This window comes from Hydrogenophaga defluvii (assembly GCF_042665235.1).
GTDB lineage: Bacteria > Pseudomonadota > Gammaproteobacteria > Burkholderiales > Burkholderiaceae_C > Hydrogenophaga > Hydrogenophaga defluvii_A.
The window spans coordinates 55,225-168,006 of sequence record NZ_JBHTBZ010000013.1; the positions used below are offsets into that span (position 1 = coordinate 55,225).

103 protein-coding genes and 3 tRNA genes (2 of these 106 cut by a window edge) are annotated in these 112,782 nt (G+C 66.0%); 41 read left to right on the forward strand and 65 right to left on the reverse strand.

Annotated elements, in window-relative coordinates:
* From ccoO to ACFQU0_RS05420, 4 genes are all read right to left on the reverse strand, one after another.
* Positions 1-112, reverse strand: the 5' portion of a protein-coding gene (gene ccoO, locus ACFQU0_RS05405) for a cytochrome-c oxidase, cbb3-type subunit II (RefSeq protein WP_382199105.1). Its footprint begins 512 nt before the window's first position; 112 of the gene's 624 nt are visible here — the first part of the coding sequence; its start codon is at positions 110-112; the stop codon falls past the left edge of the window.
* A 10-nt stretch (positions 113-122) separates the two neighbouring features.
* Positions 123-1,580, reverse strand: coding sequence for a cytochrome-c oxidase, cbb3-type subunit I (ccoN, locus tag ACFQU0_RS05410; RefSeq protein ID WP_382199106.1), 1,458 nt, complete (start codon positions 1,578-1,580; stop codon positions 123-125).
* A 68-nt stretch (positions 1,581-1,648) separates the two neighbouring features.
* Positions 1,649-1,786 carry a cbb3-type cytochrome oxidase assembly protein CcoS gene (gene ccoS / locus ACFQU0_RS05415; protein ID WP_382199108.1) on the reverse strand — a complete coding sequence of 46 codons (138 nt, stop codon included), beginning with the start codon at positions 1,784-1,786 and terminating at the stop codon, positions 1,649-1,651.
* A gap of 17 nt (positions 1,787-1,803) precedes the next feature.
* A complete protein-coding gene (locus tag ACFQU0_RS05420; protein ID WP_382199109.1) occupies positions 1,804-4,188 on the reverse strand; it encodes a heavy metal translocating P-type ATPase in 2,385 nt (794 codons plus the stop codon).
* Between the two features lie 127 nt (positions 4,189-4,315).
* On the opposite strand from ACFQU0_RS05420, the gene ACFQU0_RS05425 reads away from it, so the two are divergent.
* Positions 4,316-4,759 (forward strand): universal stress protein, encoded by a 444-nt coding sequence (locus ACFQU0_RS05425; protein ID WP_382199110.1) that lies wholly within the window; start codon positions 4,316-4,318, stop codon positions 4,757-4,759.
* Between the two features lie 111 nt (positions 4,760-4,870).
* Here the strand turns inward: ACFQU0_RS05425 and ACFQU0_RS05430 are convergent, their stop codons facing one another.
* The 6 genes from ACFQU0_RS05430 to ACFQU0_RS05455 all read right to left on the reverse strand — a co-directional run bounded on the left by ACFQU0_RS05430 (position 4,871) and on the right by ACFQU0_RS05455 (position 11,530).
* On the reverse strand, positions 4,871-6,412 hold the full coding sequence (locus ACFQU0_RS05430) for a malonate--CoA ligase (RefSeq protein WP_382199111.1): 1,542 nt from the start codon (positions 6,410-6,412) through the stop codon (positions 4,871-4,873).
* Positions 6,413-6,433: 21 nt separating this feature from the next.
* Complete coding sequence (locus ACFQU0_RS05435; RefSeq protein ID WP_382199112.1) at positions 6,434-7,444, reverse strand: Bug family tripartite tricarboxylate transporter substrate binding protein; 1,011 nt, start codon at positions 7,442-7,444, stop codon at positions 6,434-6,436.
* Positions 7,445-7,499: 55 nt separating this feature from the next.
* On the reverse strand, positions 7,500-8,981 hold the full coding sequence (locus ACFQU0_RS05440; RefSeq protein ID WP_382199113.1) for a malonyl-CoA decarboxylase: 1,482 nt from the start codon (positions 8,979-8,981) through the stop codon (positions 7,500-7,502).
* Positions 8,978-9,661, reverse strand: a complete 684-nt coding sequence (locus ACFQU0_RS05445) for a GntR family transcriptional regulator (RefSeq protein ID WP_382199114.1) — start codon at positions 9,659-9,661, stop codon at positions 8,978-8,980. The genes ACFQU0_RS05440 and ACFQU0_RS05445 overlap by 4 nt, the downstream gene beginning before the upstream one ends.
* A 163-nt stretch (positions 9,662-9,824) precedes the next feature.
* Complete coding sequence (gene lgt / locus ACFQU0_RS05450; RefSeq protein WP_382199115.1) at positions 9,825-10,619, reverse strand: prolipoprotein diacylglyceryl transferase; 795 nt, start codon at positions 10,617-10,619, stop codon at positions 9,825-9,827.
* Positions 10,613-11,530 carry a LysR family transcriptional regulator gene (locus tag ACFQU0_RS05455; RefSeq protein WP_382199116.1) on the reverse strand — a complete coding sequence of 306 codons (918 nt, stop codon included), beginning with the start codon at positions 11,528-11,530 and terminating at the stop codon, positions 10,613-10,615. The genes lgt and ACFQU0_RS05455 overlap by 7 nt, the downstream gene beginning before the upstream one ends.
* A gap of 106 nt (positions 11,531-11,636) precedes the next feature.
* Here ACFQU0_RS05455 and ilvD point away from each other — a divergent pair, with 106 nt between their 5' ends.
* Positions 11,637-13,331, forward strand: coding sequence for a dihydroxy-acid dehydratase (gene ilvD / locus ACFQU0_RS05460; RefSeq protein WP_382199117.1), 1,695 nt, complete (start codon positions 11,637-11,639; stop codon positions 13,329-13,331).
* A 72-nt stretch (positions 13,332-13,403) separates the two neighbouring features.
* Here ilvD and ACFQU0_RS05465 read toward each other — a convergent pair whose 3' ends face one another.
* Positions 13,404-13,646 (reverse strand): TIGR04438 family Trp-rich protein, encoded by a 243-nt coding sequence (locus tag ACFQU0_RS05465; RefSeq protein WP_382199119.1) that lies wholly within the window; start codon positions 13,644-13,646, stop codon positions 13,404-13,406.
* Between the two features lie 118 nt (positions 13,647-13,764).
* On the opposite strand from ACFQU0_RS05465, the gene ACFQU0_RS05470 reads away from it, so the two are divergent.
* The gene (locus tag ACFQU0_RS05470) at positions 13,765-14,070 is read left to right on the forward strand and encodes a c-type cytochrome (RefSeq protein ID WP_382199332.1); all 306 of its coding nucleotides are present in this window, start codon (positions 13,765-13,767) and stop codon (positions 14,068-14,070) included.
* A 64-nt stretch (positions 14,071-14,134) separates the two neighbouring features.
* On the opposite strand, the gene acs is transcribed toward ACFQU0_RS05470, so the two are convergent.
* Complete coding sequence (gene acs, locus ACFQU0_RS05475) at positions 14,135-16,129, reverse strand: acetate--CoA ligase (RefSeq protein WP_382199120.1); 1,995 nt, start codon at positions 16,127-16,129, stop codon at positions 14,135-14,137.
* Between the two features lie 179 nt (positions 16,130-16,308).
* Here acs and ACFQU0_RS05480 point away from each other — a divergent pair, with 179 nt between their 5' ends.
* The 3 genes from ACFQU0_RS05480 to murI all read left to right on the forward strand — a co-directional run bounded on the left by ACFQU0_RS05480 (position 16,309) and on the right by murI (position 19,423).
* On the forward strand, positions 16,309-16,908 hold the full coding sequence (locus ACFQU0_RS05480) for a TIGR00645 family protein (RefSeq protein WP_382199121.1): 600 nt from the start codon (positions 16,309-16,311) through the stop codon (positions 16,906-16,908).
* A 179-nt stretch (positions 16,909-17,087) separates the two neighbouring features.
* Positions 17,088-18,635, forward strand: a complete 1,548-nt coding sequence (locus ACFQU0_RS05485; RefSeq protein ID WP_382199122.1) for a fumarate hydratase — start codon at positions 17,088-17,090, stop codon at positions 18,633-18,635.
* Entirely contained in the window at positions 18,635-19,423 is a 789-nt protein-coding gene (gene murI, locus ACFQU0_RS05490) for a glutamate racemase (RefSeq protein WP_382199123.1), read from the forward strand. Before ACFQU0_RS05485 ends, murI begins: the two co-directional genes overlap by 1 nt.
* Here the strand turns inward: murI and ACFQU0_RS05495 are convergent.
* The 4 genes from ACFQU0_RS05495 to ACFQU0_RS05510 form a co-directional block, all read right to left on the reverse strand.
* Positions 19,406-19,936 carry a YgjP-like metallopeptidase domain-containing protein gene (locus ACFQU0_RS05495; RefSeq protein WP_382199124.1) on the reverse strand — a complete coding sequence of 177 codons (531 nt, stop codon included), beginning with the start codon at positions 19,934-19,936 and terminating at the stop codon, positions 19,406-19,408. The genes murI and ACFQU0_RS05495 overlap by 18 nt on opposite strands.
* Positions 19,933-21,237: an MFS transporter gene (locus ACFQU0_RS05500; protein ID WP_382199125.1), complete on the reverse strand. Its 1,305-nt coding sequence runs from the start codon at positions 21,235-21,237 to the stop codon at positions 19,933-19,935. Before ACFQU0_RS05500 ends, ACFQU0_RS05495 begins: the two co-directional genes overlap by 4 nt.
* 32 nt (positions 21,238-21,269) lie before the next feature.
* Positions 21,270-21,896, reverse strand: a complete 627-nt coding sequence (locus ACFQU0_RS05505; RefSeq protein WP_382199126.1) for a DUF6806 family protein — start codon at positions 21,894-21,896, stop codon at positions 21,270-21,272.
* Between the two features lie 38 nt (positions 21,897-21,934).
* Positions 21,935-22,023: transfer RNA gene (locus tag ACFQU0_RS05510), tRNA-Leu, on the reverse strand.
* 266 nt (positions 22,024-22,289) lie between these two features.
* Here ACFQU0_RS05510 and ACFQU0_RS05515 point away from each other — a divergent pair.
* Together ACFQU0_RS05515 and ACFQU0_RS05520 are read left to right on the forward strand one after the other, a co-directional pair.
* On the forward strand, positions 22,290-22,811 hold the full coding sequence (locus ACFQU0_RS05515) for a putative pterin-binding protein (RefSeq protein ID WP_382199127.1): 522 nt from the start codon (positions 22,290-22,292) through the stop codon (positions 22,809-22,811).
* Positions 22,812-22,816: 5 nt separating this feature from the next.
* Positions 22,817-24,736, forward strand: a complete 1,920-nt coding sequence (locus ACFQU0_RS05520; RefSeq protein ID WP_382199128.1) for an ATP-binding protein — start codon at positions 22,817-22,819, stop codon at positions 24,734-24,736.
* Positions 24,737-24,764: 28 nt separating this feature from the next.
* On the opposite strand, the gene ACFQU0_RS05525 is transcribed toward ACFQU0_RS05520, so the two are convergent.
* From ACFQU0_RS05525 to ACFQU0_RS05550, 6 genes are all read right to left on the reverse strand, one after another.
* On the reverse strand, positions 24,765-27,359 hold the full coding sequence (locus tag ACFQU0_RS05525) for an ATP-binding protein (protein ID WP_382199129.1): 2,595 nt from the start codon (positions 27,357-27,359) through the stop codon (positions 24,765-24,767).
* Positions 27,359-28,201, reverse strand: a complete 843-nt coding sequence (locus ACFQU0_RS05530) for an ABC transporter substrate-binding protein (RefSeq protein WP_382199130.1) — start codon at positions 28,199-28,201, stop codon at positions 27,359-27,361. The genes ACFQU0_RS05525 and ACFQU0_RS05530 overlap by 1 nt, the downstream gene beginning before the upstream one ends.
* A gap of 56 nt (positions 28,202-28,257) precedes the next feature.
* Entirely contained in the window at positions 28,258-31,026 is a 2,769-nt protein-coding gene (locus ACFQU0_RS05535) for a PAS domain S-box protein (RefSeq protein ID WP_382199131.1), read from the reverse strand.
* Complete coding sequence (locus tag ACFQU0_RS05540) at positions 31,023-32,141, reverse strand: ABC transporter substrate-binding protein (RefSeq protein WP_382199132.1); 1,119 nt, start codon at positions 32,139-32,141, stop codon at positions 31,023-31,025. The genes ACFQU0_RS05535 and ACFQU0_RS05540 overlap by 4 nt, the downstream gene beginning before the upstream one ends.
* Positions 32,142-32,160: 19 nt before the next feature.
* Positions 32,161-34,392 (reverse strand): putative bifunctional diguanylate cyclase/phosphodiesterase, encoded by a 2,232-nt coding sequence (locus ACFQU0_RS05545; RefSeq protein WP_382199133.1) that lies wholly within the window; start codon positions 34,390-34,392, stop codon positions 32,161-32,163.
* A gap of 271 nt (positions 34,393-34,663) precedes the next feature.
* The gene (locus tag ACFQU0_RS05550) at positions 34,664-34,972 is read right to left on the reverse strand and encodes a c-type cytochrome (protein ID WP_382199134.1); all 309 of its coding nucleotides are present in this window, start codon (positions 34,970-34,972) and stop codon (positions 34,664-34,666) included.
* 183 nt (positions 34,973-35,155) lie between these two features.
* Between ACFQU0_RS05550 and ACFQU0_RS05555 the strand changes: the two genes are divergently transcribed.
* The 11 genes from ACFQU0_RS05555 to ACFQU0_RS05605 all read left to right on the forward strand — a co-directional run bounded on the left by ACFQU0_RS05555 (position 35,156) and on the right by ACFQU0_RS05605 (position 46,649).
* On the forward strand, positions 35,156-35,905 hold the full coding sequence (locus ACFQU0_RS05555) for an MgtC/SapB family protein (RefSeq protein ID WP_382199136.1): 750 nt from the start codon (positions 35,156-35,158) through the stop codon (positions 35,903-35,905).
* 166 nt (positions 35,906-36,071) lie between these two features.
* Positions 36,072-38,399, forward strand: a complete 2,328-nt coding sequence (locus tag ACFQU0_RS05560) for a bifunctional salicylyl-CoA 5-hydroxylase/oxidoreductase (protein ID WP_382199137.1) — start codon at positions 36,072-36,074, stop codon at positions 38,397-38,399.
* Positions 38,396-39,157, forward strand: coding sequence for an SDR family NAD(P)-dependent oxidoreductase (locus ACFQU0_RS05565; RefSeq protein WP_382199138.1), 762 nt, complete (start codon positions 38,396-38,398; stop codon positions 39,155-39,157). Before ACFQU0_RS05560 ends, ACFQU0_RS05565 begins: the two co-directional genes overlap by 4 nt.
* Before the next feature lie 127 nt (positions 39,158-39,284).
* On the forward strand, positions 39,285-40,136 hold the full coding sequence (locus ACFQU0_RS05570; protein WP_382199139.1) for an enoyl-CoA hydratase family protein: 852 nt from the start codon (positions 39,285-39,287) through the stop codon (positions 40,134-40,136).
* Between the two features lie 14 nt (positions 40,137-40,150).
* Entirely contained in the window at positions 40,151-41,302 is a 1,152-nt protein-coding gene (locus ACFQU0_RS05575; protein WP_382199140.1) for an acyl-CoA dehydrogenase family protein, read from the forward strand.
* Positions 41,303-41,321: 19 nt separating this feature from the next.
* Positions 41,322-42,941, forward strand: coding sequence for a benzoate-CoA ligase family protein (locus ACFQU0_RS05580; protein ID WP_382199141.1), 1,620 nt, complete (start codon positions 41,322-41,324; stop codon positions 42,939-42,941).
* Positions 42,942-43,038: 97 nt separating this feature from the next.
* Complete coding sequence (locus ACFQU0_RS05585; protein WP_382199142.1) at positions 43,039-43,458, forward strand: acyl-CoA thioesterase; 420 nt, start codon at positions 43,039-43,041, stop codon at positions 43,456-43,458.
* 11 nt (positions 43,459-43,469) lie between these two features.
* Positions 43,470-43,862, forward strand: a complete 393-nt coding sequence (locus tag ACFQU0_RS05590) for a RidA family protein (RefSeq protein WP_382199143.1) — start codon at positions 43,470-43,472, stop codon at positions 43,860-43,862.
* Between the two features lie 42 nt (positions 43,863-43,904).
* Entirely contained in the window at positions 43,905-44,357 is a 453-nt protein-coding gene (locus ACFQU0_RS05595) for a MaoC family dehydratase (protein WP_382199144.1), read from the forward strand.
* 312 nt (positions 44,358-44,669) lie between these two features.
* Complete coding sequence (locus ACFQU0_RS05600) at positions 44,670-45,386, forward strand: Crp/Fnr family transcriptional regulator (RefSeq protein ID WP_382199145.1); 717 nt, start codon at positions 44,670-44,672, stop codon at positions 45,384-45,386.
* Between the two features lie 93 nt (positions 45,387-45,479).
* Positions 45,480-46,649: an acyl-CoA dehydrogenase family protein gene (locus ACFQU0_RS05605; RefSeq protein WP_382199146.1), complete on the forward strand. Its 1,170-nt coding sequence runs from the start codon at positions 45,480-45,482 to the stop codon at positions 46,647-46,649.
* A 53-nt stretch (positions 46,650-46,702) separates the two neighbouring features.
* Here the strand turns inward: ACFQU0_RS05605 and ACFQU0_RS05610 are convergent, their stop codons facing one another.
* The gene (locus ACFQU0_RS05610; protein ID WP_382199147.1) at positions 46,703-47,449 is read right to left on the reverse strand and encodes an SDR family NAD(P)-dependent oxidoreductase; all 747 of its coding nucleotides are present in this window, start codon (positions 47,447-47,449) and stop codon (positions 46,703-46,705) included.
* 106 nt (positions 47,450-47,555) lie between these two features.
* Here ACFQU0_RS05610 and ACFQU0_RS05615 point away from each other — a divergent pair, with 106 nt between their 5' ends.
* From ACFQU0_RS05615 to ACFQU0_RS05625, 3 genes are all read left to right on the forward strand, one after another.
* Positions 47,556-48,362, forward strand: a complete 807-nt coding sequence (locus tag ACFQU0_RS05615) for a helix-turn-helix domain-containing protein (RefSeq protein WP_382199148.1) — start codon at positions 47,556-47,558, stop codon at positions 48,360-48,362.
* Positions 48,363-48,511: 149 nt separating this feature from the next.
* Positions 48,512-50,041 (forward strand): thymidine phosphorylase family protein, encoded by a 1,530-nt coding sequence (locus tag ACFQU0_RS05620; RefSeq protein ID WP_382199333.1) that lies wholly within the window; start codon positions 48,512-48,514, stop codon positions 50,039-50,041.
* A 2-nt stretch (positions 50,042-50,043) separates the two neighbouring features.
* A complete protein-coding gene (locus tag ACFQU0_RS05625; protein WP_382199149.1) occupies positions 50,044-50,946 on the forward strand; it encodes a ribose-phosphate diphosphokinase in 903 nt (300 codons plus the stop codon).
* 2 nt (positions 50,947-50,948) lie between these two features.
* Here the strand turns inward: ACFQU0_RS05625 and ACFQU0_RS05630 are convergent, their stop codons facing one another.
* From ACFQU0_RS05630 to ACFQU0_RS05645, 4 genes are read right to left on the reverse strand one after another with little or no spacing between them, the layout of a single operon-like run.
* On the reverse strand, positions 50,949-51,155 hold the full coding sequence (locus ACFQU0_RS05630) for a DUF2783 domain-containing protein (protein ID WP_382199150.1): 207 nt from the start codon (positions 51,153-51,155) through the stop codon (positions 50,949-50,951).
* Positions 51,156-51,169: 14 nt separating this feature from the next.
* Positions 51,170-52,774 carry an FAD-dependent oxidoreductase gene (locus tag ACFQU0_RS05635; protein ID WP_382199151.1) on the reverse strand — a complete coding sequence of 535 codons (1,605 nt, stop codon included), beginning with the start codon at positions 52,772-52,774 and terminating at the stop codon, positions 51,170-51,172.
* A gap of 26 nt (positions 52,775-52,800) precedes the next feature.
* Positions 52,801-53,766, reverse strand: coding sequence for a Bug family tripartite tricarboxylate transporter substrate binding protein (locus ACFQU0_RS05640; RefSeq protein ID WP_382199152.1), 966 nt, complete (start codon positions 53,764-53,766; stop codon positions 52,801-52,803).
* A 34-nt stretch (positions 53,767-53,800) separates the two neighbouring features.
* Complete coding sequence (locus ACFQU0_RS05645) at positions 53,801-54,766, reverse strand: MBL fold metallo-hydrolase (protein ID WP_382199154.1); 966 nt, start codon at positions 54,764-54,766, stop codon at positions 53,801-53,803.
* Between the two features lie 139 nt (positions 54,767-54,905).
* Between ACFQU0_RS05645 and ACFQU0_RS05650 the strand changes: the two genes are divergently transcribed.
* A complete protein-coding gene (locus tag ACFQU0_RS05650) occupies positions 54,906-55,730 on the forward strand; it encodes an IclR family transcriptional regulator (RefSeq protein ID WP_382199155.1) in 825 nt (274 codons plus the stop codon).
* Positions 55,731-55,750: 20 nt separating this feature from the next.
* On the opposite strand, the gene ACFQU0_RS05655 is transcribed toward ACFQU0_RS05650, so the two are convergent.
* Genes ACFQU0_RS05655 through ACFQU0_RS05665 form a run of 3 tightly spaced genes read right to left on the reverse strand, consistent with a single transcriptional unit; the run spans position 55,751 to position 61,628 of the window.
* Positions 55,751-57,235, reverse strand: a complete 1,485-nt coding sequence (locus tag ACFQU0_RS05655) for an efflux transporter outer membrane subunit (RefSeq protein ID WP_382199157.1) — start codon at positions 57,233-57,235, stop codon at positions 55,751-55,753.
* On the reverse strand, positions 57,228-60,380 hold the full coding sequence (locus ACFQU0_RS05660) for an efflux RND transporter permease subunit (protein ID WP_382199158.1): 3,153 nt from the start codon (positions 60,378-60,380) through the stop codon (positions 57,228-57,230). The genes ACFQU0_RS05655 and ACFQU0_RS05660 overlap by 8 nt, the downstream gene beginning before the upstream one ends.
* Positions 60,381-60,392: 12 nt before the next feature.
* Positions 60,393-61,628 (reverse strand): efflux RND transporter periplasmic adaptor subunit, encoded by a 1,236-nt coding sequence (locus tag ACFQU0_RS05665; RefSeq protein ID WP_382199159.1) that lies wholly within the window; start codon positions 61,626-61,628, stop codon positions 60,393-60,395.
* Between the two features lie 106 nt (positions 61,629-61,734).
* Here ACFQU0_RS05665 and ACFQU0_RS05670 point away from each other — a divergent pair, with 106 nt between their 5' ends.
* Positions 61,735-62,418 carry a TetR family transcriptional regulator gene (locus tag ACFQU0_RS05670; RefSeq protein WP_382199160.1) on the forward strand — a complete coding sequence of 228 codons (684 nt, stop codon included), beginning with the start codon at positions 61,735-61,737 and terminating at the stop codon, positions 62,416-62,418.
* Here ACFQU0_RS05670 and ACFQU0_RS05675 read toward each other — a convergent pair.
* The 9 genes from ACFQU0_RS05675 to ACFQU0_RS05715 form a co-directional block, all read right to left on the reverse strand.
* Positions 62,357-62,698 (reverse strand): Na+/H+ antiporter subunit G, encoded by a 342-nt coding sequence (locus tag ACFQU0_RS05675; protein WP_382199161.1) that lies wholly within the window; start codon positions 62,696-62,698, stop codon positions 62,357-62,359. The genes ACFQU0_RS05670 and ACFQU0_RS05675 overlap by 62 nt on opposite strands.
* Before the next feature lie 11 nt (positions 62,699-62,709).
* A complete protein-coding gene (locus ACFQU0_RS05680) occupies positions 62,710-62,985 on the reverse strand; it encodes a K+/H+ antiporter subunit F (protein WP_382199162.1) in 276 nt (91 codons plus the stop codon).
* A complete protein-coding gene (locus ACFQU0_RS05685) occupies positions 62,982-63,518 on the reverse strand; it encodes a Na+/H+ antiporter subunit E (protein ID WP_382199164.1) in 537 nt (178 codons plus the stop codon). Before ACFQU0_RS05685 ends, ACFQU0_RS05680 begins: the two co-directional genes overlap by 4 nt.
* Positions 63,515-65,104 (reverse strand): monovalent cation/H+ antiporter subunit D, encoded by a 1,590-nt coding sequence (locus ACFQU0_RS05690; protein ID WP_382199165.1) that lies wholly within the window; start codon positions 65,102-65,104, stop codon positions 63,515-63,517. Before ACFQU0_RS05690 ends, ACFQU0_RS05685 begins: the two co-directional genes overlap by 4 nt.
* A gap of 11 nt (positions 65,105-65,115) precedes the next feature.
* Positions 65,116-65,487, reverse strand: a complete 372-nt coding sequence (locus tag ACFQU0_RS05695) for a Na+/H+ antiporter subunit C (protein ID WP_382199166.1) — start codon at positions 65,485-65,487, stop codon at positions 65,116-65,118.
* Entirely contained in the window at positions 65,484-68,318 is a 2,835-nt protein-coding gene (locus ACFQU0_RS05700) for a monovalent cation/H+ antiporter subunit A (RefSeq protein WP_382199168.1), read from the reverse strand. Before ACFQU0_RS05700 ends, ACFQU0_RS05695 begins: the two co-directional genes overlap by 4 nt.
* A gap of 95 nt (positions 68,319-68,413) precedes the next feature.
* On the reverse strand, positions 68,414-69,547 hold the full coding sequence (locus ACFQU0_RS05705; protein ID WP_382199169.1) for an MFS transporter: 1,134 nt from the start codon (positions 69,545-69,547) through the stop codon (positions 68,414-68,416).
* On the reverse strand, positions 69,544-70,908 hold the full coding sequence (locus ACFQU0_RS05710; protein WP_382199171.1) for a DNA recombination protein RmuC: 1,365 nt from the start codon (positions 70,906-70,908) through the stop codon (positions 69,544-69,546). Before ACFQU0_RS05710 ends, ACFQU0_RS05705 begins: the two co-directional genes overlap by 4 nt.
* 109 nt (positions 70,909-71,017) lie before the next feature.
* A complete protein-coding gene (locus ACFQU0_RS05715) occupies positions 71,018-71,761 on the reverse strand; it encodes a COG4648 family protein (protein WP_382199172.1) in 744 nt (247 codons plus the stop codon).
* A gap of 175 nt (positions 71,762-71,936) precedes the next feature.
* Here ACFQU0_RS05715 and ACFQU0_RS05720 point away from each other — a divergent pair, with 175 nt between their 5' ends.
* From ACFQU0_RS05720 to ACFQU0_RS05750, 7 genes are all read left to right on the forward strand, one after another.
* Positions 71,937-73,568, forward strand: coding sequence for an NAD(P)/FAD-dependent oxidoreductase (locus tag ACFQU0_RS05720; RefSeq protein WP_382199173.1), 1,632 nt, complete (start codon positions 71,937-71,939; stop codon positions 73,566-73,568).
* A gap of 129 nt (positions 73,569-73,697) precedes the next feature.
* Positions 73,698-75,032 (forward strand): NAD(P)/FAD-dependent oxidoreductase, encoded by a 1,335-nt coding sequence (locus ACFQU0_RS05725; RefSeq protein ID WP_382199174.1) that lies wholly within the window; start codon positions 73,698-73,700, stop codon positions 75,030-75,032.
* The gene (locus tag ACFQU0_RS05730) at positions 75,029-75,895 is read left to right on the forward strand and encodes a MipA/OmpV family protein (RefSeq protein WP_382199175.1); all 867 of its coding nucleotides are present in this window, start codon (positions 75,029-75,031) and stop codon (positions 75,893-75,895) included. The genes ACFQU0_RS05725 and ACFQU0_RS05730 overlap by 4 nt, the downstream gene beginning before the upstream one ends.
* Entirely contained in the window at positions 75,888-76,664 is a 777-nt protein-coding gene (locus ACFQU0_RS05735; RefSeq protein ID WP_382199177.1) for a lysophospholipid acyltransferase family protein, read from the forward strand. Before ACFQU0_RS05730 ends, ACFQU0_RS05735 begins: the two co-directional genes overlap by 8 nt.
* Positions 76,657-77,436, forward strand: coding sequence for a glycosyltransferase family 2 protein (locus ACFQU0_RS05740; RefSeq protein WP_382199178.1), 780 nt, complete (start codon positions 76,657-76,659; stop codon positions 77,434-77,436). Before ACFQU0_RS05735 ends, ACFQU0_RS05740 begins: the two co-directional genes overlap by 8 nt.
* Before the next feature lies 1 nt (position 77,437).
* The gene (locus ACFQU0_RS05745) at positions 77,438-78,196 is read left to right on the forward strand and encodes a class I SAM-dependent methyltransferase (protein ID WP_382199179.1); all 759 of its coding nucleotides are present in this window, start codon (positions 77,438-77,440) and stop codon (positions 78,194-78,196) included.
* A complete protein-coding gene (locus tag ACFQU0_RS05750; protein ID WP_382199180.1) occupies positions 78,193-79,401 on the forward strand; it encodes a cation:proton antiporter in 1,209 nt (402 codons plus the stop codon). The genes ACFQU0_RS05745 and ACFQU0_RS05750 overlap by 4 nt, the downstream gene beginning before the upstream one ends.
* A 14-nt stretch (positions 79,402-79,415) precedes the next feature.
* Here ACFQU0_RS05750 and ACFQU0_RS05755 read toward each other — a convergent pair whose 3' ends face one another.
* The 16 genes from ACFQU0_RS05755 to ACFQU0_RS05830 form a co-directional block, all read right to left on the reverse strand.
* On the reverse strand, positions 79,416-79,865 hold the full coding sequence (locus ACFQU0_RS05755) for a hypothetical protein (protein WP_382199182.1): 450 nt from the start codon (positions 79,863-79,865) through the stop codon (positions 79,416-79,418).
* Positions 79,866-79,955: 90 nt separating this feature from the next.
* Positions 79,956-80,693, reverse strand: a complete 738-nt coding sequence (gene fabG, locus ACFQU0_RS05760; RefSeq protein ID WP_382199183.1) for a 3-oxoacyl-ACP reductase FabG — start codon at positions 80,691-80,693, stop codon at positions 79,956-79,958.
* Positions 80,690-81,124 (reverse strand): hotdog family protein, encoded by a 435-nt coding sequence (locus tag ACFQU0_RS05765; RefSeq protein WP_465262187.1) that lies wholly within the window; start codon positions 81,122-81,124, stop codon positions 80,690-80,692. The genes fabG and ACFQU0_RS05765 overlap by 4 nt, the downstream gene beginning before the upstream one ends.
* The gene (locus ACFQU0_RS05770; RefSeq protein ID WP_382199184.1) at positions 81,118-81,921 is read right to left on the reverse strand and encodes a beta-ketoacyl synthase chain length factor; all 804 of its coding nucleotides are present in this window, start codon (positions 81,919-81,921) and stop codon (positions 81,118-81,120) included. Before ACFQU0_RS05770 ends, ACFQU0_RS05765 begins: the two co-directional genes overlap by 7 nt.
* Positions 81,918-83,108: a beta-ketoacyl-[acyl-carrier-protein] synthase family protein gene (locus ACFQU0_RS05775; protein ID WP_382199186.1), complete on the reverse strand. Its 1,191-nt coding sequence runs from the start codon at positions 83,106-83,108 to the stop codon at positions 81,918-81,920. Before ACFQU0_RS05775 ends, ACFQU0_RS05770 begins: the two co-directional genes overlap by 4 nt.
* A gap of 33 nt (positions 83,109-83,141) precedes the next feature.
* Positions 83,142-83,864, reverse strand: coding sequence for an SAM-dependent methyltransferase (locus ACFQU0_RS05780; protein ID WP_382199187.1), 723 nt, complete (start codon positions 83,862-83,864; stop codon positions 83,142-83,144).
* On the reverse strand, positions 83,861-84,661 hold the full coding sequence (locus ACFQU0_RS05785; RefSeq protein WP_382199188.1) for a polysaccharide deacetylase family protein: 801 nt from the start codon (positions 84,659-84,661) through the stop codon (positions 83,861-83,863). The genes ACFQU0_RS05780 and ACFQU0_RS05785 overlap by 4 nt, the downstream gene beginning before the upstream one ends.
* Positions 84,658-85,260 carry a hypothetical protein gene (locus ACFQU0_RS05790; RefSeq protein WP_382199189.1) on the reverse strand — a complete coding sequence of 201 codons (603 nt, stop codon included), beginning with the start codon at positions 85,258-85,260 and terminating at the stop codon, positions 84,658-84,660. Before ACFQU0_RS05790 ends, ACFQU0_RS05785 begins: the two co-directional genes overlap by 4 nt.
* A gap of 35 nt (positions 85,261-85,295) precedes the next feature.
* Positions 85,296-87,617, reverse strand: a complete 2,322-nt coding sequence (locus ACFQU0_RS05795) for an MMPL family transporter (protein WP_382199190.1) — start codon at positions 87,615-87,617, stop codon at positions 85,296-85,298.
* A gap of 79 nt (positions 87,618-87,696) precedes the next feature.
* The gene (locus tag ACFQU0_RS05800; protein WP_382199191.1) at positions 87,697-88,266 is read right to left on the reverse strand and encodes a LolA family protein; all 570 of its coding nucleotides are present in this window, start codon (positions 88,264-88,266) and stop codon (positions 87,697-87,699) included.
* Complete coding sequence (locus ACFQU0_RS05805; protein ID WP_382199335.1) at positions 88,266-89,102, reverse strand: LpxL/LpxP family acyltransferase; 837 nt, start codon at positions 89,100-89,102, stop codon at positions 88,266-88,268. The genes ACFQU0_RS05800 and ACFQU0_RS05805 overlap by 1 nt, the downstream gene beginning before the upstream one ends.
* 83 nt (positions 89,103-89,185) lie before the next feature.
* Entirely contained in the window at positions 89,186-89,491 is a 306-nt protein-coding gene (locus tag ACFQU0_RS05810) for an ApeI family dehydratase (RefSeq protein WP_382199193.1), read from the reverse strand.
* Complete coding sequence (locus ACFQU0_RS05815; protein WP_382199194.1) at positions 89,478-90,827, reverse strand: AMP-binding protein; 1,350 nt, start codon at positions 90,825-90,827, stop codon at positions 89,478-89,480. Before ACFQU0_RS05815 ends, ACFQU0_RS05810 begins: the two co-directional genes overlap by 14 nt.
* 52 nt (positions 90,828-90,879) lie before the next feature.
* The gene (locus ACFQU0_RS05820; RefSeq protein ID WP_382199195.1) at positions 90,880-91,161 is read right to left on the reverse strand and encodes a phosphopantetheine-binding protein; all 282 of its coding nucleotides are present in this window, start codon (positions 91,159-91,161) and stop codon (positions 90,880-90,882) included.
* A 24-nt stretch (positions 91,162-91,185) separates the two neighbouring features.
* The gene (locus tag ACFQU0_RS05825; RefSeq protein WP_382199196.1) at positions 91,186-92,439 is read right to left on the reverse strand and encodes a beta-ketoacyl-[acyl-carrier-protein] synthase family protein; all 1,254 of its coding nucleotides are present in this window, start codon (positions 92,437-92,439) and stop codon (positions 91,186-91,188) included.
* A complete protein-coding gene (locus ACFQU0_RS05830) occupies positions 92,439-92,690 on the reverse strand; it encodes a phosphopantetheine-binding protein (protein ID WP_382199197.1) in 252 nt (83 codons plus the stop codon). The genes ACFQU0_RS05825 and ACFQU0_RS05830 overlap by 1 nt, the downstream gene beginning before the upstream one ends.
* A gap of 17 nt (positions 92,691-92,707) precedes the next feature.
* Between ACFQU0_RS05830 and ACFQU0_RS05835 the strand changes: the two genes are divergently transcribed.
* A complete protein-coding gene (locus tag ACFQU0_RS05835; protein WP_382199199.1) occupies positions 92,708-93,607 on the forward strand; it encodes a phosphatase PAP2 family protein in 900 nt (299 codons plus the stop codon).
* Between the two features lie 167 nt (positions 93,608-93,774).
* On the opposite strand, the gene ACFQU0_RS05840 is transcribed toward ACFQU0_RS05835, so the two are convergent.
* The 6 genes from ACFQU0_RS05840 to ACFQU0_RS05865 all read right to left on the reverse strand — a co-directional run bounded on the left by ACFQU0_RS05840 (position 93,775) and on the right by ACFQU0_RS05865 (position 98,502).
* A tRNA-His gene (locus ACFQU0_RS05840) sits at positions 93,775-93,850 on the reverse strand.
* A 58-nt stretch (positions 93,851-93,908) separates the two neighbouring features.
* Positions 93,909-95,819, reverse strand: coding sequence for a SurA N-terminal domain-containing protein (locus ACFQU0_RS05845; protein ID WP_382199200.1), 1,911 nt, complete (start codon positions 95,817-95,819; stop codon positions 93,909-93,911).
* A 75-nt stretch (positions 95,820-95,894) separates the two neighbouring features.
* Positions 95,895-95,970, reverse strand: a tRNA-Val gene (locus ACFQU0_RS05850).
* A gap of 22 nt (positions 95,971-95,992) precedes the next feature.
* Complete coding sequence (locus tag ACFQU0_RS05855; RefSeq protein WP_382199202.1) at positions 95,993-96,265, reverse strand: HU family DNA-binding protein; 273 nt, start codon at positions 96,263-96,265, stop codon at positions 95,993-95,995.
* Between the two features lie 246 nt (positions 96,266-96,511).
* Positions 96,512-97,612 (reverse strand): tartrate dehydrogenase, encoded by a 1,101-nt coding sequence (locus tag ACFQU0_RS05860; protein WP_382199204.1) that lies wholly within the window; start codon positions 97,610-97,612, stop codon positions 96,512-96,514.
* Positions 97,613-97,623: 11 nt separating this feature from the next.
* On the reverse strand, positions 97,624-98,502 hold the full coding sequence (locus tag ACFQU0_RS05865; protein ID WP_382199206.1) for an alpha/beta fold hydrolase: 879 nt from the start codon (positions 98,500-98,502) through the stop codon (positions 97,624-97,626).
* Positions 98,503-98,568: 66 nt separating this feature from the next.
* Here ACFQU0_RS05865 and ACFQU0_RS05870 point away from each other — a divergent pair, with 66 nt between their 5' ends.
* The gene (locus ACFQU0_RS05870; protein ID WP_382199207.1) at positions 98,569-99,561 is read left to right on the forward strand and encodes a LysR substrate-binding domain-containing protein; all 993 of its coding nucleotides are present in this window, start codon (positions 98,569-98,571) and stop codon (positions 99,559-99,561) included.
* Here ACFQU0_RS05870 and ACFQU0_RS05875 read toward each other — a convergent pair.
* Genes ACFQU0_RS05875 through uvrC form a run of 3 tightly spaced genes read right to left on the reverse strand, consistent with a single transcriptional unit; the run spans position 99,518 to position 102,966 of the window.
* Positions 99,518-100,405, reverse strand: coding sequence for a DMT family transporter (locus ACFQU0_RS05875; RefSeq protein WP_382199209.1), 888 nt, complete (start codon positions 100,403-100,405; stop codon positions 99,518-99,520). The two genes, ACFQU0_RS05870 and ACFQU0_RS05875, sit on opposite strands and share 44 nt — an antisense overlap.
* Complete coding sequence (gene pgsA / locus ACFQU0_RS05880; RefSeq protein WP_382199210.1) at positions 100,402-100,968, reverse strand: CDP-diacylglycerol--glycerol-3-phosphate 3-phosphatidyltransferase; 567 nt, start codon at positions 100,966-100,968, stop codon at positions 100,402-100,404. The genes ACFQU0_RS05875 and pgsA overlap by 4 nt, the downstream gene beginning before the upstream one ends.
* A 15-nt stretch (positions 100,969-100,983) precedes the next feature.
* On the reverse strand, positions 100,984-102,966 hold the full coding sequence (gene uvrC / locus ACFQU0_RS05885) for an excinuclease ABC subunit UvrC (protein WP_382199212.1): 1,983 nt from the start codon (positions 102,964-102,966) through the stop codon (positions 100,984-100,986).
* Between the two features lie 17 nt (positions 102,967-102,983).
* On the opposite strand from uvrC, the gene earP reads away from it, so the two are divergent.
* On the forward strand, positions 102,984-104,042 hold the full coding sequence (earP, locus tag ACFQU0_RS05890; RefSeq protein ID WP_382199213.1) for an elongation factor P maturation arginine rhamnosyltransferase EarP: 1,059 nt from the start codon (positions 102,984-102,986) through the stop codon (positions 104,040-104,042).
* Here earP and ACFQU0_RS05895 read toward each other — a convergent pair.
* Positions 104,010-104,987: a LysR substrate-binding domain-containing protein gene (locus tag ACFQU0_RS05895; RefSeq protein WP_382199215.1), complete on the reverse strand. Its 978-nt coding sequence runs from the start codon at positions 104,985-104,987 to the stop codon at positions 104,010-104,012. The two genes, earP and ACFQU0_RS05895, sit on opposite strands and share 33 nt — an antisense overlap.
* Positions 104,988-105,074: 87 nt before the next feature.
* Here ACFQU0_RS05895 and ACFQU0_RS05900 point away from each other — a divergent pair, with 87 nt between their 5' ends.
* The 7 genes from ACFQU0_RS05900 to ACFQU0_RS05930 all read left to right on the forward strand — a co-directional run.
* Positions 105,075-106,055: a Bug family tripartite tricarboxylate transporter substrate binding protein gene (locus ACFQU0_RS05900; RefSeq protein WP_382199216.1), complete on the forward strand. Its 981-nt coding sequence runs from the start codon at positions 105,075-105,077 to the stop codon at positions 106,053-106,055.
* An 88-nt stretch (positions 106,056-106,143) separates the two neighbouring features.
* Positions 106,144-107,376, forward strand: a complete 1,233-nt coding sequence (locus ACFQU0_RS05905; RefSeq protein ID WP_382199218.1) for a CaiB/BaiF CoA transferase family protein — start codon at positions 106,144-106,146, stop codon at positions 107,374-107,376.
* A gap of 205 nt (positions 107,377-107,581) precedes the next feature.
* Positions 107,582-108,136, forward strand: a complete 555-nt coding sequence (efp, locus tag ACFQU0_RS05910; RefSeq protein ID WP_382199220.1) for an elongation factor P — start codon at positions 107,582-107,584, stop codon at positions 108,134-108,136.
* Between the two features lie 91 nt (positions 108,137-108,227).
* A complete protein-coding gene (locus tag ACFQU0_RS05915) occupies positions 108,228-109,100 on the forward strand; it encodes an LOG family protein (protein WP_382199221.1) in 873 nt (290 codons plus the stop codon).
* Positions 109,101-109,196: 96 nt separating this feature from the next.
* Complete coding sequence (gene mutS / locus ACFQU0_RS05920; RefSeq protein WP_382199223.1) at positions 109,197-111,845, forward strand: DNA mismatch repair protein MutS; 2,649 nt, start codon at positions 109,197-109,199, stop codon at positions 111,843-111,845.
* Entirely contained in the window at positions 111,842-112,666 is an 825-nt protein-coding gene (locus ACFQU0_RS05925) for a proteasome-type protease (RefSeq protein ID WP_382199225.1), read from the forward strand. Before mutS ends, ACFQU0_RS05925 begins: the two co-directional genes overlap by 4 nt.
* A 5-nt stretch (positions 112,667-112,671) precedes the next feature.
* A protein-coding gene (locus ACFQU0_RS05930; protein WP_382199226.1) for an alpha/beta hydrolase crosses the window boundary here: on the forward strand, positions 112,672-112,782 show its beginning. It continues 762 nt past the right edge of the window; only the first 111 of its 873 coding nucleotides appear in the window; it begins with the start codon at positions 112,672-112,674; its stop codon lies off the right edge, out of view.

Genomic DNA, 112,782 nt, shown 5'->3' on the forward strand with positions numbered 1-112,782 from the left:
CGATTTCCACCAGACCACCCACGGCCACCACCAAGGTGATGAGCACGATCATCAGGAAGTTGTTGGTTTCGATCCGCTCGTGGGTGAAACCCTTGATTTCTTTGTCAGCCATGGTCAGGTCCTCAAGCGTGTGCGGGGTTGACGGCGGGAATACGCACCTCGGGCACGCCACCGGCTTTGAGACCGGCGCTGGCCGTCTTCCAGACGTTCCAGGCCATGACCAGCATGCCGCCCAGGTAGAGCAGGCCACCCAACAAACGGATGACGTAGAACGGGAAGGTGGCCTTGACCGACTCGACGAAGGTGTAGGTCAGGCTGCCGTCGGCGTTGACCGAGCGCCACATCAGGCCCTGCATCACACCGGCAATCCACATGGCGGCGATGTAGAGCACGATGCCGATAGTGGCGACCCAGAAGTGCAGTTCGATGGCGGGCACCGAGTACATCTTCTTCTGGCCAAACAGGCGCGGAATCAGGTAGTACATCGACCCCATGGTCACCAGACCCACCCAGCCCAGCGCGCCGGAGTGCACGTGGCCCACGGTCCAATCGGTGTAGTGGCTCAAGGCGTTGACGGTCTTGATCGACATCATCGGGCCTTCGAAGGTGGACATGCCGTAGAACGACAGGGACACGATCAGGAAGCGCAGGATGGGGTCGTCGCGCAGTTTGTGCCAGGCGCCCGACAGGGTCATGATGCCGTTGATCATGCCGCCCCAGCTGGGGGCCAGCAGGATGAGCGAGAAGACCATGCCGATGGACTGCGCCCAGTCGGGCAGCGCGGTGTAGTGCAGGTGGTGTGGGCCAGCCCACATGTAGGTGAAGATCAGCGCCCAGAAGTGGACGATGGACAGGCGGTAGCTGTAAACGGGGCGCTCGGCCTGCTTGGGGATGAAGTAATACATCATGCCCAGGAAGCCGGCGGTGAGGAAAAAGCCCACCGCGTTGTGGCCGTACCACCACTGCACCATGGCATCCTGCACACCGGCGTAGACCGAGTAGGAGTGCAGCAGACCGGTGGGCAACTGGATGTTGTTGAAAATGTGCAACAAGGCCACGGCGATGATGAAGGCGCCGAAGAACCAGTTGGCCACGTAGATGTGGCGCACCTTGCGGATGCCGATGGTGCCGAAGAACACGATGGCATACGACACCCAGACCACCGCAATCAGCAGGTCGATGGGCCAAATCAGTTCAGCGTATTCCTTGCCTTGGGTGTAGCCCAGCGGCAGAGACACAGCGGCCAGCACGATCACCCCCGTCCAGCCCCAGAAGGTGAAGGCGGCAAGTTTGTCGGAAATCAGCCGCGTCTGGCAGGTGCGTTGCACCACGTAGTAGCTGGTGGCGAACAGGCCGCTGCCACCGAAGGCAAAAATCACGGCGTTGGTGTGCAACGGGCGCAAACGACCGTAGCTCAACCAGGAAATGCCCAGGTTCAGCTCCGGCCACGTGAGCTGGGCGGCAATGATGACGCCCACCAACATGCCGACGACGCCCCAGACGATGGTCATGATGGCAAATTGCCTGACCACCTTGTCGTTGTAGACCGCCGCTTGGGCGGTCTTCGAGTTCACAGACATACAGAAACTCCTCTCAATAATCCTGCGCCGAGTGTCACCGGCAGATACATATCAGGGATTGACCTAGGTCAATCGCCATCCAGAATGCGCTCGCCCTCGCGCTCCACGTGGTCGAACTGGCCACTGTGCAAGGCCCACCAGAACAGGGCAATGATGCCCAGCACCAGCACCACGGAGAGCGGAATCAACAGGTAAAGAACGTCCATGGGGATAGGGCTCCAGATCAGCCGACCACCGGGGCAGGCATGGGCGCCGCAGCGACCGGTGTTGCGGCCTCACCACGGCGGGACAGCCGCAAAGCGTTGGCAATCACAAACAAGGAGCTGGCGGCCATGCCCAGCCCCGCCAGCCAGGGGGGCATCCAGCCCAACAGCGCCAGCGGCACACACACGGCGTTGTAGACGCCAGCCCACACCAGGTTCTGGCGCACGATGCGCATGGTGGCGCGTGATTGGACCAGCGCGTCGGCCACATCTGCCAGGCGCCCCCCCTGCAACACCAAGTCCGACTGCGCCTGCGCCAGCGGCAGGGCGTGGCCCAGCGCCATGGAGGCGTTGGCACGCGCCAGCACCGGGCCGTCGTTGAGGCCATCGCCCACCATGGCGACTTTGTGACCTTGGGCCTGAAGCGCCAGCAGTTCGGCCAGCTTTTGTTCGGGGCTGGCGCCGGCCACCACGTGGGTGATGCCCACCGCCCGCGCAATGCGCCAAGCCGCCGCCTCGTGGTCGCCCGAGATCAGCCACGTTTGTACGCCACTGGCCTGCAACCGCGCCACCGTGGCGGCGGCGTCGGGGCGCAGCGATTCGTCAAGCACAAACGTGGCCAGCCAGCCCTGGGCATCGGTCAGGTGGGCATGTGGCGCCTCGGGCGCCGGCACGCCATGTGCCGCCAGCACCTGCTCATCCAGTCCACAAAAGCGGGCAGACCCCAGGCGCAGTTCGCTGCCGTCAGAGCGCTGCCACAACAAACCCTGCCCGGCGAGTTCGGTGACCGTGCCCGCGACTTGCGCGTGCTCAACCGCAGCACCGGCAATGGCGCGCGACACCGGGTGGCGCGAGGCCGCCGCCAGCGGTCGCGCCCACGCCAGCGCCTGCTCGCGCGCGACGCCGGGGCGGGCGAACACGGCCGTCAACCGGGCCTGGTCGTCGGTGAGGGTGCCGGTCTTGTCGAACACCACCACATCCACACCGTCCAGCGCCTCAAACGCCTGCAGGCGCCGCACCAGCACGCCCTTGCGCGCCAATGCACCGGCCGAGGCCAACATGGCCGCTGGCGTGGCCAGCGACAAGGCGCAAGGGCAGGTCACGATCAACACCGCCACGGCGGTGGCCATGGCGCGGTGCGCATCGGTGTCCCACCAGTACCAGGCGGAAAAAGCGGCGGCCAGCAACACCAACATCAGAAACGGCGCCGCGATGCGATCGGCCAGCACCGCCAGACGCGGTTTTTCGGTCGCAGCGCGCTCCATCAAGGCCACAATTTGGGCAAAACGGGTATCGGCACCCACCGCCGTGAGGCGCACGCGGACCGGACCGGCCAAATTGAAGCTGCCCGCCACCAGCGCATCGCCTTCAACACGGCGCACCGGGCGCGCCTCGCCGGTCAGCAAGGCTTCGTCCACGCTGGCGAAAGGATCAAGCAGCACGCCGTCGCCCGGGAAAGCCTGGCCCACCGGGATGCGCACTACATCGTTTTGACGCAAGCGGCGCACCGCCACCTGCTCCCAGCGGCCATCGGCCAGTTCGCGTTCGCAGGTTTCGGGCAGGCGGCTGACCAGGGCATCCAGCGCACCGGCCGTGCGGTCGCGCGCCTTCAGTTCCAGGTAGCGACCGCCGAGCAGAAAAAACACGAACATGGTCAGCGAATCGAACCACACCTCGGAACCCCACGGGCCGGTGGGCTCCAGTGTGGCTGCCGTGCTGACAAAAAACGTGACCAGAATGCCCACCGACACCGGTGTATCCATGCCCACCCTGCCCTGTTTGAGATCGCGCCAAGCCCCACCCAGGAACGGACCGCTGGCGAACAACAGCACCGGCACGCTGACGATCCAGCTGCCCCAGTTGAGCAGCTGGGCGATGTCCGGCGGTATCTCGCCCGGCTCGCTCACGTAGGCGGGCCACGCGTACATCATCACCTGCATCATGCAGAAGCCCGCCACAAACAGGCGCCACAAGGCTTTGCGGGTTTCGGCCAAACGCTGCCCCAGGCTGAGCGCCTGCGATAGCGGCAACACGCGGTAGCCGCTGCGGCCCACCGCCTGCGCCAGTTCCGACAGGCGAATCTGGGCCGGGTCCCAATGCAGGCGCAGGCGCCGGCTGGCGGCGTTGACCTCGGCACGCAACACGCCGGGCTGGCCGTTGAGCACGGCTTCGACCGTGTCGGCACAGGCCGCGCAGTACATGCCCTGCACCACCAGCAGCGACTCGGCCGCACCACTGCGGCTGGTGTCGGGGCCTTCGGTGAAGCTGCGCTGCTCCTCTGGGTCGTCCAGCCCGCTGAAGTCGTCCGTCACATCCAGCTGACCGACGGGCAAGGCGGGGCCGCCGATGCGGGAGGCACCGTCATGCAGGGGCAAGTCTGCGCTTGTGCTGGCGGCGTCTGACATGGGGGGCAAGCTTAGTCCAGTTCACCCTGATCACGCTTGACATACGTCAACACGCGACTTTGCCATGGTGTTAATCTTTTTCTCGTCCAGGCTCGGCCTGCCCTTCCCAACGACTGAGGACACAACCATGTACAAGCGCATCCTGGTGGCCACCGACGGCTCCAAACTCTCGCAAAAGGCGGTCGAACACGGCCTGGGTCTGGCCGACATCACCGGCGCAGAGGTGGTGGCCTTGAAGGTGATTCCCCGCTACCCACAAACCTACTTCGAAGGCGGGGTGGCGTTGGCTGCCGCCGAGATCAGCAAGATCGAGGCGCAGTGGCAGGCCGAGGCCATGGAGGTGGTCAACGCCGTCAAGGCCGCTGGCCAGAAGCGCGAGGTCAAGGTCAAGGCCATCACCGCCAAGTCCGACCTGGTGGCCGAGGCCATCATTGCCGCCGCCAAGCGCAGCAAGTGCGACCTGATCATCATGGCCTCACACGGTCGCAAAGGACTCAAGCGGCTGCTGCTGGGCAGCGAGACCACCCACGTGCTGACGCACTCGCACATTCCGGTGCTCGTGCTCCGATAACCCCCCCGCGCCGCCTTCGGCGTCACCCCCCAGGGGGCAACGCGAGCGGCCTGGCGGAGCCAGATCCGCCGCGTTCCCGGATCGGACACGCGCTCCGGTCTGGGATCTTGCTCAAGCGAACAGGGCTTTGTGCTGTTCGCGCAGCAGGTTTTTCTGCACCTTGCCCATGGTGTTGCGTGGCAGTTCGGCCACCACAAAACAGCGCTTGGGGATCTTGAAGTTGGCCAGTTGGGCTTTGAGGGCTGCGACGATCTGATCGCCATCCACCTTGGCGCCCGGTTTGGGGATGACCACCGCCACGCCCACCTCCCCAAAGTCCGGGTGGGGCACACCGATCAAAGCACTTTCGGCCACGCCGGGCATGTCATTGATGTAGCCCTCGATTTCTGCCGGGTAGACGTTGTAGCCGCCGCTGATGATGAGGTCTTTGCTGCGGCCCACGATGGTCACGTAGCCACGCTCGTCCACCTTGCCCACGTCGCCGGTCTTGAAGAAACCGTCGTCGGTGAACTCCTCGGCCGTCTTCTCGGGCATGCGCCAGTAGCCCTTGAAGATGTTCGGGCCCTGCACCTGAATGCCGCCAATCTCACCCACCGGCAAGGCTTTGCCATCGTCACCCAACACACGCAGCTCCACGCCTGGCAGCGGGAAACCCACCGTGCCGCCCCGGCGCTCGGTCTGGCCACCAAAACGCGCATCGGCCGCGTAGGGGTTGGAGGTGAGCATGGCGGTTTCGCTCATGCCATAACGCTCCAGAATGGTGTGGCCGGTGCGCTCCTGCCACGCCTTGAAGGTCTCGATCAACAGCGGTGCCGAGCCTGAGATGAACAGCCGCATGTGGGCGGTGGCCTCGCGCGTGAGTCCTGCCTCACCCAACATGCGCACATACAGCGTGGGCACCCCCATGAACACGGTGGCCCGCCGCATCCAGGCAATGGCCTGCTTGGGGTCGAACTTGGCCATCCACAACATCTTGCTGCCGTTGAGCAAGGCGCCGTGCAGCGCCACAAACAGCCCGTGCACGTGAAAGATGGGCAGCGCGTGGATGAGCACGTCGCCCGGCTTCCAGCCCCAATAGGTTTTGAGCACACGCGCGTTGGACAGCAGGTTGTCGTGCGACAGCATGGCCCCCTTGCTGCGCCCGGTGGTGCCGCTGGTGTAGAGGATGGCGGCCAGGTCGTCGGGCCCGCGCGCGACCACCGTGTGCTGGTCACTGCAATGGGCGGCGCGCTCCAGCAGGCTGCCGGTGCGGTCGTCGCCCAGCGTGAACACGTGTTGGGTACCCGCCTTGAAAGCGATCTTGCTCACCCAGCCAAAGTTCGCCGGCGAACACACCACCACCGCCGGTTCGGCGTTGGTGACGAAGTAGTCGATCTCGGCGCTCTGGTAGGCGGTGTTGAGTGGCAGGAACACGTGGCCGGCACGCAGCGTGGCCAGATAGAGCACCACCGCCTCCACCGACTTTTCCACCTGCACCGCGATGCGCGAAGCGGGCGGGATGTCCAGCGATCCGAGCAGGTTGGCCACCATGGCGGTGGCGCGGTCGATGTCACGCCACGAATAGCTCAGGCCCCCATCGGTTTCGATGGCGGTGCTGTCCAGATCGGCGGGAAAAGCGGCCCGCAAGGCCGCGAAGAGGTTGTGTTGGCTCATATCCGTGAAGTGAGGGAGGAATCAGTCAAACTTTGCGCCCGAGGCCTTGACGACCGTGGCCCAGCGCTTGACTTCGTTGCCCACAAACGACCCGAACTGCGGGGGCGTCATGGTGCTGAATTCGGCGCCGTTGCCGGCCCAGATGGTCTTGAGTTCATCGCTGGCGCCACAGCGGCGGATTTCTTCGGCGATGCGGGCCACCACATCGGCCGGTGTGCCCTTGGGCGCCCAGATGCCGTACCAGGTGCTCACCGTGTAGTCGGGCAGGCCCACTTCGGCGGCCGAAGGCACATCGGGAAACGCCGGGTTGCGTTTGTTGCCCGACACCATCAGCGCCTTGACGCGCCCACCCTTGATGTGAGCGGCAGACGACCCCAGGCCGTCGAACATCACATCCACCTGCCCGCCCACCAGGTCGCGCAGCGCCGGGCCGGCGCCGGTGTAAGGAATGTGGGTGATGAAGGTCTTGCTTTGCTGCTTGAACAACTCGCCCGCCAGGTGGTGCGACGTGCCCGTGCCAGCCGAGCCGTAGTTGAACTTGCCGGGACTCTTGCGCACCAGCTCCAGAAAGCCCTTCATGTCGGCCACGGGCACGTTCTTGGGGTTGACCACGACCACCTGCGGCACGTTCGCCACCAGGGCGATGGGCACGAAATCTTTCTCGATGTCGTAGTCGAGCTTGGGGTACATGGACGGCGCGATGGCGTGGTGCACCGCACCCATGAAAAGGGTGTAGCCATCGGCCGGCGCCTTGGCCGCGATGCCCGCGCCCAGCGTGCCGCCAGCGCCGCCTCGGTTGTCCACAATCAGTTGCCGCCCGGTGAGTTTGGCGAACTGCGCCGACAGCGGACGCGCAAACGCGTCGGTGCCGCCGCCGGCCGGGAAAGGCACCACCAGGTTGACCGGTTTGCTGGGCCAGGTGGACTGCGCGTGGGCATGCCCGAAGGCGCCCAGCACACCCAGGCCGGCACTGGCTCCGGCCAGGGCAGAGGCGTGGCGCAGCAGCGCGCGGCGATTGATGGAAGGGTTCATGGTTTGTCTCCGTCGTTGTGATGGCCGGGAACACCCCGGCGGGTGAAAAAACGGTTCAGGCTTTCAACAAGTCCTCGACCTCGCTGGACATCGGGATGCGCCCTTGCGCCAGCTGGGCACGGTGGCGGTCCAGCCGCTTGAGATCGTAGAGGTAGTTCACCATCAGGCCGTAAGACTGCTTGAGGCCTTTGGCCGACGGGTCGCCGGCCCAGTTGAGCCGTTCCACGCGGGCGCCGTTGCCCAGGTGGAAACGCGCCACCGGGTCCAGCGGCTTGCCCTCTTGCCACTGCGTGCCCAGGTAGCGCGCGGCAGCCCCCATCAGAAAGCGGCGCAATGGCGACTTGGCGTCCAGCGCCAGCGGTTTGTCGAGTGCGCCCAACACGTGTTCGGCGGCGGGTGGCTCAAAGCCCACGGCGCGGCCCAGCTCGGCACGCGGCTTGTCGCCCAGCGCCGCCAGCTCGGCCCCGATCTGGCGGCCCAGCCAGGCACGGAAACCCGGGATGGGCGAGAGCGTGGCAAAGGTCTTGAGCTGGGGGAATTCCTGCTTGAGCGTGTCCACCACGTTTTTGATCAGCGAGTCACCAAAACTCACCCCACGCAAACCCACCTGGGTGTTGCTGATGGAGTAAAAAATGGCGGTGGTGGCTTTCTTCAGATCGGCCGCCGCCGCCGATTCGTCCAGCAAAGGCTCGATGTCGCTGGCAATGGCATCCACCAACGCCACCTCCACAAAAATCAGCGGGACGCCCGGCAAACGCGGGTGGAAAAAGCCGTAGCAGCGGCGGTCGCTGTCCAGGCGGTTCTTCACGTCGGCCCAGCTGCGGATGTCGTGCACCGCCTCGTACTGGATCAGCTTTTCAATCAGCGAAGCGGGCGATTCCCAGCTGATGCGCTTGAGTTCCAGAAAACCCACATCGAACCAGGTGGAGAACATGTACTCCATCTCCACGTCCAGCGCGAGCAGGCGTTTGTCGCCCTTGAGGTGGGGCTGCATCTCGGCCCGCATCTCCACCAGAAACACCACCCCCCCGGGGTAGACGCTGAAGCGCTGCAACAAGCGTCGGCGGGGCGACACCGTGGCACGGCGGTAGTGCACTTCGGCAGCGGCCTCGTCGGGTGTGCCCAGCGCCGCCGCGTAGCGGGACTGTGCGTCGGCCGTTTTTTTGGGGTCGGCCACGAACATCTCGCTCATCAGCAGCCACAGGTCGCGCCGGCGTTCGGGTGTGGCCCCCAGGTACAGCTGGGCCATGGCCTCGGCACGGCGCCCGCCTTCCACCTCGCTCACGCGCGGATCGATGATGGCGCGCAGCTCCTCCAGCGTGCGTCGCAGCATGCGCGGTGACATGGCCTCGTCGCCCTGGCGCAAGGTGGCGGCCAGGCGCTCACGGGTGGAACGCGCGGCGGGCTTGCCACGGCCCGGCGTGGGCGGTGGGCTGGCACCGGCGGGCGTGCTCGCGGCCGGCGCAGTGGCCGCTTTGCCCTTGCCGGGCAACAGGCTGGAGACCCGCCGGCCAATCCAGTCGGTGGTGGTGTTCATGGCATCAGGCTCCGGGGTTGTTGGCGCGAGAGTTCACGCAGCGCCTCGCGCTGGCGCAGCAAGTGGGTGCGCATGGCCGCCTCGGCACCGCTGTTGTCGCGCGCCTGCAGCGCGGCAAAAACCGCCATGTGCTCAGACAGGCTTTGCTCCAGCCGCCCCGGCACCTGCAGCGACTGCTGGCGCGACAGGCGCAATATCTTGCGCAGATCGGCGATCACCTGCGCCAGCCAGCGGTTGTCGGCGAGCTGGATGATGGCCTCGTGGATGACGTGGTTGGCCTCGTAGTAGGCGGCGATCTGGCCAGCGGCGGCGCAATCGCGCAGGCGTTGGTGCATCCCGTCCAGCACCCGGAGGTCGGCATCGTTCACGCGCGACGCGGCCTCAAACGCACACCGCCCTTCCAACAAGGCGATGACCGGAAAAATCTCGTCCAAGTCGCGTTCCGTCACCTGGTTGACGAAACAGCCCCGGCGCGGCTCGTGGCGCATCAGGCCTTCGGCGGTGAGCACCTTGAGTGCCTCGCGCAGCGGCGTGCGCGAAATGGCCAGACGCTCGCACAGCGCGGGCTCGTCCACAAACGCCCCCGGGGGCAGCTCACCGCTGTAGATCAGCTCGCGCAACCGCACTGCCACGTCTTCGTGCAGCGACAAAGGGGCAGTGGTGGGGCTTGAGATGGCCATAATTTTCTGTAATTACGCAAAATTACAAACGACCTGCTTTGCTTTGTCAAGCAAGCTGTTGGCGGCGTTGGGCCGCCCACTGAGGCGGCGCCCTGGTCAACGGCCCTGACGGGGTTCGGGAGAAAAGTGGGCGGCGATCAAGAGGCGCGGCGAGTTGTCAGATTCAGCCTCTGCGCGACGCCCACACGCCCATGACCAAGCCCGCCAGAACCATGGGCACACACAGCCATTGGCCCATGCTCAGACCCAGCCCGAGCAGGCCCAGGTGGGCATCGGGCTCGCGGAAGAATTCCGCAATGAAGCGGAAGCTGCCGTAGCCCACCAGAAAGGCCGCGCTGACCTGGCCGGTTTTGCGCGGGCCGCGCGCGTACAGCCACAGCAACACAAACAACAACACGCCTTCCAGCAGGAACTGGTAGACCTGCGAGGGGTGGCGCGGCAGATCACCCGCACCGCGGAACACCATGGCCCAGGGCAGCGACGGATCGGCCACACGGCCCCACAGTTCGCCGTTGATGAAGTTGCCCACCCGCCCGGCCGCCAGGCCGGTGGGCACACAGGGCGCCACGAAGTCCATCACCTGCAGCCAGGGCCGCTGGCGCGTGCGGGCAAACCACACCATGGCCAGCAACACACCCAGCAGCCCGCCGTGAAAGCTCATGCCGCCTTGCCACACGGCCAGGATTTCCAGCGGGTTGGCGAGGTAGTAGGCCGGCTTGTAGAACAGGCAATAACCGATGCGCCCGCCCAGCACCACGCCCAACACGCCCAGGAACAGGATGTCCTCCACGTCACGCCGCGCCCATTGCGGCAAGGACACAAACGGCGGGTGTTGCAGGCGGCGCGTGCCCAGCCACATGAACAGGCCGAACGCGGCCAGGTAGGTCAGGCCATACCAATGGATGGCCAGCGGGCCCAGTTGCAGGGCCACCGGATCGATCTGAGGGTGCATCAACATGGCGGCGATTGTGCCTGTTCACGCACAAAGCCCACGAAGCGCGCCAGCGCCGGGCGCGGCTGGCCCTGCGCCCACACCAGCCGGGTTTCGCAGCGGGGCACGCCGGCCTGCGCCCATTCGCGGTAGACCACACCGCTGCGCTCGAAGCGGGTGACGCTGCGCGGCACCCAGGCCACGCCGATGCCGGCCGCCACCAGGTTGACGATGGTCTGCATCTGGATCGCCTCCTGTGCCACCTGGGGCGACTGGCCATGCGCGTGGTAAAGCGCAAACAGCGCGTCGAAGATGGACGGCAGTATGCGGCGTGGGAACAGCACCAGCGGCTGCGCCAGCACCTGAGGTGCGCTCAGGCGGCGGGTACTGGCCAGCGGGTGCGCGGCAGGGATGGCCAGCACCAGGGGTTCTTCGGCCACCGGCAGCGAGGCCAGGCTGGCGGGCACAAAACCAGGCGAATGCAGCAGCACGCCGGCATCGATTTCGCCCCGCTCCAGGGCAGCCAACTGCACGTCGCCCGTGGCTTCGATGAGGTCCAGGGCCACGCCGGGCGAGTGGGCGCGAAAACCACGCACCCAATGCGGCAGCAACTCAAAGCCCACAGGCGACACAAAAGCCAGCCGCAGACGGCCGACCTCCCCGGCCGCTGCCGCCTGCGCCACCCCAGGCAAACGCTGCGCGCGGGCCAACAGCTCACGCGCCTCGGGCAGCAAGGCCTCGCCCGCCGGGCTCAGGGCCACGTGGCGGCGGCTGCGGTCGAACACGCGCACACCCAGCACGGCCTCCAGCTGCGCGATGGCCTGGGTCAGAGGCGGCTGGGTCATGTGCAGCCGCGCGGCCGCGCGGCCGAAGTGCAGCTCTTCGGCCAGCACCACAAATTGGCGCCACACGCGCAGGTCTATCGTCGCCTCACTCATACACCAAGCATATCAATAAGCCCTGCAAAATGGATTGGAATCAATCACAGGCAGAGCGCAAAATGTCGCCTTTCGTTACACCGTCCCCCACACTTCAGAGCCCGCCATGGAAACCAAACCCATCCAGATCAACCGCCGCAGCGCCAACATCACCGAAGGCAAGTCGCGCGCGCCCAACCGTTCCATGTACTACGCCATGGGCTACGAGGAAGGCGACTTCAAGAAACCCATGGTGGGTGTGGCCAACGGCCACAGCACCATCACGCCTTGCAACTCAGGCCTGCAGAAGCTGGCCGATGCGGCGATTGCCGGCATCGAGGAAGCCGGCGGCAACGCCCAGGTGTTTGGCACGCCCACCATTTCGGACGGCATGGCCATGGGCACCGAGGGCATGAAGTACTCGCTGGTCAGCCGCGAAGTCATCAGCGACTGCATTGAAACCTGCGTGGGCGGCCAGTGGATGGACGGCGTGCTGGTGGTGGGTGGCTGCGACAAGAACATGCCCGGCGGCCTGATGGGCATGCTGCGCGCCAACGTGCCCGCCATCTACGTGTACGGCGGCACCATCCTGCCCGGCTCGTACAAGGGCAAAGACCTGAACATCGTCAGCGTGTTCGAAGCCGTGGGTGAAAACGCGGCCGGCAAGCTCAGCGACTTTGACCTCCACGAGATCGAAAAACGCGCCATTCCCGGCACCGGCTCGTGCGGCGGCATGTACACCGCTAACACCATGTCTTCCGCCTTCGAGGCCCTGGGCATCTCCCTGCCTTACTCCTCCACCATGGCCAACCCGCACGACGAAAAGATGAACTCGGCCAAGGAGTCGGCCAAGGTGCTGATCGAGGCCATCAAGAAAGACATCAAGCCGCGCGACATCGTCACCAAAAAGGCCATCGAGAACGCGGTGGCCGTGATCATGGCCGCCGGCGGCTCCACCAACGCGGTGCTGCACTTCCTGGCCATCGCCCACGCCGCCGGTGTGGAATGGACCATCGACGACTTCGAGCGCATCCGCCAACGCACCCCCGTGTTGTGCGACCTCAAGCCCAGCGGCCAGTACCTGGCGGTGGACCTGCACCGCGCCGGCGGCATCCCGCAGGTCATGAAGCTGTTGCTCAACGCCGGCCTGCTGCACGGCGACTGCATCACCATCACCGGCCAGACCATCGCCGAAGTCCTCAAGGACGTGCCCGACCAGCCACGTGCCGACCAGGACGTGATCCGCCCCATCAGCAACCCCATGTACGCACAAGGCCACCTGGCCATCCTCAAGGGCAACCTCAGCCCCGAGGGCGCCGTGGCCAAGATCACCGGCCTGAAGAACCCGGTCATCACCGGCCCCGCTCGCGTGTTCGACGATGAACAATCGGCCCTGGCCGCCATCCTGGCCGGCAAAATCAAAGCCGGCGACGTGATGGTGCTGCGCTACCTGGGCCCCAAGGGTGGCCCCGGCATGCCCGAGATGCTGGCCCCCACCGGTGCGCTCATCGGTGCCGGCCTGGGTGAGAGTGTCGGCCTCATCACCGATGGCCGTTTCTCGGGCGGCACCTGGGGCATGGTGGTGGGCCACGTGGCACCCGAGGCGGCGGCCGGTGGCACCATCGCCTTCGTCAACGAAGGCGACAGCATCACCATCGACGCGCACAAGCTGGTGCTGGAACTCAACGTGAGCGAAGCCGAACTGGCCAAACGCCGCGAAGGCTGGACAGCCCCCGCACCGCGCTACACGCGTGGTGTGCAGGCCAAGTTCGCGTTCAACGCATCAAGCGCCAGCAAGGGCGCTGTGCTGGACGACTACTGATCTGCGGCACCGGTCCAGACACAGGCCGCCAGCCCCACGTGGGCTCGGCGGCCTTTTTTTGCCCAGCACGGCTCACTTGGGCCGCTGGATCTGCCCCAGGTTTTTCCGCAGCCGCTGGATGCGGTCATCGTGGCGCTTGGCGTCTTTTTCCATGCGTTTGCGTTTGGTGTAGCCCGAAAAGTCGGCCCATGTCCACCACACGATGGCCAAGCCCAGGGGAACCATGGTTTGCCACCAGGCCCACTCAGCCACAGGGCCAAATTCAAGCCATTTGAGCAGCATCAACAACAGACCCAACGCCAAAAACCACATCATGGACTCCATCGTCTCGGGCACCGCCCGCAGGAAATTTGAGTTGGCCCAGGAACCGCCGCGCAAGGGGCGACTCCTAGAATGGCGGCAAACACCGCACCATGACCTGAAGGATACCGCGATGAAACACATTTTGACGATAGCGTTGCTCGGCAGCCTGGCCGCAACGCCCGCCCTGGCCAACGAGGCGCTCGCCAAGAGCAAACAGTGTGTGGCCTGCCACGCTGTGGACAAGAAGTTGGTGGGACCGGCCTACAAGGACATCGCCAAAAGGTACGCCGGTCAAGGCGATGCGGCAGCCAAACTTGCCGCCAAGATCGTGACCGGTGGCGCCGGCACCTGGGGCGCGGTGCCCATGCCAGCCAACACCCAGGTCAACCAGGCCGAGGCGATTCAACTCGCAAACTGGGTCCTGGGCCTGAAATAAACAAGGTGCCACCCAACATACAAAACGCCCGCAGCTGCGGGCGTTTTGCTTGGGAGGTTGGCGATCAGTTGTTCTCGGACAGCTGATCCAGAATCGCTGGGTTCTCCAAGGTGGAGGTGTCTTGCGTGATGGCCTCGCCCTTGGCGATGCCACGCAGCAGGCGGCGCATGATCTTGCCGCTGCGGGTCTTGGGCAGGTTGTCACCGAAGCGGATGTCCTTGGGCTTGGCGATGGGGCCAATTTCTTTGCCCACCCAGTCGCGCAGGATCTTGGCGATGGCCTTGGCCTCTTCGCCCGTGGGGCGCGGGCGCTTGAGCACCACAAAAGCCACAATCGCCTCGCCGGTCAGGTCGTCGGGACGGCCCACCACAGCGGCTTCGGCCACCAGATCGGTTTTGGCCACCAGAGCCGATTCGATTTCCATCGTGCCCATGCGGTGGCCCGAAACGTTGAGCACGTCGTCGATGCGACCGGTGATCCGGAAGTAGCCCCGGTCGGCGCTGCGCACAGCACCGTCGCCGGCCAGGTAAAACCCTTTGAGCTCCTCAGGGAAGTAGCTCTTCTTGAAACGCTCCGGGTCACCCCAGATGGTGCGGATCATCGACGGCCAGGGGCGCTTGACGACCAGGATGCCACCCGAGCCGTTGGGCATGTCGTGGCCGGCTTCGTCGACGATCGCGGCGGCAATGCCCGGCAGCGGCAGCGTGCACGAACCCGGCACCAGCGGCGTGGCGCCCGGCAGCGGGGTGATCATGTGGCCACCGGTTTCGGTCTGCCAGAACGTGTCCACGATCGGGCAACGCTCGCCACCCACGTGTTTGTAGTACCACATCCAGGCTTCGGGGTTGATGGGTTCGCCCACCGAGCCCAACAGGCGCAGGCTGCTCAAGTCGGACCGCGCGGGGTGCACTTTTTCGTCGCCTTCAGCGGCCTTGATCAGCGAGCGGATGGCCGTGGGCGCGGTGTAGAAGATGGTGCACTTGTGGCGCTCGATCATCTGCCAGAAACGGCCTGCGTTCGGGAACGTGGGCACACCTTCGAACACGATCTGCGTGGCGCCAGCGGCCAGCGGGCCGTAGGCCACGTAGCTGTGGCCGGTGATCCAGCCGATGTCGGCGGTGCACCAGAAAATGTCGTTGGGCTTCAGATCGAAGGTCCAGTCCATGGTCAGCTTGGCCCACAACAGGTAGCCGCCGGTGCTGTGCTGCACGCCCTTGGGCTTGCCGGTGGAGCCCGAGGTGTAGAGCACAAACAGCGGGTGTTCGGCACCCACCATTTCGGCCGGGCAGTCGGTGGACTGGCCCGCCATCACCTCGTGCATCAGGCTGTCGCGGCCGGCCACCATGTTGCAAGCGGTGGGCGTGCGCTGGAACACGATCACGTCTTTCACACACTCGCAGCCACCCAGGGCGATGCCCTCGTCCACGATGGCCTTGAGCGGCAGTTCCTTGCCGCCGCGCAGCTGGTAGTTGGCGGTGATCACGGCCACGGCACCGGCGTCCTGGATACGTTCCTGCAAGGCCTTGGCCGAGAAGCCACCGAACACCACGCTGTGGGTGGCACCGATGCGGGCGCAGGCCTGCATGGCCACCACACCTTCGATGGTCATGGGCATGTAGATGACCACACGGTCACCCTTCTTCACGCCTTTGGCCTTGAGCGCATTGGCGAACTGCGAGACCTTGCCCAGCAGTTCCTTGTAGGTGACCTGGGTGACCTCACCGCCGTCGGCTTCGAAGATGATGGCGGTCTTGTTCTCGACCGGCGTGCCCATGTGGCGGTCGAGGCAGTTGTAAGAAGCGTTCAGTTCGCCGTCGTCAAACCACTTGTAGAAAGGCGCGTTGGACTCGTCCAGCGTCTTGGTGAATGGCTTGTGCCAGCTCAGGTTTTCGCGCGCCAGGCGCGACCAAAAACCTTCCGGGTCCTTGTCGGCCTCGGCGCACAGCGTTTCGTAGGCTGCCATGCCGCCCACACGGGCCGCCGCCACCGTGGCGGCGCTGGGTTCAAACACGCGGTTCTCGATCAGCGTGGACTGGATGGCAGACGATGGTGCGGACATGCTTCGGTCTCCTCGGATGTTGTCGGACAGGGTCGCATTTGCGGACCGGACGGACTGTGCGGCTGGGCTCTTACGAGCCACTTACACAAGCCCCCAGCCACCGCGCCGGCCGCCCCAGCCACAGGCTGGTGGCGGTCTGCCCACCTACAATAACAGGGCTCTCCCCTACCTTCCAACCCATGTCCAAAGTCCCCCAAAACAAGCCCGCGCCCAGCATGCGCAGCCTGCCCAACCTCATCTTCGCCAGCCGCTGGTTGCAGCTCCCGCTCTACATCGGTCTGATCGCCGCACAAGCCATCTACGTGTTCCATTTCTGGGTCGAACTGGTGCACCTCGTGGAAGCCGCTTTTGGCAACCAGGGCGCACTGGACAAGCTGGTGGCCAGCATTGGCTACAAGAGCGACGTGCAACTGACCGGCCTGAACGAAACCATCATCATGCTGGTGGTGCTGGCCCTGATCGACGTGGTGATGATCAGCAACCTGTTGATCATGGTCATCGTGGGCGGCTACGAAACCTTTGTGAGCCGCATGAACCTGGAAAGCCACCCCGACCAGCCTGAGTGGCTCAGCCACGTCAATGCCTCGGTGCTCAAGGTCAAGCTGGCCATGTCCATCATCGGCATCAGCTCCATCCACCTGCTCAAGACCTTCATCAACGCCGCCAACTACGACGAGAAGGTGCTGATGTGGCAGACGCTGATCCACGTTGCCTTCCTGTTCAGCGCCATGGCCATCGCCTACACCGACCGCCTGATGTCGCATTCGGACAAGCACTGAAGTGACACAGACCACCCCGTCGCTTGCCCGCTTCGCGTGGCCGCATCCCCCTCAAGGGGCGACACCAGCCGTCCGGCAGAGCCGGCCCGGCGGTGTCCCCCGGTTCGATCATTTCGCACGTCGCAGCTCCCGTGAATACGGAGCAGACGCCTGACATATCCACCGCACGGAGCACTTCCATGAGCACCATCCGCCAAGCCGACCTGATCGAATCGATCGCCGGCGCCCTGCAGTACATCAGCTACTACCACCCGGCCGACTACATCGCCCACCTGGCCCGCGCCTACGAACGCGAGCAGAGCGCGGCCGCCAAGGATGCGATCGCGCAGATCCTGACCAACAGCAAGATGAGCGCGACCGGCCACCGCCCCATCTGCCAGGACACCGGCATCGTCAACGTGTTCCTGAAAGTGGGCATGGACGTGCGCTGGGAAGGCTTCACCGGTAGCCTGGACGACGCCATCAACGAAGGCGTGCGCCGCGGCTACAACCACCCGGACAACACCCTGCGCGCCAGCGTGGTGGCTGACCCGCAGTTCCTGCGCAAGAACACCAAGGACAACACGCCAGCGGTGATCTTCACCGAGCTGGTGCCCGGCAACACGGTGGAGGTGACCGTGGCCGCCAAAGGCGGCGGCTCGGAAAACAAGAGCAAGATGGTCATGCTCAACCCCGGTGACAACGTGGTGGACTGGGTGCTGAAAACCGTGCCCACCATGGGCGCCGGCTGGTGCCCGCCCGGCATGCTGGGCATCGGCATTGGTGGCACGGCAGAGAAAGCCGTGCTGATGGCCAAGGAAAGCCTGATGGACGACATCGACATGTACGAGCTGCAGGCCAAGGCGTCCAAAGGCGAAAAGCTCGACCGCGTGGAAGAGATGCGCCTGGAGCTGTTTGACAAGGTCAACGCCCTGGGCATCGGCGCGCAGGGCCTGGGTGGCCTGACCACGGTGCTGGACGTGAAGATCAAGATGTACCCCACCCACGCGGCCAGCAAGCCGGTGGCCATGATCCCCAACTGCGCGGCCACCCGCCACGCGCACTTCGTGCTGGACGGCAGCGGCGCGGTCTACCTCGACCCGCCCAGCCTGGACCTGTGGCCCAAGGTCGAGTGGGCACCCGACACCGACAAGAGCGTGCGCGTCAACCTGGACACCCTCACGCCCGCCGAAGTGGCGAGCTGGAAGCCCGGCCAGACCCTGCTGCTCAACGGCAAGATGTTGACCGGCCGCGACGCCGCACACAAGCGCATCCAGGACATGCTGGCCAAGGGCGAGAAGCTGCCGGTGGACTTCACCAACCGCGTCATCTACTACGTGGGTCCGGTCGATCCGGTCAAGGGCGAGGCCGTGGGCCCCGCCGGCCCCACCACCGCCACCCGCATGGACGGCTTCACCGAGATGATGCTGGCCAAAACCGGCCTGATCGCCATGATCGGCAAGGCCGAACGCGGCCCGGTCGCCATCGAGGCCATCAAGCAGCACAAGAGCGCCTACCTGATGGCCGTGGGCGGCGCCGCCTACCTCGTGTCCAAAGCCATCAAGACCGCCAAGGTGGTGGGCTTCGAGGACCTGGGCATGGAAGCCATCTACGAGTTCGATGTGGTGGACATGCCGGTCACGGTGGCCGTGGATTCGGGCGGCACCAGCGCCCACATCACCGGCCCGGCCGAATGGAGCAAGCGCATCGCCTCGGGCGAGTTCAAAGGCATCGCCATCGCGGGTTGATGGCGCACGCGCCCATCGGCGTCTTTGACAGCGGCGTCGGTGGCCTGAGCGTGTTGCGCGCGCTGCGCGCCGAGTTGCCCCACGAACGCTATGTCTACTTCGCCGACAGCGGCCACGCGCCCTACGGCGAACGCGGCGACGCGTTCGTGATCGCGCGGTCGCTGGCCATCGCCGAGGGGCTGGTCCGGGACCACCACATCAAGGCCCTCGTGGTGGCCTGCAACACCGCCACGGCGGCGGCCATCCACGCGTTGCGACAGCAGCATCCCTTGCTGCCCATCGTGGGCGTGGAGCCTGCGCTCAAGCCCGCCCTCGCGGTGACACGCACAAGGCGGGTGGGCGTCTGGGCCACCCGGGGCACCCTGGGCAGCCCCAAGTTCGCCGCACTGCGCACTTCTTTGGACGGCCAGGCCACATTCGTCACCCAAGCCTGCGATGGCTTGGCCCTGGCCATCGAACAGCAGGCCACCGACCCGGGGCCGGTTCAGGGTTTGTGCGAGCGCTACCTGAGCGCGCTTGGCCACTTCGGCACCAGCGCCGGCGAGATCGACACCCTCGTGCTGGGCTGCACCCACTACGTGTTTGTGCGCGAACAACTGGCAAAACGGCTGGGGCCTGGCGTGACCCTGGTGGACACCGGCGAACCCGTGGCCCGCCAAACCCGCCGCCTGTTGACCAACGCGGGCCGGCTGGCCGACCCGACCGGCCCGGTGCTGCCAGCCGTTGCGTGGCTGGGCACCGGCTCGGTCACGCAACTCGCCGCAGCGGCCTCACGCTGGCAGATCTGACACGGCCCACAACCGCTCACCTCCCGCCTCCAGGTGGGTGAGGTACAGGCGCAACTCCAGCTCCAGCTGGTGGTAGTCGGGCAGCATGTGCTGGCACAGCCGGTAGAAAGCTTTGTCGTGCTCACGCTCGCGCAGGTGGGCCAACTCGTGCACCGCGATCATGTCGAGAAAGGCCAGCGGCGCGTCGCGGAACACGGAGCCGATGCGGATCTCGCGCGCCGACTTGAGCTTGTTGCCCTGCACACGCGACACGCGGGTGTGCAAGCCCAGGGCGTGCTGCACGACGTGCAGCTTGCTGTCGAAACAGACGCGGTCCAGGCGCGGCGTCTGGCGCATGTGGGTTTGTCGCAGGCCCTCCACATGGGTGTACAGCGCGCTGTCGTTGCGTTTGCCGTGGGGTTGCGGGTGGCGCGCCAGCAGCCAGGGCGCCAGGCGCCCGCCGTCCAGCAGCCCACGCGCCTGCTGTTGCAACTCGGGCGAATAGGCCGAGAGGTATTTGAGCGGCGCGCTCACTGGGGGGCCTGGGCCGCAGCACGCTCACCGCGCGCCATGTTCACCGGCCACAGCAGCAGCAGGCCCACCACAAACAGCGCGGCCGTGGACAGGATGGCCAAGCGGTGGTTGCCCCCCGTGGCCCAAGTGATGGCCCCGTAGGTCATCGGACCGATGATGCTGGCCAGGCGGGTGGCCAGGCTCCACAAACCGTAAAACTCGGCGCGCTGCGCGGGCGGCGCGAGCAGGCCGGCCATGGCCCGCCCCGCTGATTGGCTGGACCCCATGCACAGACCGGCGATGACCGCCGCATACCAGAACATGCCTTTGGTGGTCGACAGCGCTGCGACCACGCAGGTCACGATCCAGCCCACCAGCGTGATGGCCAGGGCCCGCTTGTGGCCGACGCGGTCCTGACCGTAGCCAAAAGCGAATGCCCCCAACGCGGCGGCGATGTTGAGGGCGAAGATCAGCACCATGGTTTCCTGGGGCGCAAAACCCACCACCTGCTCAGCGTAGATGGCGGCCAGGGTGATGGCCACCGCCACGCCACCCTGGTAGGCCACCGCGCAGCCCATGAGCCACATGAAATCGCGGTAGTGGCGCGCCTGGCGCCAGGTGGCCCGCAGACGTGCGAGCGATGCACGCAGGCCGCTCTGGGCCAAGGCCTGGGGGTTAGCTTGCGCGCGCTCACGCAGCAACGTGAAGGTGAACACCGCGGCCACCGCAAACACCACCGCCGTGATGAGCATGGTGACCGGCACAAAATGGGCGGCCGGCAAGCCGCGCGCTTGCGCCCACAACACGTAACCCAGGCTCAGGCCCAGCGCCAGCATGCCACCCACATAGCCCAGGCTCCAGCCCCAGCCACTGACCCGCCCCATGGACTGCGGACGCGCCAGTTCGGGCAAAAAGGCCGCGATCAGCGAATCGCCCCACGAATAAAAGAGGTTGGACAGGATGAGCAGTGCCACAGCCAACGCCACCTCGCCCGGCCCCACCAGCGCAAGTGCGGCGGTGCTCATCACACACCCCACGGTGCTGAGCAGCAGCAACTGCTTCTTGTTGGCCCGCAAATCGGCCAAGGCACCCAAGGTGGGCATGGTCAACATCACGATGGCGTAAGACACGCTCAGGGTGGCTGTCCAAGCGAAGGTGGCCCAGTTCGCACCGCCGGCCACGCCGCCCACGAAGTAGGCGGCAAACACGGCCGTGAGCACAACCGTGGTGTAGCCAGAGTTGGCAAAGTCGTACATGGCCCAACCCAGCACCTCGCGGCGGCGCACACCGGGGTTGAGCGCGCCGGTCAGGCTGTTGGCCATTTGTCGATGTGTCGGGTCGGTGGATCAGGTCGTCAGTGCAGGTGGCGCGGCTTGCGTGAGCCACCATGCCCACCCGCCGACCCACCGGGGCCACGCGGCGGGCGGCCCAACTGCATCGAATTGATCAGCGCATCAAATCGGTTGGAGAACAGCTTGTCGATGGCCACGACCACATCGCCCAATTCGGACGCGTCGAAGTGGCGCTCCATGATGTGCACCACGTCCTGCACCAGCAGGTCGCGCTGCACCTGCATGATGGCCGCCGGCGTGGGGCCCACAAAACACATCATGAAATCGTCGCGCGACTCGGCCTCTTCGTCCTCGTTCTCTTCGTCGAACTCGGTGTCGTAGAAGGACACCTCCAGCGCGGCACCGGCGGCGGCGATGTCGTTCAGCGCCATGCAGGTTTCCTCGATCACCTGGCGGAAGTCCTCGTCGCCACTGACCGTCCAGCAGATTTGCAGCAGGTGCTGAGGGGCGTCAAAGCGGATGCCGGGTTCGTCTTCGTAGGCGCTGGCCGCGCCGTCGGCCAACGACTTGGCGCCGGCGTACGCCCACAGCGGCTTGAGGGCTTCCTGAATCTGCGCAAAGGCCACGTCGTCGCGCAGCGGCACGTCGCCGTGGACATGGATCTCGAAGGGGGCGTCGTAAGGGGTCATGGTCTGTACTCTCAAAAATGGCTGGCCGTCACGTCGCCTGGTGCCCCGAACCGGACTTGAACCGGTACGCCCGATGAAGGGCGGCAGATTTTAAGTCTGCTGTGTCTACCGATTTCACCATCGGGGCCAGGCCCGTATTTTCGCCGCAATTCGTTCAGTCACCCCTTGGCCCGACCACGCCAGGCCCCGACCCCGAGCCGGGCAGCAAGGCTCAATAAAAAAAGTGCGATTTACAAATATTAAAATCAATGCATTTATAATCAATAAAATCATTTAAAAGTGAAAACGCCTGGAAATCGCGGTGGAAAGAAGCTATAGTTCCGCGCATTGTCAAATTTTTTGCTATTGATAACCACGAGTTGTCATTTTGCAGAACCTGCCAAGGAAACCCACATGCCCACCCGCCGCCCCGTTTTGCACGCCCTTTGGAGCACCCTGGCACTCGCTTGGGCGGGCCTGCTGCCGTCGGCCGCGTGGGCCCTGGACGCGCCCAAAGGCAAGGTGGTGCTGACCGTCAGTGGCAAATTGGGCGCCAGCAATCGGGCGGGCAAGGCGGTGTTCGACATGGCCATGCTCGAAGCCTTGCCCCAAAAGACCTTCACCACCATGACACCGTGGGAGAAAACGCCGGTGAAGTTCTCCGGCCCGCTGCTGCGCGATGTGCTGGCCGCCGTCAAGGCCCAAGGCAGCACGCTCAAAGCGGTGGCACTGAACGACTACAAGATCACCATTCCCCTGGAAGACACGACCAAGTTCGACCTGATGCTGGCCCACCGCATGAACGACAAGCCGATCCCCGTGCGCACCAAAGGGCCGCTGTTTGTTGTCTACCCGTTTGACAGCAACCCGACGCTGCAGAACACCGTCTACTACGAGCGTTCCATCTGGCAATTGGGCGGACTGGAAATCGACTGAGGCCCATGCAGCGGCGCAAAGCCACGCAACGCTTCTGGGCGTGGCTCGGTCTGGCCACCGCCCTGATGCTGGCCGGGCTGCTGGTGCTGATGGGCATCTTTTTGCGCCAGGCCCGACTCGCGGAGGAGGCCGCACAGTTGCAAGCCGACTCGGTCACCGCGCTGGTGTTTCAGCTGGAGCGTGAATTCCTGCGCATGCGCGGCGGCGTGGCATTGGCTGGCGAAGCAGACGAAGCCAGCACCGACTGGGACGCCCTGACGCTGCGCCTCGACATCTTTTTAAGCCGCCTGGACCTGCTGCTGACCAGCCCCAGCGTGGACCGCCTGCGTGAAACGCCTGAATACCAGGCGGCCCTGCCACATCTGCAGGTGCTGGCCGAGCGCATTCAACCCTGGCTGGACAACCCGGCAGCGCACCGCAGCAACTGGGCCACCCTCGCCCAGGACATGGATGCGATCGGCCCCGAAGTGCAGGCCTTGTCTTTCGCGTCCAACGCCATGATCTCGCGCCAGATGCAGCACCAGATCAGCACCCTGCGCGGCCAGAGCCGGATGATCGTGGGCCTGTTTGCCGCCCAAGCCCTGCTGCTGCTGAGTGTGGCCGCGACCATCGTGGTGCGCCAGCGGCGCCAGGAGCGCGAGCGGCTGGCACTGGAGCAGCTCAACCGCGAACTGGACATCGCGCGCCATCTGGCGGAGCAGGCCAACGTGACCAAGGGCCACTTCCTGGCGAACATGAGCCACGAACTGCGCACGCCCTTCAACGGCATGCTGGGCATGCTGCAATTGCTGCACGAAACCCCACTGGATGCGCGCCAGCGCGACTACCTGCACACCGCCGCCGATTCCGCACAACACCTGCTGACGCTGCTCAACGACATCCTGGACATGGCGGCCATTGAGGAGGGCAAGCTCAAGGTGACGCCCGAAGCCATCGAACTGCCACGCGTGTTGCGCGACGTGGTCACCCCCATGGCCGCACAGGCGCGTGACAAGGGTCTGCAGTTTGATGTCCAGATGCCTCCCTCGTTGCCGCTTGCCGTGCGACTGGACCCCACCCGCACCCGGCAGGTGCTGTTCAACCTGCTGAGCAACGCCGTCAAGTTCACCGAACACGGCAGCGTGGGCTTCGAAGTGGCCGTTCAACCGGGGCTGTCGGCCGACACCATCGAACTGGTGTTCACCGTGCGCGACACCGGCATCGGCATGTCGGCCGAGTCGGTGGCACGCCTGTTCGAGCGTTTTTTCCAGGTCGAGTCGCGCCTCAACCGGCGCCGTGGCGGCTCGGGCCTGGGCCTGAACATCTCGCGTGCCCTGGCAGAACTCATGGGTGGCAGCCTGCAGGTGGAGAGCCGCGAAGGACAAGGCAGCACCTTCACCCTGCGCCTGCCCACCACGGTGGAGGCCAGCGTGGCGCCCTGCTTTGCCAACACCTTGCCACCGCCGGCGCCCGTGCTGGCAACCGCCGAGGGGGGCGACATGGCCACCGCCACCGCCGGCTCACCGGCGGCCCAGGTGCTGAAGGTGTTGGTGGTGGACGACCACCCCATCAACCTCAAATTGGCCACCGCCCTGTTGCAGAAAATGGGGCATGAGGTGGTTCAGGCGGTCAACGGGCGGCTGGCGCTGGAGGCGGTGCAGGCACAGGCCTTCGATCTCGTGCTGATGGACCTCCACATGCCCGAAATGGACGGGCTGGAGAGCACACGGCACATCCGCGCCCTGCCCGCACCGCGCGGACAGGTGCCGGTGGTGGCACTCACGGCGAACGCGCTGGAAGAGGCCCGGCGCGAGGCCGAACAGGCCGGTGTCAACGGTTTTCTCACCAAGCCGCTGAAGGTGCATGAGCTGCAATCCGTGGTGCGCAACTGCCAAGCTGCCCCGCACCGCGCGCTGGAACAGGCCGCTGCCATGCAGGCGGCCTGAGCCCAGGCCCCCGCCCACCCGGTTCAGATCAGGACGCCGCCGCTTCGGTCGATGTGGCCGGCAACCAGGGCACGAGGGCGGCATGCAAGCCCTTCATGGTGAAGGGCTTGGGCACGTGCCCATCGAAGCCGCTGGCGCGGCAGCGCTCCAGGTCTTCGGCCATCACGTTGGCGGTGAGGGCCAGCACGGGCACCGTCTGCGCGGCCTCGCCCGCCTCGCCCGCACGCAGGCGTTCGGTGGCCTCAAAGCCGTCCATCACCGGCATCTGGCAGTCCATCAGCACCAGGTTGAAGCGTTCTGCACGCAAACGGTCCAGCGCTTCCCGGCCGTTCTGCGCCAGCACCGCCTCCAGGCCCACCCGGCCCAGCACCGCCAGCGCCAGTTTCTGGTTCACCGGCTGGTCTTCCACCAGCAACACACGCCCTGTCAGGCGGGGCAAGGCCACGGCGGGCGCAGGGTGGCTGCTGAGCGGGGCCACCACGGGTGATGCCAAGGGCAGGGTCAGCTCAAACCAGAACGTGGCCCCCGCACCCGGCGCGCTGTGCACGCCGATGCGTCCCCCCATGGCCTCCACCAGTTGGCGGCTGATGGACAGGCCCAAGCCGGTGCCGCCAAAAGCACGCGAGCTGGAACTGTCCACTTGGGTGAAGGGCTGGAACAACTGCTGCTGCGCCTCCGGTGCGATGCCTATGCCCTCGTCTTGCACCTCAAAGCGCAGCGTCGCACCAGGTTCCGCGCCTGTGTCTGAAGTGCAGGCCGGTGCCAGACGCTGCAAACGCAGCACCACCTGCCCCGCCGCCGTGAACTTGATGGCATTGCCCAACAGATTGACCAGCACCTGTTGCAGACGCTGGGCATCGCCCAGCACCGCCGGTGGCACGTCGTCTGCCAACGCCAACGCCAGCCGCAGGCCTTTGCCCTGTGCGGTCACCTGCAGGCGGCGCGCGCAGGTTCGGCACAGCTCGGCCGGCGACAGCGCGGCGCTGGCCAACACCAGTTTGCCGGCCTCGACCTTGGAGAAGTCCAGGATGTCGTCGATCAGGTGCAAGAGCGACTCGGCGCTCTCGCGGATGGTCTGCGCCTGGTCGCGCTGCTCGGGGTCCAGCCGCGAATCCAGCAGCAGGCTGACCATGCCGATCACCCCGTTCATGGGGGTGCGGATCTCGTGGCTCATGTTGGCCAGGAAGGCACTTTTGGCGCGTGTGGCCGCCTCGGCATGGTCGCGCGCCTGGGCCAGCTCGGCCAGGGTCCGCTTCTCCTGCGTGAGATCGTGCTCCACACTCACAAAATGGGTGATGTGCCCCGACACGTCGCGCAGGGGTGCCGCCACCACGTGGGCGGGGTAGACCTGGCCATCGCGGCGCCGGCGCAGCAGTTCACCACGCCAGATGTGGCCCGCCTTCAACTGCGCCAGCACCGCCAGGTAACGCGCCTTGTCCACCCGGCCACCATCGAGCAGCGCGGGCGTGCGCCCTTGCAGCTCGGCCGCTGAATAGCCCGTCATCTGGCGCAAGAAAGGGTTGCTGTATTCGATGCGGCCCTGGTCGTTGACGATCAGCATGCCACTGGGGCTTTGCTCCAGCGCCTGCGACAGCCGCACGATGGTGGCCTGCTGCAAGGCCTCGGCCTGTTCGCCGGCGCGCACCCGGCGCATCAGCCACAGGTAACCCGCCAGCACGCTGGCCAGCCCCAGCAAGGTCACCAAGCCGATCACCGCCGACTTGCGGCGCCAGTCGGCCAGCACCGCCAAGCGGTCCACCCGCACCGACACAAACAACGGGTAGGCCTTGAGGGTGCGGTAGGCGCTCAGCGCATCGCCTTCGTCGGTGCCGAGTTCGTGGGTCAGGATGTCGGGCAACAGGTCGTCAAAGGGATAGGGGCCGCCGTTGGGGCTGTCATCGGTGCTGAACAGCACCCGGCCGTCGAGCCGGGCGACGTGCACGCGGTCGCTGTCGGGGCGGTGAAAGCGTTCCATGCGCCCGAGCAGGTAGTCCGGGTTGAGCGCGGCCACCAGCCAGACGGCTTCGTCGCCCTCGCCCATGCGCAGCAGCAAAGGCACAAAATAAGGCTTGGCCGGGTCACCCGGCTGCTCGGCCAGCGTGGGGCGGGCCTCGCCGATGTCGCGCCCCTCCCAGACTGGCCCCACGCGCAAGACAGACGACTCGCCGGTGGCGCGGTCGGCCGGCAAAAAACCCAGGGTATCGATCACCGCCCCCAGGTTGTTGGGCTGCGAACTGGCCCGAACCCGGCCACTGCTGTCGAGGATGGACAAAGAACGCAGGGCGGGCTGGCTGTGCTGCAAGCGCCGCAACACGCCATACAACCACTGCGGCGACGCGCTGGCCAAAGGTTCGCCCGAGACTTCGGGCAGGGCACGCAAGGTGTTTTCCACGAGTTGCAGGGTCTGGCCGATCTCGTCCTCAAAGATCAGCACGTTGCCCTGGGCGCGCGCCAACTGCTGCTCCAGCTGCACCTCGCGGTCGCGCCACACGGCATAGCCCACCGCACCCAGCACCGTGACCAGGAACAGCCCCATGAACAGCCGCGCCAGCCACTGGTAACGCACCGCCGGGCGCGGGTCGTCCGCGGGCGGGCCAAAGGTTCGTCCGGCCAACTGGGCCATCAGTTCGGCACGACGATTGACTCCAGCCGGTAGCGGCTGGCCGCACGCAACAGACGGCCATCGCGTTTGATGTCGCGCACAAACTGCTCGACGCGGTTGAACCAGGGCAGATCCCCCGGCGCCACGGCGTAGGCGTACTCGGTCATGTGGTACGTGCTGGTGGGCGAGATCAGGCGCGCCCAGTCGGTGGTCTCCAGCATCCGCCGGCTGTACGGGAAGTCGGTCATGAACACATCGGCACGGCCCGATTCCACTTCCTGCTCGCGCGCCATCGGGGTGTCCACCACCAGCAAGGTGGCGGCCTTCAGGCGGGCCCGCATGACCGGCTCGTGCAGGGTGCCTTTCATCACAGCCACCACCACCCCGGGCTTGTCGATGTCGTCCCACGACTTGATGCGCCGGTTGCTGCGTGTGGTGATGGCGTAGATATCGCTGGCCAGGGTGGGCCGCGCAAACAACAGCTTCTCGGCCCGCTGGGGCGTGACGCCGACCGCGAACATCGCCACGTCACACAGGTTGCCGGTCACGTCACCCACCAGGCGTGCGAACGAGCTGTCCACAAATTCCACCGCCACACCCAGGTCCTTGCCCAACTCCAGTGCCAGATCGGCATCGACACCGGCCAGTTGCTGCGTGCGCGGGCTGCGCAGGCTGATGCCGTAGTAGTCAGGCCAGATGCACACGCGCAGTTTTTTGCTGGCCTGGATGTGCTGCAAGCGGCTGCCTGTGGGCGCGGCAGCGCTGGCGCCCTGCGCCCATGCGGCAGGTGCCAGGCCCAACACCAGCGCCACAACCATCCCACACACACCGGCGGCGCCATGTTGTGTCGATCTCAAAAACATCCTGACTCCTTCGAAAATCACGTGGGCAAGGGCTGTGCGGCCAACGCCCCCAGCACTCAAACGGCCGCCGCTTCGGTGGCGGGGGCCACCGGCGCGGTCAGCGGAATCACCACCTCGAACACCACACCCCCTTCGTCCGGATGGCGGAAGTCGATGTGCCCACCGAGTGCACCGGCGACGATGTTGCGCACAATGGGCAGGCCCAAGCCGCTGCCGCCATGCCCCAGTTTGGTGGTGTAGAAGGGATCGAACACATGGCGGCGGTTGGCTTCGGGGATGCCATGGCCGTTGTCCGCCACCGACAGGCAGACCTCGCTTGCACGCACCTCGGCAGCGATGTCGATGCGCCCGCGCTCGATGCCGTCCAGCCCGTGGATGTGGGCATTCTGAATCAGGTTGGTGAGCACCTGGCCCAGCGCGCCCGGGTAGCTGTCGAGTTCAATCTCATCGGGCACGCGGCACACCAACGCGTGGGCGCTGCGTTTGAAGGTGGGCTGCAGGGTCAGCACGATCTCGTCCACCACCTCGCGCAAGCGGAACCGCCGCCGCTGGTCGCTGGTCTGGTCCACCGCCACCTGCTTGAAGCTGCTGAGCAGTTCGCTGGCGCGTTCCAGGTTGCGCAGGGCGATGTCGCCGCCGGTGTCAACATGGGACACAAACGCCTCCAGATCGGAGCGCTTGAGGCCTTGTTCAATTTGGCGGCGGAACTGCCCGACCCGCTCTTTCAGGGTGGACACCGCCATGCGCCCGTTGCCTATGGGCGTGTTGAGCTCGTGTGCCACCCCCGCCACCAGCGAGGCCAGTTTTTCAGACTGCACCAGGCGGTCTTGCGACGCCACCAGCCGCTCCTGCGCCAGTTGCACCGTCTGCAGCGCCTGCTCCAGTTCGGTGTTGGCGATGGACAGGCTGCGTGTGCGCTCTTCGATGCGGCCCTCCAACTGGGCGTTGAGGTCCAGCAACGCGGCTTCGGCGCGTTTGCGGTCGCTGATGTCCACGTCCAGACAGACAAATATCATGGGCGACTCGCCCCGCGCCACGTCGCCCGGCACACCAATGGTGGTGGACAACAGCCAGCGCGCCCGCCCGGCGCGGTCATGCACCTCGCCTTCGTAGGGTCCGTAGGGTTGCCCGGTGCGCCCCACCTCGGCCAGGATGTGCATGAAGTCCCGCTGTTGCTGGGGGGAGTAGATCAGCTCCTCCAGCCGCCGCCCCATCGCTTCGTCTTTCGACCAGCCCAACAGCGCGGCAGAGGCGGTGTTCCACTCCAGCACGCGGCCTTCGGTGTCAAACCACTGCACCGCCAGCGCGGGCGTGCTGTCGAGAATGGTGCGCAAGCGTTCCTCGCTGCGGCGCACCGCCGCCTCGGCCGCACGCTGGCTGGTGACGTCGATGCCAATGCAGCGGAAACCCTCGAAGCCCCCCTCGGCGTTGCGGTCCACGCTGGAGCTCCAGGCGATGTCGCGCACCGCCCCGCCCGCAGTGAGCATGCGCAAGTCCTGGCGGTAGGTGGGGCGGCGCAATTGGCTTCCCGCCACCACAAACTCTTGCACCATGGTGCGCTCGTCGGGCTCCACCAGATCGACGATGGCGCGACCACGTGCCGGCAACCCTGGCTGCCCCAGCACCAACTCGGCGCTGGGGTTGGCGTAGGTCACGGTGCCATGGCGGTCCAGCTCGATCACCAGGTCGGCGGTGTGTTCCACCAGCTCGCGAAAGCGCCTGTCCTGGTCGGCCAGCTGGTGTTCGCGCTGCGCAATGGCCTGAGCGACCTGCTGCAAGTCGGTGCCCAGGCGTTCCAGCTCGGCAATGCCGCTGCTTTGGGGTGCCCCGTCGTACTGCCCCGCCGCTATGCGGTGCGCAAACGCCATGGCGCCGTGCACCACCCGCTCGATGCGGTGGGTCAGCCACACCGCCGTGGCCACGCCCACGGCTAGCGCCAGCGACAGCGTGACCACCGCGATCAGGATGGCCGCATCCCGCGATGCCAACGCGACCGATTCGGGATAGGCCACCAGCAAACCCCATCCGAGGCGATGGGACAGGCGGGCGGTGCCCTGGTAGGGTTGCCCGTCAAACTCAAAACGCCCGCTGGCCTGTTCGCCGCGCAGCGCGGCTTGCACCAGCGGCAGGTTCATGAGGTTGGTGCGTTCGCGCACCATCTGCAAGTTGGGCGCCGACACCAGGGCACCCCGGTTGTCCACCGCCAGCAGCAAGAGGCCATCGCGCTGGTTGGGCCGGTTGGTCAGGCTCACCAGGCGGTCCATGGAGAGTTCGCCCAGCAACACGCCGCCCGCAAAAGGCACCGCAACCGCCACCACCGGCCGCCCCTGTATGGGCGAAAGAAATTGTGCGCTCCACTGCAAGGTGCCCTGCTCGCGCGCCGTGCGCAGCACCGCCACCGCACTGAGGTCGTTGCCCACCCATTCGCCCGCCTGCGCCACCACCCCGTGGCGCAACAAGGCCGCGCGCAGGGTGAGGGTGTCGTCCAGCAGGTAGACGCCGTCGAGCAGGTTGTCGCCCAACAGCAGTTGCCGCGTGGCCACCGCGAACACATCGGCGGCGATGGCGGCAGCCGGGCCACCGGCCGAGTCGGCCAGCCCGGTCAGGGTGGACATCAGGGCCTGGGTGTTGTCCAGGCCATGCTCCATGTTGGCCAGCGCCAGGTCGGCCACACGCGCCTGTTCGTCCTGGGTTTGCTGCTGCGCCAGCGGCAGGCGCCAGAAGATCATCATCAAGGTCAGCACCACCAAGGCCACCAGCATGGCGCCCAGAAACTGGCCCACCAGCAAAGTGCGCAGGCGCCAAGGCCCGCCGAAGCGGCTCAAGCGAGCACCTCGTAGCGGCCCTGCCTCACCACCGTGATGTAGGTCTGCCGCACCGCATCGCCGGTGGCATCGAACGCCACCACCTGCTGCGTGCCTTCAAACTGGCGCACCCGCAGCAAGGTTTGCCTGAGGTGCTCGCCGCGCTGCTGCGCACCCAAAGCCTGCAAGGCCACACGCATGGCATCAAAGCCGGCCAGGTCGGCAAAGCCGGACGGGTTGCCGAAGCGTTGCTGGTACGCCAGCCGAAACTGGCGGTAGGCGGGCGCGGTGTTGGTGCGGTCCAGGAACTGCGCCGCCACCACCCCTTCGGCGGCACCACCCGCGAGCTCCAGCAGTTGTTCGGTGGCCGCCCATTCGGCGGTCATCAGCGGCAGGCTGGGCTGCAGCTTGCGCACCTGCTGTATCAGCTGGGCGGCGTCCACCGCACCCGTCAACAGCAACAGCCCGTCGGGCTGGCTGGCCAGGGCACTGCGGGCCAAATCGGCGAAAGCCATCCCGGGCTTGAAGCGGTAACCCTCCCTGGCCACCACTTCCCCGCCCAGCGCGCGAAACTCGGTCTCGAAGTCGTCCAGCCAGCGCTCGGTGTAGGCGGCGTTGGACATGTCCAGCACCGCCGCCACCCGCAGCAATTTGCTGCGCTGCGCATGAAAACGGGCGCTGGCCTGCGCGTATTCCCGGGTGGAGGAAATGACCCGGAAAAAGTGGTCGTCCAGGCCGGTGAGCGCGCTGGTGGTCACGGTGGGCGACACCATGACCAGGCCCGCAGCGTTGGCCAGGGGCACCATGGCCATGGCCATGGCACTGGTCATGGGGCCGACGATGAGCGCCACACCCGCCTCGCGCAGGGTCTGAAAGGCGGCGGCGGCGGTGTCGGGGTTTTGCTGGTCGTCGGCGGTCAGCAACGCCAGCTGGCGCCCACCCACACCACCGGCCAGATTGGCTTGTTCCAGGGCCAGGAGCGCGCCGTCGCGGCCGGCCAACCCCAGGTCGGCGGTGCGACCGGTGAGCCCGCCCACAAAACCGATTTTGATGGGCGCGCTGTCGCAGCCCACCAGCCCCAGGGCGCTTGTCGACAGGGTGCCCAGAAGAACATCGCGGCGCGTCAGGGGGGGCATCAGGGCGTCCTCCAGTGGGTCACTCGGCGGCGGGGCCGTCCCGTCGCTGGCGCAACCAGGCCAGCAGCTGTTCCTTGTCCATGGGTCGGGCAATGTGGTAGCCCTGGCCATCATGGCAGCCCATGGCCACCAGCGCCGCCCAGACGCTGGCGTCTTCAATGCCTTCGGCCAGCACCTTCAAGCCCAGCTTGCGGCCCAGTTGGGTGACCATCTCGGCGATACGCGGGCCCTTGGCCTCGGTGATCTGGCGCACAAACGTGCGGTCGATCTTGATGCGGTCCAGCGGCAGGCGCTCCAGGTAGCTCAGCGACGAGTAGCCGGTGCCAAAGTCGTCGATGGCGATGGCAATGGCTTGTGCCCGCAGGCCGGCGAGCGTGGTTTCGAGGTAGGCCGTTGGCAACACCGCCACCGACTCGGTGATCTCCAGCTCCAGGTGCCGGCCTTCCAGGCCACTGACGTTCAGGGCCTGGGCGACGTGGTCGGTGAAGGCGGGGTCTTGCAACTGCACCACCGACACGTTGACGGCGATGCGCCGCGGCGCCAAGCCCAGGTCGAGGAGGTCACGCATCATCATGCACGCCGAGGTCATGACCCATTGGCCCAGCGGCGCCATCAAACCGGAGCGTTCGGCCACCGGGATGAACTGATCGGGCGGCACAAAGCGACCATCCTCGGTGCGCCAGCGGATCAGCGCTTCCAGCCCGATCAGTTCGTGGGTGCTCAAGTCCACCTGGGGCTGGTAGACGAGGTAGAGGCGCTCGGTCTCGAAGGCGGCGCGCAGCTCGGCCAGCATGAGCGCGCGCGCGCGCGCCTCGGCACCCAGGTGCGCCGAGAAGGTGACGTAATGGCCCTTGTGGTCTTTTTTGGCCCGCTTAAGGGCAATGCTGGCGTCCTTGATCAGGTCCACGCCCGCGCTGGCATCGCCCTGCAATTGCACGTAGCCACAGGTGATGGACAACTTGTGCGCAATGCCTTCGATGTTCAGCGGCACACGCGCGGCGGCCATCAGGGCGTCGGGGTTGACCACGGCTTTGGGCCCCAGCACGCCAAATATGTCGCTGCCGATGCGTGCCAGCACCGTGTGCAACGGCAGGCTTTCACGCAGGCGCTGGGCCACCGCGCTGAGCAGCAGGTCGCCAAAACGGTGCCCCATGACGTCGTTGGTGGCGCTGAAGTCGTCGATGTCCACCAACGCCAGCGCATGCCCTTCTGCCCCGGCCGCGATCTGGCGGTCCAGGGCATCGACAAAACTGGCGCGGTTGGGCAAGCCCACCAGCTGGTCGTAGAACGCGAACTCGTGCAGGCGCTGCATCAGGTGGCGGTTGCGCAGCAGGTTGCCGATGTTGAAGCAGAACACGTCGAGCAAGCTGCGGTCGGTGCTCTCGGGGGTCTGCTGGGTGTCGATGAAAACCGCCATGTCGCTGCCGTTGCGGTAGCCCACGTAAAGCGCAACACCGGCTGGGGAAAACACGTTCTCGTGTCGTTGCAGCGAACGCTCCAACAGGGCACGCACGTCGGCATCGGGCAGGGTGTCCAGCGGCCGGTCGATGAGCGCCGAAAACTGGCCTGCCGCCGCCAGCACGCGGTACTCGCGCCCGCCTCGCTCCACCTGGGCGCACACCAGGCCTTCGGGTTGGGTGCCCAACAAGGCGGCCAGCTGGGTGATGACGCCCTGCGCAAACGTGTGCAGCCCCCCCTCTTCCATGAAATCGGCGCTCGAGCGCACGATCAGCTCCAGCCCGCTGCGGTGGGCCTCAATCGCACAGATCTGCTCGTAGGAGCGGATGGCGGTGGTCAGCGTGGTGAGCAGCTTGTGGCGGGTCAGTTCCGACTTGGTCTTGTAGTCGTTGATGTCGTAGCGAAGAATGGTTTCGTGCTCGGGCGCATAACCCGGCTGACCGGTGCGCAGCACAATGCGGGTGGCGGTCAGGCCGGCCTCGTTGCGGATGAAGTCCACCAGCTCCAGACCGGCGTTTTCGGTCTCCATCACCACATCAAGCAGCACCAGCGCGAGGTCGGGCGTGTCCAGCAAACACCGCCTTGCCTCGGCCGCGTTGTGGGCGTGCAGAAAACTTATGGACCGCCCGAACACCTGAACGTCTTGCAGGGCAAAGAGCGTGGCCTGGTGCACATCCGCGTCATCGTCCACGACCAGCACCTTCCACTCGCGTGCAGCGCGACGCCCGCCCGCCACCCCATCGGCGGGCGCCTCGTCCTCGAAGGCAAACAACTCATCGCTGGATTCGGCCATCCGGAAGGCTCTCCAATCAGTCTGTCACGGCGCCCCAGGGGCGCCCCAAGTAGCAAAAATGCCCCTTGTGCCCAGCCCTTGGCCCGACACCATTTGCAAAATATCTTTCAGGATGAAGGTATATCACGCTGTTCGTACCCCGCATCGCAGCCTTGTTTGTGCCACGTCAAAAAAAACGCCCGCGGCTATCGCTGCGGGCGTTGGATGACCGGGCGCAAGCCTGGCGACCGTGGTCAGCCGGGCTCGCCTGGTTCACAGGCCTTGGCCAGACTTATTTCGCGCCGCCGAGGATCCAGGCGGCCAGGGTCTTGGCATCGGCGTCGCTCAGCGCAGCCTGTGCGGGCATGGGCACGGCGCCCCATTTGCCGGAGCCGCCCGCCTTGATGCTCTTGGCCAGTTCGTCGGCGCTCTTGCCGGCGTACTTTTTGGCCACGTCCTGGTAGGAGGGGCCCACCAGCTTCTTGTCCACCGCATGGCAGGCCATGCAGGCGTTCTTTTGCGCCAGGGCCAGGTTGGCCATGGCGGGGGAAGCAACAACCATGGCAGCGGCGGCGGCAGCCATCACAAACACTTGTTTCATGAACATCTCCAGAGAAGAAAGAAAAAACGCAGTCCCAAACACAACTCGACCCGTCTGCGGGTGGCCCACGTGCAACTGGGCGCCCCACTCAAATATCATTATCTACTGATTTATGAGCCGGGTGCTCGGGGTTTTCCGCAGGCACCAAAGTGGGCATGATGGTACACGCCAAGGAGAAGTGCCATGAACACGCTGCCCCTGTTCCAGTCCTACTGGAGTGCGCCCCTCGTTGAAGTGAACCTGCTGGTGTTCGCCAACCTCGTGGGCGCCTTGTTGCTGGGCTTGCTGGTGGGCTACGAGCGCTCGTACCACGGCCGTGCCGCCGGCATGCGCACCTACGGCATCGTGTGCATGGCCTCGGCCGCGCTGACGGTGTTTTCGGGCTACCCCGGTTTCTGGTGGGGTGGGCTGGAGCACGCGGGCCTGCCGCCGGTGGACCCCACCCGGGTGGTGCAGGGCATCGTCACCGGCGTCGGTTTTCTGGGCGCGGGCGTCATCATGAAAGAGGGCATGAACATCAGCGGCCTCACAACCGCCGCTTCGATCTGGGCTTCGTCGGCCATCGGCGTGCTGGTGGGCGTGGGGTTTTATGCCGCCGCCATCCTGCTGTCGCTGCTGTCGGCGTCGCTGATGATGTGGGGGTCCAAACTGGAAATGCGTCTGCCCTCCCGGCGTGCGTTGGGCGTCACCCTGGGCTTTGGCAGTGGTGTTGAGCCCGATGAGCGGGGCATGCGTCAACTCATGCGGTCGTGGGGCTACAGCGTGGCCGAGGGCTCGTTGCACATCGCCCGCCAACACCACCACGTGACCTGGCAGTTCGTCATGGTGGCCAACACCAGCCGCCCTGAGGCGGGTTCGCTGTTCGAACTTTCGCGCCTCCTGCGCCAACTGGAAGGGGTGGACAGCCTGCAACTGTCCCACGCGAGAAACTGAACCCAGCCCCGCCCGGGCGCCATCGGGTAAACCCTCGCAACGACACGCTGCGCAACGCTTGCCAAATTGGGGAAGTCCTTCTAAACTCATCTTCACTTACTTTAGATATGAATTATTCGACTCTGAATGGAGTTGTTCTTGATCCGACCCAACTGAAGGAACTGCGATGAAAATTGTGTGCATCGGTGGCGGCCCAGCCGGCCTGTACTTTGGTCTCCTGATGAAACAGCTGGACCCCGCCCACGACGTGACGGTGGTCGAGCGCAACAAGCCCTACGACACCTTCGGCTGGGGCGTGGTGTTCTCCGACGCCACAATGGACAACATGCGCCAGTGGGACCCGGCCACCGCCGCCGAGATCGAGCAGGCCTTCAACCACTGGGACGACATCGAGCTGCTGTTCAAGGGCCGCACCATCCGCTCGGGTGGCCACGGCTTTGTGGGCATTGGCCGCAAGAAGCTGCTCAACATCCTGCAAGCACGTTGCGAAGAGCTGGACGTCAAGCTGGTGTTTGAAACCAACGCCGACAACGACCTGGCCTACGCGGACGCCGACCTGATCATCGCCAGCGACGGCATCAACTCCCAGATCCGCAGCCGCTACGCCAACACCTTCAAGCCCGACATCGTCACCCGCCCCAACCGCTACATCTGGCTGGGCACACACCGCCTGTACGACGCCTTCACCTTCGATTTCCAGCGCACCGAACACGGCTGGTTCCAGGCCCACATCTACAAGTTCGACGAGAACACCACCACCTTCATCGTCGAGTGCCCCGAAGAGGTGTTTCTGGCCCACGGTCTCGACAAGGCCAACCAGGACCAGTCCATCGCCTTCTGCGAGAACCTGTTCAAAGACACGCTGCAAGGTCACAAGCTCATGACCAACGCCCGCCATCTGCGCGGCTCGGCCTGGTTGAACTTCCAGCGTGTGGTGTGTGAACAGTGGTGGCTCAAGAACGAGAACGGCAGCCATGTGGTGCTGATGGGCGACGCGGTGCACACCGCCCACTTCGCCATCGGCTCGGGCACCAAGCTGGCCATTGAAGACGCGATCGAACTCACCCGCCAGTTCAAGCTGCTGGGCGACAGCCCCGACAAGATCGGCGAGGTGTTGAGCACCTACCAAGAACTGCGCCGCGTGGAAACCTTGCGCCTGCAGAACGCTGCCTGGAACGCCATGGAGTGGTTTGAGGTGTGTGGCAAGCGCTACTGCGATCAGCTGGAACCCGAGCAGTTCATGTACTCCATGCTCACGCGCAGCCAGCGCATCAGCCACGAAAACCTGCGCCTTCGCGACAAAGCCTGGCTGGATGGCTACGAGCAGTGGCTGGCCCAAAAGGCCGGCCTCAACAGCCCGGTGCCCGTGCCCCCCATGTTCACGCCCTACACCGTGCGTGGCCTCACGCTCAAGAACCGCATCGTGGTCTCGCCCATGGCACAGTACAGCGCGGTGGACGGCCTGGCGGGTGACTACCACCTGGTGCACCTGGGCGCACGCGCCATGGGCGGCGCCGGCCTGGTGTTTGCCGAGATGAGCTGCGTGAGCCCCGAAGGCCGCATCACCCCCGGCTGCCCCGGCCTGTACAAGCCCGAGCACACCACCGCGTTCAAGCGCATCGCCGACTGGATCCACACGAACACCGACGCCAAGTTCGCCATCCAGATCGGCCACGCCGGCGCCAAGGCCTCCACCCGCCTGGCCTGGGACGGCATTGACCAACCGCTGGCGGAAGGCAACTGGCCCATCATGTCGGCGTCCGAGCAGCAGTACCTTGAAGGTGTGAGCCAGGTCTCCAAGGCCATGACCCGTGCCGACATGGACATGGTGCTGGCCCAGTTTGTCGCCTCCACGAAAGCCGCTGCGGAGGCCGGCGCCGACTGGCTGGAACTGCACTGTGCCCACGGCTACCTGCTGTCCAGCTTCATTTCGCCGCTGACCAACCACCGCAGCGACGAATACGGCGGCAGCCTGGCCAACCGCCTGCGTTACCCGCTGGAAGTGTTCAAGGCCGTGCGCGCCGTGTGGCCGGCCGACAAACCGATGTCGGTGCGCATCTCGGCGCACGACTGGGTTGAAGGTGGCATCACGCCCGACGACGCGGTGGAAATCGCCAAGGCCTTCAAGGCCGCCGGCGCCGACATGATCGACTGCTCCTCGGGACAGGTCAGCAAGAAGGAAAAGCCGGTCTATGGCCGCATGTTCCAGACCCCGTTTGCCGACCGCATCCGCCAGGAAGCCGGTATTCCCACCATCGCGGTGGGCGCGATCAGCGAAGCCGACCACGCCAACTCCATCTTGGCCGCCGGCCGCGCCGACCTCTGCGCCGTGGCCCGCCCGCACCTGGCCAACCCGGCCTGGACGCTGACCGAAGCGGCCAAGATCGGCTTCACGCCGGTGAGCTGGCCCAAGCAGTACCGCTCGGCCAAAGGCCAGATGGAATCCATCTTCGCCCGCGAGAAGTCCATGGCCGCAGCGGCATCGGCCAAATGAGCGCCCCCCGTCACGCCCTCGTCACCGGCGGCGGCCAGGGCATAGGCGCGGCCATCGCGCAGGCCCTGGTGGCACGTGGCCTGAACGTCACCGTGCTGGGCCGCCGGCTGGCCGTGGTGCAGGCCCTGGCCGACACCAACCCGGAGCACCTGTTGGCCGTGAGCGCCGACGTGGCCGACCCGGCCCAGGTGGCGGCGGCCGTGGCGCAGGCCGAGGCCCGCTTTGGCCCGGTGGACGTGCTGGTCAACAACGCCGGCCAGGCCCAGACCGCGCCTTTCCTCAAGATGGACCTGGCGTTGTGGCACCAGATGCTCAGCGTCAACCTCACCGGCACCCTGGTCTGCACCCAGGCTGTGTTGCCGGGCATGGTGGCACGCGGCTGGGGCCGCGTGGTCAACGTGGCCAGCACCGCCGGGCAGGTGGGCTACGCCTACGTGTCGGCCTACTGCGCGGCCAAACACGGCGTGGTCGGGCTGACCAAGTCGCTGGCGCTGGAGATGGCCAAGAAGGGTGTCACCGTCAACGCGGTCTGCCCCGGCTACACCGAAACCGACATCGTGCGCGAGAGCATTGAACGTGTGGTGGCCAAGACCGGCCGCAGCGCCGAAGAGGCCCGTGCCGAATTCGTCAAATCCAACCCGCAGGGCAAGCTGGTGTTGCCCGAGCAGGTGGCCGACGCGGTGGCCTGGCTGTGTGGCGAAGGCGCCTCTGCCGTGACCGGCCAATCGATCTCGGTGGCTGGCGGCGAAGTCATGTGAGATGAGTACCCCCCGAAGCGCCTTCGGCGCCTCCCCCCAGGGGGCGACACCAGCCGTCCGGCAAAGCCGGCCCGGCGGTGTCCCCGAAAAAAAACACGAGTTACAGCCCACCACTTTGGAGTGCCTCATGAACAAGCCCCTCGATCCCGCGCTGCAAGCCGGTAACCACAAGCCCCTGGCCGGCTACCAAGCCCGGCACTTCCTGTGGGAAGTGAAAGACGGCGTGGGCACCATCACGCTCAACCGCCCCGAGCGCAAGAACCCGCTGACCTTCGACAGCTACGCCGAACTGCGCGACCTGTTCCACAACCTCAAGTGGGCGACCGACGTCAAGACCGTGGTGGTCACCGGCGCGGGTGGCAACTTCTGCTCGGGCGGCGACGTGCACGAAATCATCGGCCCGCTGATCGACCTGAAAGCGCCCGAGCTGCTGATGTTCACCCGCATGACGGGTGAGCTGGTGAAGATGATGCGCGTGTGCCCGCAGCCCATCATTGCCGCCATCGACGGTGTGTGTGCCGGCGCCGGCGCCATCATCGCCATGTCGTCCGACATGCGCCTGGGCACGGCCCGCAGCAAAACCGCCTTCCTGTTCAACCGCGTCGGCCTGGCCGGCTGCGACATGGGTGCCTGTGCCATGCTGCCGCGCATCATCGGCCAGGGCCGTGCCAGCGAACTGCTCTACACCGGGCGCAGCCTGGGTGGTGAAGAAGGCGAGCGTTGGGGTTTCTTCAACCGCCTGAGCGAACCCGAAGCGCTGCTGGCCGACGCCCACAAACTGGCCGCCGACCTGACCGCCGGTCCGAGTTTTGCCAACGGCATCACCAAAACCATGCTGCACCAGGAATGGGCCATGACCATCGAACAGGCCATTGAAGCCGAAGCCCAGGCCCAGGCCATCTGCATGCTGACCGAGGACTACGGGCGCGCTTACCACGCGTTTGTGGCCAAGCAAAAACCGGTCTTCCAAGGCAACTGACACAAGGACGCGGCATGAGCGATACCACCTACCTCGACTGGCCCTTTTTCGAACCGCGCCACGCCGAACTCGCGCGCGCTCTGGATGCCTGGGCGACCGAGAACATCCCACACGGCCACGGCCCCGATGTGGACGCCGAGTGCAAGGCCCTGGTCAAGTCGTTGGGCCAAGCCGGCTGGCTGCGCCACGCGGTGGGCGAGTCTTCGCAGACCATGGACGCACGCGCCATCTGCCTGATCCGCGAAACCCTGGCACGCCACAGCGGCCTGGCCGACTTTGCCTTTGCCATGCAGGGCCTGGGCTCGGGCGCCATTTCGCTGCACGGCACACCCGAACAGCGCCAGAAATACCTGAGCAAAGTCGCCACCGGCGAAGCCATCTCGGCCTTCGCTCTGTCCGAACCGCAGGCCGGCTCCGACGTGGCGGCGATGGCCTGCGCGGCCGTGGCCGACGGCGACCATTACGTGCTCGACGGCGAAAAGACCTGGATCTCCAACGGCGGCATTGCCGATTTCTACGTGGTGTTCGCCCGCACCGGCGAAGCGCCTGGCGCGCGTGGCATCAGTGCCTTCATCGTCGAGGCCAACACACCGGGCTTCGAGATCGCCGAGCGCATCGACGTCATCGCGCCACACCCGCTGGCGCGCCTGCGCTTCACCAACTGCCGCATCCCCGCCACGCAGCGCGTGGGCGCGGCCGGCGAAGGCTTCAAGGTGGCCATGCGCACGCTGGACGTGTTCCGCACCTCGGTGGCGGCCGCCTCGCTGGGGTTTGCCCGCCGCGCGCTCGACGAGGCCCTGCACCGCGCCACCACCCGCAAGATGTTCGGCGGCGTGCTGGCCGACTTCCAGCTCACCCAGGCCAAGCTGGCGCAGATGGCCACCATGATCGACAGCGCCGCGCTGCTGACCTACCGCGCCGCCTGGAAGCGCGACCAGGGCCACAGCGTGACCAAGGAAGCCGCCATGGCCAAGCTCACCGCCACCGAAAACGCGCAGCAGGTCATCGACGCGGCCGTGCAAATCTGGGGCGGCCTGGGCGTGGTCAGCGAACAGCCGGTGGAGCGCCTGTACCGCGAGATCCGTTCGCTGCGCATCTACGAAGGCGCCACCGAGGTGCAGCAGCTCATCATCGGCCGCGAGCTGCTCAAAGAAGTGGCCCGCTGAACAACCAGGGAGACACGCCATGAAACACGCTGCGACCACAGCCCACGTCGACACCTTTGCCCGCGACAACCTGCCGCCGGCCGATCAGCAACCCGAATTCGTGTTCGACCTGCCCGAGCTGCAGTTCCCCGAGCGCCTCAACTGCGCCACCGAGTTGCTGGACAAACATGTGGCCGCCGGCCACGGCGACCGTGTCTGCATCCGTGCACCCGGCCTGACCTGGACCTACGCCGACCTGCGCGACAAGGCCAACCGCATCGCCAACGTGCTGGTGCAGGACATGGGCCTGGTGCCCGGCAACCGCGTGCTGCTGCGCGCACCCAACAACCCCATGTTGGTGGCGTGCTGGTTTGCGGTGATGAAGGCCGGCGGTATCGCCGTGGCCACCATGCCGCTGCTGCGCGCCAAGGAACTCAAAGCCATCGTTGACATTGGGCAGGTCAGCCACGCGTTGTGCGACGCTGCGCTGGCCGAAGAGATGCGCCTGACCGCGCTGGAAACGCCCCTGCTGCGCCACCTGCGCCACTTCAACTACGAAGGGCCGGACAGCCTGGAAGCCGCCATGGAGCGCGCCTCGCCCTATTTCGACAACCTGGACACCGCCAGCGACGACACCTGCCTGCTGGGCTTCACCTCGGGCACCACCGGTGTGCCCAAGGCCACCATGCACTTCCACCGCGACGTGATGGCGATCTGCCACTGCTGGCCGCCGCACGTGCTCAAGCCCACGGCCGACGACGTGTTCATTGGCAGCCCGCCGCTGGCCTTCACCTTTGGCCTGGGTGGTCTGGTGCTGTTTCCCATGTCGGTGGGCGCGTCCACCGTGCTGCTGGAAAAGGCCAGCCCGCCGCAGTTGCTCGACGGCATCAAGGAATTTCACGCCACGGTGCTGTTCACCGCGCCCACGTCCTACCGCACGCTGGCGGCACGGGGCATTGAGCTGAAGCGGACCCACCTGCGCAAATGTGTGTCGGCCGGCGAGGCCCTGCCCGCTTCCACCCGCGCCCTGTGGAAAGAAGCCACCGGCATCGAACTGATCGACGGCATCGGTGCCACCGAGATGCTGCACATCTTCATCTCGCACACCGAGGACAAGGCCCGCCCCGGCGCCACCGGCAAACCCGTGCCCGGCTACCAGGCCAAGGTGGTGGATGACGACGGCAACGAGGTGCCGCCTGGCACCGTAGGCAAACTCGCGGTGAAAGGCCCCACCGGCTGCCGCTACCTGGCCGATGAGCGCCAGAAGACCTATGTGAAAAACGGCTGGAACGTGACCGGCGACGCCTACCTGATGGACGCCGACGGTTACTTCTTCTACCAGGCACGCACCGACGACATGATCATCTCGTCCGGCTACAACATCGCCGCGCCCGAAGTGGAAGACGCGCTGATGCTGCACCCGGCGGTGGCCGAGTGCGCGGTGATTGGTGTGCCCGACGAAGAACGCGGCCAGATCGTGAAAGCCTTTGTGGTGTTGCGCCCCGGCCAGGAGCAGGACGCGGCCATGGTCAAAACGCTGCAGGACTTCGTCAAACAGACCGTGGCGCCCTACAAGTACCCGCGCGCCGTCGAATTTGTCGACAAGCTGCCCCGCACCCAGACCGGCAAGCTGCAGCGCTTCAAACTGCACGAAGCATGACGCCCCCACGCTCCACCGCTGCGCGGGTCGCTGCCCCCCAAGGGGACGGGCCTTGCTTGGGGCGGCCCTGCGCTGCGGCCATTGAGGACTTGGACACATGAAACGTTTTGAGAAGCCGCTGCGCATCCGTTTCGCCCACTGCGATCCGGCCGGCATTGTCTACTTCCCACAGTACCTGGTGATGCTCAATGGCCACCTGGAGGACTGGTTCACCGAAGGCCTGGGCGTGAGTTACGCCGAGCTGCTGGGGCCGCGCCGCGTGGGCACGCCCACGGTGCGGCTGGAGTGTGACTTCACCGCCATCAGCCGCCCCGGCGACGAGGTGGTGCTTGGCCTGCAAGTCAAACACCTGGGTCGCAGCTCCTTTTCACTCGACTTCGACATCCGCGCCGGCGACCAGCTGCGCATGAAAGCCCACAAGGTGTTGGTGTTCACCAGCCTGGACACCCACCAGCCCATACCCGCCCCCGACGATGTGCGCCACGCCATCGAAACCCGTTTCTTGAAACTGTCCTGATTGGAGACCACATGCAAGTTCTGCTTCCCCCCGGCTGGCCCCGTCCCCGCGGCTACGCCAACGGCGTCACCGCCAAAGGCCGCATGGTGTTTGTTGCCGGCATGATCGGCTGGGACGCCCAGGGCGTTTTCCACACCGACGACATGGCCGGCCAGGTACGCCAGGCGCTGCAAAACATCGTCGAGGTGCTGACCGCTGGTGGCGCCAAGCCCGAGCACATCGTGCGCATGACCTGGTACGTGACCGACAAAAAAGAATATGTGGCCGCCTACCCCGAAATTGGCAAGGCCTTCAAGGAGCTGATCGGCAGCTTCAACGCCGCCATGACGGCGGTCGAGGTGGCAGCGCTGGTGGAAGACCGCGCCAAAGTGGAAATCGAAGTCACGGCGGTGGTGCCGGACTGACATCCACCGGCTCACACAAGCACATTCAGGGAGACAACAAAAATGAACGAACTCAACGGCCACGACATCGAGGACCTGCGCCCCGGTTTGAGCGCGACGTTCTCGCGCACCATCACCGAGGCCGACATCGTGTTGTTTGCCGGCGTTTCGGGTGACAACAACGCGGTGCACCTGAACGAGGAGTTCGCGCGCAGCACCCCCTTCGGGGGGCGCATCGCGCACGGCATGCTGAGCGCCAGCGTGATCTCGGCCGCCATCGCCAACCGGCTGCCCGGGCCAGGCACCATCTACCTGGGCCAGCAGCTCAAGTTTCGGGCGCCGGTGCGCCCTGGCGACACGGTGCATGCGACGGTGGAAGTGGTGTCGGTGGACCTGGAACGCGCGCGCGCCGTGTTGTCCACCACCTGCCGCGTGCGTGACAAGGTGGTGATCGACGGCGAAGCCAACGTCATGACCACCTCGTCGCGGCAACGGGCACTGGCCACCACCGGCTGACCGGTCAGCAGACGGCCTCCTGACATCGGACAGCCGCCTGCGGGAGCAGGCCAGGTGGCCACGACCGCCTGCGTGACAACGGCTTCTGTACGGCAACGTACGCTGGCCGCTTTTGTCCCTTTTTCTCCGCAGAATTCCCTTGAACAGAGCGTCCCTGGTCGGACGCTCTTCACGCCCCTGTGGCAGGTTCAAGGAAACGCCGATGCAACACCCACACGACGCCAAGCGCGCCACCCACCCCAGGTGCGCAGGCGGTCAGTGCGCAGGCGCCTGCTGCCTGGCAGGCTCTTCCCAAACAGCCTACCCGGCCGGTTGAAAGCCTGTATCAACCACACGCTGGCCAACCGCATCCTGAAGCAGCTGGAGCCGCACGACCGCCAGGGCCTGCTGGCTCAGGCGGAACTGGTGGAGCTGAGCGCATCCACCGTGCTGGGCGAAGGTGGCACGCTTCAAAGCCACGCGTACTTTCCCACCACCTGCATGATCTCGCTGCTGGCCCCCACACTGGACGGCAAACGCCTGAACCTGGGCCTGACCGGCCCCGAAGGTCTGTACGGCGGTGGCTGTGCACTGGGCATATTTGTCTCGGCGTGCGGCGCGGTGGTGAGCGCAACTGGCATGGCCTGGAAGATCGAAGCCACCCGGCTGGCGCGTCATGGCCGCGACCATCCGCATCTGGTGTGGCTGGTGAGTCACTACTTGTACGCGGAGCTGCGCCAGTTGGGGCTGCAATCGGTGTGCAACCATTTCCACCCCCTGCAACAGCGGCTCGCGCGCTGTCTGCTGATGAGCCAGGACCGCATGCGTTCGCGCGACCTCTGGCTGACCCACGAACACCTGGCCCACATGCTGGGTGCGCGGCGCGCGGGGGTCACCGAAGCGGCCGGGTGGTTGCAGCAACAGGGGTTGATTCACTACAACCGCGGGCACATCTTCATCGCCGACCGGCCGGCGTTGCTCCAGGCAAGCTGCAGCTGCTACCAGCAGAGCCGCGCGATCTACAACCAAGCGCTGGGTCACGCAAGCTGAGGGCGGCAGGCACCCGCGCTGACCCGATGGCGACAGCCTTCAGAATGGCCTGAATCTCATACTCCGGCTCCCACCGACCCCACCGCGCCGACCATGGATTTCAGCCTCAGCCCCGCACAGCTCGAACTGCAGCAACGCACACGCCGCTTCATCGCCGATGAGGTCATTCCGATGGAGCGCGATCCGCGCCAGGACGGCCACGGCCCACACGAAGCCCTGCGCCGTGATTTGGTCGCCAAGGCCCGTGTGGCCGGGCTGCTCACCCCCCATGCATCACCCGACCTGGGCGGTCTGGGCCTGTCGCACATCGACAAGGCCATCGTGTTCGAGGAAGCCGGCTACTCGCCGCTCGGGCCGGTGGCACTCAACATCCACGCCCCCGACGAAGGCAACATCCACCTGATGGAGGTGGTGGCCACCCACGCGCAAAAAGAACGCTGGTTGCGCCCGCTGGTACAAGGACACATCCGCTCGTGTTTCTGCATGACGGAGCCGGCGCCCGGTTCCGGCTCCGACCCGTCCATGCTGCAGACCACGGCCGTGCGTGACGGCGACCACTATGTGATCAACGGCCTCAAATGGTTCATCACCGGCGCCACCGGGGCCAGCTTCGCCATCATCATGGCGCGCATGGAAGACGGCAGCGCCACCATGTTCCTGAGCGACATGGACCGCGAAGGCATTGTCATTGAACGCCAGATCGACGCCCTCGACAGCTGCTTCACAGGTGGCCACGGTGTGGTGCGCTTCACCAATGTGCGTGTGCCCGCCAGCGATGTGTTGGGGCAAATCGGCGAGGGCTTTCGTTATGCCCAGGTGCGACTGGCACCCGCACGGCTCACGCACTGCATGCGCTGGCAAGGCCAGGCGCGGCGCGCGCACGACGTGGCCACCGCTTACGCCCGCAGCCGCCATGCCTTTGGCAAGCCGCTCATTGAACACGAGGGCGTGGGTTTCATGCTGGCCGACAACGACATGGACCTGCACAGCGCACGGCTGGCCATCTGGCACTGCGCCTGGGTGCTGGACCAGGGGCACAAGGGGCGGCACGAGTCGAGTTTGACCAAGGTGTTGTGTTCAGAGGCGCAGTGGCGCGTGGTGGACCGCGCGGTGCAGGTGCTGGGCGCCAGCGGTGTGTCGGACGAGACCATCGTCGCCCGCATCTTCAAGGACATCCGCGCCTTCCGCGTTTACGACGGGCCATCGGAGGTGCACCGTTGGAGCATGGCCAACCGGCTGTCACGCGGCACCGGGCACGGGTGACCCAAAGCGCGGCGAGCGCGGCGGTTGTGTCGCCTGGCAACACCCAAACCGCCTCATACCCCCAGGCCGCCCAGCGACTTGCCACCGTCCACCATCAGGGTCTGACCGGTGATGAACCGGGTTTCCTTCGCGGCGAGGAATGCAATGGCGTGGGCGATGTCATCGGGTGAGGTCGCCGCACCGCTGGGCTCCAGCGCCTCAGCCGCCGCGTACAAGTCGCTGGGCATGCTGCGGGTCATGGGCGTGTCGGTGAAGCCGGGCGCCACCGAGTTGACGGCAATCTGCCGCGTGCGCAGGTCCATGGCCATGGCGCGCACCAGGCCCACCACACCGGCCTTGGACGCCACGTAGTCTGCCGCGCGGTGCATGCCCAGCGCACCGCGTGAGGACACCGCGACGATGCGCCCGCCCGCCTGCATGCGCCGCGCCGCCTCCTGGGCCAGCACAAACACGCCGCGAAGGTTCACGTCCAGCGTGCGCTGAAAATCCGCATCGCTCAGCTCATCAAAAGCACGCGAGCGGTACACGCCCGCCACCGCCACCGCCACATCCACCGAAGGCTGGGTGTCCAGGATGTGGGCGATGGCCGTGCGGTCGCACACATCGGCAGGTGCGGCCTCGACGTCGAGCTTGAGCTGTTGCAAACGTTCGACGGCCTCGCTCAACTGGGCCTCGTTGCGGTCGATGGCGACCACCCGGTGGCCGTCGCGCGCCAGGCGCTCGACGGTGGCCAGGCCGATGCCGGAGGCACCACCTGTGACAAAGGCAATGCGCAGCGTTTTCATGGGATCGTGCTTCATGGGGTTGTGTGATGGGAAAGTTGTGTGTGCAAGGCGTTGCACTGTAGGAAGACTCGCCGCAGGGTGGCAGCTATAGTTCCACTCAACGGAACTTCTCTGACCGGCGATGCCACCTCCACCGACTGTCGAATCGCTGCAGCGTGGCCTGCAGGTGCTGAGCGCCGTGCGGCGCGCGTCGTCCCTGTCCTTCACCGAACTGAGGGACGCCACCGGCCTGCCGAAGGCCACGCTGGTGCGGCTGCTGCACACGCTGGTGGAGAGCGGCTGGATCAGGCGCCAGGGCACACGCGGTCGCTACGTCATGGAAACCTCGCCCGGCCTGCCACCAGCGCAGCGCGCCCACCTGGCCCGCGTGGCGCAACTCGCACATCCCGCGATGACGCGGCTTCAGCAAGCCGTGCCGTGGCCCGTCAACCTGGGTGTGCGTGAGGGTGAGCACATGCTCATCGTCGATGAACCCGACGCCATGGTGTTGGGCTTGGCGGCCAACCACCGCCAGTTGGGCTACCAGGCCCCCATGCTGCGGTCGTCGCTGGGTTTGTGTTACCTGGCGTTCTGCCCTGCCGCCGAACGCGATGCGCTGCTGCAGCGGCTGTCGCACTCTGCCGATGAACGGGATCAGGCCATGTTGCGGTCTGGCAGGCTGCCGCAACGCCTGCGCGACGTGCGCACCAGCGGCTACGCGCTGCGGGATGTGTCGGTCGTGCCAGCCGACTCGCCCGAACGTTACGGCGCGCTTTCGGTGCCCGTCACCAACGGGCAGCAGGTGCTGGCGTGCGTCTCTTGCTCGTGGCTGCTGCAAATTGCCTCGACCGAAGACACCGTGCGCCGCGTCCTGATGCCCATGCAAGATGCCGCGCAAGCCATGAAACGGGCGTTGCTGCACAACCTGGCCACCGCGTCCCCACCGTGAAGCGCAAGTCGTCAGAGAAGCCACAGCCGCCAGCGCACTTTGGCGCTAGCATGAACGCAGAGACAGCCCTCCTGCAGCGCACCATGAACAACACCACCAGCCGAGCCGGCCCCGATGCGGCCGCCGTTGCCACCGAGCACAGCAACACCCTGGCCCTGCGCCGCGTGGCCATCGACACCCACCACGAGAACGTCGCCTACCTGCACCGCGACTGCGCCATCTACCGCGCCGAGGGCTTCAAGGCCCTGGCCAAGGTGGAGGTGCGGGCCAACGGCAAACGCATCCTCGCGGTGCTCAACGTCAGCAGCGACCCGCGCATCGTGCAGTGCCACGAGCTGGGCCTTTCGCAAGACGCCTTCGAGCGCCTGGGTGTTGAGAAGGGCCACCCGGTCACCATCTCGCAAGCCGAACCGCCCGAGTCCATCCCGGCGCTGTTCCGCAAGATCGAAGGCGAGCGCCTCGGCCGCGAGGACTTCCTGGCCATCGTGCGCGACATCGCGGCGCACCGGTATTCCAAGATCGAACTGACCGCTTTTGTGGTGGCCTGCAACCGCGCCGAGCTGGACCGCGAGGAGGTGTATTTCCTCACCGAAGCGATGGTGGCCACCGGCCGCCGGCTGGACTGGCACGCCCCGCTGGTGGTGGACAAACACTGCATCGGCGGCATACCCGGCAACCGCACCTCCATGCTGGTGGTGCCCATCGTGGCGGCGGCGGGGCTGGTGTTTCCCAAAACCTCGTCGCGCGCCATCACATCACCCGCCGGCACGGCCGACACCATGGAAGTGATGGCGCGGGTGGAACTGCCCTTCGACGAGCTCACCGCCATCGTGCAAAAGCACAAGGCCTGTCTCGCCTGGGGCGGCACGGCCGACCTGTCGCCGGCCGACGACGTGCTGATCTCGGTCGAGCGCCCGCTGTCCATCGACTCGCCCGGCCAGATGGTGGCCTCCATCCTGTCCAAAAAAATCGCCGCTGGCGCCACCCACCTGGTGCTGGACATCCCCATCGGCCCCACCGCCAAAGTGCGCTCCATGCCCGAGGCGCAACGCCTGCGCCGCCTGTTCGAATACGTGGCACAGCGCCTGCACCTCTCGCTGGATGTGGTCATCACCGACGGCCGCCAGCCCATCGGCCAAGGCATTGGCCCGGTGCTGGAAGCGCGCGACGTGATGCGGGTGCTGGAAAACGACCCGCTGGCCCCCAACGACCTGCGGCAGAAATCGCTGCGCCTGGCCGGCCGGCTGATCGAATGCAACCCGGACGTGCGCGGGGGCGACGGCTTCACCATTGCACGCGACATCCTCGATTCGGGCCGCGCCCTGGCACAGATGAACGCGCTGATCGAGGCCCAGGGTTCGCGCCATTTCGACCACCACCACCCGCCGCTGGGCAAACTCCATTTTGATGTGCTGGCCCCCGCCGACGGTGTGGTGATTGGCATCGACAACCTGCAGATCGCGCGCATTGCGCGCCTGGCCGGCGCACCCAAAGTGCCCAGCGCTGGCGTGGATCTGTTCCACAAACTCGGCGACACGGTGCAAGCCGGTCAACCGCTGTACCGCGTGTACGCCGACTTTCCGGCCGACCTGGAGTTTGCGCGCCAGGCCACCCAGCGCAGCACCGCCTTTGCGCTGGGTGACGCCAGCCAGATGCCACACGTGTTTGTGGAGTTTTGAGCATGAGCACCCCCCTTTGCCTGCTGTGCCTGGAAGACGAAGCCGAGATCGCCAGCCGCGCCGCACACGCCGCACACCTGCCCCTGCAGGTGGTGCAACGCCACCGCTTCCCCGACGGCGAGTTGCGGTTGCAACTGCCGCCTGAACTGCCTGCGCGTGTGGTGGTCTGGCGCGGCCTGCACCAACCGAACGAAAAACTGGTGGAACTGCTGCTGATCGCGCGCGGCGCTCGGGCCCTGGGCGCCCAGTGGCTGGGCCTGGTCACGCCCTACCTGGCCTACATGCGCCAGGACATCGCCTTCCACCCCGGCGAGGTGGTGAGCCAGCGCGTGGTGGGCGGCTTTCTGGCCGATTTGTTTGACGCCGTGTTGACCGTGGACCCGCACCTGCACCGCGTGGCCACCCTGCACGAAGCCGTGCCCCTGCGCGATGCGGAGCGTGCCGTGGTGCTCAGCGGCGCGCCGCTGCTGGCCGACCTGATCGCCCAGCACCACAGCGCGCCCCTGCTGCTGGGGCCCGACGAAGAATCGCTGCAGTGGGTGGCCAGCGCCGCCCAAGCGCGTGGTTGGGACCACGCCACCTGTGTGAAACAACGGCACGGCGACCGCCACGTCACCATTGCCCTGCCCGCCCTGCCCGTGGCCGGGCGCGCTGTGGTGCTGCTTGACGATGTGGCCAGCTCGGGCCAGACGCTGGTGGAGGCCACCCGCCTGCTGCGGGCGGCCGGCGCCGCCAGTGTGGACGTGGCCGTCACCCACGCGCTGTTCGCGGGCGACGCCATCGACCAGGTGAAGGCAGCGGGCGCGCGGCACGTGTGGAGCACCGACTGCATCCCCCACCCCAGCAACGCGGTCAGCATTGTGCCGGCGGTGGCCGGGGTGTTGGCCCAATGGGCCTCGGCCTGACGTCAGGCGGCCGAGGCCAACGTGTTCTCGCGCGCCAGCGCAATGGCCTCGCTCAGCACCGCGCGGTCGCCCACGTGGTTGGCCAGGATGAGCACCAGTTTGGCCAGCACCATGTCGGCTTGCTCGTCGCTGAGTTCGCGCTGGGCGTTGATGAGTTCGGCGTAGAACACGTCGGGGTTGGCGATGTTGGGTTGTCGGTTGAGTGCCATGCTTGTCTCGCGGTTCATTGCAAGGCCAGTGCGCGTGCCAGCGCGGCCTGGGCCTGGGTGGGGTCGAACGTGCGCCAGCGGGCGGCCACATGCTGGTCGGGCCGGATGAGGTACACGGTGCCGGGCAACGCGTCGTAGCGCTCGGTCAACACACCGGCTCGGTCGATGATGTCTTTGCCCACCTCCAGCACCTGGGCGGTCACGCCGCCCACGCTCACCGGGGCCGCCGGACCAAAGCTCAGCAACACAAAACCCTGACCCAACTGGTTGAGCAGCCAGGCGGCCTGGCCGTTGCGTTCGACGGGCGCGTCGGCGCAGTTGGTGCCGGGGCGCATGTGGCCGGCGAACGGCTCGCTGTCCGGCGTGTTGAGCGACGACGTCACATACGGCGTGGGGGTGGACAGGCGGCCGCTGTTGACCAGCGGACGCGCGAAGGGCTCGGTACGGGCCAGCTCCAGCACCGCGTTGCGCAGGCGCAGGGAGCTGCGGCTCTTGGGGGTGATGAAGTCGGTGGCGCGGGTGGAGTGGCCGATGTTGTCGTCGGCCGCAAAGGCGCGTTCCTCATGGTAGGTGTCGAGCAGGGCCAGCGGGGCGTTGCCGGCCAACACGGCTTGCAACTTCCAGCCGAGGTTGTCGCAGTCCTGCACGCCGGTGTTGGCACCGCGTGCGCCAAAGGGCGAGACCTGGTGGGCCGCATCACCGATGAAGATGACACGGCCGTGGCGAAGCTGGTCGATGCGACGGCAAGCGAACTGGTAGACCGACACCCACTCCAGCTCGAAGTCCACATCGGGGCCCAGCATGGCCTGGATGCGCGGGATCACGTTCTCGGGCTTTTTCTCCTCCACCGGGTCGGCGTCCCAGCCGAGCTGGAAGTCGATGCGCCAGACGTTGTCGCACTGCTTGTGCAGCAGCACGCTCTGGTTTCTGTGAAAGGGTGGGTCGAACCAGAACCACCTTTCCGTGGGGAAGTCGGCCTTCATCACCACGTCGGCGATGAGGAAACGGTCCTGGAAAAACTGACCACTGAAGTCGGCACCGATCATGCGGCGGGTGTCGCTGTTGGCACCGTCGGCGGCGATGACCCACTGCGCCTCCAGCTTGAAGATGCCGTCGGGCGTCTCCACCGTGAGGGTGGCGTGGTCGGCGTGTTGCTCAATGGCCAGCAGCTTGTGTTTCCAGCGCAGGTCCACCAGGGGTGCATCCATGCAGGCGCGCACCAGACGTTCTTCCAGGTGGTATTGCTGGTAGTTGATCATGGCCGGCATCTTGTGCTGCGTCTCGGGCAACAGGTCGAAGCGGTAGGCCAGTTCGTCGCGGAAGAAGACCTTGCCCACCTGCCACTGCACGCCGGCGGCGGCAAAGTCCTGGCCCACGCCCAGGCGGTCCCAAATCTCCAGCGGGCGTTTGGCGTAGCACACGGCGCGCGAGCCCACGCTCACGGTGTTGTTGTCGTCGAGCAACACCGTGGGCACGCCACGCTGCGCCAGGTCCAGCGCCTGGGTCAGGCCCATGGGGCCAGCGCCGATGATGACCACCGGGTGGCGCTTGAGCACACCGGCACGCTGCTCATCGCTTTGTTCGTAGGCGTATTCGGGGTAGGTGTAGGTCTTCTGCATGTCAAGCCTCCTGTGAAAGTGCCTGCTCAGTCCAGCTTGACGCCGATTTTGGTGATGACGGCACCCCATTTGTCGCGCTCGGCACGGGCGTAGCTGGCCATGTGTTCGGGCGTGCCGGGCAGCGTTTCCAGGCCCATGGCCTGCAGCCTGGCCTTGACCACCGTCTGACCCAAGGCCTGCTGCAGCGCATGGGCAAATTTGGCCGTGGCTTCGGGCGGGGTGCCGGTGGGCACCACCAAGCCTTGCCAGGCGTAGCCCTCAAAACCTTTCAGGCCTTGCTCGTGTGCGGTGGGCACGTCGGGCATGGTGCTCAGGCGGGCCGGGCTGGCCACGGCGATGGCCTTGAGTTTCTTGCCATGGATGAACGGGTAAGCGCTGGCGCTGTCCAGCCACATCGCCGGAATCTGGCCACCCACCACGTCCTGCACGCCGGGGGCTGCGCCCCGGTAAGGCACGTGGACGAGGTTCAGGCCGCTCTGCTCGCGGAACAGCTCGCCCACCAGGTGGTGCGGGCTGCCCAGGCCGGCCGAGCCCCAGCTCACCGGGTCTTTCTGTGCCTTGGCCCAGGCCAGGAATTCCTTGAGATTGTTCACCGGCACGGTGTTGGACACCACCAGGAACATGGGGAAACGCACCAGCAGGCCCACGGGCTGGAAGTCGCGCTCGGCGTTGTAGCTGAGCTTGGTGAACAGCGTGGGGTTGGCAGCGAGCGTTGCAAAGTCGGCGGTGAAGACGATGTTGCCCAAGTCCTTGGAGCGGGCCGTGTAGTCGGCCGCGATGTTGGTGCCGGCGCCCGGCTTGTTGGTCACGATGATGGTGCGACCCAGCGGCTTGGACATGGCCTCGGCCAGGATGCGGGCGACCACGTCAGAGCCGCCACCCGCCGCGTAGCCCACCACCCACTCGATGGGTTTGTCTTGCGCGGATGCGAAGGAAGCGGTGGTGGCCAAGGCCAGGGTCAGCAGCGATTGGATGAATGTTTTGCGTTGCATGGTTTGTCTCCGGGGTGGATGTGGGGAAAAAAGCTCAACCTTCCAATGCCTGCCACATCTGGCGGTCGCGCTCGGCGGTCCAAATGCGCGGGTCTGCGTGTTGGGTAGCCTCGTCATAGGCACGGGTCACGTCAAACGGCATGCAGTGGTTGAAGATGACCCAGTGGCCGTACTTGGGTTGCAGGGCGGCGAAGGTGGCCTCGTACACCTGACGCAGATCCTGCCCTGCTGCAACGCCGGCTTGCACGCTGGCGTAGAGGTCGCGGATGAAATCGCGCGTGCCGGCCAGGCCGGCCTGCACCTGCTCGGGTGTTTGCAGAGCCGCACCTCGGCCGGGCACCAGCTTCTCGGGCTTCAGCGCGGCGATGTTGTCCAGCGTTTGGGGCCAGTCCTTGAAGTAGGCGTCGCCCGCGTAGGGCGTGGCATCGAACTCGACCAGATCACCGCTGAACAGGATTTTTTCGGACGGAATCCACACCACCGTGTCGCCCTTGGTGTGGCCCCGGCCGAGCTGGATCAGCTGCACTTCGAGCTTGCCCAGCCACAGGCTCATGCGGCCTTCAAACGTGAGCGTGGGCCAGGTCAGGCCGGGCGGCACGCTCTCCACGTTTTGGAACAGGCGCGGAAAGCGGCCGATCTCGCTGTCTTTGTCGAACTGGCCGCGCTCGACCACCAGGTCGTAGGTGTCGCGGCTGGCAATGATGTGCTGCCCGCCTTCGGCCATGTAAGCCGAGGCACCCAGCACGCGCACCGCGTGGTAGTGGCTCATGACCACGTACTTGATGGGCTTGTCGGTGACTTCGCGGATGCGGCGGATCACGTCTTGCGCCATCACCGGCGTGGCCTGGGTGTCGATGACCATCACCGCGTCGTCGCCAATGATGATGCCGGTGTTGGGGTCGCCTTCGGCGGTGTAGGCGTAGGCGTGTTCGGACAGGCGGTCAAAGCTGACCTGCTTTTCTTCCAGGTCGGCGGCGGAGGCGAAGGTTTTGGTGTTCATGGCTGAATATTTGTCAATGACGAATTTGTTTATCAAAAACGAATGCGCGGATGGTAGCGAGAAAATTCGTCAATGTCGAATGTCTTTGTTTAGGTGAAAACCCGTAGACTGGCAGAATCCGCGCAACCTTTTGCCCGCCATGAAAAACGCCCCCGCCCCCAGCCCAGACCACGACGACCCGGACAACGACGCCGAGGCCCCCAGCGGCCGGGGGTCGCGGGGCATCCAGAGCATTGAAGTGGGCAGCCAGTTGCTGAAGGCACTGGCGCGCTCGGGCCGCGCCATGGCCCTGAAGGACCTGGCGCGCGAGGCCGGCATGACACCGGCCAAATCACACCCCTACCTGGTGAGTTTTGGCAAGGTGGGCTTGATCGAGCAGGACCCGCTGAGTGGCCACTACGGGCTGGGGCCGCTGGCCATGCAGCTGGGCCTGATCAGCCTGCAGCAGCTGGACCCGGTGCGTTTGGTGATTGCCGAAATGCCCGGCCTGGCCCTGCGCACCGGCTGCACCGTATCGGCCGCCGTGTGGGGTGCCCATGGACCGGTCATCATCCGGGTGGAAGACGGCCCCACACCCGTGCGCGTGTCCATGCGGCACGGGCTGCCCGCGTCGCTGCGCAGCACCGGCACGGGCAAGGTGTTCGCGGCCTTCCGCGACCGCGCCGAAATCGCCGCCGCCCTGGCCGAAGAGGGTGCCGCCGGCGCGCTCGATGAACCCGCCTTTGCGGCCGAGCTGGCCGACATCCGGCGCGAGCACATCGCCCGCGTGCGGGACGATTTGTTGCCCGGCCTCAGCGCCTTGGCGGTGCCGGTGTTCGACGGTTTTGGTCGCGTGGCGCTGGCCATCGCCGCCATCGGACCGAGCGCCCTCCTGGACCTGCAAGCAGATGGCCCGCAAGCGCGGGCGCTGCTGGAGACAGGGCGCATGTTGTCACAGCGGCTGGGGCACGTGACCAGCCACTGAGAACAGGCAAGCGCGAGCGATCAGCCCGGCGTTTTCCAGCCCCCACCCAAAGCCTTGTACAAGGCCACCTGGTTCTGTGCCAGCGCCAGTCGGGTCTGCAACAGGGCCTGCTGGGCGCTGAACAGCGACCGCTGGGCATCCAACAGTTCGAGCTGGCTGGCCACACCACCATTCACGCGCAGATCGGTCAGGCGGGCACGTTCGGCCTCAGACGTCAGCAACGCCTGCTGGGCGCGCCATTGCTCCGCCAGGGGCTCGCGCGCCACCAGCGCGTCGGCCACGTCCTTGAACGCGGTCTGGATGGCTTTTTCGTATTGAGCCACGGCCATTTGTTGCGCGGCCTGCGCCGACGCAAGCCCGGCCTGGTTGCGCCCGGCATCGAAGATGGGCAGCAGCGCCTGTGGCGCCAGCGTCCAGCCCCATGAGCCACTGGAGAACAAGTTGGAGAGCTGGTTGCTGGCCGTGCCCACGCTGGCAGTCAGGCTGATGCGCGGGAAAAAGGCCGCCCGGGCAGCACCGATTTGCGCGTTGGCAGCCACCAGTTGCTGTTCGGCCGCGCGCACGTCGGGGCGCTGCAACAGCACATCCGACGGCAGGCCCACCGGCACCTCGGCCAGCGGCAGCGCTGCATCAAAAACCGGCGCCCGGGTGGTAGCGGCGGGCGGTAAGGCACCGCCCTGCCCCACCAGCAAGGCCAGGGCGTTGGCCTCTTGCGCACGCTGGCGCTGCAACTGGGCCAGCGTGGCCTGAGCCGACGCCACCAGCGACTCCGCCTGGCGCAGGTCCAGCGCCGTGGCGGTGCCGTTGTCAAAGCGCAGCTTCGTCAGCGACAACCCGTCCACACGCGAGGCCAAGGTCTGGCGCGTGAGTGCGATCTGGTCGTCGGTGTTCTGCAGGCCCAGCCAGGCGCTGCTGACCGAGGCCACCAGGCTGACCTGCACCGCCTTGCGGGTTTCTTCGCTGGCCAGGAACTGGGCCAGCGCGGCTTCCTTGAGGCTGGCCACACGGCCAAACAGGTCGATCTCCCAACTGGCCAGGGCCAGGCCCGCCGTGTAGGAGCTGCTGATGCCGTCGCCGTTGGCGGCCGGCTGGCGGTTGCCGGTGGCCACCGCGTTGACGGTGGGCAGCTGATCGGCTTGCCGGATTTGAAACTGCGCGCGGGCCTGTTCGATCTGCAGCACCGCCACGCGCAGGTCGCGGTTGTGGTCGATGGCACGCGCAATCAGCGCGCGCAGCTCGGGCTCGCGCACAAAGTCCTGCCAGGCCAGGTCACGCGCGGGCGTGGCCGCGGGCGCCGTGGCTGCGGGAAAGGCGGCCGGCACATCGACCGCAGGCCGTTGGTAGACCGGCAGTTGCGAACAGGCCGACAACAGCCCTGCCAACAACAACACGCCCAGCGAAGTGACCCGTCCGGGAACACCGCCGGGCTGGCTCTGCCAGACGGCTGGTGTTGCCCCCTGGGGGGTGACGCCGAAGGCGGCGCGGGGGGAAATAAATTTAATCATGCTTCACCCCCAGGTGCTCGGCATCGTGGGCATGCACCAGGCGCTGGCGCGCACTGCCCTTGAAGATGCCGCGCACGACAACAAAGAAGAGGGGCACAAACACCACAGCCAACACGGTGCCGGTGATCATGCCGCCGATGACGCCGGTACCGATGGCACGCTGGCTGGCCGCGCCCGCACCGCTGGCAATGGCCAGTGGCAACACACCCAGGGTGAAGGCCAGCGAGGTCATCAGAATCGGACGGAAACGCAAGTGCGCGGCTTCCAGGGCCGCCTCCACCAGACCACGCCCCTGCGCTTGCAAGTCCTTGGCGAACTCGATGATCAGGATGGCGTTTTTGGCCGACAGGCCGATGATGGTGATCAGGCCGACCTGGAAGTACACGTCGTTGGCGTAGCCCCGGCCCCAGGTGGCCGCCAGCACACCCAACACGCCCAAGGGCACCACCAGGATCACCGCCAGCGGGATGGTCCAGCTCTCGTACAGCGCGGCCAGGCACAGGAACACCGCCAGCACCGCAAAGCCGTACAGGATGAGGGCTTGCGAGCCGGCGAGTTTTTCTTCGCGCGACTGGCCCGTCCACTCAAAACCAAAGCCCTGCGGCAATTGGCTGGCGAGTTTTTCCATCTCGGCCATGGCCGCACCGGTGCTGTAGCCCGGGGCGGCGCTGCCGCTCAGGCGCACGGCCGGGTAGCCGTTGTAGCGCACGGTCTGCATGGGGCCGGTCACCCACTGGGTGGTGGCAAAAGCGGACAGCGGCACCATCTGGCCCCGGCTGTTGGGCACGTTGAGCTTGAGCACGTCTTCGGGCTGCATGCGGGCCGTGGCATCGGCCTGCACGACCACACGCTGCAGACGGCCGCCGTTGGGGAAGTCGTTCACGTAGGCCGAGCCCAGGGCGGTGGAGATGGCGCTGTTGATGCCATCAAACCCCACCCCCAACGCAAAGGCGCGCTCGCGGTCGATGTCCACCTGAAGCTGCGGGGCGTCCTCCAGGCCGTCCGGGCGCATCTGGGTGATGACCTTGCTTTGCGAGGCCATGCCCAGCAACTGGTTGCGTGCGTTGATGAGCGCGTCGTGGCCCAGGCCGGCGCGGTCCTGCAAGCGGAAACTGAAGCCGGACGAGGCGCCCAGTTCGGGGATGGGCGGCGGGCTCAGCGGGTAGATGAACGCGTCGCGTATGCCCATCAATGCACCGAAGGCGCGGCCGGCCAGCGCGTCCGCGCTGCTGCCCGGCGCGGTGCGTTCGGACCAGTCCTTCAGCGTCACGAAGGCCAGGCCAGCGTTCTGACCCTGGCCGGAGAAGCTGAAGCCCATCACGCCCACCATGCTCTGCACCTCGGGCTGCTTGAGGATGAAGTCCTCGACCTGCTCCATCACCTGGCGCGTGCGCTCCTGCGTGGCGCCGGGCGGCAACTGCACGTTGACGATGATGTTGCCCTGGTCTTCACCGGGCAGGAAGGACGTCGGCAGGCGCATGTACATCCAGCCCACGGCCACGCCAATGGCGAGGTAGATCACCAGGTAACGCGCGGCGCGCGGCAGCAGGCGTGCCACAAAACCTTCGTAGCCTTCGGCCGTGCGCGCAAAGCCGCGGTTGAACCAGCCAAAGAAACCGGTTTTGGCGTGGGCGTGGCCCGCCTCCACCGGCTTGAGCAGGCTGCCACACAGCGCGGGCGTGAGCGTGAGCGCCAGGAAAGCCGAGAAGGCGATGGACGCGACCATCACGGTGGAGAACTGGCGGTAGATGTTGCCCACCGAGCCGGCAAAAAACGCCAGCGGCACGAAGACCGAGATCAGCACCACGGTGACGCCCACGATGGCGCTGGAGATCTGGCCCATGGCCTTGTGGGTGGCTTGTTTGGGCGGCAGGCCCTCCTCGCTCATGATGCGCTCGACGTTCTCCACCACCACGATGGCGTCGTCCACCACGATGCCGATGACCAGCACCATGCCGAACATGGTCAGCACGTTGATGGAGTAGCCCATGGCCAGCAACACGCCCATGGTGCCCATCAGCGCCACCGGCACCACGATGGTGGGAATGAGGGTGTAGCGCCAGTTCTGCAGGAACAGGAACATCACCAGGAACACCAGCACCACGGCTTCCACCAGCGTTTCGGCCACCTGCTGGATGGAGATCTTGATGAAACGCGAGCTGTCGTAAGGGATGTCCCACTTCATGCCCTGGGGGAAGAAGCGCTCCAGTTCGGTCATCTTGGCGCGCACGGCCGTGGCCGTGGCCAGGGCGTTGCCGCTGGGTGAGAGCTGCACACCAATGCCCACCGAAGGCTGGCCGTTGAGGCGCGCCGAGGTGGCGTAGGCCTGGCCGCCCAACTCGATGCGGGCGACGTCTTTCAGGCGCACCGCCGAGCCGTCGGCGTTGGCGCGCAGCACCACCTGACCAAACTGCTCAACGCTGGTGAGCTGGCCTTTGACCACCACGGTGGCGGCCACCTGCTGGCCCGCGATGTTGGGCAACGCACCAATTTCACCGGCCGACACCTGGGCGTTCTGCGCGCGGATGGCGTTGGTGACATCGGCCGCACTCAGGCCGTAGCCCAGCAGCTTGGCCGGGTCCACCCACACACGCATCGCGCGTTCGGAACCGAACAGCTGAACCTGCCCCACGCCGGGCAGGCGCTGCAGTTCGGGCACGATGCTGCGGGAGGAATAGTCGCCCAGCGCAACGGGGTCCAGCGACGGTTCGTCGCTGGAGATCATGGCGAACAACAGGAAGTTGTTGCGCGACTTGTCCACCCGCACACCCTGTTGCGTCACCGCCGAGGGCAGGCGCGGTGTGGCGCGCGAGAGGCGGTTCTGCACCTCCACCTGGGCCAGGTCAGCGTCGGTGCCTTGCTCAAAGCTCAGGGTGATGTTGCCGCTGCCGTCGGCTTGTGCCACCGACTCCATGTAGATCAGGCCAGGCGCGCCGTTCATCTCGCGTTCGATGACGGACAACACACTGTCCTCCAGGGTCTGCGCTGACGCGCCTGGGTAGGCGGCGCTGATGACAATGGCAGGCGGCGCTACCGGCGGATACTGCGCAATCGGCAACTGGGTGATGGACACGCCACCGAGCACCAGGATGAACAGCGCGATCACCCACGCGAAGATGGGGCGGTCAATAAAAAATCGGGCCATGCCTCAACTCCCTCAAGGCTTGGCCGTTGCAGCGGGCGCCGCCGCTGCGGGCGTGGGCGACCAGGGCACGGGTTTCACTGGTGCGGTGGGCGGCAGCATCATCAGCTTCTGGAAGCCGTCCACCATCACCTGTTCGCCGGCCTTGAGGCCATCGGTCACGACCCACAGACCGTTCTGCTGGCCCGAGATCTTGACGGTGCGTGGCACCCGTTGGCCCGCACCATCGATCACGGTCACGGTGTCGCCCTGCTGGGTGCGGGTGACGGCCTGCTGCGGCAGGCCAAAAGCGTTGCTGGCCTGCGCCTGTTCGAGTCGCACGCGCACGTACAGGCCGGGCAGCAGCTTGCCACCCGGGTTGGGCACCTCGGCCCGCAAGGTCACCTGGCCGCTGGTGCTGTCCACCGACAGATCGGCAAACAGCAGCTTGCCCATTTGCGGGTGTTCGCTGCCGTCGTCCAGCACCACACGCACCTGCGCGGCCTGGGCACCGCTGCGCTTGAATCGGCCGGCCTCGATGGCGCGGGTCAACCGCAGCACCTCGGAAGCCGACTGGGTGAAGTTCACGTACAGCGGGTCGATTTGTTGCACCACCGCCAGCGGGGTGGCTTCGCCCTGCCCCACCAGCGCACCTTCGGTCACCAGCGCGCGGCCAATGCGGCCCGAGATGGGCGAAGTGACGTTGGCGTAATCGCGGTTGATGCGGGCGGTCTGCACGGCGGCCTGGGCCACCGCCACGTCGGCCTGCGCCAGCTTTTGCGCCGCTTCGGCGTTGACAAAATCCTGCTGGCTCACGGCACGCTGCGCCACCAGCGGGCGGTAACGCTCCACCGTGGCGGTGGCCTGGGCCAGGTTGGCCTGCGCCTTGGCGACCTGCGCCTCGGCGCTGGCCAGGGCGGCGGCGTAGGGCGCGGCGTCGATGCGGAACAAGGCCTGGCCAGCCTTCACGTCGCTGCCTTCCTTGAACAGGCGCTGCTGCACGATGCCAGCGGCACGCGCCCGCACCTGGGCCACACGCGAGGCCTCGAGGCGACCGGGCAGTTCGGTGGTCAGGCCCACGTCACCCGGCGCCACCGTGACCACGCCCACCTCCACCGGCGGCATGCCACCACCACCTCCCGCGCCCTGAGCGGCGGCGTCTTTGCCGCCACAGGCGGACAACAAACCGGCGACGGCCAACACGGCCACCGACAAAACAAAAGGCGCACGCAAACGCGGCGCCAGGGGTTTGACATGCATCAATGCAGACATGGTCAACCTTTGGAGAAATGTGGAATTTGAAACAGCCCGGCAGTATACATACAAGCTTGAATGTATAGTGGAGACCCGTTTCAAATGCCCCCACAAAAAGAGAGACATGGTCAGACGCACCAAAGCCGACGCACTGGCAACCCGTGACAAGCTGCTCGACGCGGCAGAACTGCTGTTTGCCGAACGGGGGGTGTCGCGCACCTCGCTCAACGACATCGCGGTGGCGGCGGGCACCACACGCGGCGCCATTTACTGGCACTTCCAGGACAAGGCCGCCCTGTTCAACGCCATGATGGAGCGGGTGACCCTGCCGCTGGAGGACACCTTGGCCTGCGCCGGCCAGGCCTCAGACGACGACACGCCCACGGCGCCACTGGAGCGCATGCGCTCGGCCTTTCTCAATGCCCTGCACAAAACCGTGCACGACACACAAACGCGGCGGGTGTTCGACATCGCCACCCACAAGGTGGAGTACGTGGCCGAAATGCTGGACGTGCGCGACCGCCACCTCAAGGCGCGCGACAAGTGTGTGGCCATGACCCGCGCGGGCTTGCTGCAGGCCGCGCGCCTGGGCGATGTGAAGCTGCCCATGCCCGCCATCACGGCAGCGCACGGGTTACACGCGCTGATCGACGGTTTGATCCAGAACTGGCTGCTGGCGCCCGAAGCTTTTGACCTAGAGGCCGCCGGTCGGCAGAGTTTTGATGCCTACATCGGCGGCCTGGGTTTCACTTGGGCGAACGCTCGGGCACCACGTCGGGCGGCAGCGGCGCCTGTGACCGCAGCCTGAGGTGCAGGGCGGCCTGCGCCAGCAGGTTGGCCGACACCGGCGCGGTGACAAACACGAACAGCGTGATCAGCAACTCGGCCACGCCGGGCCGGCCCGCTTGCCAGCTCAGCAGCATGGACGCCAGCAGCACCCCGCCAACGCCCAGGGTGGACGCCTTGGTGGGCGCGTGCAGGCGCATGAAAAAGTCGGGCAGGCGCACCAGGCCAATGGCACCCACCAGCAGAAAAAACGACGCCACCAGCAACAGCGCGGCCACCAGCCATTCGATCAGCACAGGCACGGTTGTTCTCCTTATTCGACCACGTCACCGCGCGTGAGAAAACGCGCCAGCCCCACGGTGGAGGCGAAACCCAGCATGGCCACCAGCAGCGCGGCCTCGAACAGCAGCGGCGTGTCCCAGCGCAAGCCCAGCAGCACGATCAGCGCCACCGCGTTCATGTAAAGCGTATCGACCGCCAGGATGCGGTCGGTGGCGGCTGGCCCCTTGAGCAGGCGCCAGCCACACAGCAGCATGGCCAGGGCGACCGCGCCCAGGGCCATGTTCAAAGCGATGTCGATCACGTTCATGTCGAACTCCTTGGTTGCGCGCCAAACATCCGCAGCAGCGGCGCCTCGTAGCGGGCCTTCATGTCACGCGCCATGGCGGCCGCGTCACCACAGTCGAGCGCGTGCACCCAGATGCGCGCGCCGGCTTCATCGACCACCGCCGACACGGTGCCGGGCGTGGTGGTGATGATGCTGGCGAACAAGGCGTTGACCCAGGGGTGGGCGCTGTCCAGCGGCACGGCAATCCAGGCCGGTTGTGGCCGCGCCATGGGGCCCAGCACCAGGCGCGCGACGGTGATGTTGGACAAGACGATGTCCCACAACACCACGGCCGCCAGACGGAAAGCCGTGGGCCAGTGGATGTGGTTGGCGGGCCCCAGGAAAGGGGCAATCAGGTGCGGCACACCCCACCCGATGAGCGCGGCGGACAACAGGTGCACCACGGCCAGGCTGTGAGACAAGGCCAACCAGCTCGCCGCCAGCAGCGCCGAGAGGATCGGGTGGGGCAGCCAGCCACGGCGCGCGGCGGTGGTGGCGGTGTGGAGGGGTTTCATCGTGCGGGCTCCCCACGGTAGGGGCGTGTGGTGGGCGCGGCCCCCTCACCCAACACGGCGCGCACGTAGGCGGCCTTGTCGGTCAGCTGTTGGGCGGTGGCGTCGGTGTAGCGTTTGAGCGGCGAGGCCAGCCCCGCCATCACCACACCCAGCAACAACAGCAAGGCGGTGGGCGCGATCAGGCGCGCGCTGTGGCCCGCGTGGCCAACGGCATCGGCCTCGCAGGGCTGCACATGCCAGAACACGATGGCCCCTGCGCGGGCCAGGCCGATGATGGTGAAGAAGCCCACCACCAGCACCACGCTCCAGACCCAGGCTTGGGCGCTGAGGCCGTGCGAGGCCTCCAGAATCATGAGTTTGCCCAGAAAACCGGGCAAGGGCGGCAGGCCAGCGGCAGACGCCGCGCCCAACAACATCATCAGGCCCAGCAACACGGGCTCGCGCACGGCGGGCGCGGGCTGCAAGCGGTCGCAGGTGTCGCCGCGTTGGGCCGCGATCAGCTCCACCAGCAGGAACAGCGCAGCAACCACCAGCGTGCTGTGCAGCGTGTAGTACAACGCCGCCGACCAGGCCTGGGTGGAATACAGCGCCACACCCGCGAGGATGGTGCCGACCGACGACACGGTGAGGTAGGCCACCAGACGCGCCATGTTGGGCGCGGCCAGCGTACCCAACACACCCAGCGCGCTGGTGGTGAGCGCCAGCGGCAGCAGCCAGCCGGCCACGCTTTCGGTCAAGGCGCCCGCATCGATGCCGAAGATGACCCCGTGCACCCGCAGGATGCTGTAGACACCGACCTTGGTCATGATGGCAAACAGCGCGGCCACCGGCGCGCTGGCCGCCGCATAGGTGGCGGGCAGCCAGGCGTACAGCGGCACCAGTGCGGCCTTGAGGCCGAACACCACCAGCAGGATGACCGCAGCCACATGGGCCAGGGTCGCGTCATCGCCTTGCAACTGGGCCACACGCTGCGCCACGTCGGCCATGTTGAGGGTGCCCGTGGTGGCGTAGACAAGGCCCAGGCCAATGAGGAACAAAGCCGAGGCGGCCAGGTTGAGCACCACGTAGTGCACGCCCATGCGGAAGCGCTCGCGCCCCTGCCCGTGCACCAACAGCACGTAGGAGGCGATCAGCAGCACCTCGAAAAACACGAACAGGTTGAACAGGTCGCCGGTGACAAACGCGCCGTTGAGGCCCATCAACTGAAAGTGGAACAGCGCGTGGAAGTAGCGCCCCCGTGTGTCCCAGCCCCCACAGGCGTACCACAAGACCGGCAGCGCCACGGTGGCGGTGAGCAACAGCATCAGGGCCGAGAGGCGGTCCACCAGCAGCACGATGCCAAACGGCGCCGGCCACTCGCCCAGCCGATAGACCATCAGTTCGCCTGTGCTCGCGTGCACCACCAGGCCCACCGCCATCAGCCCCCCCAAGGCCACCGACGTGAGCGACACACGGCGGCACACACCCACGCTGTCGCCATCGTGCCCGTGTTCGCCCCCACTGTCGCCCAGCAGTAGCAAGACCACCGCGGTCATGGCCGGCAGCAGCACCGTCAACACGGGCGCGTGTTGCAGCCAGAGTTCCATCAGCATCGCCATCAGCGGTCCCCCGCCTTCGCGCGCTGTGGCGCAGGCTCGTGCCCATCGACGTGGTCGCTACCGCTCTCATGTCGGCTGCGCAGCGCGAGTTCGATGACAAAACCGGTGGTGGCGAAACCGATCACGATGGCGGTCAGCACCAGGGCCTGGGGCAACGGGTCGGCCACAGCCGCACCGCCGGTGAGAATGGGCGGCGCGTTGTGCCACAGCCGGCCCATGGCGACCAGAAACACGTTGACCGCGTAGCCCAGCAAGGACAGGCCCAACACCACCGGGAAGGTGCGCCCGCGCAGCATGAGGTAGATGCCGGCCGCGGCCACCAGGCCCAGGCCAGATGCGAGCAGAAATTCGAGGCTCATCCAACTGTTCATGACGTGGCTCCGGTGGTGGCGGACGGGGCCGTGTCGCGGCTGGCGTTGCCCAGCACCGACACGGTCAACAACGTGGCGCCCACCACGGTGAGGTAGACGCCCAGGTCAAACAAGGCGGCCGTGGCCAGCGGCAGTTCGCCCAGCACCGGCACGTGCGGGTGGCCGTGGGCGCTGGTGAGGAAGGGGCGCCCCCAGACGAAGGCGCCGATGCCGGTCAGGCCCGCGATGCCGAGGCCGGCGCCAATCCACTGGATGAAGCGGCGCCCCAAACGCGCGCGCAGCATGGCTTCGGCACGGGCCTGGCCCAGGGCCATGAACTGCAGCACCAGGGCCACGGCGGTGATCAGGCCGGCAATGAAGCCGCCACCGGGCAGGTTGTGGCCACGCATGAAGATGTAGAGCGTGAACACCAGCGCCAGCGGCAGCACCACCGACGCCGCCACCCGCAGCAGCAGGGGTTGTTCGGCAAAGGTCCAGGCCAGACCTTGCGCATCGGTGCCGGCACGGCGCGTGCGCATGCCCTGCATCAGGGCGTACACGCCCAGTGCCGCAATGCCCAGCACCGTGATCTCGCCAAAGGTGTCGTAACCCCGGAAGTCCACCAGGATGACGTTGACCACGTTGGTGCCGCCGCCCGCAGGCAAGGATTTGTCGAGGAAGTACCACGAGATCGAGTCGTGGTCGCGGGTCATGACCAGCCAGGCCAGCCAGCCCACACCACCGCCGCCGGCCAGGGCCAGCAAGGCGTCGCGCCCCCGGCGCGCGCCACTGGATTCGCGCGGCGACGTGGCCGGCAGCAAGGCCAGGCCCATGAGCAACAACACCGTGGACACCACCTCCACCGACAGCTGGGTGAGCGCCAGATCGGGCGCCGACAGGCCAATGAACGACACCGCCGTGACCAGCCCCACCACCCCGACCAGCACCACGGCGCGGAAACGCTGGTGGTGATCGCGCACGATGAGCACCAGCGCCACCACCAACAACAGCCACAACACAACCGCCAGCGGTGAAGCCGGCAACAGTGCGCGCGCACCACCCACCACCGGCTGCTCCACCAGCACCACCGCCGCACCCACAATGGCCGCGCCCAGGGTGATGGCCACGTAGCGCTGCAGCGAGCCGTTCTCCAGCGCATCGGTGAGCCGGCCGGCGAGGCCAAACAGGCGGTCCACACTGCCTTCAAACAGACTGCGCCCCGTGAGCGCGCCGAACCAGTGTTCGGACTGGATGCGGTGCAGCCAACGCCCACGCGCCAGCCACAGGTAGAGCACCACGCCGGCCACCAAGGCGATGGCACTCATCAGCAGCGGCAGGTTGAAGCCGTGCCAGATGGCGAGGTGGTATTCGGGCAGCGCCTTCCCCGTCATGGCGGTGGCGGCCACCTGCACCATGGGGCCAAACAGCGCGGCCGGCAACAGCCCCACCGCCAGACAGATGGCGGCCAGCAGCGCCACCGGCGCTTTCATGCCCACCGGGGGCTCGTGTGGGTGCATGTGGGGCATGTCGCCCGGCGGGCCGTTGAAGAAGGTGTCGTGGATGAGGCGCAGCGAATAGGCCACGCTGAAGGCACCGGCCAGCGTCACCAACGCGGGCACCAGCCAGGCCAGCACACCGGCGGCGGCGGTGCCCACCACGGCCTCGGTGAAGTACATCTCTTTGGACAGAAAACCGTTGGTCAGTGGCACACCGGCCATGGACGCTGCCGCCACCATGGCCAATGTCGCTGTCCAGGGCATGAACTTCCACAGGCCACCCAGTTGCCGCATGTCGCGCGTGTGGGTCTCGTGGTCGACGATGCCCGCCACCATGAACAGCGGCGCCTTGAAGGTGGCGTGGTTGAGCACGTGAAACACCGCCGCCACGGCCGCCAGCGGCGACCCCAGACCGATCAGGAACGTGATCAACCCGAGGTGGCTGACGGTGGAGTAGGCCAACAAGCCCTTCAGATCGTGTTTGAACAGCGCGATGAAGGCCGCGAAACACACGGTCAACAAACCGGCGGTGGTCACGATCGCCTCGAAGTAACCCGAACCGCCCAGCACCGGGTACATGCGCATGAGCAAAAAGACACCGGCCTTGACCATGGTGGCCGAGTGCAGGTAAGCCGACACCGGCGTGGGTGCGGCCATGGCGTCAGGCAGCCAGAAGTGGAACGGGAACTGCGCACTTTTGGTGAAACAGCCCAGCAGGATCAGCAGCAGGGCCGGCAGGAACAGCGGATCGGCCTGGATTTCTGCGGCACGGCCCGCCATCTCGCTCAACTCAAAAGTGCCCGCGATCTGGCCCAGCAACACAAAACCACCCAGCATGGCCAGGCCGCCGCCGCCGGTGACGGCCAGGGCCTGACGGGCGCCCGCACGTGCGTCAGGCCGGTGGCTCCAGTAGCCCACCAGCAAAAAGGACGACAGGCTGGTCAGCTCCCAGAACACCACCAGCAGCAACAGGTTGTCCGACAGCACCACGCCCAGCATGGCGGCCATGAACAACATCATGAGGCTGTAGAACTTGGCCGCAGAGTCCTCGGGCGCGAGGTAGAAGTGGGCGTAGACGACGATCAAGAGGCCAATGCCGGTGATCAGAAGCGCAAACATCAGCGACAGGCCATCGAGCCGGAATGTGAGGTTCAGGCCGATCTCGGGCACCCAGGCCCAAGCGTTCATCACGGCTTGACCGTCGAACACGGCCCCGCCCTGCTGCAACAGCAAGGCGATGCAGCCCAGCGTGATGGCACCGGCAAAAGCAGCAGAGGCCGGCCGCCAATGGCGCCCGCCCCATGCCGTCAGCCCCACCCCCAGCACCAGGGGCAACATGACGATCAGCAATAACACGGCTTTATTCCCAAAACTTCGAATCTAACGCAAGATAAAGCTGCGTCAGACAAGTTCCGCACACCGGCCCAAAAAGGGCAGCGCCACGCCGGGCCTCAGCGCCGCAGTGGCAGCCGTGCGCCCAGGCCCACAGCGGCACCCGCGACCCAGAACACACCAGCCGTCCCCACCACCACACCGGCGCTGCCGAACAGCAGTGGCATCAACACGCTGGAACCGTTGATGGCCATCAGCCGCAGGCCCAGCGCCTCACCATGGCGATGGCTGGGCGTGATCTGGTGCAAGGTGCTCATGATCATGGGTTGGACCGACCCCAAGGCCACGCCCAGCAGCACCGACAGGCCGCCCATGGCCAGTGCGGAATGCGCCAGCGGGTAGACACCGAACAAGAGTGCCGTGGCCACCATGGCCCCCGACACCACCACCGCTTCCCGCAAATGGGCGGCCAGCAAAGGCATCAGCACACGCACGGCGGTGGCCGCCAGCGCAAAACCGCCCAGCACGGCACCAATGGCCGACGCACTCATGCCGCGTTCGTGCCCCAGCACGGGCACCAGAAAGGTGTGCACGTCCCAACAGGAGGCCAACAGCCAGTTGACGATCATCAGGCGTCGGAACGGTGGCTCGCGCATCAGGTCCCAGGCACCGGGGCCGGCTGCGGCTGTGGCGCTGGGCGCGGCGCGGGCGGGCGCTTGCTGGCTGCGCACCCACCACCAACTCAACAAGGGCACCAGCGCGAGCACGGCAAAGGCCAGCCGAAAGCCCCCGTGATCGATCAACAGCCCAGCCCCAAACGGACCCGCGAAGTTGGACAAGGCCGGGCCAATGGCCAGCCAACTGAACACCTGCTTGAGCTCGGTGGGGTTGGTGGCCAGCACACCGGCCTGGCGCTGCACCGCAATCGAGGCTGCGCCGGTGGCGCCTCCGGTCAACAGCGCGGCAAAACACAGCACACCAAATGTGGGCCAAGCGGCGGCGGCCCCCGCACCTAACATGGCCACCAACACGGCCCAGCCGACCGGCCGACGCAGGCCGTGGCGATCGGCGTAGCGACCGGCAGGCAAGGCCAGAAACACCTGCGCCAGCGCAAACAAGGCCAACAGCACACCCACCGCCACCGGGCTGTGGCCCTCGCGCAAGGCCAACAAAGGTGCGGCCATGCGGGTGCCCGCCATGCACACGTGCAGGCACACGTGGGCTGCGATCAGGCGCAGGAGCTGCTGCTTCATTCGTCCTGCTCGGGCAGGGGCAGCAGTGCCTGCGCCTGTTCGGCGGGCAAGGCCTCCACCTGTTTGAGCGCGCGCCCCATGGCGCGGCTGCGCACTTCGGCGCTGTCCAGGGTGTTGAGCACCGTCTGGGTCTGGGCCTTGACCTTGGCCAACACGTCACCAAACTTGCCGAACTCGGTCTTGACCGCCCCCAGCACCTGCCACACCTCGGAGCTGCGCTTTTCCAGCGCCAAGGTCCGAAATCCCATCTGCAGCGAATTGAGCATGGCCAGCAGCGTGGTGGGCCCGGCCAGCGTGACGCGGTGATCGCGCTGCAGCGCCTCCATCAGGCCAGGGCGGCGCAGCACCTCGGCGTAGAGGCCTTCGGTCGGCAAAAACATCAACGCGAAGTCGGTGGTGTGCGGTGGCTCCACGTACTTCTCGGCCATGCTTTTGGCTTCAAGCCGGATGCGCGCTTCCAGCGCCTTGCCCGCCGCTTCGGCGCCCGCCACGTCGGCCCGTTGCTGGGCGTCGAGCAGGCGTTCGTAATCTTCGTTGGGAAACTTGGCGTCGATGGGCAACCAGCAGGGTGCGCCATCGTCCCCCCGGCCCGGCAGGCGGATGGCGAAATCGACCACGTTTTTGCTGCCTGGGCGCGTGGCCACCTGGGTGGCGTACTGGTCGGGCGCAAACACCTGCTCCAGCAGCGCCGCCAGTTGCGCTTCGCCAAACATGCCACGCGTTTTCACGTTGCTCAACAGGTGTTTCAAATCGCCCACGCCCTGGGCCAGGGTCTGCATCTCGCCCAAGCCTTTGTGCACCTGCTCCAAGCGCTCAGCCACCTGCTTGAAGCTCTCGCCCAGCCGGGCCTCCAACGTAGCGTGCAGCTTTTCGTCCACTGTGGCGCGCATCTCGTCGAGCTTGGCGGCGTTGTTCTGCTGCAGTTGGGCCAGCTGTTGCTCCAGCGTGGCCCGCACCTCGGCCAGACGGCGCGCGTTGCTTTCGCTCAGGTCTTGCAGTTGTTTGGTGAGGGTGTCGGCCAGCGTGCCACGCAACTGCAGCAGCTGCTGGGCAAAGGCGTCGATCTGCGCGTTTTGTGTGCGGGTGGCATCGGCACTTTGCTGCGACAGGCTGCCCTGAAAAGCGCTCAGCGTCTGCAACAACTCCTGGCGGCCAGCGCGCGCCGACTCGGTAACCTCGTGGCGCAACTCGCGCTCCAGCCGCTCATCGCCCCCTTTGACGGCGTCCATCAACTGCTGGCGGTGCAGCGCCTGCGCCGGGGTTTCCTCAGATACGGTCGGCTTGCGCAGCACCAGCCACAGCAGCAGCAGCAAATTGACCAAGCCCAGGGCCAGCGAGAGTTCGGGAAGGGTAAACATCATGACGTGGCAATTTTGACGCACATCCGGCACCCGACGGCCCGGACGCCTTGCCGCCTTTTTGACAAGGGCCCAGAACAAGGGCCCAGAACGCCTCGCCTCAGGGGCAAGCTCACTTCACGCTGTTGGCGCGTTGGGCTTTCCAGGCACGGACGGCATCCGCCATGGTGGAAGGTTTGTCGTCTGGCAATGCATGGCGCCGCCAGAAATATTCGCCCACAAACATCAACACAATCAACGGGCCGCCCAACAGATTGGCAAAGGCCGACCACACGACCACCGGCGCCAAGACAAACAGCAATGTGGACATCACCGCCATGCCGACAAAAAACACACACCAGGCACCGGTCACGCGCCGGGTGTAGACCAGTTGGGCCGGCGACAGCACACCACCATGCACACTGCGCGCCATGCGTGTGACCAGCGATTCCCCCGGGCCACGCAGGCTGCGCCCAAACAGATGGGCCATCATCAGATAAACCCCCAAATGCTCCAGGTAGTACAACAGCGCCACCTGGCCTTTGAGGTGGGGCCAAAAGCCCACCAGCAAGCCGATCGCGCCCACCCCGAGCAGCGCACCCAGCCAGCGATGCGGCAGGCGCGACAAGCCCACCGCCAACGCCGATGTGATGGGCGCCAAGGCAAGGACCGCACCCCAGCCGCTTGATCCCGGATGCGTGCTGGCATAGTGCGAGGCCACAGCCCACACCACCGCCAGCACCACCACCCCGACGGCCCGCGCGTGGCCCCACAGTGAGTCGGCTGCACCTGCCGTATCCTCAGTGTCGAGGGTTGCCGCTTCACAGGGCAACCCGGCCGGCAAGGCGTCGAGGATTTCGGGCGGGCGGGAGGACATCGGCAGCGTGGGGCGTGGGCAAGGCAGGAGCACCAAGCGCGGATTTTAGGTGCTTGGTGCCCCACGCTGCGCCACACACTGCGCTCATCAGCCCGCAACCGCCGCCCGTAGCGCTGGGGCACCGCTGGCAGACACCCCGGCCAAACCGGGCAAGGCGTGAAGCGATACTCTGCCCATGGGCAACACACATTCCCCCACCGACGTCGTCATTCTCGGCGGAGGTCTGGCCGGCCTGACGCTGGCCCTGCAACTCAAAAAACGAGACCCCGATACCCAGGTGCTGGTCCTGGAGCGGCGCGCCGACCCGGCACCCGACGCGACCCACAAAGTGGGCGAGTCGTCGGTTGAAATCGGCGCGCACTATTTCGATCAGGTGCTGGGCCTGGGTGACCACCTCAAACAGCACCAGCTCCGCAAGTTCGGTTTCCGCTTCTTCTTCTCCGAGGGGCGCCGAGACATCGACCAGGTAACTGAAATTGGCGCCAGCCGCCATCTCTCGGTGCCCAGCTACCAAATCGACCGGGGCATCTTTGAGAACCACCTGGCACTTGAGGCCAAACGCCGGGGCATCGGGCTCATCGAAGGCGCAACGGTTCGGCAGGTGGCACTCAACAGCGCCTCAGCTGAAGCAGATGGCCCACACCAAGTGGGTTTTGAGCACGGGGGCGACACCCACACGGTGCAGGCGCGCTGGGTGGTGGATGCCAGTGGGCGCGCCGGTTTGCTCAAACGCCAACTCGGCCTGGCCGAACCCAACCAGCACCTGGCCCACGCCGTGTGGTTTCGCATCAAAGACCACATCCACCTCGATCGCTGGAGCAGCGACCCACGTTGGCGTGCACGCTGCGATCCACAAGCGCGTTGGCTGTCCACCAACCACCTGGTGGGCGCGGGCTACTGGGTCTGGCTCATCCCCCTGGCCTCAGGCTCCCACTCGGTGGGCATTGTGGCCGACCCCTCGATGCATCCCTTCACGGACATGAACAGCTTCGACAAGGCCATGGCTTGGCTGGAACACCGCCAGCCGCTGCTGTTCGACGAGCTCGATCAAAAACGCCACCTGCTGCAGGACTTTGCCTGCTTCAAACGGTTTTCGTATGGCTGCAAACAGGTGTTTTCCGCCGAACGATGGGCCCTCACCGGCGAGGCCGGGCTGTTCCTCGACCCGTTTTATTCGCCGGGCAGCGACTTCATTGCCATAGGCAACACCTACATCACCGAACTGGTTGCCATGGACCGGCGGAGCGAGCGCCTGGGCGCCCGCGCACAGATTTTTGACCAGCTGTTCCATTCGTTCTACGACAGCACCATGGCGCTGTACCAAGACCAGTACACACTGTTCGGCGACCCCGAGGTGCTGCCGGTCAAGGTGATCTGGGATTACACCTACTACTGGGGGGTGCTGGCCCAGTTTTTTTTCCACGACCGGCTGACCGATTTGTCCGCGCTGGCAGCGCTGCGTGGCGAGCTGGCCCAATGCCAACAGCTCAATGCGAGCATGCAGAACTTCCTGCGCCAGTGGTCGGGCCTGAGCCTCAAACGCAATCCGGCGGTGATGCTGGACCAAGCACAAATGCCCTGGTTCGCCGAACTCAACCGCAGCCTGACCGACAAGCTCGATGCCAACGGCTTCATCGCCCGCATACGCGAGTCACATGAACGCCTGAACCGCCTGGCGACCGAAATCCTCCGCCGAGCGCAAGCAGCGCACCCCCCATTGGACACCAGCGCGTTGGCCCAATGCCTCTCAGCCACCGCCGATGCCACGGGGACAAACGAACCCATGCTGCACGAAACCCTGCCCTGAACGCCACACACACGCACATGCCCGCACACCGCACGCCCCAAGGGCGGGTGGCAGTGGAGGGACTATCATTCCGGGTTGCCTTCCGATGATCGACCCTTGGTTCCGGCCGACACCCACACGTCTATTTTTATGAATTCAATGGCCCTGGCAGACACCGGCCCCACTTGCGATGTCCTGGTGATTGGCGGCGGCCCCGCCGGATCGACCGCAGCCAGCCTGTTGGCCCAAAAAGGCCACCGTGTGGTGCTGTTGGAGAAGGCCCACCACCCCCGCTTTCACATCGGCGAATCCCTGCTGCCGGCCAACCTGCCCTTGTTTGAAAAAATGGGCATCGCGGACCAAATCAAGGCGATTGGCATGCACAAGCCTGGCGCCGAATTTGTCTCCATGGAGCACAACCGGGCGCAGACGGTGCATTTCGCCGAAGCCTGGGACAAGTCCATGCCCCATGCCTACCAAGTGCGCCGGGCCGACTTCGACAACATCCTGTTCCGGCACGCGGCGTCCCAAGGGGCTGAGGTGCACGAAGGGGTCAAAGTCACCGGGGTGGACTTTCAAGCCCAAGGTGGCGCCGTGGTCAGCGCCCGCAACAACGACGGACAGGACCTACGGTGGCACGCGCGGTTTGTGGTGGACGCCTCTGGGCGCGACACCTTTCTCGCCAACCGTTTCAAGACCAAGCAGCGCAACCCGCGCCACAACAGCTCGGCGGTGTACGCCCACTATGAAGGCGCACAGCGGCATGGCGGCGCGGACGAAGGCAACATCAGCATTTTTTGGTTTGCCCACGGCTGGTTCTGGTTCATACCGCTGACCAACGGCACCACCAGCATTGGCATGGTGACCTGGCCCTACCACATGAAAACGCGTGCTCGGCGCAGCCTGCAGCAGTTCCTGGACGACAACATCGCCACCTGCCCACCGCTGCTGGAGCGGCTGAAACAGGCGCGACAGGTCAGCGACGCCGAGGCCACAGGCAATTTCTCCTACGTCTCGACCTGCACCCACGGTGACAGCTACGTGATGCTGGGCGACGCTTACGCCTTCATCGACCCGGTGTTTTCATCGGGTGTGTGGCTGGCCATGCACAGCGCCGTGGTGGGGGCAGACACCGTAGACACCTGCCTGCGAGAGCCCCACCGCGCGGGCGCCGCGCTCAAGCGGTTCGACCGCACGATGCGGCACGGTCCCAAGGCGTTTTCCTGGTTCATCTACCGGGTCACCAACCCCATCATGCGCGACTTCCTGATGGGCCCCAAGAACGTGTTGCGGGTGAAAGAAGCGATCTTGTCGGTGTTGGCGGGCGACGTGTTCGGCAAAACACCCATCTGGCGCTCCCTCCTGGTGTTCAAGGCCATGTACTACATCGCCAACATCGTCCAGCCCAGGCGCGCCTACCTCGCCTGGCAGCGCCGCCGCGTCAACATCCGCAAGGTGGACGACCCCAGCCTGTACAACGCATGACGCGCCTGCCAACACCACAGGCACGGCATCGCGCACGTGCGCTCATGGGCTGTATGCTGCTGATGGCCGCCGCCGGGCACACCGCACAAGCCGCCCCGGAGCAACCTCTGTGGGAGGTGGGGCTGGGCGCAGCCGCCCTCCACTTCCCGGCGTACCGGGGGTCGGACCAGGGCCAAGGCCTGCTGCTGCCTGTGCCTTATCTGGTCTACCGAGGCGATTTCTTCAAGGTGGACAGGGACGGCGTTCGCGCGCAGTTGTTCGATTCGGACCGGGTGGAACTCACGTTCTCGGGAGCACTCTCGCCGCCAGCGTCCACGCGCGACGTGCGCGCACGCGCCGGCATGCCGGATCTGCGAGCCACCTTCGAAGTAGGCCCCCAGCTCGACCTCACCCTGTGGCAAGCACAGCGGCGCGGCACCACACTCAAGCTGCTGTTGCCCGTGCGCGCAGCCTTCACGCTGGAACAACGCCCCCAACACGTGGGTTGGGTGTTTCACCCCAAACTCAACCTCGACGTCGCGCATGTGGCCGGCCTGGCGGGCTGGAACCTCGGGCTGCAGGCCGGCCCCCTGTGGGGTGACCGCAGGCAACACAACCACTTTTATAGCGTCGCCACACCCTACGCCACAGGCGAGCGGCCCGCCTATGCCGCCGCTGCTGGTTTCGGGGGCATGCAGTACGTTGTTGGCGTGTCCAAACGCTACCCCAACCACTGGGTGGGGGCGTTTTTGCGTTACGACAATCTCAACGGCGCCCGTTTTGTGAACAGCCCTTTGGTGAGAACCCGACACCATGTGGCGGCCGGGGTGGCGGTGTCCTGGGTCCTGGGTTCGTCCGCCACCCGTGTCGCCGTTGATGACTGAGCAGCTTGCGCAGCGCCGGCCGCTGTGGGCGGTGTACGAGCACGTCGCCATGGTCGTTGGGTTGGGGAGCCTGGCCCTCATGTGCCTGGCGTGGTTGCCTTTTGCCATGTTGCTGGGCCCCGTGCTGCCGCCTGCCACGGGGCAGCGGCTGGGCCGCCAAGCCATCATGTGGGGTTTTCGCGTTTACCTGCGTGTGTTGGGTGCCGTGTGTGGCTGCCGTTTCGACCTCTCCGAACTCGACAGCCTGCAACACGACGGCCCGCTGATCATCGCCGCCAACCACCCGTCCCTGCTGGATGTGGTGCTGATCGTGTCCCGCTTGCCCAATGTGCTCTGTGTCATGAAGGCCAGCTTGATGCACCACCCGCTGTTCGGCGCCGCCGCGCGGCTGGCGCGCTACATCCGCAACGACGGCATGTTGCAAATCGTCCAACAAAGCCGCGAGGCGCTGCCGACCGGCGCGCAGGTGCTGATCTTCCCCGAAGGCACACGAACGGGCACGTTTCCCCTGGGCGCCCTGACGCCCACCTTGGGACTGATCACCCAACGCTCGGGTGTGCCCGTGCAAACCGTGATCCTGGAGTACTCCACGCCCTACCTGGGCAAAGCCTGGCCGCTGTGGCGCAAGCCCATGCTGCCGCTGCGTTGCCGCGCGCGCCTGGGACGCCGATTCGACGCGCCCACCGACCACGCCCTATTCACCCAAACGTTGGAAGCCTACTTTCGACAGGAATTGACCCCGCCTGCACAGGCCATCCACGATGACTGAGACCCCACCCGCCCCTTCGACCACCCATGTGGTGTTGATCCCGAGCTACAACCCCGGCGCCGGTGTGCTGGAGACCGTGCGCCAGGCCCGCGCGCAATGGACGCCTGTCTGGGTCGTTGTGGACGGCAGCACCGACGGCACCGACGCCAGCCTGCAGGCCATGGCCCAAAACGACCCAGGCTTGCGGGTCATTGTGCTGCCACAGAACCGGGGCAAAGGCTCAGCCGTGCTCGAAGGCATCGATCAAGCCGCCCGGGCCGGCTTCACACACGCCCTGACCATGGACTCCGATGGCCAGCACCCGGCCCATCTGATTCCCACTTTCATGGCCGCGTCCTCGCAATCGCCTGCGGCCATGGTGCTGGGCAAACCGGTGTTCGGTCCGGAAGCGCCCGCCCTGCGCGTCAACGGGCGCAAGGTGTCCAACGGCTGGGCCAACCTGGAAACCTTGTGGATGGGCATCGGCGACTCGCTCTACGGCTTTCGCGTCTACCCCATCGCGCCCCTGTCCCGCATCATGCACGCCAACCGATTCATGCGGCGTTTCGACTTCGACCCCGAAGCGGTGGTGCGGCTCTGTTGGGCGGGCGTGCGGCCCATCAACATCGACGCGCCCGTGCGCTACCTCAGCGCCGAAGAAGGTGGCGTCTCGCACTTCAAATACCTGCGCGACAACAGCCTGCTGACGTGGATGCACACCCGCCTCTTCCTCGGCTTCGTGGCCCGACTTCCCCTGCTGATCTGGCGCCGACTGCGCACCTTCGGAGAATGACATGAACCCCACCCCAGAACGCACCGCCGCGCTGAAGTCCGACCCGCGCATGCAGCGCTACTTCAAGTCCGAAGCCGAACGCCGCGCCATGACACAAGCGATGTTCGACGAAGCGGCCTCGGGCTACGACAAGGCCGAAGCCCTGACCGCGATGGGCAGTGGCGCCTGGTACCGCCGCGACGTGCTGCAACGCAATGGCCTCAAACCCGGCATGGCCTTGCTGGACGTGGCCGCTGGCACCGGGCTGGTCACGGTGGCCGGGCACGAGCTGGTCGGCCCCCAGGGCCGCGTGTGGGCCTTGGACCCCTCGCCCGGCATGTTGTCTGAACTGCGCAAAAAGGTGAAGGTGGAGACGCTCGTGGCCTACGCCGAGGCCATCCCACTGCCCGATGCCCAGGTCGACTTTGTCTCCATGGGCTACGCGCTGCGGCACGTGAGCGACCTGAACCTGGCATTTGCCGAGTACCTGCGTGTGCTGCGCCCGGGGGGACGTGTCTGCATCATGGAAATCAGCCGCCCGAACAACCGGGTGCTGCGTGGCCTGCTGCACTTTCACCTCTCCGTGATTGTTCCGGTGTTGGCGCGCCTCACACGCCGCCACGCCGACGTGCAGCGCCTGTGGGCCTACTACGGCGACACCATCGAATCCGCGCTGGAGCCACAACCCATACTGGACGCGTTGAAACGAGCCGGTTTTGTCGACGTGGCCTGCTCGGTGACCCTGGGCGTTTTTCGCGAATACACCGGACGCCGCCCGTGAACACCACCGAAATTTTTCTCATCGCGATGCTGATCATCTTCAGCATCCCCTGGTTGGTCTGGCGCCTGTGCAACACCGACTACTACGCCCCCCTGGTGGTCGTGCAGATCGTCATGGGCATCGTGCTCGGCCCCGGCGTGCTGGGGCACTGGTTTCCGGCGTACTACGACTTTGTGTTCACACCCACCGTGGTGCACTCCCTCAACGGCATCGCTTGGTGGGCGGTCATGTTGTTTGTGATGATTGCGGGTGTCGAGCTCGACCTCAACAAGGCTTGGCAACACCGCCGCGAGAGCGGCATCACAGCGGGCTTTGCCCTGGGCGCACCCTTGCTGCTGGGCTGTGCCGCTGCCGCCGTGTTGTTGGGTTTTGACGGCTGGGTGGGTCAGCAAGCGCAGCCCTGGCAATTTGTCGTGGGCATTGGCATGGCCTGCGCCGTCACCGCCTTGCCCATACTCATCCTGCTGATGGAGAAGCTCGACATCCTGCGCCACCCCCTGGGCCAGCGCATTCTGCGCTACGCCAGTCTGGACGACATCGCCATCTGGGGCGTGCTCGCCTTGATCCTGATGGACTGGAGCCGCATCGGCAAACAGCTCGCCTTCCTGGTCGGGTTTGTGGTGCTGGGTTGGGCGTTTCGCCGCCTCATGGCGTGGCTGGACGAAAAAGACCGCTGGTACGTGGCACCCATCTGGCTCGCCTTGTGCGGGCTGGGCTCTGACTGGGCGGGGCTGCATTTCATGGTTGGCGCATTCCTCGCAGGCGCCATCATGGACGTCCACTGGTTCAACCAAGACAAGCTCGACCAACTGCGCCACCACGTGCTGCTGATCATGATGCCCGTGTTTTTCCTCTCCACCGGCCTGCGCACCAACTGGGCCGTGGGCGGCACCGAGGTCTTCGCGGCAGCCGCGCTGCTGCTGGTCGCATCGGTGGCCGGCAAACTCGTTGGTGTGCGCTTGGCGGCGCGCGTGTTGCGCTGGCCCGCAGGAGAGGCCTCCATCATTGGCTGGCTGCTGCAAACCAAGGCCCTGATCATGATCATCTTCGCCAACATCCTGCTCGACAAGCAGGTGATCACCAACGAAACCTTCACCGCCCTGCTGCTGATGGCCGTGGCCAGCACCATGCTGACCGTGCCCATGGTGGAGCCGCTGATGCGGCGTGCGCGCGCGTTGGCCGGTTGGGCCAATCAACGCACCTGATCCTGCGCCAACGTCTACGAGTTGCTGCAGCCCACCCGCTCGACTTTGATCGCGCCCATCACCGACACACCCTTGGCGGTGTTCTCCCCGCTCATGACCGAGGCGCCGTTGCTGGACGACGCCAAGCGGGCGCTGCAATGCAGCTTGATGTCCATGCCGCCCATGACATTGACCGCCGCACGCAGGCAGTACCACCCCTGGGGGTTGAGCAACTCGATGGCGGAGCCTCCCATGACGTTGACGCCCGGGTTGACCATCACAAGGCTCGGGCCGGGCGTGACCTCGCGGTCCGCCGTGCCCGGGCCAATGCCAAACACCTTGACCGAGGTGGCCAGCGTCCTGTAGCTGGGATTGGGGCCGAAGGGGTGTTCACCCCAGGCCGCCAGGCAGGCCTGAAGCGCGCCGCCCTCATTGTCTTGCGCGTGGCTCGGGCCTGCAGCCGCCCATGTGAGGCAGGTGGCCAAGAGGCAGGATAGGTGTCGGAGGTGTCGGAGGTGTCGGAGGTGCCGCATGTGTTTCGTTTTCCGGCCCACATCGAGCCTGCAGGGGAGCGATCAGATCATCGCCCCATTGATAGAAATGACCTGTCCGGAAATGTAGCCTGCCTGGTCTGAGGCCAAAAAGGCGACCAGGTTGGCGACCTCTTGCGGCTGGCCCACACGTTGCATGGGCACCAGGCGCTTGACCATATCCGCATCGAAGCTGCCCTCGATCATGCTGGTGGCGATGAGCCCCGGCGCAACCGCATTGACCGTCACGCCCCGGCTCGCCAGTTCCAGCGCCAGCGATTTGCTCGCCGCGTGCAGCGCGCCCTTGGCCGCGGCGTAGTTCACCTGCCCCCGGTTGCCCGCCACGGCGGCCACCGACGAGATGCTGACGATGCGGCCCCAGCGCGTGCGCATCATGGGCATGGTCAACGGCTGGGTCACGTTGAAAAAGCCATTGAGCGACACGTTCAGCACACGGTCCCATTGCGCGCCGCTCATGCCCGGAAACACCGCGTCGTCGTGGATGCCGGCGTTGTTGACCAGAATCTGGATCGCGCCCGCTTCGGTCAGGGCCTCCAGCGCAGCGGCGGTGGCGGCACGGTCGGTGATATCGAAGGCCACGGCCTCGGCGCTGCCACCCTCGGCCACGATCTGCGCGGCGATGGCCTGCGCTTTCTCTAAGCCCCGGTTGGCGTGCACGATGACGTGGTGGCCGTCGGCGGCCAGGCGCTGGCAAATGGCGGCGCCGATGCCGCCGCTGCCACCGGTGACCAAAGCACGTCGGCGGGTGGATGAAGAAGTCATAGGGATTGTGCGTCGAGCACCACCGAGGCGCGGCCTTCAAGCACGCAGCGCTCGCCGTGGTGGATGTGGAATTGGTAAAGGATGAGGCGGGTGTCGCCCGACAGCCGCTCGGCGGCCACATGCAGCGGCCCGGCCAGATCGTCCAGGCGGTTCACGTGCAGGCTCAGGCCACGCACACTGGTCAGAAAACCTCGGGTGGGCGCCGCGTCGGATGGCGCCAGCAAAGCGCCGTGCACCGCCATGGCCTGCGCCGCGTACTCCACACCAACCGCAGCACCCAGGCGCCCGGCCGCACGCAAGGGGTTGGCCGGGTCCCTGTGGCTGATGGCATCACAAACGATGCGCTCCCCGTTCCATTCGAGTACGTTCTGCAACAGACACATGTTGCCCTGGTGGGGAATGTGCGCGGCAATCCACGCGTGGTTCAGCACGTTTGAAGCTCCAGTTGAAGCTGCATGGGTGCCAGGTAGTCCAGCACCACGGCGCCCGCCATGCCATGCGCCAGGCGATGCAACAGCGGCAAGGCGCGCATGGCCGGGATGTTCCGGCGCAACTGCTCCAGCGCCGGCACCGCCAACACGTCGGCCGGCTCGCGGCTAGCCGTCACCGCGACAGAAGCCAGCGAACGCTCGCTGCGTTGCGCGCTCAACAACAAGGCCACGCCGCCGCAGTCGGGCGTGTCGCGTTTGGCGTGCAGCGGTGCGGGGTATTCGCTGTCGTAGGCCACCAGCAACACCGGCCCGCCGCCCAGGGCCACCTGGGCCAGGGCGTCCAGCAGGCCAGCGCCGAAGCTGGCATCGAACGCGCCCAGCACCTGGCAAGGCGCCATGCTGCGCGTGGCGATGCCCCAGTAGCCGGCGGCGGCGTTGTGCACCGAGTTGTGAAAACGTGTGGGCGAAATCTGGCGGTCGTCGCCCGCGAGCTGCTCACACAGCGCGTGGCAGTTGTGGCCGTCGGCGCCCGAGGCCGAAAACACCGTGGCCAGCGTGGCGGCGTCGGCGCCCGCATGGGTCACCGCCTCCAAGCCCACCCCCAGACTGAGCCGGATCACGCGGCTGGCGCGGCGGCGTTCGGCCGGGGGCAGCAACATGGGCGCGGGCAGCACGCTCGGGGCCGGCACATAGGCCGTCTCTTCGCGCAGCACCGCCGCTGCGGTTGGCCAGTCGGGCAAACCGGGTGCGATCAGACCAACGCCGTTGATCCAGGCTTGCAAAGGTGTGGGGTTCATTGCGCCACCCCCAACACGAGGCTGCAATTGCTGCCACCAAATCCGAACGAATTGCTCAGCGCGTGGCGCAGCGGCGCATCGGCACCGTGGCGCTGGTAGCGGATCGGGATGGACGGGTCGAGCACGCCGGTACCGGGGCTGCCGGGCAGGCGCCCGTCGGTCAGCGCCAGCGCGCAGATGATGGCTTCGATGGCGCCGGCAGCGCCCAAGGTGTGGCCCATGTAGCCCTTGGTGGAGTTGGCCGGCACAGTGTCGCCGAACAGCGCGCTCACGGCCTGGCCTTCGGCCGAATCGTTGGCGGGCGTGGCGGTGCCGTGCAGGTTGATGTAGCCCATGTCTTGTGCTTGCAGGCCCGCCGAGCGCAGCGCGGCCTCCATGGCCAGGCGTGCGCCCAGGCCCTGCGGGTGGGGCGCCGACATGTGGTACGCGTCGCTGGACTCGCCCACGCCCAGCAGCAGCACCGCGCCGGCCGCTGGGGCAGCTTGGCGCTCCAGCAGGGCAAAGGCCGCGCCCTCGCCGATGGAGATGCCGTCGCGTTGTGCGTCGTAGGGCCGGCAGGGTTGTGTCGAGGTGAGTTGCAGCGAGGCAAAACCGTAGAGCGTGGTCAGGCACAGCGAATCGACACCACCGACAACGGCCGCATCGATGGTGCCCAATGCGAGGTGGCGCGCCGCTGCGGCAAACACCTTGGCGCTGGACGAGCAGGCGGTGGAGATCGCCATCGCCATGCCTTCCAACCCAAAGTGGTCGCGCGTGAACTCGGCAAGCGAGAACGCGTTGTGGGTGCTGCGGTAGTGGAAGTCGTCGGGCAGCGCGCCACGCTCCGGGTCGCGCCGGCGGTAGGCCAGCTCGGTCTGAAGGATGCCGGCGGTGCTGGTGCCCAGGAACACGCCCACGCGGTCGGCGCCGTAACGCGCGGCCGCCTCGCGCACGCGATCGGCAAAACCATCGGTCTCCAGCCCCATCAAGGTGAGGCGGTTGTTGCGGCAGTCGTAGCGTGCCAGCGCGTCGGGCAAACGTTGGGCATCCACACCGGGCACCTCACCGACCCAGGTGTTGAGCGCGACCGATTCGAAGGCGCAAGCGGTCAGCGCGGAACGCTCGGCGCGCAAGGCCTCACGGTGCGCCTGCAGGCCACGCCCGAGGGCGGTGGTCAGCGTGTAGGCAGAGAGCTGGACAGGGTTCACAACAAGCGGGGCAACAAGGCCATGGGTTGAGGATCAGGCGGGCACACGGCACGCCAGCATCACGTTGGCAAAGGGTTTGCCGTGGCTCATGGGCTCGGACTCGACCACAAAGCCCAGCCCCGTGAGCAGCGTTGTCCACTCGGCAAGGCTGCGGCAGTAGAGGCGCGGCAGGCGGTGCCCCCGCGCGAACGTGACCAGGTGGTCCACCCAGTTGGAAATGTGGAAAGGCAGGCCCGCACTGGCGTCGCCAATGCGGGTGAGGAACAGGCCACCGGGTGGCAGGGCCGCGCGTATGCGCTGCAGCACCTGGGCCTGCTGTTCGTGGGGAAAGTAGTGCAGTGCGTCGAGCACCGTGACCACATCCACCTGCCCAAAGTCGGCTTGGTTCATGTCGCCACGTTCGACGCGAACCACCGCGTGGTTGGCGCCAAAGCAGCGGGCCGCGCGGTCCACGTCGTTCTGCATGAGCTCGATGCCACGCATGCTTTGAAAATGGGGCGCTGGGGACCAGTCGGCGGGCCACTGGCCACGCGCGTGCATGCGTTGAGCGGCCAACAGCCAGCCAAACAGGCTGCCCTGCCCACAACCCAGGTCCAGCAAACGACCTGTGGCGGGCAACAAACCCAAACGCAGCACCTCCCGGAAAATCGGGTCGGAGCCGAGCTTGCCACGCGCATAGTGGTAAGCAAATGGCCCGGCCACTTTGAACGGCTGGGTCGCTTCGTCAAGCAGGGTTCTAAAAACGGAATCGGTCATGTCAGCGACTGTTGCAATGTCACGGTGTGGAGTCCCTGGGCTTTGATGCAGGCCAACAGCGCCGGCAAGGTGGCGAGGATGACGGCTTGCCCCTCGGGCGTGCGCGCGGCGTGGCCATCGTGCATGAGCAGAATGTCCCCCGGACCCAGCCCACGCGTCAGCCGCTGCAAGACCTGCTGCGGGCGGCCATCGCGGGTGTCGTAAGGCCGGCGCGTCCACGCGGCGAGATGCAGGTCCAGGCTGGCCAGCACCGGCTCCAGGAAGGGGTTGCGCAGGCCTGCCGTCGGGCGAAAAAACAGCGGCGCCTGGCCGGTGATGTCGCTCAGGCTGGCCTGCGCGGCTGAGATGTCGGCCCGCATGCGGCCTGGGCCAAACAGCGAGAACAGGTTGGAATGCGCGTCACTATGGTTTTCGACCCGGTGGCCCCGCGCGACGATCTCGCGGCACAAGGCGGGCTGTGCCCGTGCCCGCCAGCCAATACAAAAGAAGGTGGCTTTGGCGCCTGCGGCATCCAGCAGGTCCAGCACACGCGGCGTGACGTGCGGATCGGGACCGTCGTCGATCGTCAATGCCAGTTCGTGCCGCGCCTGCGAAGCGGGCGGCAGACGGGTGAGGTTAGGCCCCAGCAGGCTCGTTCGCGGCAGCAGTCCGGCACCCGTAATGACCGCGTGGTTGAGCGCCAGCGCACCCAGCGCCCAGGGCCAGATCGCCGGCACGGCAGCGGTGCCCAACACGGCCCCCAAATGGAGGGCGGCCGAGGCTTTGAGCGCGGGTGAGATCGTCCAGGCGCGGCTCATGCCAACACAGGAAAGTGACGCTGGTCAAGAAAACGCTGCCACAGCGGCAGCCACGCCGCCCAATCGTGGGCCCCCGGCACCGTGACGTGGGTGGCCGTTGGCAGTTGAGTGGCCAACATCTGCATGCCGTCGGCAAAACGGTCCTGTTCGCCGTAGCCCATGAACACCGGAACCGGCGGCAGTGGCGTTTTGAGCCACGTCCACAGGCGCACATCGGGGTCGGATTGCTGGTCGGCAGCGGGCTGCCAGGCATGGAGCCCGCCCGCACGGCGGATGGCGTTGGTGGTGATGCGCCCACCCGCGTAGGGCGCGAGCAGGCACAGGCCATGCATCGTGCCGTGCCGCCCGGCCAGGCACGACAAAGCCAGTTGACCACCACGCGATATGCCCCCCAGCCAGACACGCTGGTAGCGCTCGCGGGCCGGTGCCAGCCAGTCCTGCTCCAAGCGTTGCAGCGCGACCCGGTTGTCGGCCCCCTCGGCGTGCAGATCGGGCGCGATGAGGTCCAGCGCCAACGCGCGCTGCGCCACCTCGGCAAACAGCCCGGCGCCGCGCATGTGCTGCGGCGTCATCAAGGCGCCCGGCAGCATGATCAGCACGCTGGTGGCGCCACATTCATGTCGCTCCGTCGCGTTCACTTGCCACCCTTGGGATAGACCAGCACCGCAGACAACAGCAGCGCCAGCAAAGCCCCCGGGCCGACCGTGATGCCCACGGCCTGCAGCACGGGCACGCTGGAACTGGCCAAGGTGCCAAAACCGATCACGGTGGTGAGCACGGCCACCGACATGGACATCAATGTCGCCTGGTCCAGCGGTTCTCCTGCCGCCGCGCGGTCGAAGAACAACGCGTAGTTGGAGCCCACGGCCACGATCAGCAACATGCCCACGAGGTGCAACAGGTGCAGCCGCGCACCGGAGAGGTGCAGCAGCGCGATCACGCAGGCCACCGTGAGCGCCAGGGTGAACAAGACCCGCGACAAACGCAGGGCCGAGCGCATGGTGAAACCGAGCAGCACCGCAATGGCCACCACACCCGCCAGCGACAGTTGCACCGCTTCACTCATGTAGCCGCTGTAGAGCGATTCGAACTCGGTCTTGAGATCCACAAACACGGCCCCGCTGCCTGCCAGCGTGGCACGAATCTGGTCGGTGGGCAGGCTGGATTCAGGTGCGTCCGCCGTCGGCCGCAGCGGCAGCATCGCGGTCCATCCACCGTGCTGGTTGCGGGTCAACATCGAGTCCACCGCCAGGGCCAGCGCACTGCCCTCCAGGTCGGCGCGGCGCACCACACCCTGGCTGCGGGCCGCCGTCACGTCGGCCAGGAAAGGCCCGAGCTTGCTCGAAGACAGGGGCGAGTCGGCCAGTGCCCGGTCAAGCCGGGCCTGCAATTCGGCGGGCTCGGGCACGCTGGCCAGCCGCTGGCGCTGCAATTGTTCGCTGGGCAGAAAACGTGCGGGGCTGTCGTAGCCACCGATCACGCCGGCCTCCACCAGCCGGTCCAGCCGCTGGCCAGCACGTTCGGCGGCCTGCAAGGCGCCCTCCTGATCGGGCGCCGCCACGGTCACGAGGTAACGCGCGTCGGGCGCGGCGAGGTCGGTTCGCATGCGCGAATCGGCCGAGGCTTCGGCCGCGCTCACGGTGGACAACGCCGACAGGTTGCCATCCCACAAACCATCGCGCACCTGCCACAGGTAGGCGCCCACCGCCACCGTCAGCACCACCGCCAGCCAGCGCAGGCGGTGGGCCTGGTTCAACAGCAACAAGCCCTGTTTCACCCACGGCCCCGACTGCGGCACGTTGACACCTGCGCTGGTCAGTGCGGGCAACACAAAACGGGTCACCAGGGCCGCCGTGACCACACCCGACAAGGCGTACAGGCCCAGCTGCGCGAGCCCCGGAAAACCCGAGAACAACAAGGCACCGAAACCGATGGCCGTGGTCAAAACGCCCAGCCGGATGGTCGGCCAGAACACCCGGCGCCATTGGTGGACCCCCTGGTGCCCTGCCTGCACAAAGTAATAAATGGCGTAGTCCACCGCCTCGCCAATCAAAGCCGACCCGAAACCCACGGTGATGCCAAACACCGTGCCATGCACCAAGCTCACCGTGACGATGCCGGCAAGCGTGCCGCTCAGCACGGGAATCAAACCCAACAGCAGCAAGCGGAAGGAACGGTAGACCGCAAACAGCACCAGCCAGATGGCGACGGAGCTGATGAGGGACAGGCGGGCAACCTCGGCCTTGATGGTCGCGCGCGATTGCACAGCGAACTGGCCCGGCCCCGACAGGTTCAATTTCAGTTCCGAATGCCCGGTGGCCTGCAGCGTTTGGGCGAAGGCCAGGCGCACCGTGTCGATGGCGGCGGCCTGACCATCGGTGTCGGAGCCGGGGGCGCGCGTCTGCAGCAGCAGCATGGCACGCTCGCCATTGCGCGAAGCCCAGACACCCGCCCGCATCTGCGGCTGCGCGGCCGAGTCAAGTTGACCCAGCACGGCGAGCACCTCCCCCGTGGGGTCGTTCGCGAGGTAGGGCTTGAGCAACACGCCTGCCGGCGAAGAGAGCAGGTCAATGGTGTCGGCAACGGCGGTGCGCAGGCCCTCTTCGGTGAAACGCTCGGGCGAGACCGCCGGGCTGAGCTGGTAGCGGTAGCGCAGCAGCACGTCGCGCTCGCCCTCGAGCCCGCCAGCCTCACCGTTCTGCACCGAGACAAAAGCGCCACTGCTGGCCAGTTGGGTGCGCAACCCGCGCGAGACGGCGGCACGTTGTGGCGCGTCACCGCCTTCAATCGACAGCATCAACAGGCGCGACACCGCACCGTCACGCATCTGCTCCACCAATGCCTGTTGCTCCATCGAGGGCTCAGACGGCAGAAAAAACGACATGTCCGCCGAAAAGCGGCTGTTCCACACCACAGCCACCCCAGCCAGCATCAGCGCCAGCCAAATCAAAAACACCCTGACCGCGGTCGACCTCACTGGACCATCCCCATCGGGTGCACTGCGGTGAAAAACCCTTCGCGCGAACGGGCCGGGCTCATGGGGTCTCGATGGGGTCGATGCTGATCTCCGACCGGTCGCCGTCCACCTGCAGGTATTCGATGTGGCGCACCTGGCGTTGGGCGCCACTGACCGTGATGCGCTGGAGCAGCGCCGCGATGGCCGGCTCGATCGGGACCAAGGTCAACACCCATTGGCCAGACTCGCCTTGCAGGCTCAGCCGGTAGTTCTGTTCCAGCACGTGGCGGTTGCCCGACAAGGTGCTGCGGATGCTGTCCACAAAAGCCAAAGCCTCCGGGCGGCTTTGCAGGTTGATGGAGAGCTTGCGCTTGTCTCGCTCCATGCTGAGGGTGTCCTTGTCGAGCACCATGGTCTCGGGTTTGGGCAACAGCGTGCGTTTTTCCAAGCGGTCGGGCGGGCTGTACACCATCTCACCGCTGGACAAAACCGGCTTATCCAGCACGGCCATGTGGCGCTTCTCGACAAACCGCGCCCGCCCGCCTTTGTGGCTGGCCAGGTCGCTCATCAACTGTTCGATGTCGTAGGCGGCCTGGGCCACACCGGCGAACCCCAGCCACAACAAGGCCACCAGACCAAAACGTTTCATCATTTTTTTTGCCAAAAATCGAAAAAGTTGAACCAGTTGTAGGGCGCCAGTTGGCACAGCCGCGCCAGGCTGTCCGCGTAGGCCTGCACCGCGTTGTGAATCGCCGCGTCGCGGTCACCGCGTTTGACGTGCGAGAAATCGGCCAAGGGCTCAAAGTGCAGTTGGTAGCGGTTGCCACCCAGGTAAAGGCCGGCCATCAGGAACACCGGGCGCTTGAGCAGTGCGGCCATGCGCCACGGCCCGAGTGGAAACGCGGCCGGCTCGCCCAGGAATTCCACCGACAACGCGGGGTCATCGTTCAGCGAACGGTCGGCCAGCATGCCCACCAGGAAACCCTGGTCCAGCTTGTCGCGCACCTCCAGCATCGACTCCAGATGCCCGAGCGAAATGATGTCTTGCATGGCCTTGGGGTTGATGGCCGCGAGCGTGGCGTTGAGCTTGCGCGCGTTCTGTTCGTACATCAGCATGGCCACACGCAAGCCTTTTTTGCCCCGCCCCATGGCACGCAGTACCTCAAAACTGCCCAGGTGTGCCCCCATGAGCAAGGCGCCAGGCTGCCGCTGAAGTTGCTCCAACACCGCCTTGTCGCCCACCACCTCCACGTCAAAGAGATCAAAGCGGTCGTTCAGCAGGTAGATGCGGTCGTGGATGGTGCTGGCAAAACTGAACACATGGCGGTAGCCATCGCGCCACGTCGCCCAGCGTCCCAGGACCTTGTGCAGATACGCGCGGCTCGCACGGCGCGCGGCCGGCGCAAACAACACAAAATAGACCGCGATGCCGTGCAGCACCAGGCGCCCCATTCGGCGTCCGAAGGACAGCGAGATCCAAACCATCAGGCGCAAGATGGCGAGGTTGCTGCGCTCCTGGCGCCGCAACCACTCGGGTTGGGGCCCTTGGGTCTGGGGGCTGTGTGTGGTCACGGCGATCCAGGTGTCAGGCTGCCCACCGCAACGTCGCGCTCGGCACAGCGAACCACAAACGAAAGCCCGCCACGCGCACCCGCCTCCAGCATGAACGAGAGCTCGTCGCCGGGACCGCTCGGGCTGAGGAACTTGACTTGGCCCACCTGCCAGGTGCTGACGGCGCCATCGAAATGGGATTGCGCTAGGCACAGCACCTGGTCCAGCACCACCACACCGGGCACGATGGGGTGCCCCGGAAAGTGCCCGGCCAAGGCGGGGTGGTCGAACGGCACGCGCCAGACCCGTTCAAGCCTGGCCATGGCCCACCCGCTCTCGGTACAGCGCCTGCAGCGTGGTTCGCAACAGTTTGCCGGTGCTGTTGCGCGCCAGCGCATCCACAAACACCAGGGGACGTGGCAGGAACAGGCTGTCGATGCGTTCGCGCAAGGCACGCTGCAAGGTCTCGGCCGACAGCCCGGGCGCCACCACAAAAGCGGTCAAACGTGTGATGGCACCGACCTCGTCGTGGCTGTTGTCGGGCAGAAAAAAAGCCCCATCCAACACACCATCGATGGCACACAGTTGGTGGTTCAAGTACGCCAATGAACTGCGTTTGCCCGCAATGTTGACGAGGTCGGCGTGCCGGCCATGCAACAAAAACGCGCCGGCATGCTGGAGTTCGATGATGTCCGACAGGGGCACGCGGCCCTCCACGTGGCCATCGCGGGCGTAGGTGGTGTCGTTTTCCTGCTCCAGCACAACACCGGGCAACAGGTGCCACGGCGGACCGTCGCTTGTGCGCCGGCAAGCCAACTGCCCCGATTCGGTGGAACCGTAAATTTCGTGCACCGGCGCCCCGCCCCGTTGCTCGACGCGAACAGCGAGGTCGGCACCCAGCGGCGCGGTGGCGGACAGGCAGATGTCCAGCGCCGGCCAGACCAGATCGGACGCGAGCAATGCGGAGAGATGGTACGGCGTGGTGACCAGCATGCGCGGGCGCGGTACGGCGTGCAATGCGTCCGCCACGTCTTGGGGGTAAAAGGGCTTGCCACTCCAGAAACTGCAGCCGCCATGCAGGGCGAGCAAAAAGCTGGACTCGAAACCGTAGCTGTGCTGTGCGGGCACGGTGGCCACCAGCACCGGCGGGTGGTCGCCCAGGCGCAAGCCAGCGGCTTCGGCCTGGCCGTTTTGCACCAGCCGCCCCCAGGTTTTGGCGTGAGGTTGGGGCACGCCCGTGGAACCGGATGTGAACAGAATCGCGACCACACGATCCGCTTCGATCTCGGGCATCACGGTCACGTCGCTCAAGGGCAAGGTGTTCAGGTCGGGGAAATCGATGCGGGTCACACCGGCCACATCCAACGCACTGTCAACCACCGCGAACGTGCCGGGGTGGTCGTGCGCCAAGCGTTGAAGCGTTTCGACCGCGTGCGACGCCGGCTGCAAGCTGGTCTTGCCGGTCAACAAGCAGGCGGCAAACAACACGGCAAAGTGGTAACGGTCTTCGCACAGGTTGAGCACCCCCGTGCCCTCGGGCAAAACGGCGGCGACGGCCTGAGCGTGGCTCAAAAACGCCCGCACCCGCACGGGCCCACTGGGACGCCACGCGATGACGTCGTCCATGGCGCGGCCGCTGATCAAAGGGCAGGTCGTCATGCCCACACCTGTTGACCGCTGACGGTCCAGCGGCGCTCCAACAACACCGGTCTCATTTGGTTCGCTGGCTGGCAATGTGGGCGGTGAGCGTCCGCAGCGATGCGTAGATTTGATCGTTGTGCTCGTTGTCTGAGCGCAACTGAAAACCGTAGTGCTTGGAGATGACCAGCGAAATCTCCAGCATGTCGATGGAGTCCAAACCCAATCCATCGCCATACAGCGGATCGTCTGGGTTGATGTCTTGTGGCGACACCTCCAGGTTGAGGGCTTCGATGATCAACGCAGCGACCTCGATCAAGAGATCATCGATGGACTGGGTGGACACTAGAGACATGGCTCGGCTCGCAGAGAGTTGGATTTAAGAAGTCGCACGAAACGCCAACACGGCGTTGCTGCCACCAAAGGCAAAAGAGTTGGACAAGGCCACCGCGAACGGCACCCGGCGCCGACCTTCAAACACGTGATCCACACCCTCGCAGGCGGGGTCCAGGCGACCACACAAATGGGCGGTGGGCGGAATCGCCTGTTGGCGCAACGCCAAGACAGTGGCCAAGGCCTCCATGGCCCCGGCAGCGCCCATGAGGTGGCCATGCATGGATTTGGTGGCACTCACGGCCACCGAAGGCGCGTGTGCGCCCAGCACGGTTTTGAGTGCCTGAACTTCAACCGGGTCGCCCTCCACCGTGGCGGTGCCGTGTGCGTTGACATAGCCCACATCGCTGCCGTTCAAACCACCGTCTGACAGCGCGGCACGCAAAGCACGCGCCTGGCCTTCGGCCTGGGGGCGCACCAAGTGGCTGCGGTCACAGCTCGCGCCATAGCCCACCACTTCGGCATGGATGCGGGCGCCGCGGGCCACGGCATGGCCCCAGTCCTCCAGCACCATCGCGGCAGCGCCCTCGCCCAGCACCAACCCGGCGCGGTCGGCAGCAAACGGCCGGCAAGCCGTTGGTGCGGTCTCGACGTCGCCCGGCGCGATCAGCCGCATGGCCTCCCAGGCTTTGCCGACACCATAAGCCTGCGTCGCATCCGAACCACCCGTGATGGCCACCGTGGCCTCGCCCGAGCGCACGCGGCGAAACGCCTCCCCAATGGCCACCGTCGACGAGGCACACGCAACGGTGTGGCTCATGCTGATGCCACCCAGCCCCAGCTGGATGGACAGGTGGGCGTTGACAGCGTTGTTCATGCCCAGCACCACCGACAAAGGCGAGAGGCGATCACGCCCGTTTTGCCACATGTCGCGGTAACCTTTTTCAAAGGCCAGAACGCCACCCAATGCTGTGCCCCAAATACAGGCCCAGTCATTGCGGTCATCGGGGTCGGTAGGCACCCGCTCCAGACCGGCGTCGTGCCAGGCATCGAATGCGGCCGACACGCCAAGATGGGCAAAGCGCTCCATCATCATGGCCAGGGGTTTGCCCAGAGCAGCCACCGCATCAAAACCTTGGCAGGCCACAAAAGGCATGGCCAAAGGTCGCGTTTTGTCTTCGGTCAACACGAGACGGACCGCCGAACGACCTTCAAGCAAATGCTCGAAGAACGCGTCCACGCCGCCCCCATACGGACTCACCACCCCCAGACCGGTGATGGCCACACGGCGTCGATCCATCACTGCGCAGCGTCAGCGGTTTTGACCGCCAGCAGGCGCTCAATCAATTCGACAATATCGCCCACCGACTTCGGAACGGCCACATCAGATTTGATCGAAAGACCCAGCTGGTCCTCTGCCTCAAACATCAGCTCGGCGAGCAAAAGTGAATCCACACCCAGATCGACCAGCAAGGCCTCGTTCACAACTTGATCAGGTGTCGCGCCCAGACGCTCGAATAAAAATTGGCGAATCAGTTCGGTCGGTTGCATGAGATGAATTTTTTTTGATGGGCATTGCGCCGACGACGCCCTCGCCTACAAAGCCCTGCCAGCGGATGAATTGCTCAAAGCGCGAGCCTGGCGCGCACCGCAAACGGGCTGACCTCTCCTCACAATTGATTGTACAACCGTCACAATGTGGGGTTACATCGCCCGTTGCCGCACTTTTAGCCATCATGACCGACCCACAGCGCGAGATCCCACGCGCACGCGAACTGCCGTTTTCCCCATGGGCCGCGAACTCAGAAACGAACACGCCCGACACCTCGGGTTGGCTGGCTCGATTGGGCAGGCGTTTTGCCATCGATTGGCCCCTCAAATCTTTCGGCAGCACCACCATCACACTGCTGTTTTTTTGGGCCTACTTCTGGATACTTGCCAACCTCGACCGCCCGGCAACAGTGATGCCAGAAATCTGGCTGGACCAATGGATAGGATTTGTCCCGTCGGCATTTCCGGTCTACCTCTCACTGTGGCTGTATGTCTTCCTGGCACCAGCGGTGATGGGCAACAAGCGCGCTTTGGTCTGGTTTGGATTGGGCATGGGCAGCATGTGCCTGTTGTCATTGGCGATTTTCTGGTGGTTTCCCACCCGCACACCCACCGTCAACATCGACTGGAGCCTCTATCCGGGCCTGGCCCTGATCAAAGGCGTGGACGGCGCCGGCAACGCATGTCCCTCCTTGCATGTCGCATCCGCGGTGTTCAGCTTGTGCTGGCTGCAGCGCATATTCAAAGAGTTGAGGACGCCGGCCGCCCTTCAATGGACGTCGCTGGTTCTGTGCACCGCCATCATTTGGTCAACCATGGCAACCCTCCAACACGTGGCACTCGACGTGGTGGCAGGAACCGTAATGGGTATCGTGTTTGGCGCCGGCTCGCTGGCCCAGGCAAAAAGCACGGCCTGATTCTGCCCCGGTGCGGGCGCACGCCTCGCTGAGCCAAACACCCGGTGTGACTGGAGCCATGACGTGAACGGTGTGTGCCCTGGTGCCACATTTTCCCATTTGGGAAATTTTTACGGGGCCAGCAACGACAAAGCCCGGTCAAAACCGGGCTAAGTGCTTGAATCATATGGGGTGGCTGATGGGACTCGAACCCACGACAACAGGAATCACAATCCTGGACTCTACCAACTGAGCTACAGCCACCGCAGAGCCTGCAATTATAGCGTGTGATTTGCTCGTTTTTTCACGAACCTCGCAGAGATCACGATCCTGACGCGTTGACCTTGGGTTCGGGCACGCTGATTTCGGCCTTGTACTTGGCTTTGAGGTGGGCCATGTAGGCGGCGGCCTCAGCACCTACCCAGAGTTCTGCCAGCTCATTGGCTTCCTGGCGCGCCACCTCCGCAGCAGGCGCCGTGCGCGGCACCGACTTGACGACTTTGGCGATCACGTAGCCAGCCGGCCCCTCATCCAGCCCCAGCCACGCCGGTCCAGAAGCGAGGTCGGCCGACAACACGGCCGTCAGCACCTTGAGGGGCAGGCCTTCACTGCTGTCGCGCGAAACGGTGATCGCTGCGGGCAGCTGGGCATCACCCGGCTGGGCGCGCCAGGCAGCCAGCTTGGCTTCGCCGTCGGCTTTGGCCAGGGCGGCGGCACGCTCGGCCACCAAACGGGCACGCACCTGCGTTGCCACGGCCTCCAGCGGTTGGGTGGCGGCTGGCGCGTACTGCATCACGCGCGCGGCGGCCAACTGGTTGGCCCCCAGTTCCACGGCCTCGGTGTTGCGCTTCTTCTGCACCGAGTCGGTTGCGAACAGGGCTTCGAGCAACTTGGGGTTGGACAACACACCGGGCCGCCCCTCGCGCGTGAGGCCCTTGACGGTGACCACCTTGAGTTTGAGCTTGTCGGCGGCGGGCGCCAGGCTGTCGGCCTGTTCGTACACCAGGTTGCTGAACTGCTCGGCCACCTCGGCAAACTTGCGTTGTGCCTGCTGCTTCTTCAACTCGGGCTCGAGTTCGGCACGCATGGATTCGAAGCTGCGCTTGGGCGGGCTCTTGATATCAGTGACCTGGATGATGTGGAAGCCGAACTCGCTTTCGACCACGTCAGAGATTTGCCCCTTTTCGAGCGCAAAAGCCGCGTCTTCGAAGGACTTGACCATGGCACCACGGGCGAAGTAGTCGAGGTCGCCGCCGTTGCGGGCGGAACCCGGGTCTTGCGATTCGGCACGGGCCAGTTCGGCAAACTTGGCCGGTGTGGCACGCAGTTGCTCACGCAAGGCCTGTGCTTTGGCCTTGATTTTGGCCTTGTCGTCGGCCGACGCGCCTGACGCCACCGTCAGCAGGATGTGGCTGGCACGGCGCTGCTCGCCCCCGGAGAGCCGGGCCAGGTTTTGTTCGTAATAGGCCTTGAGGTCGGCCTCGGCCAGGGTGATGCCGCTGGCAACGGCGTCCAAGTCCAGCACCACGTACTCCACGTCGGCCTGCTCGGTGGACTGGAACAAGGTCTTGTTGGCGTTGTAGAACTCGGCCACATCGGCGTCAGTCACCTGCACACGCGACTCGAAATCACGGGGCGACAGGCGACGCCACTGGATCTCGCGGCGTTCGAAGTAGGCATCGCCCATGGCCTTGGAGACGGCCGGGGACACAAAACCCGAAGCGCGCAAGCCCTGTAGCACTTGGCGGCGCGACAGTTCGGCGCGCAAGCCGGATTCGAACATCTCAGGCGTCATGCCCTGGGTGCTGAGAAGTTGCCGGTACTGGCTCATGTCCAGCGTGCCGTCGGGTTTGCGCAGCGACGCCACCACGGGGTCCTGTTGCAGCTGCTGTGCCAAGCGGGCATCGCTGGTGAGCAGGCGGTCTTTTTGCGACGCCAGCGCCAACAGCCGCTCGTCCACCAGGCGGCGCAGGCTGTTGTAGCGCGCCGCTTCTGTGTCAAGCAATCTGCGGTCCAAGGTGGGCGACGACGCCAACACGTTCTCGGCGTAGCGCTGATGCCAGGCATCCCACTCCTGCTGCGTGATGTCCTGTCCTGCCACTTGCGCCACACGCTGACCACCTTCGTTGAAGCGGCTGTATCCCTCGATGCCAAACAGCACAAACGATGGAATGATGAGGATCATCAAAAAGCCCATCAGGTACTTTTTGTGGTTGCGGATCGAATCGAACATGCGTGAACCTGCGGTGAAGGCATGAAGCCCTGAGGGCAACAGCAAAAAGGCGAACCGGGGTTCGCCTTGGGTGGGTGGTGGGTCCTGACGGTCTCGAACCGCCGACCTACTCCGTGTAAAGGAGCCGCTCTACCAACTGAGCTAAGGACCCCCTGTCAACAGGGTGTGCCTGCTCAGTTCAGGGCGTCTTTCAACGCCTTGCCTGGACGGAACTTCGGCACCTTGGCGGACTTGATTTTAATCGCAGCGCCGGTGCGCGGGTTGCGGCCGGTGCGGGCCGGGCGCTTGGTGACGGAAAACGAGCCAAAGCCCACCAGCGACACGGTGCCACCTTTTTTCAGCGTGGTGCGCACGGCGCCGGTGATGGCGTCCAGTGCACGGGTGGCTGCGGCCTTGGAGATGTCGGCCTGGTTGGCGATGTGTTCGACCAGTTCAGATTTGTTCACAAGAAGCCCCTCAAAATTGGATTTGGTTGAAAGAACCACGGCCGCAGGGGAAGACTGCGGCCGTAAGCAAAGAAAACCGGCTTGCGCCCACAGCACCGAGGCACGGCGAGGCGTTTGACAATTACACCTATGGGCCGCCGAGCCTGTCAATACGCCACTGACCTGTGGGTGCGCTGAGCGCCAAGCGAGCGGGCATTCTAGACGCAAAGCTTGCGCTCGCACGCCCATCGAGCTGTAAGGAAATCGTCAGGCTGATGCGCGCAACATCTGCTCGATGGCAAGGCCCACATCGCGGGTGCCAGCGGTGCCGCCCAGATCGGCGGTGCGCGGTGCGCCACTGCCTGGCAACAACACCGCCTCGATGGCCGCCAGCACGGCGTCGTGTGCGGCGCGGTACCCGAGGAAGTCCAACATCATGGCGCCACACCAGATTTGCCCGATGGGGTTCGCGATGCCTTTGCCGGCAATGTCCGGCGCCGAACCGTGCACCGGCTCGAACAGCGAGGGCATGGTGCGGTCGGGGTTGAGGTTGGCGCTGGGCGCGATGCCGATGGTGCCGGTGCAGGCCGGACCCAGGTCCGAGAGGATGTCACCAAACAAGTTGCTGGCCACCACCACATCAAAGAAATCGGGGCGCTGCACAAAGTGCGCGGTCAGGATGTCGATGTGGAACTTGTCCACGTTCACGCCCGGGTAGGCCTTGGCCATCTCGGCCACACGCTCGTCCCAATAGGGCATGGTGATGGCGATGCCATTGCTTTTGGTGGCGCTGGTGAGGTGCTTTTTGGGGCGCGACTGCGCCAGCTCGAAGGCGAACTTGAGCACGCGGTCCACACCAAAACGCGACATCACCGTTTCCTGCATCACGATCTCGCGCGGTGTGCCCTGGTACATGCGCCCGCCGATGCTGGAGTACTCGCCCTCGGTGTTCTCGCGCACGATCATCATGTCGATCTCGCCGGGCTGGCGCGGGCTGCCGTCGCGCCGCACCACGGGGGCGGTCACACCGGGCATGAGGCGCGCCGGGCGCAGGTTGATGTACTGGTCGAACTCGCGGCGGAACAACAACAGCGAACCCCACAGCGAAACGTGGTCGGCGATCTTCTCAGGCCAGCCCACGGCGCCGAAGTAGATGGCCTCGTGGCCACCGATCTGGTCTTTCCAGTTGTCGGGCAGCATCTGGCCGTGTTTCTCAAAGTAGTCCCAGCTCGAAAAATCGAAGTGATCGAACTGCAGCGGGATGTTGAACTTCGAGGCAGCCGCCTCCATCACGCGCAGGCCCTCCGGCATGACTTCCTTGCCAATACCGTCGCCAGCGATGACCGCGATGCGGTGGGTGGTGCTCATGGGGTTCTCCTTCAGGGTTTGAAAAACGACAAGGCCTCGGCCAACACGGCCTCGGGCGATTCTTCGGCGAGGTAATGGCCACACGGCAGGCTGTGGCCACTCACCTGACGGGCGCGCTCGCGCCACAAGGGCAGCACATCAAAACAACGCCCCACCGCACCGTGTTCGCCCCACAACACATGCAGCGGCATGGGCAGCAGGCGGCCCGCCGCCACATCGGCGCGGTCGTGTTCGAGATCGATGGTGGCGCTGGCGCGGTAGTCCTCACAAATCGACGTGGCGGTGCCGGGCAACGCGGCGCAGCGCTCGTAGTCGGCCAGCGCAGCGGCATCGAACGCGGCCAAGCCCGCGTGGCGCGCACCCATCACGCTGCGCACGTAGCGCACCGGGTCACTGGCTATCAAGGCCTCGGGCAGAGGCGGTGGCTGGATCAGGAAGAACCAGTGCCAGTAGGCGCGCGCAAACGCCTCGCTGGTCTGGGCGTACATCGCCAGCGTGGGCGCGATGTCGAGCAACATGAGGCGACTCACGGCCTCGGGGTGGTCGGCCGCCAGGCGGTGCGCCACACGCGCACCCCGGTCGTGGGCCAGCACGCCGAAATGATCGAAGCCCAGGTGCTGCATCACCGCCAGCGCATCCAGCGCCATCTCGCGTTTGCTGTGGGCCAGGTGTTGCGCGTCGGGCGCGGGGCGCGACGAATCGCCATAGCCCCGCACATCCATCAGCACCACGGTGAAGTGGCGTGCCAGCGTGGGCGCCACGCGGTGCCACATGGCCATGGACTGCGGGTGGCCGTGCAGCAGCAACAGGGGCGGGCCACCACCGGCCACGCGCACCTGCAGACGCACACCGTTGCGTTCCACCACCAGCGGCTTGAATGTTTCCCACATGGCGCCCAAGCTTACGCGCAACATCGGCAACAATTGAGCAAGCCAATCTTTCCATCAAGGCAACAATTGGACCGAGCCGATCTTGAACTGGTGCTGGCCATTCGCCAGCACGGCAGCCTCGCCGGGGCGGCACGTGCGCTGCACCTGGCAGCCCCCGTGGTCACCAAAAGGCTGGCCGCACTGGAGGCAGCCCTGGGCCTGCGCCTGTTCCAGCGCACCACGCGCCACGTGAGCCCCACCGCTGAGGGGGACAGCCTGTGCCAACACGCGGCCCAGTTGTTGCAAGGTTTTGCGTTGGCAGAGGCCGAGCTGCGTGAGCGCCGGCTCGAACCCGCTGGCCCGGTGCGCCTGGCCGCCACCTTCGGTTTTGGGCGTCGCTGGCTGGGTCCGGCGTTGGCCGATTTCCAGCGCCGCTTTCCCGCCGTGCACGTCCAGCTGCAGCTCACCGAACACCTGCCCGACCTCGCGCTGGAGGGCTTCGACGGCGCCATCTGGTTGTGGAACGCGCCGGGCGGCCGCGCGGGGGAATGGGTGTCGCGCAAACTGGCCAGCAACCAGCGCGTGCTGGTGGCCGCGCCCGCCTACCTGGCCCAGCACGGCACACCGCACCACCCCAACGACCTGCAGCAACACGCCTGCCTGGTGGTGCGCGAGAACGGCGGCTGGGGCGGCAAAGACGGCGGCGTGGCCAGCCAGCAGCGTTTCGACCACTGGCGGCTGCAGCGATCGGGCGATCCGCACGTGCACCACGTGCCCGTGGCCGGGCCGCTGTCCAGCAACTCGGGGGAGATGGTGCGCGACTGGTGTCTGGCCGGCCACGGCCTCATGCTGCGCAGCCTGTGGGACATCGCACCCCAACTCGCTAGCGGCGAACTGGTGCGGGTGCTGCCCGAGTGGTCCATGCCCGACGCGGACGTGCACTGGCTGGCGCCTTACCGGGCCCAGGTGCCCCGTCGCATCCGCCTGCTGGTGGACTTTCTGGCCCAGCGTTTTGCTGAAGAGCCCTGGCGGCCCGTCAGCGTGAAGCGCGCACCACCAGACTCACGCCAAAAGCGGTGAGCGCGGTGCCGGCGAGTGTGGCGGCGGTGATGGGCTCGGAGAACAACACCCAGGCGATCAGCGCCGTGCAGGGTGGCACCAGGTACATGAGGCTGGTGACGGAGGCCGCCGCGCCGCGCTGGATCAGCATGTAGAGCAGCGAACTGCCGCCCAGGGTGAGCCCCAGCACCGACCACGCCATGGCGCCGGCCAGCTCCCCGTTCCAGGCCATGGCCTCGGGCTCCATCAGCGCCAACGGCAACGTGGCCATCAACGCGGCCCCCAGCTGCACGGCATTGGCCGAACGCACGTCACACGGCGCCACAAAACGCTTCTGGTACAGCGTGCCCACGGTGATGCACAGCAGCGCCCCCACGGCAAACGACAGGTTCAACCACGTGGCCTGGTCGCCCGGGCCACCGGCCCCGAACTTGCGCGACACCACCAGCACCAGGCCGGCAAAACCCAGCAGCAGGCCCAGCCACTGCCGCTTGTTGACCTGCCCGCCGTTGGCCGACAACCACAAGGCGGTCAGCACCGGCTGCAAGCCCACCACCAGGGCCGACAAACCCGACCCCATGCCCGCCTTGACCGCCGCCCACACGCCACCGAGGTAACCCGCGTGCATCAGCACACCGGTGACGGCCAGGTGCAGCCACTGCGTGCGTGTTTGTGGCCAGCGCACACGCGCCAACACGATCCAGGGCAAAAAACAGAGGATGGACAAGGCGTAACGCCAGGCCAGGAACTTGAAGGGCGGTGCATGCGGCATGCCGTAACGTGCCACGATGAAACCGGTGCTCCAGATCAGCACGAACACCACCGGCATGGCGCGCAGCCACGCGTTGTCGCGCGCCTCGCTCATCGGCTGCGGGCGCGGATCTCGGGCAGCGCTTTCTGCAGGTAATACACCATGGACCAGACCGTCAGCACGGCTGCGATCCAGATCAACCAGGTGCCCCAGACACGGGTGTCGATGACGCCCAGCAGGCGGCCGTCGAACAGCAGGAATGGGATGGCGATCATCTGCACCATGGTCTTGGCCTTGCCGATCATGTGCACCGCCACACTTTTGGTGGCGCCAATGATGGCCATCCATTCGCGCAGGGAGGATATGGCGATCTCGCGGCCAATGATGATGAGGGCCACGAACACGTCGGCGCGGTCCATGTGCACCAGCGCCAGCACGCAGGCACACACCAGAAACTTGTCGGCCACCGGGTCGAGAAAGGCACCAAAAGCCGAGGTCTGGTTGAGCCGGCGCGCCAGGTAACCGTCGGCCCAGTCGGTGAGCGCGAACACGATGAACAGCACCGTGGCAATGAGGTTGGCCTGCGCCAGCGGCAAGTCGATGTAGTACACCCCCACGATCAGCGGGATGGCCGCAATGCGTGCCCAGGTCAGCAGGGTCGGGAGGTTGAAGAACATGGGGCGATTATGCGTTCAGTGCAAAGCGCGGTAGATGACCTCCGCCAGCTCACGCGAAATGCCCTCCACCGTCACCATGTCCTCCACGCTGGCTGACGCCACGCCACGCACGCCGCCAAAGCGCTGCAACAAGCGCGCGCGTTTTTTGGGGCCAACGCCGGGAATGTCTTCCAGCTGGCTGCCGCCGGTGCGCACCTTGGCGCGCTGTGCGCGCATGCCGGTGATGGCGAAGCGGTGGGCCTCGTCGCGGATTTGCGCCACCAGCATCAGCGCGGCCGAGTCCTTGCCCAGGTAAACCTTCTCGCGCCCATCGGCAAACACCAGCTCCTCCAGACCCACCTTGCGGCCTTCGCCCTTTTCCACACCGACGATGCGACCCAGCTCCAGGCCCAGCGCCTCGAACACCTCGCGCGCCACGCCCACCTGGCCTTTGCCGCCGTCGATCAGCACCAGGTCCGGCAGTCGCTGCCCGGCCACGCTGCCCGCAGCCTCCGCACCACCGGCCTCGCGCGCGGCTTCGGCCAGCTTGGTGTAGCGGCGGGTGAGCACCTGGCGCATGGCGGCGTAGTCATCGCCCGGGGTGATGCCCTCGACACGAAAGCGCCGGTACTGGCGGCCCTGCATCTTGTGGCCCTCAAACACCACACACGAGGCTTGGGTGGATTCACCCGCCGTGTGCGAGATGTCGAAACACTCGATGCGCAAACTGTCCAACACCTCGTTGGGCAGGTCCAGTGCGTCGGCCAGCGCGCGCGTGCGCGCCTGCTGCGAACCCTCCTCCGCCAACAAGCGCGCCAGCTGGATATCGGCATTGGTTTGCGCCATCTCCAGCCAGGCGCGGCGCTGCTCGCGGGGCTGGTGCACGGTGTGGATCTTGACGCCAGTCTGCTCGCTCAAGGCGGCCACCAGTTCGACACGCACGGGGTGGCTCAACACCAGCGTGGGCGGCGGCGCGCTGTCCACATAGTGTTGGGCGATGAAGGCCTCCAGCACCTGTTGCTCCACCGGCACCGGCGCCACACCTTCGTCGGCATCGAGCACCGCCAGCACCGCGGCGTCTTCCACGTGCGAGGGGAAGTACGGCCGGTCGCCCAGGTGGCGCCCACCGCGCACCATGGCCAGGTTCACACAGGCGCGGCCGCCCAGCACCTTGACGGCCAGCACATCTACGTCCTTGTCCGACACGTTGTCCATGGCCTGCTGGTGAAGCACACGCGACAGGGCCGTCATCTGGTTGCGGATCTCGGCCGCCTGCTCGAACTCCAGCCGGTCGGCGTGGCCCATCATGCGGGCCTGCAATTCGTCCAGCACCGACTGGGTTTCACCCAGCAGAAACGCCGCCGCGTGGCGCACGGTTTCCTCGTACTGCGCGGGCGTGACCAGGTTCACACAGGGCCCCGTGCAACGCTTGATCTGGTACAGCAGGCAGGGCCGGGTGCGGTTGTTGAACACCGTGTCCTCACAGGTGCGCAGCCGAAACACCTTTTGCAGCAGCTGGATGGACTCCTTCACCGCCCACGCGCTGGGGTACGGGCCGAAGTACTGGTGCTTTTTGTCCACCGCGCCCCGGTAGTAGCTCATGCGCGGGTAGTCGCCTGGGTGGGCGCGGCCATCTTGTGGCCCGCGCGCCGGCCAACGCCCGCTCAAGCGCAGGTAGGGGTAGCTCTTGTCGTCCCGGAACAGGATGTTGAAGCGCGGGTTCAGCGTCTTGATGAGGTTGTTTTCCAGCAGCAGCGCCTCGGCCTCGGAGCGCACCACCGTGGTCTCCATGCGCACGATCTTGCTGACCATGTGCCCGATGCGGGTGCCATCGTGGTTTTTCTGGAAATAGCTGCTGACGCGCTTCTTGAGGTTGCGCGCCTTGCCCACGTAAAGCAGGCCGCCGGCCACATCGAAGTAGCGGTAGACGCCTGGCAGCGCCGGCAAGGCGGCCACCTCGGCCAGCAAGGCATCGCTGTGGGCGACGGTGGGTTCGGGATCGGGGAGCACATCGGACATGGGCGCTATTGTGGACAATGCCCACCATGCCTTCGCTGCTATGGGATGTTTTCTGTCAGGTCGTGGACAACCACGGCGACCTGGGCGTGTGCTGGCGCTTGTCCGCGCAATTGGCCAAGCGCGGCCACCGGGTGCGGCTGTGGGTGGACGACACCTCGGCGCTGGCCTGGATGGCCCCCCGTGGTTCGGAGGGCGTGGACGTGCGGCACTGGCACTGCGAGCCCCCCACCGGTCTGCCGGCTGGTGACGTGCTGGTCGAAGCCTTCGGGTGTGACATCCCCGACGCGTGGGTGCTGGCCGTGGCGCCCCAAGCAGGGCCGTGGATCAACTTGGAATACCTCAGCGCCGAAGCCTATGTGGAGCGCATGCACGGCCTGCCCTCGCCGGTGATGCGTGGCCCGCTGGCGGGGCGCACCAAACATTTCTTCTACCCCGGCTTCACGCCAGCCACCGGTGGGCTGCTGCGCGAAGACGACCTGCAGGCGCGGCAAGCCCGCTTCGATCGCGGTACGTGGCTGCAAACCCATGCGCCGGGCTGGGCGGGTGAACAGGTCGTCAGCCTGTTCTGCTACGAGCCCGTCAACCTCGGCACCTGGCTGGACCACCTGCGCCAGCCAGACAGTGCGCCCACACACCTGTTGGTGGCCCCCGGCCGGCCGATGGCCGCCGTGCGCCAACACCTGGGCGAGGGCACCCAGCATGGGCCGCTGCGCCTCACCTGGCGCTCCCATTGCAGCCAGACCGAGTTCGACCACGTGCTGTGGGCCAGCGACCTGAACATGGTGCGCGGCGAAGACTCGCTGGTGCGTGCGCTGTGGGCCGGCCGGCCGTTTGTCTGGCACATCTACCCGCAGGACGACGGCGCCCACCACACCAAGCTGCAAGCCTTTCTGGACTGGCTGAAAGCGCCGGCCGACATGCGGGCACAACACCTGTTCTGGAACGCCGACACCCCTGCCCGGCTGCCCCATTACGATGCCCGCACCTGGACGGACACCGTGCGGCGCGCGCGGCGCACGGTGTCCGTCCAGGAAGACCTGGTGTCACAACTGATCGCTCAGGTGAGCCGCCTCTAACGCGGCGGCGCGCACAAAGGCCTCGCGCCACAGCGACACCACGGGCAGCTCGGGCACCACACCCTTGGGGGTGAGCATGACCACGGCAGAAGGCGCGAATGCCGGCACCATCGCCACCCGGCGCACCAACGCGGCCTGCTGCCGGTAAGCGCCCATGGGCACCACGGCCAGTAGCCGGGTGTGCGCCACCAGCCCCAAGGCGATGTAGAAGGACTCGGTCTCGATGCGTGCACTCGGCGGCACCAGCCCCGCCGCCAGAAAGGCGCGGTCAAAGGCCTTGCGGCTGGCGCTGCGCTGCGGCATCAGCACCCAATCGGCGCCCTGCAGTTCGGTCAGCGGCACGCGCCGGCGCTGCGCCAGCGGGTGGTCGCGCGCGGCTACCACCACGGTGGACTGCTGCCACAGCGGCGTGATCTCGAACGGTGCCAACGCCTGTGGCGTCAGATCGCCACCCAACACGCCCACCACACAGTCCACCTCGCTCTCGCGCAACCACTGCACCAGCTGGTCCACCGTGCCCAATTGCAATTGCAGCCGGGGCAATTGGGCACGGGCCATCAGGTCCTGCACCACATGGCCCAAGGCCTCGATGCCCACCAGCGGCAACAAACCCACGCGCAACAAAGGCAAATCCACGCCTTGCACCAGCGCGGTGGCGGTGGCGTCCATGGCGCCCAGGGCCACCCGCAGCCGTTCCAGCACCAAGCGCCCCTGGCCATTGAGCTGCCCGCCCCGCGCGCTGCGCTCCAGCAGGGTCTGGTCCAGCGCCGCCTCCAGCTCGTGCAAGAGCTTGGTGGCACCCGGCTGGCTGATGCCCAACGCGCTGGCGGCAGCGCTGAGCGAGCCGCGCCTGGCCACCTGATCGAGCAGGCGCAGGTGCCGGATCTTGAGGCGTTCGAGGCGCTGGTTGAGCACCTCCACCATTTCACTTTGTGATGTCTCCATAGCAATTTGGTAATTGTTTTTGATGGATCAGCAGTTTAGATTTGTCCACACCGTTTCCCACGGCAACACACAACAACGGAGACACCCATGCGCTTGCTCAAACAACTGGCCTTCAGCAGCCTGTGCCTGCTCGGCGTGCTGTCGGCCCAACAGGTGGCCGCACAGGCCTACCCCAGCCGCCCGGTCAAGATCGTCGTGCCCTTCGCGGCCGGCGGGGGCCCCGACATCGAAACCCGCCGCCTGGCCACCAAGCTGGGTGCCACCCTCAACGGCAACGTGGTGGTGGAAAACCGGGTGGGTGCGGCGGGCATCCTGGCCGCCGAAGTGGTGACCCAGGCCCCGCCCGATGGCTACACGGTGCTGGCGGGCTCGGTGTCGCAGGTGGTGCAAAAAATCCTGCGCCCCAAAGCCCAGTTCGACCCCGTGGTCACCTTCATCCCCGTGACACAAACCAGCAGCTCGCCCACGGTGCTGGTGGTGCCGGCCGATTCGCCCATCCAGACCGCCAAAGAACTGGAGGCCCTCGTCCGCAGCCGCCCTGGCCAACTCAACTACGGCTCGGGCGGCATCGGCACCGCCGCACACCTGGCGGGCGCCACCTTCACCAGCCAGCTCAAACTCGACGCCATCCACGTGCCCTACCGGGGCTCGGTGGAGCTGATGCCCGCGCTGCTGGGCAAACAAATCCAGTTCGCCTTCCCCATCGCCGGCACCGCCGTGCCACAGGTGAAGTCAGGCAAGGTACGTGCGCTGGCGGTCAGTGGAGCCAAACGCCTAGCCACCCTGCCCGACGTGCCCACCCTCAAAGAGCTCTACAACGACGAACTGATGGTGCAGGAGGCCTGGGGAGGCCTGTGGGTGCCCGCCCACACACCGGCCGACGTGGTGCAGCAACTGTTTGTGGCCACTCGCAAAGCCATGCAAGACCCCGAGTTGCAGGCGCATTACCTCAGCACCGGCTCCAGCGTCGAAACCTCCGAGTCACCGGCGGCGTTCCTCGCTTTCATGAGGGCCGAAACCGCCAAATGGGCCAAGGTCATCCAACTGGCCGGCGTGAAGGCAGACTGACGATGTGCCCACACGCTCATCACTTCGTGTTGTCGCTGCCCCCCAATGGGGCTGACATCCCTTGGGGTGGCCCGGCGGGAGGCCACACATGTCCATGAACGCACTCGCCGGCTTCAAGGTGCTGGACCTCTCGCACGTGATCGCCGGCCCCACGGCCTCGCACTACTTGGCGCTCGAAGGGGCGGAGGTCATCAAGGTCGAACCCCCGAAACGGGGCGACGTGCTGCGACACGGACGGCCTGGGCAAACACTGGACACCGGTGTGTCGGTTGGTTTTGCGGCCATCAACGGCGGCAAGCGCTCGCTGGCCATCGACCTCAAAAGACCGGAGTCGCGGCCCCTCGTCGAGGCCCTGATCGCGCAGTGCGATGTGTTCATCGAGAACTACCGACCCGGCGCGGCCGCCCGCCTGGGGCTGGGACCTGAAGACGTGACCCGAATCCGGCCCGACATCGTCTACGCCTCAATCTCCGGCTTCGGCCAGCAAGGCGAATGGGCCGGCCGGCCGGCCTACGACCACGTGGTGCAGTCGGCCATGGGCATGAGCAGCCTGCAGGGCGACGCCACGCAAGACCCGATGAAAGTGGGGTTTCCGGTGGTGGACACCGCCACCGGCATGGTGGCCGCCCAGGCCATCACCACGGCCTTGCTGCGCCGCCTGCGCACAGGCCAGGGCGCGCGCCTGGACATCTCCATGGCGCAGGCCGCGCTGCAACTGATGTGGCCGGAGGTGGCCAAGGTGGCACACAGCGGCGAAGACTCCCCGCGGGTGGGCAACCGAGGCTTCACCGGCAGCCCCGGGGCGGCCACGTTTGCCTGCGCCGACGGCTGGCTGTCCACCGCCGCGAACACGCTGCCGCAGTTCCGCGCCTTGTGCGAGGTGCTGGGCTTGGCCGCCCTGCCCGACGACCCGGTGCTGATCGACCAGCCCGCCACCACGGCCAGCGGTTTTGTGGCGGCCCGCGACGCAAGCGAACTGCACAACCGGCTGGCCACCGCCATGCGGCGCCTGCCTTTGGCCACCCTGGAAGCGGCGCTGTCCGCCCGTGGCGTGCCCTGTGCGCCAGTGCGAACGCTGTCTGAGACGCTGGCCACCGTCACCACCACAGCGCGCATGACCCTGCCTCAGCGCCACACGCCCTACCCGCGTGGCACGGTGTGTGATTTTGGCGCCGGCTACCTGGCCGACGGCACGCCCGGTGCTGCCCTGGCCCCGGCGCCCCGGCACGGGCAACACACGGGCGAGATCCTGGCCGCCCTGGGCCTGTCACAGGACGAGATTCAGCGGCTGCACACGCTGGGCGTCGTCAATCTTGGGTAAAATCTCGGGTTTTGCGAACGGCGACAGCTCGGTTGCCGGCCCTTGGGGGCTGGCCGGTAAGGCGCCGCAACCGGCCAGGGTGGCTCAAGAACACCAGCTGCTGCGGGTTGATCGCAAGTCCTGCCGCCCCATTCCGCTGAAGGCCCCGCATGGGGTGGACGCCTCCAGCAGCGGCGCAACCCCAGCTTCAACAGCCAGACCCACCATGAAAATCGCTCAAGAAATCCGCGCCGGCAACGTCATCATGCACGGCAAGGACCCGATGATCGTCCTGAAAACCGAATACGCCCGTGGCGGCCGTGGCGCTGCCACCGTGCGCATGAAGCTCAAGGCCCTGCTGAACAACATGGGCACCGAAGTGGTGTTCAAGGCCGACGACAAGATGGACCAGATCATTCTGGAACACAAGGAGTGCACCTACTCCTACTTCGCCGACCCGATGTACGTGTTCATGGACACCGACTACAACCAGTACGAAGTGGAAGCCGAGAACATGGGCGACGCCCTGAACTACCTCGAAGACGGCATGTCGGTCGAAGTGGTGTTCTACGACGGCAAGGCCATCTCGGTCGAACTGCCCACCAGCGTTGAGCGTGTGATCACCTGGACCGAACCCGCCGTCAAAGGCGACACGTCCGGCAAGGTGCTCAAGCCGGCCAAGATCGCCACCGGCTTCGAAGTGGCCGTGCCACTGTTCGTGTCGCAAGACGACAAGATCGAAATCGACACCCGCACCGGCGAATACCGCAAGCGCGTCTGATCCTTGCCACTCGGCAGATAGGGCTCCTTCGTGGAGCCCTTTTTGTTTCTGCGCGCAGTGGCACCACCTACTGGCTTGATACAGTCATCGCATGGAAACCACACAAAACCTCAACGAAACCCGTCTGGCCGATGCCTGGGCCGAGCTGCAGGCGCACGCAGATCAGGGCAACCCGCTGACAGCCGATGCCTACCGACTGGCCTTTGCCGACCCCGAATTCCTGCTGCGTCGCGAAACCCGTGGCATCCGCTTTCAGCTGGAGTTGCTCAAACCCGATCTCGAACAGGCCTCGCGCGGCATTCACAACACCATCGTGGTGTTTGGCAGCGCCCGCTTCCGTTCACCGGAAGACGCACAACACGAGCTGGAACACGCCCAGCGCGGTTGCGATGCCCAGGCCATCCGCAAGGCGCAAACGGCTGTGCGCAACGCCGCCTACTACGAACACGCCCGCACCTTCGCCCGCCATGTCGCGCAATACAGCCAGCGCTGCCCAGTGCAAGACCAGCTCTACATCTCCACGGGCGGCGGGCCCGGCATCATGGAAGCCGCCAACCGGGGTGCACACGATGTCGGCGCGCCCACCGTCGGCCTGAACATCGCCTTGCCACACGAACAGCAGGCCAACCCCTACGTGTCGCCCGAGTTGAGCTTCAAGTTCCACTACTTCGCACTGCGCAAGATGCACTTCCTGATGCGCGCCAAAGCCCTGTTGGCGTTTCCCGGCGGTTTTGGCACGCTGGACGAGCTGTTCGAGGTGCTCACCCTGGTGCAATGTGGCAAGGCCAAACCCGTGCCCATCTTCCTGTTCGGCAGCGATTTCTGGAAGCGGCTGATCAACTTCGACGTGCTGGTGGACGAAGGCACGATTTCGGAAGCCGACCTCAAACTCTTCCACTACGTCGATGACCCGCTGCAGGCCTGGGAAGGGCTGCGCAAGTTCTACCAATTGCCCGCTGTCTGACCCTTGAAATGAAACTGCCCCCTCGCTCATCGCTTCGCGTATCGCTGCCCCCCAAGGGGGCGCATCAGTGCCTTCGGACAGCCGGGCGGCACTGACATGAGCGCCACCCCGACGCTGACCGAACAAGCCCTGTCCGCGCCGCTGGAACAGCACACCCCCATGATGGCGCAGTACCTGGCCATCAAAGCCGAGTTCCCGCGCACGCTGGTGTTCTACCGCATGGGCGACTTTTACGAAGTCTTCTACGACGACGCCGAAAAAGCCGCGCGCCTGCTCGACATCACCTTGACCAAACGTGGCCAGTCGGCCGGCCAGCCGGTGGTGATGGCAGGTGTGCCTTTCCACTCGGTCGAGAGCTACCTGTCGCGCCTCATCAAGCTTGGCGAATCGGTGGCCGTGTGCGAGCAGGTGGGCGAAGTGGGCGCCAGCAAAGGCCCGGTGGAGCGCAAGGTGGTGCGCGTGGTCACCCCCGGCACGCTGACAGATGCGGAGTTGTTGTCGGACAAAAGCGAGGCCCTGTTGCTGGCGGTGCACCACGGTCCGCGCGCCCAACTGGGCCTGGCCTGGATGAGCGTGACGCAGAGCACGGTGCACCTGGCCCAGTGCGACAAGGACGACTGGGCCGCCTGGCAACAGCGCCTGGACCCCAGCGAAATCCTCTACAGCGCCGACGCGCCACCGGCCTTCGAGCAAGGGTTTGGCCTGCCCGGCAGTGGCCGGCCCAGCCTCACGCCGCGCCCCGCCTGGCAGTTCGACCCCGCTTTGGGCGAACGCAAGCTGCTGGCCCAGCTCGACGCCGGCAGCCTGGCCGGCTGGGGCGCACAAGACCTGCCGCTGGCCCACGCCGCCGCGTCCGCGCTGCTGGACTTTGCCGAACACACCCAGGGCCGTGCGCTGGCCCACGTGCGCCAGTTGCAGGTGGCGCGGCCGCAAGAGCTGATCGAGTTGCCGGCCATGACCCGGCGCAACCTCGAACTCACCCACACCCTGCGCGGCGAGACGGCGCCCACGCTGTTCTCGCTGCTCGACACCTGCCGCACCGGCATGGGCAGCCGCCTGCTGCGCCATTGGCTGCTCGAACCCCCACGCGACCGCGAACCCGCACGCCAACGCCTGGCCGCCATCGGCTGGCTGCGCGAGGGCTTTCGGGGCGAGCGCCTGCGCGATGCCTTGAAAGGCGCGGCCGATGTGGAGCGCATCACCGCCCGCACCGCGCTGCGCCAGGTGCGCCCACGCGAATTGGTGGCGCTGGGCCACACACTCGCGCAGGCAACCGAATTGGCACAGCAGTTGCACGCCACCTTGGCAGCAGGCCACGCGCCCAGCCTGCTGCTTGCCATGGCTGGCGACCTGCAACCGCCGCCCGACGGCGCCGTGCTGCTGCACCGCGCCCTGCTGCCCGAACCCGCCGCGCTGGTGCGCGACGGTGGCGTGATCAACCACGGCTTTGACGCTGAGCTGGACGAGCTGCGCGCCATCCAGACCAACTGCGACGGCTTTCTGCTCGACCTCGAAACCCGTGAACGCACGCGCACCGGCATTGCCAACCTGCGCGTGCAGTTCAACAAGGTCCACGGCTTCTACATCGAGGTCACACAAGGCCAACTCGACAAGGTGCCCGACGACTACCGCCGCCGCCAGACCTTGAAGAACGCCGAGCGTTTCATCACGCCCGAACTCAAGGCCTTTGAAGACAAAGCTTTGAGCGCCCAGGAACGTGCGTTGGCGCGCGAAAAGTGGTTGTACGAACAGCTGCTGGACGCGCTGCAAGCCCACCTGCCCACGCTGGACCGCGTGGCCCGTGCGCTGGCCACGCTGGACACCTTGTGTGCGCTGGCCGAACGCTCGCTCACGCTCAACTGGACGGCGCCACAGTTCACACCCGAGCCGTGCATCGAAATCCGCGCCGGCCGGCACCCGGTGGTGGAGGCCCGCCTCAACGAAACCAGTGGCGGCAGCTTCATTGCCAACGACACGGTGCTGGGCCCCAAGGCCCGCATGCAAATCATCACCGGCCCCAACATGGGCGGTAAAAGCACCTACATGCGCCAGGTGGCGGTGATCGCGCTGCTGGCCAGCATGGGCAGCTACGTGCCCGCACAAAGCTGCCGCCTGGGCCCGCTGGACGCCATCCACACCCGCATCGGTGCGGCGGATGACTTGGCCAATGCCCAATCCACCTTCATGCTGGAGATGACCGAGGCCGCGCACATCCTGCACAGCGCCACGCCCGAAAGCCTGGTGCTGATGGACGAGATCGGCCGGGGCACGTCCACCTTCGATGGCCTGGCGCTGGCCGGTGGCATTGCCGCCCACCTGCACGACAAGGTGCGCGCCTTCACCTTGTTCGCGACGCACTACTTTGAACTGACCGAGTTCCCGGCCAGCCACCACGCGGCACAAAACGTGCATGTGAGTGCGGTGGAGTCGGGCGGGCGCGACATCGTGTTCCTGCACCAGATCGAGCCCGGGCCGGCCAGCCGCAGCTACGGCGTGCAGGTGGCGCGCCTGGCAGGCGTGCCTGGCGCGGTGGTGAGCCACGCCAAACACGCGCTGGCCGCGCTGGAGGCCCACAGCCAGCAAGCGCAAAGCCAGGTCGATCTGTTCGCTCCGCCGCCGGCCACCGCCGAGCCCGAGCCCAGCGCGCTGGACCGGGCCTTTGCCCAGATCGACCCCGATACACTCAGCCCCCGGGAGGCCCTGGAGCTGGTCTACACACTGAAAAAACTGAGCGAAAAGAAATGACCTATTGCGTCGCCGTCAAACTCAATGCCGGGCTGGTGTTCCTGTCCGATTCACGCACCAACGCGGGCCTGGACCAGATCAGCACCTTCCGCAAGATGATCGTCTACGAGAAGCCGGGGGAGCGCTTCATGTGCCTGCTGTCGGCGGGCAACCTGAGCATCTCGCAGTCGGTGCGCGAAATCCTGCAAGTGGAGCAGCTCAAGGACCCGGAAACCGATGAAGCCATCACCATCTGGAACGCCAAAAGCATGTTCGATGCCGCGCGCGTGCTGGGCGCCGCCGTGCGCCACGTGTACGACCGCGACGGCGAATCGCTCAAGCGCGCCGGGGTCGATTTCAACGTTTCCATGATCTTCGGCGGCCAGGTGGCCGGTGAGGGCATGCGCCTGTTCCAGGTCTATTCGGCAGGCAACTTCATCGAAGCCACGGCCGAGACGCCCTTCTTCCAGATCGGTGAATCCAAGTACGGCAAACCCGTGCTGGACCGCGTGATCACACCCAACACGCCGCTGGACGAAGCCGCCAAGTGTGTGCTCGTGTCCATGGATTCCACGCTCAAGTCCAACCTGTCGGTGGGCCTGCCGCTGGACCTGGTGGTGTACGAAGCCGATCAGCTCAAAAGCGACCGCATCGTCTGCATCGACGACAACAACCCCTACTTCCGCATGCTGCACAACACCTGGGGCCAGAAGCTGCGCGAGGTGTTCGACAGCATCGAACACCCCACCTGGGACGGCAGCCACACCGCCGTGCCCCTGATGACGGGCAGCGCACGCCGTGCGCTCAAGAAGATCAGCACCCCGAAGGACAAGTTGATCTGACCACGATGCCCCACAGCCAGACCCCGCTGATCGTTTTTGCCCACGCCAACAGCTTTCCCGCCGCCACCTACAACCTGATGTTCCGCTCGCTGCGCGCGCGCGGCTTTGCGGTGAAG

Excerpts from the sequence above, each read along its gene's own strand:
- ccoN (WP_382199106.1), bottom strand. The coding sequence starts at position 1,580 with ATGTCTGTGAACTCGAAGACCGCCCAAGCGGCGGTCTACAACGACAAG.
- ccoS (WP_382199108.1), bottom strand. The coding sequence starts at position 1,786 with ATGGACGTTCTTTACCTGTTGATTCCGCTCTCCGTGGTGCTGGTGCTG.
- ACFQU0_RS05420 (WP_382199109.1), bottom strand. The coding sequence starts at position 4,188 with ATGTCAGACGCCGCCAGCACAAGCGCAGACTTGCCCCTGCATGACGGT.
- ACFQU0_RS05425 (WP_382199110.1), top strand. The coding sequence starts at position 4,316 with ATGTACAAGCGCATCCTGGTGGCCACCGACGGCTCCAAACTCTCGCAA.
- ACFQU0_RS05430 (WP_382199111.1), bottom strand. The coding sequence starts at position 6,412 with ATGAGCCAACACAACCTCTTCGCGGCCTTGCGGGCCGCTTTTCCCGCC.
- ACFQU0_RS05435 (WP_382199112.1), bottom strand. The coding sequence starts at position 7,444 with ATGAACCCTTCCATCAATCGCCGCGCGCTGCTGCGCCACGCCTCTGCC.
- ACFQU0_RS05440 (WP_382199113.1), bottom strand. The coding sequence starts at position 8,981 with ATGAACACCACCACCGACTGGATTGGCCGGCGGGTCTCCAGCCTGTTG.
- ACFQU0_RS05445 (WP_382199114.1), bottom strand. The coding sequence starts at position 9,661 with ATGGCCATCTCAAGCCCCACCACTGCCCCTTTGTCGCTGCACGAAGAC.
- lgt (WP_382199115.1), bottom strand. The coding sequence starts at position 10,619 with ATGTTGATGCACCCTCAGATCGATCCGGTGGCCCTGCAACTGGGCCCG.
- ACFQU0_RS05455 (WP_382199116.1), bottom strand. The coding sequence starts at position 11,530 with ATGAGTGAGGCGACGATAGACCTGCGCGTGTGGCGCCAATTTGTGGTG.
- ilvD (WP_382199117.1), top strand. The coding sequence starts at position 11,637 with ATGGAAACCAAACCCATCCAGATCAACCGCCGCAGCGCCAACATCACC.
- ACFQU0_RS05465 (WP_382199119.1), bottom strand. The coding sequence starts at position 13,646 with ATGATGTGGTTTTTGGCGTTGGGTCTGTTGTTGATGCTGCTCAAATGG.
- ACFQU0_RS05470 (WP_382199332.1), top strand. The coding sequence starts at position 13,765 with ATGAAACACATTTTGACGATAGCGTTGCTCGGCAGCCTGGCCGCAACG.
- acs (WP_382199120.1), bottom strand. The coding sequence starts at position 16,129 with ATGTCCGCACCATCGTCTGCCATCCAGTCCACGCTGATCGAGAACCGC.
- ACFQU0_RS05480 (WP_382199121.1), top strand. The coding sequence starts at position 16,309 with ATGTCCAAAGTCCCCCAAAACAAGCCCGCGCCCAGCATGCGCAGCCTG.
- ACFQU0_RS05485 (WP_382199122.1), top strand. The coding sequence starts at position 17,088 with ATGAGCACCATCCGCCAAGCCGACCTGATCGAATCGATCGCCGGCGCC.
- murI (WP_382199123.1), top strand. The coding sequence starts at position 18,635 with ATGGCGCACGCGCCCATCGGCGTCTTTGACAGCGGCGTCGGTGGCCTG.
- ACFQU0_RS05500 (WP_382199125.1), bottom strand. The coding sequence starts at position 21,237 with ATGGCCAACAGCCTGACCGGCGCGCTCAACCCCGGTGTGCGCCGCCGC.
- ACFQU0_RS05505 (WP_382199126.1), bottom strand. The coding sequence starts at position 21,896 with ATGACCCCTTACGACGCCCCCTTCGAGATCCATGTCCACGGCGACGTG.
- ACFQU0_RS05515 (WP_382199127.1), top strand. The coding sequence starts at position 22,290 with ATGCCCACCCGCCGCCCCGTTTTGCACGCCCTTTGGAGCACCCTGGCA.
- ACFQU0_RS05520 (WP_382199128.1), top strand. The coding sequence starts at position 22,817 with ATGCAGCGGCGCAAAGCCACGCAACGCTTCTGGGCGTGGCTCGGTCTG.
- ACFQU0_RS05525 (WP_382199129.1), bottom strand. The coding sequence starts at position 27,359 with ATGGCCCAGTTGGCCGGACGAACCTTTGGCCCGCCCGCGGACGACCCG.
- ACFQU0_RS05530 (WP_382199130.1), bottom strand. The coding sequence starts at position 28,201 with ATGTTTTTGAGATCGACACAACATGGCGCCGCCGGTGTGTGTGGGATG.
- ACFQU0_RS05540 (WP_382199132.1), bottom strand. The coding sequence starts at position 32,141 with ATGCCCCCCCTGACGCGCCGCGATGTTCTTCTGGGCACCCTGTCGACA.
- ACFQU0_RS05545 (WP_382199133.1), bottom strand. The coding sequence starts at position 34,392 with ATGGCCGAATCCAGCGATGAGTTGTTTGCCTTCGAGGACGAGGCGCCC.
- ACFQU0_RS05550 (WP_382199134.1), bottom strand. The coding sequence starts at position 34,972 with ATGAAACAAGTGTTTGTGATGGCTGCCGCCGCCGCTGCCATGGTTGTT.
- ACFQU0_RS05555 (WP_382199136.1), top strand. The coding sequence starts at position 35,156 with ATGAACACGCTGCCCCTGTTCCAGTCCTACTGGAGTGCGCCCCTCGTT.
- ACFQU0_RS05560 (WP_382199137.1), top strand. The coding sequence starts at position 36,072 with ATGAAAATTGTGTGCATCGGTGGCGGCCCAGCCGGCCTGTACTTTGGT.
- ACFQU0_RS05565 (WP_382199138.1), top strand. The coding sequence starts at position 38,396 with ATGAGCGCCCCCCGTCACGCCCTCGTCACCGGCGGCGGCCAGGGCATA.
- ACFQU0_RS05570 (WP_382199139.1), top strand. The coding sequence starts at position 39,285 with ATGAACAAGCCCCTCGATCCCGCGCTGCAAGCCGGTAACCACAAGCCC.
- ACFQU0_RS05575 (WP_382199140.1), top strand. The coding sequence starts at position 40,151 with ATGAGCGATACCACCTACCTCGACTGGCCCTTTTTCGAACCGCGCCAC.
- ACFQU0_RS05580 (WP_382199141.1), top strand. The coding sequence starts at position 41,322 with ATGAAACACGCTGCGACCACAGCCCACGTCGACACCTTTGCCCGCGAC.
- ACFQU0_RS05585 (WP_382199142.1), top strand. The coding sequence starts at position 43,039 with ATGAAACGTTTTGAGAAGCCGCTGCGCATCCGTTTCGCCCACTGCGAT.
- ACFQU0_RS05590 (WP_382199143.1), top strand. The coding sequence starts at position 43,470 with ATGCAAGTTCTGCTTCCCCCCGGCTGGCCCCGTCCCCGCGGCTACGCC.
- ACFQU0_RS05595 (WP_382199144.1), top strand. The coding sequence starts at position 43,905 with ATGAACGAACTCAACGGCCACGACATCGAGGACCTGCGCCCCGGTTTG.
- ACFQU0_RS05605 (WP_382199146.1), top strand. The coding sequence starts at position 45,480 with ATGGATTTCAGCCTCAGCCCCGCACAGCTCGAACTGCAGCAACGCACA.
- ACFQU0_RS05610 (WP_382199147.1), bottom strand. The coding sequence starts at position 47,449 with ATGAAGCACGATCCCATGAAAACGCTGCGCATTGCCTTTGTCACAGGT.
- ACFQU0_RS05615 (WP_382199148.1), top strand. The coding sequence starts at position 47,556 with ATGCCACCTCCACCGACTGTCGAATCGCTGCAGCGTGGCCTGCAGGTG.
- ACFQU0_RS05625 (WP_382199149.1), top strand. The coding sequence starts at position 50,044 with ATGAGCACCCCCCTTTGCCTGCTGTGCCTGGAAGACGAAGCCGAGATC.
- ACFQU0_RS05630 (WP_382199150.1), bottom strand. The coding sequence starts at position 51,155 with ATGGCACTCAACCGACAACCCAACATCGCCAACCCCGACGTGTTCTAC.
- ACFQU0_RS05635 (WP_382199151.1), bottom strand. The coding sequence starts at position 52,774 with ATGCAGAAGACCTACACCTACCCCGAATACGCCTACGAACAAAGCGAT.
- ACFQU0_RS05640 (WP_382199152.1), bottom strand. The coding sequence starts at position 53,766 with ATGCAACGCAAAACATTCATCCAATCGCTGCTGACCCTGGCCTTGGCC.
- ACFQU0_RS05645 (WP_382199154.1), bottom strand. The coding sequence starts at position 54,766 with ATGAACACCAAAACCTTCGCCTCCGCCGCCGACCTGGAAGAAAAGCAG.
- ACFQU0_RS05650 (WP_382199155.1), top strand. The coding sequence starts at position 54,906 with ATGAAAAACGCCCCCGCCCCCAGCCCAGACCACGACGACCCGGACAAC.
- ACFQU0_RS05655 (WP_382199157.1), bottom strand. The coding sequence starts at position 57,235 with ATGATTAAATTTATTTCCCCCCGCGCCGCCTTCGGCGTCACCCCCCAG.
- ACFQU0_RS05660 (WP_382199158.1), bottom strand. The coding sequence starts at position 60,380 with ATGGCCCGATTTTTTATTGACCGCCCCATCTTCGCGTGGGTGATCGCG.
- ACFQU0_RS05665 (WP_382199159.1), bottom strand. The coding sequence starts at position 61,628 with ATGTCTGCATTGATGCATGTCAAACCCCTGGCGCCGCGTTTGCGTGCG.
- ACFQU0_RS05670 (WP_382199160.1), top strand. The coding sequence starts at position 61,735 with ATGGTCAGACGCACCAAAGCCGACGCACTGGCAACCCGTGACAAGCTG.
- ACFQU0_RS05680 (WP_382199162.1), bottom strand. The coding sequence starts at position 62,985 with ATGAACGTGATCGACATCGCTTTGAACATGGCCCTGGGCGCGGTCGCC.
- ACFQU0_RS05685 (WP_382199164.1), bottom strand. The coding sequence starts at position 63,518 with ATGAAACCCCTCCACACCGCCACCACCGCCGCGCGCCGTGGCTGGCTG.
- ACFQU0_RS05690 (WP_382199165.1), bottom strand. The coding sequence starts at position 65,104 with ATGGAACTCTGGCTGCAACACGCGCCCGTGTTGACGGTGCTGCTGCCG.
- ACFQU0_RS05695 (WP_382199166.1), bottom strand. The coding sequence starts at position 65,487 with ATGAACAGTTGGATGAGCCTCGAATTTCTGCTCGCATCTGGCCTGGGC.
- ACFQU0_RS05705 (WP_382199169.1), bottom strand. The coding sequence starts at position 69,547 with ATGAAGCAGCAGCTCCTGCGCCTGATCGCAGCCCACGTGTGCCTGCAC.
- ACFQU0_RS05710 (WP_382199171.1), bottom strand. The coding sequence starts at position 70,908 with ATGATGTTTACCCTTCCCGAACTCTCGCTGGCCCTGGGCTTGGTCAAT.
- ACFQU0_RS05715 (WP_382199172.1), bottom strand. The coding sequence starts at position 71,761 with ATGTCCTCCCGCCCGCCCGAAATCCTCGACGCCTTGCCGGCCGGGTTG.
- ACFQU0_RS05720 (WP_382199173.1), top strand. The coding sequence starts at position 71,937 with ATGGGCAACACACATTCCCCCACCGACGTCGTCATTCTCGGCGGAGGT.
- ACFQU0_RS05725 (WP_382199174.1), top strand. The coding sequence starts at position 73,698 with ATGAATTCAATGGCCCTGGCAGACACCGGCCCCACTTGCGATGTCCTG.
- ACFQU0_RS05730 (WP_382199175.1), top strand. The coding sequence starts at position 75,029 with ATGACGCGCCTGCCAACACCACAGGCACGGCATCGCGCACGTGCGCTC.
- ACFQU0_RS05735 (WP_382199177.1), top strand. The coding sequence starts at position 75,888 with ATGACTGAGCAGCTTGCGCAGCGCCGGCCGCTGTGGGCGGTGTACGAG.
- ACFQU0_RS05740 (WP_382199178.1), top strand. The coding sequence starts at position 76,657 with ATGACTGAGACCCCACCCGCCCCTTCGACCACCCATGTGGTGTTGATC.
- ACFQU0_RS05745 (WP_382199179.1), top strand. The coding sequence starts at position 77,438 with ATGAACCCCACCCCAGAACGCACCGCCGCGCTGAAGTCCGACCCGCGC.
- fabG (WP_382199183.1), bottom strand. The coding sequence starts at position 80,693 with ATGACTTCTTCATCCACCCGCCGACGTGCTTTGGTCACCGGTGGCAGC.
- ACFQU0_RS05770 (WP_382199184.1), bottom strand. The coding sequence starts at position 81,921 with ATGAACCCCACACCTTTGCAAGCCTGGATCAACGGCGTTGGTCTGATC.
- ACFQU0_RS05780 (WP_382199187.1), bottom strand. The coding sequence starts at position 83,864 with ATGACCGATTCCGTTTTTAGAACCCTGCTTGACGAAGCGACCCAGCCG.
- ACFQU0_RS05785 (WP_382199188.1), bottom strand. The coding sequence starts at position 84,661 with ATGAGCCGCGCCTGGACGATCTCACCCGCGCTCAAAGCCTCGGCCGCC.
- ACFQU0_RS05800 (WP_382199191.1), bottom strand. The coding sequence starts at position 88,266 with ATGAAACGTTTTGGTCTGGTGGCCTTGTTGTGGCTGGGGTTCGCCGGT.
- ACFQU0_RS05805 (WP_382199335.1), bottom strand. The coding sequence starts at position 89,102 with ATGGTTTGGATCTCGCTGTCCTTCGGACGCCGAATGGGGCGCCTGGTG.
- ACFQU0_RS05810 (WP_382199193.1), bottom strand. The coding sequence starts at position 89,491 with ATGGCCAGGCTTGAACGGGTCTGGCGCGTGCCGTTCGACCACCCCGCC.
- ACFQU0_RS05815 (WP_382199194.1), bottom strand. The coding sequence starts at position 90,827 with ATGACGACCTGCCCTTTGATCAGCGGCCGCGCCATGGACGACGTCATC.
- ACFQU0_RS05820 (WP_382199195.1), bottom strand. The coding sequence starts at position 91,161 with ATGTCTCTAGTGTCCACCCAGTCCATCGATGATCTCTTGATCGAGGTC.
- ACFQU0_RS05825 (WP_382199196.1), bottom strand. The coding sequence starts at position 92,439 with ATGGATCGACGCCGTGTGGCCATCACCGGTCTGGGGGTGGTGAGTCCG.
- ACFQU0_RS05830 (WP_382199197.1), bottom strand. The coding sequence starts at position 92,690 with ATGCAACCGACCGAACTGATTCGCCAATTTTTATTCGAGCGTCTGGGC.
- ACFQU0_RS05835 (WP_382199199.1), top strand. The coding sequence starts at position 92,708 with ATGGGCATTGCGCCGACGACGCCCTCGCCTACAAAGCCCTGCCAGCGG.
- ACFQU0_RS05845 (WP_382199200.1), bottom strand. The coding sequence starts at position 95,819 with ATGTTCGATTCGATCCGCAACCACAAAAAGTACCTGATGGGCTTTTTG.
- ACFQU0_RS05860 (WP_382199204.1), bottom strand. The coding sequence starts at position 97,612 with ATGAGCACCACCCACCGCATCGCGGTCATCGCTGGCGACGGTATTGGC.
- ACFQU0_RS05865 (WP_382199206.1), bottom strand. The coding sequence starts at position 98,502 with ATGTGGGAAACATTCAAGCCGCTGGTGGTGGAACGCAACGGTGTGCGT.
- ACFQU0_RS05875 (WP_382199209.1), bottom strand. The coding sequence starts at position 100,405 with ATGAGCGAGGCGCGCGACAACGCGTGGCTGCGCGCCATGCCGGTGGTG.
- pgsA (WP_382199210.1), bottom strand. The coding sequence starts at position 100,968 with ATGTTCTTCAACCTCCCGACCCTGCTGACCTGGGCACGCATTGCGGCC.
- uvrC (WP_382199212.1), bottom strand. The coding sequence starts at position 102,966 with ATGTCCGATGTGCTCCCCGATCCCGAACCCACCGTCGCCCACAGCGAT.
- earP (WP_382199213.1), top strand. The coding sequence starts at position 102,984 with ATGCCCACCATGCCTTCGCTGCTATGGGATGTTTTCTGTCAGGTCGTG.
- ACFQU0_RS05895 (WP_382199215.1), bottom strand. The coding sequence starts at position 104,987 with ATGGAGACATCACAAAGTGAAATGGTGGAGGTGCTCAACCAGCGCCTC.
- ACFQU0_RS05900 (WP_382199216.1), top strand. The coding sequence starts at position 105,075 with ATGCGCTTGCTCAAACAACTGGCCTTCAGCAGCCTGTGCCTGCTCGGC.
- ACFQU0_RS05905 (WP_382199218.1), top strand. The coding sequence starts at position 106,144 with ATGTCCATGAACGCACTCGCCGGCTTCAAGGTGCTGGACCTCTCGCAC.
- efp (WP_382199220.1), top strand. The coding sequence starts at position 107,582 with ATGAAAATCGCTCAAGAAATCCGCGCCGGCAACGTCATCATGCACGGC.
- ACFQU0_RS05915 (WP_382199221.1), top strand. The coding sequence starts at position 108,228 with ATGGAAACCACACAAAACCTCAACGAAACCCGTCTGGCCGATGCCTGG.
- mutS (WP_382199223.1), top strand. The coding sequence starts at position 109,197 with ATGAGCGCCACCCCGACGCTGACCGAACAAGCCCTGTCCGCGCCGCTG.
- ACFQU0_RS05925 (WP_382199225.1), top strand. The coding sequence starts at position 111,842 with ATGACCTATTGCGTCGCCGTCAAACTCAATGCCGGGCTGGTGTTCCTG.